Genomic DNA, 112,744 nt, shown 5'->3' on the forward strand with positions numbered 1-112,744 from the left:
TGGAGCTGGCCGAGCAGCTGCAAAGCGTGCTGCGGGTCTGGCTGGTGCGGCGGCCTGAGTTGACCATCGGCGCTTACTGGCCCATCAAGGGGGAGTTCGACCCGCTGCCGGCGCTCTACCGCTGGAGCGAGGCCCAGCCCGATCGCCGCATCGGTTTGCCCGTGGTGGACAAGGAGCATGGCACGCTGCGCTTTCACGTCTGGTACCCCGGCTGCCCGATGGAAGAAGACGCCTATGGCATCCCCAAGCCCAAAGACACCGCCACCTTCGAGCCGCAACTGCTGCTCGTGCCCTGCGTGGGCTACGGGCCTTTCGGCCTGCGCTTGGGCTATGGCGGCGGCTTCATGGATCGCACCTTGGCCGAGCTGCAGCCGCGTCCGGCCACGGCTGGGGTCGGCTACGCCCATGGCTTTCTGCCCATGCTCAAGGCCGAGCCGCATGATGTGCCGCTGGATGCGGTCCTGACCGAAGAAGGTGTGGTCTGGGACTGCGAAGGCTGAGCATTCTTCAGCCTGCCATGGCCGACAATCCGCAGCCATGAGCATGACGACCTACGCCCAACACCTGGCCCAGTTGCAATCGCAGCTGGAAAGCGCCCTGGCGCGCACCGGCTTTGACGCGCTGCTGATCGCGTCCGGCATCGAGAAGTACGCCTTCCTCGACGACCGGCCCTATCTGTTCCAGCCCAACCCGCATTTCAAGCATTGGCTGCCGCTGACCCAGCATCCCAACAGCTGGTTGCTGCTGCGACCTGGCCACAAGCCGCGCGTTGTCTACTACCAGCCCGATGACTACTGGCATGTGCCGCCCAGCGCGCCGACCGGCGAGTGGGTGCAGCATGTGGAGCTGATCGTCATCAGCCGCGCCGAGGACGCCGCCGCTCATCTGCAGGTGCCAGGCCGCTTGGCCATCATCGGCGAGGCCGATGCCGCGCTCGACGGCGTGGTGCCCAACAATCCGCAGGACCTGATTCACCTGCTGCACTACCAGCGCGCCTACAAAACGGCGTACGAGCTGGAACAGATGCGCGCCGCCTCGCGCCGAGCCGCGCCGGCCCATCTGGCCGCGCGCGATGCCTTCCTGGCCGGCGCCTCGGAAGCCGAGATCCACCGTGCCTACCTGATCGCCGCCGGCCACACCGACCGCGATCTGCCCTACGGCAATATCGTGGCGCTCAACGAACATTGCGCCGTGCTGCACTACCAGTACCAGGACACGCAGCGCCCGGCCCAGAGCCGCAGCTTCCTGATCGATGCTGGCGCGCAAGTGAACGGTTATGCCTCGGACATCACCCGCACGTGGTCGGCCGGTGGCGCCGACAGCGCCGAGTTCGATGCCCTGCTGGGCGCCATGGAATCGGCCCAGCTGGCGCTGGTGGACGAGGTGCGCGCCGGGGTGGACTACCGCGACATCCATCTGAGCACCCACCGCCGCATCGCCGCCATCCTGCAAGACCAGGGTCTGGTGCGCATGAGCGTGGAAGCGCAGCTGGCCGAGCGCGTGACCAGCATCTTCTTCCCGCACGGCATCGGTCATTTGCTGGGCCTGCAGGTGCACGATGCGGGCGGCTTTATGGCCGACGAGACCGGTGCCGTTTCGCCCAAGCCCGAAGGCCACCCCTATCTGCGCCTGACCCGGCCCCTGGCGGCCGGCATGGTGGTGACCATCGAGCCGGGCCTCTATTTCATCCCGACCTTGCTGCGCCAGCTGCGCGCCAGCGCCTCGGCAGCGTCCGTGGACTGGGCCAAGGTTGAGCGCCTGAGCCGTTTCGGCGGCATCCGCATCGAAGACGATGTGGTCTGCCGGGCGGAAGGGGCTGCCGAGAATCTGACGCGGGATGCGTTTGCTGACTTGAGCTGAGGTTGTTCTGGCGGGTGTCGGCACAGAGCAGCCTTCATGTTCTCCCTCGGAAGGCCCTGCAGTCCGGGCCGCCGCCGGGCTCATGGTTCCGGGGTCGGCCCTGACGGGCCGACTGCCTTGCGCTGCTCGCGCCTCGGGGCTGGCGCATAACTCACTGCACTCACTGCGTTCGTTTCGTTCAAGCAGACGCGCCAAGTCAGCGCTTGAAGCGCGCGGTTACGCGCGCGCCCCGAGCCGCTGCGCTGCTCAGCCCTCCACAATTCGCCCAGCGGCGACCCGAACTGCAGGGCGCTTGCATCGCGATCGATGTGCCCCTCGGCGATGGAACACGCCACATTCGGAGGTGGCTCGGCCCGACGACGGGCGATTTGTGCGCGGCCGAGAGCGCAACGAAGCGGCTCAGGCGCGCGCCGAAGCTTGCTTCAAGCGCGCTTCAAGCTCTGACTCGGCGCCACTGTTTGACCACAGTGAGCGCAGCGAACGGAGGGAGTTTGGCGCCGCTGAGCCGCGCAGTGAGCAGCGAGGGGAGTCGGCGCGCAGAGCCGACCCGGGCACCATGAGCACGGCGGCGGGCCGTGCCACCGCAGCGCGCAAACCCGGATACCGAACTTCCGCGATGTGCCGTTTCCCGCCGACGAAAAAATGCCGCTGTGCTTTCTTCAAGCTGCAGCGGGATGGCGCCTGGACTTCTGGCGCGGCCACCGTTGAAGATGGCACGGGTGATGACAGCGGGAAACTGTCTGGGTTTGGCTTGCTCCGACTTAGAAGCGGAAGCCCAGACCCACGCCGACCAGGGTGGGGTCGACCTTGAACTTGCCGACTTCGGTGCCGCTGGAGTAGACCTTGGTGCCGATCTGGACCTTCTTCACATCCACATTCAGGTACAGGTTCTTGCTCAGCTCGATGTCCGCGCCGACCTGGAAGGACAGGCCATAGCTGTTGCGCTTGATGCTGGGGTGCAGGGCAGCGTCCACGGCGGAGTCGAACTTCACGGCCGAGAAGTTGGTGTAGTTGACGCCGGCACCGACGTAGGGGCGGAAGGCGCCGGTCGGGTTGAAGTGGTACTGGGCCGACAGGGTCGGAGGCAGGTGCTTGAGCGAGCCGATGGCCGTGCCATTGGACTTCAGCGTATGCTTTTGCGGCACGGTCAGGATCAGTTCCAGCGCGAAGTTCGGGGTCACGAAGTAGCTGAAGTCCACCTCGGGGATGACCTTGTTGTTCACGCTCAGGCCCAGGCCGGTGCTGTCCTTGTTGGCCGAATCCAGGTTCACGGCGCGCACGCGCACCAGCCAGGGGCTTTCTTGGGCTGCAGCGTTGAAGGAGGCGCCAGCAAGGGTGGCGATGGCCAGGGCGGCAGCGGCGGTGCGAGCAAAAGTCTTGGTGATCATTTTTTGGCTTCCTATGTATGGGATCAATCAAATCTGTTCCCGATGGAAGCCATTGAATCGCTGTGTGCGGGGTTAACCCTTGATCTGGCGCAAATGCAAAAAGGCCCTCGCGAGGAGGGCCGGTGCCACTTGATTTACCGCAAACAACTCAGCCAAGTCCGAGGCGTTTGCACAACGCCAGCGTCAGCGCCGATTGATTGAGCGTATAGAAGTGGATGCTCGGTGCGCCGCCGGCAATCAGGCGCTCGCAGACGCGTGTCATCACCTCCAGGCCGAACTCGCGGATGCTGGCCACATCGTCCATATAGCCTTCCATCTTCAGTGCCACCCAGCGCGGGATCTCGATGCCGTCGCGGGCTGCGAACTGGGCGATGCGGGCGTAGTTGTGGAAGGGCATGATGCCCGGCACGATGGGCGCGTCGACGCCCAGCTTGCGTGCCTCGTCGACGAAGTGGAAGTAGGCGTCCGGGTTGAAGAAGAACTGCGTGATGGCCGAGTTGGCCCCGGCCCGCATCTTGGCGGCAAAGTGCTGCAAGTCCTTGGCGGCATAACGTTGCTGCGGGTGGTACTCGGGGTAGGCCGCCACTTCGATCTGCCAGTCCGGGCCCTGGGTCTCGCGGATGAAGGCGACCAGCTCCGAGGCATAACGGAATTCACCGGCGGTGGCGGTGCCGCTGGGCAGATCGCCACGCAGGGCCACCACGCGGCGGATGTTCTGCGCGCGGTAGGTGGCCAGGATCTCGGCGATGTTCTCGCGCGTGGAGCCCACGCAGGACAGATGCGGCGCGGCTTCGTAGCCTGCGGCTGCAATGTCCATCACCGTGCTCAAGGTCTTCTCGCGCGTGGAGCCGCCCGCGCCATAGGTGACGCTGAAGTAATGCGGATTCAGCACGCTCAGGTCTTGCACCACGGTCTTGAGCTTCTCGGTGCCCACCGGGGTGTTCGGCGGGAAGAACTCGAAGCTGACCGGCACGCGGGGTGTTGCTGTACTCATGGCGTTTCTTTCGCGACCTCGGGCGCTTGCGCCCAGAGGAAAAATTCCTTGTTGCCGTCACCGCCGGTGATGGCACTTTCAAAATAGCCCCGCACCTGCCAGCCCTGATCGCGGGCGGCCTGGCGGGCCTGGGTTTCCAGCAGCGGGTATTGCTTGGCGTCCTTGACCAAGCCGCCGCGGGCCAGCGCCTTCTTGCCCAGCTCGAACTGCGGTTTCACCAGCAGCAAGACCTGACCCTGCGGCGCCAGCCAGGCGGCCAGATGCGGCAAGGCGCCCAGCATGGAGATAAAGCTGAGGTCGCCGACGATCAAGGCAAAACCTCCAGCCGGTGCATGCTGCGCCAGGGCCGAGCCGGCCAGCTCGCGCACATGCAAATGCTCCAGCCCCACCACCTGGGGGTGCTGGCGCAGCTGTTCATGCAGCTGGCTGTGGCCCACGTCCACGCCGACCACCTTGGCCGCGCCCGCTTTCAGCAGGCAATCGGTAAAGCCGCCGGTGCTCTGGCCCATGTCCAGCACCGTCAGACCACTCACATCCAGGCCGCTCTGCTGCAGCGCACCCTCCAGCTTGAGCCCGCCGCGCGAGACAAAGCGCAGCTCCGCGTCATCGCTGACGCGCAGCTCGCAATGCTCCGGCAACTCTTCACCCGCCTTGCGGATCGTCTGCCAGTCCTTGGGCGCCCGCCACTGCGCCGCACCGGCCGAAATCAGCCGCTGCGCCGCCGAGCGAGTCGGTGCGAGGCCTTTGGAAACTAACAGTTGATCAGCGCGCATGGGTTTGGTTTCAGGTCTTGCGAGGCGTAGCGAGCGGCCGTCAGGCTAGGCGCGGGCGGATCCGCAGACCGGAACGTAGCTGGGCTACGTGAGGATCTGCGGAGGGACCCGCAACGATGTCTGGCGGCCGCGCAGTAGCCTGCCGATCAATAGCGGTAGGAGTTGGGCTTGAAGGGACCTGTCTTGGGCACGCCAATGTAAGCCGCTTGCTCCGCCGTCAACTCGCTCAGCTGCGCATTCAGCGTGCTCAGCTGCAGGCGGGCCACCTTCTCGTCCAGGTGCTTGGGCAGCACATAGACCTTACCGATGTCGTAGGCGTCCTTGTGGGCGAACAGCTCGATCTGGGCGATGGTCTGGTTGGCGAAGCTGGACGACATCACATAGCTCGGGTGGCCCGTGCCGCAGCCCAGGTTCACCAGACGGCCCTTGGCCAGCAGGATGATGCGACGACCCGAGGGGAAGATCACATGGTCGACCTGCGGCTTGATCTCGTCCCACTCGCAGGATTCCAGCGAGGCGACATCGATCTCGTTGTCGAAGTGGCCGATATTGCAGACGATGGCCTGGTCCTTCATGGCCTCCATATGCTCGCGACGGATCACGTTCTTGTTGCCGGTGGCGCTGACAAAAATGTCGGCCTTGTCGGCGGCGTATTCCATGGTCACGACGCGGTAGCCTTCCATCGCGGCCTGCAGGGCGCAGATCGGGTCGATCTCGGTCACCCAGACTTGGGCCGACAGAGCGCGCAAGGCCTGGGCCGAGCCCTTGCCCACATCGCCGTAGCCGGCCACCACGGCGACCTTGCCGGCGACCATCACATCGGTGGCGCGCTTGATCGCGTCGACCAGGGATTCGCGGCAGCCGTAGAGGTTGTCGAACTTGCTCTTGGTCACCGAGTCATTGACGTTGATGGCGCGGAACAGCAGGCTGCCCTTGGCCGCCATTTCGTTCAGGCGCAGCACGCCGGTGGTGGTTTCCTCGGTCACGCCGATGATCTCGGCGCTCTTGCGGGTGTACCAGCTGCCGTCCTGGGCGACCTTGGCCTTGATGGCCGCGAACAGGATGCGTTCTTCTTCGCTGCCCGGGTTTGCCAGCACGCTCAGGTCCTTCTCGGCCTTCTGGCCCAGATGCATCAGCAGGGTGGCATCGCCGCCGTCATCGAGAATCATGTTCGGGCCTTCGCCCGCCTCGCCCTTGCCGGCGAACTCGAAGATGCGATGGGTGTAGTCCCAGTAGTCTTCTAGCGTCTCGCCCTTGTAGGCGAACACCGGGGTGCCCTTGGCGACCAGGGCGGCGGCGGCCTGGTCCTGAGTCGAGAAGATATTGCAGGACGCCCAGCGCACTTGTGCGCCCAGGGCTTGCAGGGTCTCGACCAGCACGGCGGTCTGGATGGTCATGTGCAGCGAGCCGGTGATGCGCGCGCCCTTCAGCGGCTGCGTGGCGGCGTACTCGCGGCGGATGGCCATCAGCGCGGGCATCTCGCTCTCGGCGATGTTCATTTCCTTGCGGCCCCAGGCGGCCAGGCTCAAGTCCTTGATCAGGTATTGGTCGGCGGCCAGCGGGGTGGTGGTGATGGCGGTAGTCATCGGACAGCTCCTTCATGCGAGATATGAAGCCGCTGTCGTCATCGCCGGGGGGGAAGGGTGTCCAAAAGGACAGGCCCGGAGTTCCGAACCTTGCAAACCGATCACCCACGCGAAAACGTCAGCGGGTGAGCGCGGTTGCCATATGGACAGGGCCGAGAGGGGAGGGGCCGCTGTGCAAATTTTTCCGAGCCTGGCCCAGATCCAGCGAGCCGGATCCAGGTTGCAACGCTCCTCGGAACGCCTGAATTCTAGCCGCATCACTGCAAGTCGCGTGCGGAACAAGCGGGGAATCCCTGGCTATTCGCCGTGCCAGGGTTTCTTCAGCCTGGCTCCTCCAGGCCGAGAAAGCAGGCCAGCTTGCTCAGCTCCTGCTCCAATGCCTTGGCAAAGGCCGGGTCGGGGGGAGGGTAGCCTTGCACATAGCCCAGCTGCGCCTGCAGCCGGCCCCCGGTCGCGCTGACATTACCCCAGCCGATCACCTCGCCGCGCCATAGCAGAGGCAGGGCGTAGTAGCCGAGTTTGCGCTTGGGCGCTGGGGTGTAGGCCTCAAAGCGATAGGCCCAGCCCCAAAAGCGCTCGAAGCGCAGGCGGTCCCAGACGATGGGGTCGAAGGGGGCCAGCAGGCGCGCGGCCTCGTCCAGTTTCCAGCGTTTGGAGCTTGGGTTCTCGCCCTCAGGCCAGTACCAGGTCTGCCCCTCGACCTCGGCCTGGGGCCAGGTCTTGCGCGCCATGGCCAGGGTCTGGCGCAGCTCACTGCGCAGATGTGGCGCGCCGTAGCCCAGCAGGCTGCAGAGCTGGCCCAGGCTGCGCGAGGGCAGGGGCGCGTACTTGGCCAGCACCAGCTCTAGCAGGGCCTGTGCTTTCTCATGCGGCGAGCGCGGGTCGGCCTCGTGCACCACGGCGCTGTAGACCCGCTGCCCTTGCTCGCGTTGCTGCACGCGCAGCAAGCCTCGGTAGTGCATCGCGTCGAGCAGATGGGTGGTGGCATTGCTGCTGCCGCCCCAGGCATTGCGGGTGGCGCCGAGCTGAAACTCAGCCTGGATCTCGCGCGGGTGGCAGGCTCCATGGGCTTGGACGAATGCCTGGATCTCGGCCGCCTGGGCGCGTGTCTTGGCGTCCCAGCTGCGCTTGGCGCTGCGCGGGTGCATGAGCTTGAGGTGCTCGCGCGGCAGGAAGCCGTAGTTGACCAGGCAGTCTTCTTCCACGGCCAGGCGGGCATAGCGCCGCTCCAGGTCGCCGGCTCGGTAGTCCTTGACGCGGTGCCGCAGGGTCAGGTCTTGCGCACGGGCCGGGGCGCGGATCGGATCCGCCTGCACAAAGCCCAGACGCTGGATGGCCTGCGGCAGGCTGGTCGGCTTGAACAGGCTGCGGGCCACGGCATGGCGCCGCAGGTCTTCGATGGTGATGGTCTTGCTGTTGACGCCCATGAGCGGCCCTCCTGGGCGCCGAGCATAGGCAAGGGGCTGTGGTTTTGTCCAGCTGTTTCAGGGCTTGGGTGTGGCGCGCAGCAACTCCCTCTGCTCCACCGTGTCGAGCAGCATTTCGTAGCTGAAGAAGCGGTTGCGGCCATGTGCCTTGGCCGTGTACAGCGCGTCATCGGCGCGAATCAACAGGCCCTCTGCCGTGGTTGATGCATCGGGAACGCAGGTCGTGATGCCGCCGGACAAGCTGACGTGGCGGGCGACGGGCGAATCCGGGTGGGCGATATGGGCGTGGGTCAGAAGATGGGTCAGGGTTCGCGCATAGGTCATGGCGCCCGACCGGGGTGTGTTGGGCAGGACCAAGGCGAACTCCTCTCCGCCATAGCGGGCCACGCAGTCGCTCGGGCGGCGGCAGGCCTCGCTGAGCAGCTGAGCCACCTGGCGCAGGCAGGCATCACCTTCCACATGCCCCAGTTTGTCGTTGTAGCGCTTGAAGAAGTCCACATCGCAGAGCACGACCGTCAGCGGCGTGGCGTCCCGCCAGGCACGCCCGATCTCTTCATGCAGCCTGGCGTCGAGTGCGCGGCGGTTCATCAGGCCGGTCAGGCTGTCAATGCTGGTCAATTCCTGCAATTGCGCGTTGGCCAGGCGCAAGTCCTCGGACATCTCCAGCAGTCGCTGGCGCATGCCCAGCAAGCGCTGCATGGCGCGCAGCTTGGCATGCAAGACCATCGGTGACAGGGGCTTGATCAGGTAGTCGTCGCCGCCGGCGTCGATGCCTTGCCAGATGGCCGCATCCTCGTCGCGCTGGGAAAGAAAGAGGATCGGTGTCCAGCCCCCAGGCTCGGCCGCGCGCATGGCACGGGCGGTCCAGTAGCCGTCGCGGACCGGCATCTCCACGTCCAGCAGGACGATGTCGGGCCGGTGGCGGATGAACAGCTCCAGGGCCCATTCCCCGCTGTCGGCTTCGATGACGCGGTGGCCGACCCGGTCCAGCTCGGCGCTGACAGCGACGCGGGTGGCGCTTTGATCGTCAACGATCAGCACGGTGAGTGGGTTCGGCGAGGTGATGGCCATGGGCGGGTCTGAGGGGCTGTGGGTTGACGGTGGGGCGCTTGGGGCGGCGGGCGGGCGAGGAGGCTTCGCGCGGTCGCGTGATCGTCCCTGCGCTATCGGCGTTCAAGGGCATGGCTTGAGCATGCCTATCGCCTGGCGCGTCGGTTTTTGCTTTAGATCCGCGCATGGCGGCCGATAAGACGAGCACAGAGCCGATGGGCGCCTGACGCTCTGCGTGAGGCGCTTGGTCGGGGTCCGGCTGTTTGAGGAGAGGGCGTCGTGGCCCCCTCTCTTGTGTGCCTGGCCGGTCTGCGAGCTCTTCTTGTGTTGAACAGGGCAGGCGTCATCGCCTGGGTATGTCCATGACCGAAACCACCCAACTTGAAGCCAAGGTCCTGCTGCTCGAGCATGACGCGGCGCAATTCCAGGTCCTGAACGAGTTCTGCCGCGAGGTCGGCCTGATGGCGCTGCCGCGCTCGGCCGCCGATGCTTTGGCGACGCTGGCACAGAACAAGGACCTGGGCGGCGTGTTGCTGGCCGAGGACCTGCCGTGTGACGGCCCGGACGGCCTGCATCTGGCCCGCGCCATCCACAAGCTTCGGCCCGAGCTGCCCATCTTTCTGCGCCGCACCACCGAGCGCCAGCTGGCGCCCGAGGAAGAGGTGGTGGTGCGCCACCGCTGGAACACCGGCGATCTGGCGCATCTCAAGGCGGCGGTGGAGTACACCATCTTCAGCCTGCGCTACCCGACCAGCCTGGTGCATGGCATCGTCGACCTGACCCGCTCGGCCCTGGGCGCCATGTTCCCGAATGCCCTGGTGGTGTCGGAATCGCCCTATGTGGTGCATGACCGCATCATCCATGGCGAGGTGTCGACCCTGATCGCCATCGAGAGCACCTGGTGCCGCGGCTACATGATGCTGCAGACCGAGGAAAGCGCCCTGCGCCAGGGCCTGATCCAGGGCTTCAGCTACGCCGGCATCGGCGGCGACCTGAACTTCCGCGAGCTCAACAACATGCTCGGCGAGACCACCAACCTGATCTGGGGCGCGTTCAAGAACCGCTACATCCCGCCCCAGGCCTTTGCCAATCAGCAGACGCAGGTGCCCATCGTCATCAACCACGAGCACAAATACATCAGCTTCGGCTCGCAAGACCCGCAGCTGTGCATACGCTACCAGCTGTCTGACCCCTTCCGGCCGGGCCTGCCGCCCTTGATGATCGTGCAGCGCTTCATCTTCAACCTGCACTGGTCACCCGATGAGTTTGCCGAGTTCGATGCGGCGGCCCCGACGGTCAGCCCCACCGGCGAGCTGGACCTGTTCTGAGCGAATGACCCCTTGAATGAGCCCGCAACTGCGGCAGCGTGAGGAGAGAAAAATATGGCGAATGTTCTGGTGGTTGACGACTCCGCCACCATGCGTGAGATCGTGGCGGGCTTTTTGAATCAAAACGGCTTTCAAGTGGCCGTGGCCTCCGATGGTCGTGACGGTCTGCTGCAGCTGCGCAGCGACCCCGGCATCAAGCTGATCGTCAGCGACGTCAATATGCCCAATATGGACGGACTCACCATGGCCGACAAGATCCGCAAGGAGCTGGGCAACAAAGACGTGCGCATCATCATGCTGACCACCGAAGACAACCCGGCCATGCGCGCGCGCGGCAAGGAGGTCGGTGTCACGGGCTGGATCGTCAAGCCCTTCCGCGGTGATGCGGTGCTGGCGCCGTTCAAGAAGTTCTGCGGATTGAGCTGAAAAACCTGCGCCCATGAAAAAAGGCCGCTCCGGGATGCCGGAGCGGCCTTTTTGTTGGGTCGAGTTTTCGCTTGCGGCGTTTTGGTCTTTGCTCACATCGCTGCGCGATATGAGCATCGCCCAAGAACGGATGCCTCGCTGGCGCGAGGTGGGCCTTACAGCCCAGCTGCAGCACGAAGCCGGCAGTGCCGCAGCCTTGTGGTCTTCGCTCACATCGCTGCGCGATATGAGCAAAGCCCCAAAGCGGCGGGTCCGCCTTCTGCGTCCTCTGGCCTTTAAAGGCCAGCCGCTGCACGCAGCGCAGCCGCTTTGTCAGTCCGCTCCCACGTGAACTCGGGCTCTTCGCGGCCGAAGTGGCCGTAGGCGGCGGTCTTGGTGTAGATCGGGCGCAGCAGGTCCAGCATCTGGATGATGCCCTTGGGGCGCAGATCGAAATGCTCGTTGACCAGGGCGGCCAGCTTCTCGTCGCTGATCACGCCGGTGCCTTCGGTATAGACGGTCACGTTCATCGGGCGGGCGACGCCGATGGCGTAGGCCACCTGGATCTGGCACTGGCGAGCCAGGCCGGCGGCGACGATGTTCTTGGCCACATAACGGGCGGCATAAGCGGCCGAACGGTCGACCTTGCTCGGGTCCTTGCCCGAGAAAGCGCCGCCGCCGTGCGGGCAGGCGCCGCCGTAGGTGTCGACGATGATCTTGCGGCCGGTCAGGCCGCAATCACCTTGCGGGCCGCCAATGACGAAACGGCCGGTCGGGTTGATCAGGTATTTCGTGTCCTTCAGCCATTCCTTGGGCAGCACCGGCTTGATGATCTCCTCGATCACCGCCTCGATGAACTCGGGCTTCATCTTGGCGCCGTCGCTCATCTCGGGCGCGTGCTGGCTGGACAGCACCACGGTGTCGATGCTGTGCGGCTTGCCGTCCACATAGCGCATGGTCACCTGGCTCTTGGCGTCCGGGCGCAGGAAGGGCAGACGGCCGTCCTTGCGCATCTGCGCCTGGCGCTCAACCAGGCGATGGGCGTAGTAGATCGGTGCCGGCATCAGTTCCGGCGTCTCGTCGCAGGCGTAGCCGAACATCAGGCCCTGGTCACCGGCACCGATGTTCAGGTGGTCGTCGCTGGCGCGGTCCACGCCTTGCGCAATGTCATTGCTCTGCTTGTCATAGGCCACCAGCACCGCGCAGCCCTTGTAGTCGATGCCGTATTCGGTGTTGTCGTAGCCGATGCGCTTGATGGTGTCGCGCGCCACCTGGATGTAGTCGACGTGGGCGTTGGTGGTGATCTCGCCAGCCAGCACCACGAGGCCGGTGTTGGTCAGCGTTTCGGCCGCGACGCGGGACAAGGGGTCCTGGGTGAAGATTGCGTCGAGAATCGCGTCCGAGATCTGGTCGGCCACCTTGTCCGGGTGACCCTCGGAGACGGATTCAGAAGTAAAGAGAAAATCGTTCGCCACTTTTACACTCCAGTTAACAGTTCAACGGCGTTGCCGGAATGTCTGGTTTGGAGACGCGGCGAACGCTTTAGCAGCATTTGTTGAGCATCGCTGCCCGGCGGACCCCTCAATCACTCGAATAAGGCCCGCATCGCCCCGCAAGTTGTTCAGTAACTCGGCGATGCGCTGATTATAGAAATATGTTTGTGTTATTTCGCCTGCTCTCCAAATGCCCCCTGCGGCTGCTCCATGCTTTTGGGGCGCTGGCTGGTTGGCTGACCTTCCTGGCCTCAAGTACCTACCGGCGCCGCTACCGCGCCAATGTGGCCCAGGCCGGCTTGGCCTGGCCGGCGGTACGCGGCGGCGTGGCCGCGGCTGGTCGCATGATTGCCGAGCTGCCCTGGCTATGGCTGCGCCCGCCCGGCACGCCGCTGGGCGAGCGGGTCAGCTGGGACGGCGCCGAGCTGATCGCGCAAGCCCTGCAGGAGCGCCGCGGTCTGGTGCTGATGACGCCGCATCTGGCTTGCTTCGAGATCTGCGCCCAGGCCTATGCCGAGCGCTTTGCCGAAAGCGCGAAGGCGCCCATCACCGTGCTGTTTCGGCCGGCCCGCCAGGCCTGGTTGCGCGAGGTGGTCGATGGCTCGCGTGGCCGCCCGGGGCTGGACACGGCGCCTGCCAATCTGGCCGGGGTGCGGCAAATGATTCGCGCCTTGCGCCAGGGCCACACCATTGGCCTGCTGCCTGACCAGGTGCCGCCCGATGGCCTGGGTGTCTGGGCGCCGTTCTTCGGCCGGCAGGCCTACACCATGACCTTGGCCAGCCGCTTGCTGCAGCAGACCGGCGCGCGGGCGCTGCTGATTTGGGGTGAGCGTCTAGAGAAGGGCCGCGGATATGTGGTGCATGTGCGACCCGGCCCCGAGATCGGGCGCGAAATCACGCCAGAATCGGCCGCCCTGCTCATCAATCAATCCATGGAACAGCTGATCTGCCTGGCGCCCAGCCAATACCTCTGGGGCTACCACCGCTACAAGCAGCCGCGTGGCCTGGACATTGCGGCCGCTCCGGCCGCCGCAACTGCGCCTGCCGCCGAAGCGGAGCGCTGAATGCTGTCCACCTGGGGTGCCAAGTTCCTGATCGGCCTGCTCTGGCTGCTGCATTTTCTGCCGCTGTCCCTGCTCGCGGCCCTGGGCCGTGGCTTGGGGGGCTTGCTGTGGCTGCTGGCGGGTTCGCGCCGGCGCATCGCCCTGCGCAATCTCGAGCTCTGCTTTCCCGAGCTCGGTGTCGCCCAGCGCCGCGCGCTGGCGCGCGAGCATTTCGGCTGGATGGGCCGCAGCGTGCTGGAGCGCGGCCTGCTCTGGTTTGCGCCGGCCGAGCGCCTGCAGCGGCTGATGGAGATCAAGGGTGATATCCAGCTGGCCCAGCGCGGCGAAACGCCGGTGATGTGGTTGCTGCCGCATTTCGCCGGCCTGGAATGGTCGGCACCGGCCCTGATGCTGAACCAGAGCTGTCCGGGCGTCGACGTGTATTCGCGCCAGAGCAACCCGGTCTTCGATGCGCAGCTGTTGGCCGGCCGCGCGCGTTTCGGCAAGACTGCCTTTGTCGACCGCCATGACGGCATCCGCCCGGTGCTGCGCTTGATACGCGAGGGCTATGCCTTTCTGAACGCGCCGGACATGGACTTCGGTGCCAAGGACTCGGCCTTCATTCCCTTCTTCGGTGTGCCCGCTTGCACCTTGCTGGCACCGGCCAAGATCGCGCGCAGCATGGGCATGACGGTCCAGCCCCTGGTCGTGACCATGAAGCCGGGCGGCCAGGGCTATCTGATCGAGGCCTTTGCGCCGCCTGTGGGCTACCCCAGTGGCGATCTGGAGGCTGACGCGCGCGTGCTCAACACCTGGCTGGAAGCGCGCATCCGCGAGAACCCCGCCCAGTACCTCTGGGTGCACAAGCGCTTCAAGACCCGCCCCGAGGGCGCGCCCTCGCTGTACTGAGCGAGCCCGGGGTCATGGTTCCGGCCTCGGCCCTGGCCTGATAATGCCGCGATGAATCTGCGCTTCACCAAGATGCAGGGCGCCGGCAATGACTTCTGTGTCATCGACGCGACCCGGCAAGCCCTGACCCTCAGCCCCGCGCAATTGCAGCGCTTGGGCGACCGGCGCTTCGGTGTCGGCTGCGACCAGATCCTGGTGATCGAGTCCAGCAGCACGCCCGGCGTGGACTTCCGTTACCGCATCTTCAATGGCAGCAGCGGCGCCGAGGTCGAGCATTGCGGCAATGGCGCCCGCTGCTTTGTGCGTTATGTGAATGAGAAAGGCCTGTCGGCCAAGCGCAGCATCCGCGTCGAGACGCTCAACAAGCAGTTGGAGCTGCACCTGCGCGAGGACGGTCGGGTCAGCGTCGATATGGGCGCCCCCGTCTTCGATCTGGCCCAGGTGCCTTTTGATGCCCAGGGCTTGAGCCCGCGCGTGCAGGCGGGCTTCGAGCTCTGGCCGCTGGCCGAGCTCGGGGTCGAGCTGGCGGTGCTGTCCATGGGCAACCCGCATGCTGTGCTGCTGGTGCCGGACAGCGAGGCCGCGCCGGTCGAGCAGTTGGGGCCGCGCATCGAGACCCACGCGCGCTTTGCGCGCAAGGTCAATGTCGGCTTTTTGCAAGTGCTGTCGCGCTCCAGCGTGCGGCTGCGCGTGTTCGAGCGTGATGCCGGCGAAACGCTGGCCTGCGGCACCGGCGCCTGCGCGGCCGTGGTGGCGGGCATACGCCTGGGCTTGCTCGATGCGGCCGTCGAGGTGCAGACCCACGGTGGTCTGCTGAAGATTGAATGGGCCGGAGGCAGCGCCGCAGGTGCGGCCGCCGGTTTGGACGCGCCGGTGTTCCTGACCGGGCCGGCGCAAACCGTGTTTGAAGGAGAGATCTCGCTGTGAGCCAAGCCCCCACCATCACCGAGCAGGACATTGCTGAGTTCCTGGCGCGCACGCCCGGTTTTTTTGAGCGCCACGCCGAGCTGCTGGCCACGGTGCAGCTGAGCCACCCGCACGGGGCCCGCGCGGTCTCCCTGCAAGAGCGCCAAGCCGAGATGCTGCGCGAGAAGATCAAGGGCCTGGAGTTCAAGATCATGGAGATGATCCGCAACGGCCAGGACAATGTGGCCATTGCCGACCGCCTGCATCGCTGGACCCAGGCCTTGATGCTGACCACCACGGTCGCCGAGCTGCCGGCGGTGCTGCTCAAGGAGCTGCGCCACCAGTTCATGATTCCCCAGGCCGGTCTGCGCCTGTGGGGCGTGGCTGGGGCCCTGGCCGAGCATGAGTGCGCGCGTGCGGTGAGCGGCGATGTCAAGAGCTTCGCCGCCAGCCTGAGCCAGCCCTATTGCGGCGTGAACTCGGGCTTCGAGGCGGCCGGCTGGCTGCGCGCGGCCGACGGCAGCGAGGGGGGCGCCACCTCGCTGGCCTTGATTCCCCTGACCCATGGCACGCCGGCGCGCAGCTTCGGCCTCTTGGTCTTGGGCTCGCCCGACCCGACCCGCTACACAGCCGAGATGGGCACCGAGTTCCTGGCCCGCGTCGGCGACATTGCCAGCGCCGCCTTGGCGCGCTGCCTGCCCGCCCCAGCCGCCAGCGATGAGCAGCCCGCGGCAGCCGCTGACTGAGGCGGTGGATGAAGTGGAGGCGGCGCCCGCCCTGGCGCCGCTGCTGCAGGCCTATCTCGACCATGTGCGCGTGCAACGCCGCCTGGCAGCCCGCACCCTGGAGATTTACGGCGCCGCCTTGCTGCGTCTGCAGCTTCTGGCCGCTGAGTCCGGTGTCGAATTCCTGCAGCTGAGCAGCCCGCAGGCGCGGCGCTGGGCGGCGCGCCTTCACGGGGGCAGCGAGGGCCAGAGCGGCCTGGGGCCGCGCAGCATTGCCTTGCAACTCTCGGTCTGGCGCGGTCTGTACCGCTGGCTCGGGCGGGAAGGGCGCATCGCCCTCAACCCCTTCGAGGGCTTGCGGGCGCCCAAGGCGGCCAAGCCCCTGCCCAAGGCTTTGGCGGTGGACGATGCGGTGCGCCTGGCCTCCTTCGAAGATGCCGGCGCCGGCCAGGACCCGCGCCTGGAAGTGCGCGACCGCTGCATCGTCGAGCTGCTTTATGGCTGCGGCCTGCGCGTCAGCGAGTTGGAGGGGCTGGACGCTCAGGCCGGCCCGACCGCGCGCGGTTGGGTCGATTTGGCCGCGAGCGAAGCCCATGTGCTGGGCAAGGGCGCGAAGCGTCGCTCGGTGCCGGTCGGTCGCGCGGCCTTGCTGGCTCTGCAGGCCTGGCTGCTGCTGCGCCCGCAGCTGGCGCGTGACGACGAGGCCGCCCTGTTCGTCGGCCCGCGTGGCGCCCGCCTGGCGGCGACGCAAATCCGCGCCCGGCTCAAGATGCGCGCGCTGGCCGCCGGCATGCCCACTCATGTGCACCCGCACATGCTGCGCCACTCCTTTGCCAGCCATTTGCTGCAGTCCAGCGGCGACCTGCGCGCGGTGCAGGAACTGCTGGGCCATGCCCATATCACGACCACCCAGGTCTACACCCAGCTGGATTTCCAGCACCTGGCCCAGGTCTATGACCGCGCCCACCCGCGCGCCAAGAAACAAGCGTCCGAAGACCAATAGCCTCCTCGCCCATGTTCAAGCCCTCGCCGACTTCCCTGGCCACCACCGGCCTCTTGCTGGCCCTGAATGCCGCCGCCCAGACGCCCACCAGTGGCGCTGCTGCGCCCATGGCGCCCATGGCACGTATTGCCGAGTCCCGCCCGGCTGCTCTTGAGAGCAACTGGACGCCCTTGCGCTTGCCCACCGGCGAGCGCATTGCCTTGCTGGGCGGCAGCTACCTGATGGCCATCGACGAAGAGTGGGGCTTCGGCCCCAGCGTCTATGGCGCCGCCAAGGGCAATTACGGCGGTGTGTTCACGGTCGGCCTGACGGCGCAGCGGCGCTGGCGCCTGGGCCAGAGCACCCATCTGGCGGCCGGCCTGTATGCCGGCGCCGGCGGAGGCCTCAGCTCCAGCCAGGTGCGTTTCGGTGGCGGCCTGATGCTTCGGCCCGAACTTTCGATCCGCACCGAGATGGGCTCCTGGTATGCCGGCGTGTCGCTCAACCATGTGCGCTTCCCCAGCGGCAATGTGCGCGGCAGCAGTGTCGGTTTTGTGCTCGGCCGCGCCGGCAGTTTTGCTGGCTTTTCGCCCCTGGACGCCGGCCGCCAGGGCAGGGCCTCGCAGCGCACCGGCCTCGGCTTTGACGAGATCGCCGTGCAGGCCGGTTTCTACAAGCCGCGCCAGAGCACGCGCAACCGCAGTGGTGATGTGAGCAATGCGCGCATGGGCAAGGCCGGGGCCGACCTGCGCCACTACATCGCCGAGGGCAGTTGGTGGGGCGTGGAAGCCTCGGGCGCGGCCCAGGGCGGCGCCGATGGCTATATGGAAGTGCTGGCCAATGCCGGCCAGGACTGGGCGCTCGGCCACCCCTCGCTGCGCGTCGGCGGCCAGCTGGCCCTGGGCCTGGGCGGCGGCGGCAATGTCGACACCGGCAGCGGCTGGCTCTTGCGCGCCGGGCCGACCCTGCGCTGGCAAACGCCCTGGGGCCCCAGCCTGCGTCTGGACGCTGGGCTGGCGCGCGCCACGGCGGGCAACTTCAAGGCCGGCTTTGTGCGCCTGGGTCTGAGCATGCCGCTGGACCGGGGGCCGCGCTTCGGCACCTTCGGCCTCGATGACGTGCCCGGCACGGTGCGCACCCAGCAGCTGTTCACCAGCATCCAGCACCTGCCCAAGGTCCGCTTCAAAGATGGCCGGCAGGAAGCCGTCACCCATCTCGGCCTGATGATGACGCGCGAGCTCTCGCCCTCGGTCTACGGCGCGGCCCAGGCCGGCAGCGCCGCCTGGGGATCGGCCGGGGCTTACTCCTATGGCCTGGTCGGTCTGGGCCTGCAAACGCAGCCCCTTGCCAGCCAGCCGCGCTGGCGGGTCGGCGCCGAGTTGCTGGCCGGCGCGGCCGGCGGCGGCGGTGTGGCCGTGCGCGGCGGCGCGGTGCTGCAGGGCGAAGCCTGGACCCAACTCAACCTCGGCGAGCAAGAACGCCTGCGCCTGCGCGTGGGCCTGGGCCAGTGGCGCACGCTGCGCGGTGAGCAGCAGTCCAGCCCGGTGCTCAATGTCTCGGTCGGCTATGCCTTCGGCAGCCTGCTGCGCTGACACCTGAATTCACAAGAAAGCAGAACATCCGATGAAGAAAATCGTCATCCGCGCCGGCAAAGAGCGTTCGCTGGAGCGCCGCCACCCCTGGGTGTTTGAGAGCTCGGTCGCGCGCGGCAATGCCGATGCCGGCGAGACCGTACGCGTCGAGTCGGCCGAAGGCGCATTTCTGTGCTGGGCGGCCTTCAGCCCGCAGTCGCAGATCCGCCTGCGCGCCTGGAGCTTCGAGGAAGGCCAGCGCATCGATGCGGCCTTCTTCCGCCAGCGCATCGACCGCGCCCTGGCCGTTCGCGCCCGCCTGCCGATCGCTTCGGACGCACTGCGCCTGATCCACGGCGAGGCTGATGGCCTGCCCGGCCTGATCGTCGACCGCTATGCCGATACCCTGGTGGCCCAGTTCCTGTCCAGCGGTGCCGAACGCTGGAAGCAGGTCATCGCCGACCACCTGTTGGCGGCCACCGGCCTGAGCCGGCTCTATGAGCGCTCGGACGCTCAGGTGCGCGAACTCGAGGGCTTGCCCCAGACGACGGGCTGGCTCCGTGGCGAAGGCGCCACAGAAGTGACGATCAGCGAACACCAGTGGCGCCTGACCCTGGATGTGGCCGAGGGTCACAAGACCGGCTACTACCTCGATCAGCGCGACAACCGCAAGAAATTCGCCGATACGGTGCGCCAGTACGGCTGCCGCTCTGTGCTGAATTGCTACAGCTACACGGGCGGCTTCTCGGTGGCGGCCCTGGCGGGCGGTGCTGAGGAGGTGTTCAGCGTCGACTCCTCGGCCCCGGCGCTGGCCCGCGCGAGCGCCCATGTGGCCTTGAACGGGTATGCCCCGGAGCGCCACCAAGCGCTCGATGCCGACGTCAACGCCACTTTGCGCAACTTCCTCAAAGAGGGGCGGCAGTTCGACGCCATCGTCCTCGACCCCCCAAAATTTGCGCCCACCGCAGCCCACGCCGAGCGTGCTGCGCGGGCCTATAAGGACATCAATCGCCTGGGTTTGCGGCTTTTGAAGCCGGGCGGTGTGCTGTTCACCTTCTCCTGCTCGGGCGGTATCAGCCCCGACCTGTTCCACAAAATCGTCGCCGGTGCCGGGCTGGATGCCCAGGCCGACGGCTTCATTCTTGACCGGGTCGGCGCAACACCAGACCACCCTCAGACCATCTACTTCCCCGAAGGGGAGTATCTGAAGGGTTTGCTGATTCTCAAATCCAGCTGACACAGACAGGCAAGACCTGACCCCCGGTCTTTCCCTGAAGGTGTTTTCCCTCCCCGCGAACCGGGCTGGACGGCAGGGTTGGCTGTGTCATATTTCTCACACTTTCACAGGGCTCTCCCTGTGATTGGCGGCGAGAAAGCTGGCAGCGTTCCAGCCTTTGCTCGCGGTACTTGTGCAACCGTTCGAGGGAACCCTTTTCATGAAGTTTCAAGTCAAGTTGATGGCCGCCGCGGCAGCCATGGTGTTGTCCGGCCTTGCTCAGGCCCAGTTCGACCCGTCGCCGCTGACCGGCAACACCTCTGCGCCGTCAAACTGGCGTTTCGCCCCCGGCCAGGTGTTCAATGGCGTGGCCGGCGCTCTGGACGGCGTCGCTCGCCTGAGCTTCACGGCCGGCGATGGCAACAACTACGCCTGCTCGGGCTCCCTGCTGGCCGGCGGCCAGTATGTGTTGACGGCCGGCCACTGCGCCGACGACTTCACTTCGATGACCGTCCAGTTCGGCTGGTTCAACGGCACCGCGCAAGTGACCCGCAGCGTGGCCACCACGGACGTGACCCTGCACCCGCTGTGGCAAGGATTCAACAATTCGGCCGACAACGGTTCCGACATCGCCATCCTGAAGCTGAGCGCCCCGGTGACCGGCATCAACGGCTACAAGATCAGCACCAGCAATGACGTGGGCAAGCAGATCCTGGTCGCCGGCTACGGCACCAGCGGCCGCGGCAGCGTCAACAGCGCCCCGAGCTGGGCCGATGGCAACTATGGCCACTATGGCTACAACGTCATCGACGTGGACAGCAAGACGTTCAACAAGGCCATCGGCGATGTGCTGCCTGACTGGGGTTACGACGCGGGCTACTACGCCCCCGGTGCGACCTATATGTCGGACTTCGACCACCTGAATGGCAATGCCAACAATAACACCCTGGGCCGCATCGCTGCTGCCACCGGCAATCTGTGGACCAGCAACACCGGTCTGGGCGCCAACGAAGCCCTGATCGCCGGCGGCGACTCGGGCGGTGGCGACTTCGTCTGGGACGGCAACGAGTGGCGCGTCACCGGCGTGCATTCCTGGGGCTGGGGCGGCAACAACCCTTGCGGCGCCTTGGGTCTGAACACGCCTTCTTGCGATGCCTTCACCGGCAATGGCTCCAGCTATGGTGACCTGTCCGGCTCGACGGCCACTTACTCGCATGCCCAGTGGATCTCCTCGGTGGTCGGCGTGGCCGCCGTGCCGGAACCCTCGAGCTATGCGCTGATGGGCCTGGGTCTGCTGGCCGTGGGCGCCGTGGCGCGTCGCCGTCGCCAAGCCTGAACGAGTGTGGCAAGGCAAGCGTCGGTCTGACCGGCGCGACCTGACGATCACAGCGGCCCTCGGGCCGCTGTTTTTGTTTCTGGAGGGCCAGGCGGGCCCCATTCGGGTTTGCCCCAGCGCTTGATCGGGGGGCGGCGCCGAGCTGCCGATCCTGGCATATTCGAGGCCTCGCTGGAGCAGCGGCTGCACCCGGGCGTCACGCCCAAGCCGGCACCAAGCGACGAACCAAGAACAAGCAAATCAAGACATCGAGGGTACCCACCATGACTCGCACAACATTCCAAGGCCGCGCGATCGCTGCCGCCGCTTTGCTGGCAATTGCTGCCACCTCAGCCGCTCAGGCTGCCGCCGCACCGCAAAGCGCCAGCGCGCTGCTCGGCGACAAGCAAGCGTTGGTGGTCTCCACCGGCAACCCGAGTGCCTGGGTGCTGCAGCCGGGCGCTGACAACGGCGCGCTCGACGGCGTCGCCCGCCTGCTGTACTCGAACGACGAAGGCGGCTGGATCTGCTCGGGTTCCCTGCTGGCCGGTGGCCAGTATGTGTTGACGGCCGCCCACTGTGCCGACAACTTCAACAGCATGACCGTGGATTTCAAGCAAGGCGCTGTGCAGCGCACTGCTGTTCAGGCCTGGGTGCACAGCGGCTGGACCGGCGCGCTGGGCACCGGCGCTGACATCGCCATCATCAAGCTCGACCAGGCCGTGACCAACATCAACGGCTTCGCCCTGAGCACTGGCAACGACGGCGGCAAGGACTTCCTGCTGGCCGGCTACGGCTTGACCGGCACCGGCGCCACCGGCAACAGCGGCGGCTTCGACTGGGGCAAGGCGCACTACGGCTACAACACCATCGACATCGTCGACAACCTGGAGTACGGCGTCGAGTACCTGAGTGACTTCGACAATGGCACGCAGGCCAAGAACGCGATTGCCCGCCTCGGCGCGGCCTGGGGTACAGGCTGGACCAGCGGTACCGGCCTGGGCGCCGGTCTGGAGGCACAGATCGCCGGCGGCGACTCCGGCGGTGGTGACTTCATCTGGGACGCCGACAACAACCGCTGGCTGCTGGCCGGTGTGCATTCCTGGGGCTGGGGTGGCTGCAATGCCGCCCTGGGCGTGACGAATTGCGACGCTGTGACCGGCACCAACTCCAGCTTCGGTGACCTGGCCGCCTCGACCGCCGTGTTCACCCACGCCAACTGGATCAACTCCATCACTGCCGCCGTGCCCGAGCCGCAAACCTATGCCTTGATGGCCCTGGGCTTGCTGGCCATCGGTGCGAGCGTGCGTCGCCGCAAGGCCTGAACCCGCTGACAAGTGCAGGCGCTCAGGCGCTGCAGTCAGAAAAGGCGACCTTCGGGTCGCCTTTTTTTGTTGGGTCGTGTGGGCTGCCTGTGCTCAGGCCTTGGGCAAGGCGAGGCGCGGCTCGAACTTGCCACGCCGCACGCTGAAGAAGGCTTTGACATTGCGCACATTGGCGTCCTGGGTGAACAGGCGCAGCACCAGGGCCTGGTAGGCCGGCATATCGGGCACTTGCAGGATCAACACGAAATCCGGCCCCGGTGTGACCTGGTAGCACTGCTGCACCGCCGCCTCGCCCAGCACCCGGGCCTCAAAGGCCTGCAAGTGTTCGGCGCCCTGGCGGTCCAATGTGATCTCGACGATGGCGCTCAGCCCGGCGCCCAGCTTCTCGGGTGAAAGCAGGGCGACACGGCGCTCGATGATGCCGCCGTCCACCAAGCGCTTGACCCGGCGCAGGCAGGTCGCCGGCGACACATGGGCTTGTTGCGCCAAATCCTGGTTGGACCCGGAGGCGTCCTGCTGCAGCAGCTCAAGGATGCGCAGGTCCGTGGCGTCCAAGTCCAGGGTCTGATTCGAATCGTTCATTTCTGGCCTTCCCGTGAAATATGCCATCACGCAAATCATGGCTTGGTTGATTATTTCAAAAACAAACGTAAATCGAAAGCATTGATTTCATGGCTGTGCCTACGATGCGCTCCAGCCTTGAACGAGCAAGCAAGGCGCCTCATATCTTCTGGAGCCAAGCCATGTGTGGAATCGTCGGAGCCGTCAGCCAGCGCAATATCGTCCCCATCCTGATCGAGGGCCTCAAGCGCCTCGAGTACCGCGGCTATGACTCCTGCGGCGTCGCCGTGCATCAGGACGGCGGCCTCAAGCGCGCCCGCAGCACCTCGCGCGTGGCCGAGTTGACCGGCTTGGCCGCCGAAGACGGCATCGCCTCCGGCACCGGCATCGCCCACACCCGCTGGGCCACCCACGGCGCTCCGGCCGTGCACAACGCCCACCCGCATTTCTCGCACGGCCCCAGCGCCGGCGTCGACAGCGTCGGCCGCATTGCCCTGGTGCACAACGGCATCATCGAGAACCACGACGAACTGCGCGCCGAACTCAAGGGCCGCGGCTATGTCTTCACCAGCCAGACCGACACCGAAGTCATCGCCCACCTGATTGATCACCTCTACCAGGGCGACCTGCTGGAAGCCGTGCAGCAGGCCCTGCCGCGCCTCAAGGGCGCCTATGCCGTGGCCGTGTTCTGCCGCGACGAGCCGCAGCGCGTGGTGGCCGCCCGCGAGGGCTCGCCCCTGGTGCTGGGTGTGGGCATGGAGGCCGCCGATGGCGAGCACTTCGTCGCTTCCGACGCCATGGCCCTGGCCGGCGTGACCGACCAGATCGTCTACCTGGAAGAAGGCGATGTGGTCGACCTGCAGCCGGGTCGCTTCTGGATCAGCCAGCGCAACGCTGAAACCGGCCGTTATGAAGCGCAGCATCGCGAAGTCCGCACCGTCCACGCCCACAGCGGCGCGGCCGAACTGGGCCCCTATCGCCACTACATGCAGAAGGAAATCTTCGAGCAGCCCACCGCGATCGCCAACACGCTCGAGTCCATCACCAGCATCAGCCCCGAGCTGTTTGGTGACGGCGCCTACGGCATCTTCAAGGACGTCGATTCGGTGCTGATCCTGGCCTGCGGCACCAGCTACTACTCGGGCTCGACCGCCAAGTACTGGCTGGAGTCCATCGCCAAGATCCCCACCAGCGTCGAAATCGCCAGCGAATACCGCTACCGCGACAGCGTGCCCAACCCGCGCACCCTGGTCGTCACCATCAGCCAGAGCGGCGAGACCGCTGACACCCTGGCCGCGCTCAAGCATGCACGTGCCCAGGGCATGAAGCACACGCTGACCATCTGCAATGTCTCCACCAGCGCCATGGTGCGCGAATGCGAGCTGGCCTACATCACCCGCGCCGGCGCCGAGATCGGCGTGGCCTCGACCAAGGCCTTCACCACCCAGCTGGTTGGCCTCTTTTTGCTGACCCTGGCCCTGGCCCAGACCCGCGGCCACCTCAGCGAAGAGCAAGAAGCCGAGCATGTGAAGGCCCTGCGCCACCTGCCCGTTGCCGTGCAAGCCGTGCTGGCGCTGGAGCCCCAGGTCATTGCCTGGAGCGAAGAGTTCGCCCGCAAGGAAAACGCACTCTTCCTCGGCCGCGGCCTGCACTACCCGATCGCCCTGGAAGGCGCCCTGAAGCTCAAGGAAATCAGCTACATCCACGCCGAGGCCTACCCCGCCGGTGAACTCAAGCACGGCCCCCTGGCCCTGGTCACCGCCGAGATGCCCGTCGTCACCGTGGCGCCCAACGACACGCTGCTGGAAAAGCTCAAGAGCAATATGCAAGAAGTGCGCGCGCGTGGCGGCCAGCTCTATGTGTTTGCCGACGGCGACACGCAGATCGAAAGCGAAGCCGGCCTGCACGTGATCCGCATGCCCGAACACTACGGCGCCCTGAGCCCCATCCTGCACGTGATCCCGCTGCAGCTGCTTGCGTATCACACGGCTTGCGCGCGTGGGACGGATGTGGACAAGCCGCGTAACCTGGCGAAATCAGTCACTGTGGAATAAGTGTTATGCATCGATTGACTGGAAGGGGTAAAGTCAGTCGGAATTGAGAGAAGAAGGGGCCGGAAGGCCTCTTCTGCTTTTGGGCTGGAACTCTACAGAGCGTCGGTGGCTGCTCTGCAGCTGTTCCGCGCAAACAAAGTCGAAAGCAAACTTCGCGACTTGTGAGGGGCTAGACCAGCTTCACCGGCTCAGCTTTGAACTCCCGGCTGAATTGCCGTCTTGTTCCCATAGACAACCACCGATTTCACTTCACTCCTGAACAAGGCGTCCTTGAAGCCGGTTGCAGCTCAGAGCCATGGCACGAGCTGAATCGGTTCGATGGTGCGAAGCAGGTGCAGACCGGGTTCAGCATGCACAATCGCCGCCATGCTCCGCCCGCAAATTCACCCACTCTGATCCATGATTGACGAGTCGCGCTTGCAGGCCCTGGTCCGAATGGACGTGGCGCAGCGCCTGCGCAGCAATGATCTGAGCCTGACTGTGGGCAATTTCGTGCTGGCGCTGCTGATTGCGGGCAGCCTGTACAAGGCAGCGCCACCGGCTTGGGTGAACGGCTGGCTGGGCTTGCAGTTCGTCAACGCGGGCTTTCATTTGTGGCTGGGCCTGCGCTGGTTGCGGCGCCCGCTGACGCAGGCCAATGCTCCGATCTGGCTGCGCAGCGTGACGCGTACTTCAGCCATCAACGGCTTGCTGTGGCTGCTGGCAATTCATCTTTTCTGGCCCGGCGGCAGCGATGCACAGCGCATGCTGCTCTGGGCTTGGATGATAGGCATCAGTTCGGCTGCACTGCATTCGCTGCATGCCTATTTGCCGGCCTATTTCGCCATGGTGGGGCCGGTCCTGCTTGGGCTCTTGTGGGCCGTGATGGTGCATGGCGCGGTTGACACTTGGGCTGTCTTGGCCGTGCTGGTGCTCGGCGCCACGCTCTACATTCACTTTGCCGTCTCCCTGCAGCGCCTGCTGTGGGACTCGCTGCGCCAAGCCCATCAGCTCGCTCATCTGAGCGAAAGCCTGAAGCAGGAGAAAGACCTGGCCGTCAAACTGAGCCAGTCGCGCAGCCGCTTCCTGGCCGCCGCCAGCCATGACTTGCGCCAACCCGTGCATGCGCTCTCGCTGTTCGTGGGCGCCCTCAAGCTCAAGCCCAGCGAGGCGCAATCTGCGCAGATATTGCAGCATGTCAGCAGCGCTGTGGATGCCATGGGGGCGATGTTCAACGCCTTGCTGGACATCTCCAAGCTGGACGCCGAACAGCTGCAGCCCCAGTGGCAGGCCGTGAACTTGCGCGAGCTGCTGGGCCGCCTGGAGGCGGACCACAGCCTGCAGGCTCAGGCCAAGGGCTTGCGCTTTCTTTGCGATGTGCCGCCGGCTCCTACCCTGCTGATGGTGCGCAGTGACCCGGCCTTGCTGGAGCGGGTGCTGCGCAATCTGCTCTCCAACGCGCTGCGCTACACCCCGCAAGGCGGTGTGCTCTTGCGGGCCCGCCGGCGCCAGGACCGCATCGAGCTGCTGGTGGCGGACAGCGGCGTGGGCATCGCGCGGGAGCGCCGCGCCGAGGTGTTTGATGAGTTCGTGCAGCTGCATGGTTCCGGACAGGGCCTCGGCCTGGGCTTGGCCATCGTTCAGCGCCTGTCTAACTTGCTGCACATGGGGCAGCGGTTGCGCTCGCGCCCGGGCCGGGGCAGCTTGTTCACGCTCTTGCTGAAGCCTCACGATGAGCTGCCGTTCGCCGAGCCCGGCCCGGCGATTCAGCCGCAGCTGCGCGGTGAGCTGGTCATCGTTCTCGATGAAAACACGGAGGTGCGGCTCGCCATGTGCGCCCTGCTGAGGGCCTGGGGTCTGGATGTGGTCGGAGCTTCCAGTGTGAGTGATCTGATGCCGCAGCTGATGGACGTGAGCGCCGCACCGCGGGTGCTGCTGTGTGACTACCGACTGGCAGCCGGCGAAACGGGTGGCGACGCGATCGCGAAGCTCCGTGAGCTGTTCAACAGCGACATCCCGGCCCTGCTGCTGAGCGGCGACACCGGCCATGAGCGCGGGCGCGACGCGAATGAGCAAGGCCTCACGCTCCTGCAAAAGCCACTCACACAAGATCAGTTGCGTGCGGCGGTGGCTCGGGCCTTGGTGCCCGCCAACACCCTCAGTACGACAGTGCCTGGCTGACCATGCCGGCCGCGCGGGCCGCCTCCACGGCCTGCAGCCGGTGCACCACGCCCAGGGCTTTGAAGATGGCTGAGACATGGCCTTTGACGGTCTTCTCTTCCATGCCCAGCTCGCGCGCAATTTCCTTGTTGGACTTGCCATTGCACAGCTCCTGCAGGACTTCGCGTTGGCGTGGCGTCAAGCCGTCCAGGCTGGGCTCGGCCGGGCTGGCGTCAGGCGCCATGGCCATCAGCGGCGGCACATAGATCTCACCGCCGAGCACCAGCGTCAGCGCTGCCAGCAAGGTGGCCGGGCTGGCCGACTTGGGGCAGTAGCCACGGGCGCCGGCCTTGAGCACACGGCGCACATCGGCGGGGTCTTCCGAGGAAGACAGCACCAGGCTGGGCAGCAGCGGATGGTGGCGCTTGAGCTGCTCCAGCAAGGCCATGCCGGCCATGCCAGCCATGCGCAGGTCCAGCAGCACGGCGTCCACATCGGGGTGGCGGGCCAGGCAGTCCATGGCGGCGATTCCGTCGTCGGCCTCCAGGATCAGCTCGGGCGCCCCCAAGCTTTGCAGCGCAGCGACGACGCCGGCACGCACCAAGGGGTGGTCATCGACGAGCAGTAGTTTCATGGACCGCACTCTAGCAGTCGACCTTGGGCCTGGGTAAGGCCCGAGACCGGGTCTCGGGTCCAAGGTCCGATTGTGTGCGGGCGCCTGCGTCCAGACACTGGCTCACCTGATTCAGCGATCCCGCACATCAGCCCCAGGCCCGCACACAAGTGCTGCTGCAAGGGCACATGGCGCGCTGTCGCACCGATCAACTCAGGCATCAACCCAGGGGAACTCATGAACACAAACTGGCTTGCCGCGCTGCGGCGTCTTGGAAGCTCGGCCTGCCTCGTGGTGGCCGCGATGGTGGTGTTGGCCGGCATGGCGGGCGAGGCGCAGGCCTTGTCCTGCCCCGGCGGCAAGGTCGAGCAGGGCGGGCTTTGCTACAACCCGCCGCGCGCCGGCTACAGCTGTACCGGTCCGGCCTGCACAGAGAACTGCCGCAGCGGCTATGCGCCCAGCGTGCCGGGCTTTTGCCATTACCGGGGCTCGACCAGCTACACCGTGCCGCCCTATCTGACACGCAAGAGCAATCACCCTCACAAGTGCGGCCTGCTCTTCTATGAAAACTGCCGCGCCGACTACCGCATGGATGCCTGCGGCATCTGCAGTTACAAGGGCGCGTGGGACATCACCCGCAAGACCTATTTCCGCGAGCCCGGCATCAGCCCGGACTTCACGCAAGCCTTCAACCAGGTGGCTTCCGTGTCGCAGGCCACCTATGGCAGCTCACTGGGGGCCATGAAACAGGGCTACGAGGCCGCCGTGGCCGAGGTGCAAAAGGGCTTCGATGCGGTCACGCTGGCGCTCTTCAAGGCGGCTGCCAAACGCGTCAACGACTCGCCCACCGGCGACAAGATCAGGCAGTCCGCCGACGCCTTTGCTGCGCTGGACGCCGACACCTTGAACGCCATGCGACGCATCCTGGTCCTGGCGGCGAGCAAGGCGAACTTGAGCGCTGAAGAGCAGCAGGACATTGCCACCACCATGATCAACGTCGGCCGCAAGACTGGCCTGTTCAAGGGCACGTCCACTGCCGCCGTAGCGAGCGCCGATCTGAGTCGCAGTCAAACACAAGAACAGGTGCAGGTGCCGACGCAAGGCGGCACAGGTGGCGACAACGGCTCTTACGGCATCTATGCCGGCGCAGCCGGCGCCTACTACGCCGGCGTCAATTCCAACTTCGGCATCGTCGTCAACGCCGACAAGGACAGCGAGGGCAAGCTGCAGATCCTGATCGTCAGCACCATAGGCGGCAGCGTCGGCGCGGCCGTGCACGTCGGTGGCATGGTGGGCCTGACCGAGTCGCCACGCGGCGTGGATCAGACACCGGGCCCGCAAATTGGCCTGTCCTCTGGCGTCGAAACCCCCAATGCCGGCATCGAAGGCGCCTTCGACTGGAGTCTCTACAAGGGCATGCGCGGCGCACAAAACGCCATTCCAAGCACCAGCATCGCCGTGTCCGTAGGAACGGGCGCTGACCTGGTTTCCCTCACCGCGGGCTACACCACCCAGCTGGCGAAATTCTCGGTTCCGGTGAACTGAAGCGCGCTTCATTGTCTAGCCAACCTACAGGACTCCCCATGAACAACACGCTTGCCTCCCATGTCTGCCACACCCGCAGCGGCCCCCCCTCCCTCAAGCGCCGCGGCGCCGGTGCACCTCGGCGCTTGCCGCTCAGCATCGCGCTGGCTGCTGCTTTGAGCCTCGTTCACGTGGCGCCTGCCGCGGCGACCACCTACACCTGGACCGGCCAGGTCGACGGGCAGTGGGCCACCGGAATGAACTGGAGCGTTCCCTGCGTCGTCAACGGCCAGCCGAGGACCTGCTTTCCGATCGGTGAGAACGGTTCACCCACCATCGGCCCCTTTCCCGCCGGGTCCGAGCTGCTCTTCAATGACAACAACGCCAACAGGACGATCAGCGGCCTGCCCAGCGGCAACTTGATCGAGGTCAACTTCACCTTTGGCAGCAATGCGGGCGCCTTCACCTTCAATCCGGGCACCTTCGGCGCGCTCGCCCTCAAAGGCAATATCAAGAACAACAGCAACAAGCTGCAGACCTTCAACTTCCGTTTCGAATCTAGGTCGGACCAGACCTGGGATGGTGGCACCGGCGGTCTGCAGCTCAGGAACTTTGGCGAGCTGAACAACGCGCTGACCCTCAAGAACAGCGTCAATCTGATCTCCTATGAAAATACCAGCACCAAGGTCGGCACGACCGGCAAGGGCACGCTGAACATCGGCGCCAACAGCAAGCTGGCCGCTCCGGAGCTGCTCCTCGGCGAGCTGTACGGAGGCGAGGGCACGGTGAACCTGAGCGCCTCTGATGCCCAGCTCAACTTGGGCGGCAGTCTCTACGTGGGCCGCGGCGGCAGCGGCGTCCTGAACATCACAGCCGGCCAGACCACCGCCTATCAAGCCTTTGTCGGCTTCAATTACGGCAGCCAGGGCACGGTCTTGATCGACGGTACGGCGTCCAAGCTGACGCTCAACGCCGACCTGGATGTGGGCCGCAGCAGCACCGGCACCGTGACGGTGCAAAACGGCGGCGTGCTGAGCAACGGCAACAGCTTCATCGGCAGGGCCCTGGGGGGCGACGGCCTGGTGAAACTCACAGGCACCGGTTCCTCATGGGTCAGCACCGGCACTATGAGCATCGGCGAGGCCGGCGTGGGCAGCCTGCAGGTCGAGGCCGGCGCCAAGCTCAGCAATGTGCGCGCGACCTTGGGCAATCTGGCTGGCAGCGTTGGTGCCGCCAAGGTGAGCGGCAGCAGTTCGAGCTGGGAGCTCAGCGGCGACTTGCAAATCGGCAATCTGGGTGAGGGCTTGCTCTACATCGAGCAAGGCGGCCGGCTCAGCAATCGGCACAGCTTTCTGGGCGCGATCGGCGATCCAGGTACCTCCCGAATTCTGGTCAGCGGCGCCAATTCGAGCCTGCAGAGCAGCGGAAACTTGAGCGTCCGGAGCGGCAGCCTGGACATCCGAGATGGCGGCAAGGTGTCGGCCCAGGATGTCCTTTTTGCAGAGTCCGACGACGCCTCGGCGCTGGTGAACCTGAGCGGCGAGGGCGCTGGCCTGAGCGTCCGGGGCGATCTGGTCATCGCGGGCAATGACGGCTCCGCCATCGTCAATCTGGGCAGTGGCGCCAGCCTCAATAGCGCCGGCCGCCTGCTCATCGGCAAGAGCGGTGTCTTGAACCTGAACGGCGGCACGCTGACCACGGGCTGGGCAAACAATGCCGGCCAGGTCAACTGGAACACCGGCACCGTCCATTTTCTCGGTGCGGTGGCCAGTGGCAGTGGCATCCTGGGCCACAGCGTCGGCCTTGGCAAGGACATGAATGTCCTGGTCGACGCCGCCTTGATCATTGAGTCCGGCGACGATCTGAGCCTGAACGGCGGCATGGTTCAAGCGGGCGGCGTGCGCGTCGAAGGCGAACTGGCTGTGGGCAGCTTCAGTCAGCTGAGCGTCGGCGCCGAGGGCACCCGCAACAACGGCGCCCTGCAAATGACCGGCGGCAAAATCAGCAGCGTCGGCTCCTTTGTGAATGCCAATTACATGGCCGGTCATGGCGTGATTGCGGGCACGGCTGGCTTCAGCAACACCGGCTTGCTTCAGCTATCCGGGGGCAGCTTTGAGTTGGCAAGCTTGGGCGCCAACAGCAACACCGGCAACTGGGACATGCTGGACGCCCGGGGCCTGATTCTGAGCGGCGCCAACTTGCGCAACAGCGGCAATATGACGCTGAGCGGCGGCACCATTTCCGGCCGCGCCACGCTGGTCAACGACGCGGAGGGCACGCTGAGCGGGCGCGGTGTGCTCACGACCGCATTCCAAAATGATGGCCGCCTGCTGGTCGAAGGCGGCAATCTGCGCGTGGCCCAGTATTTCACCAACAACGGCCAAATCGTCCTCAACGCCGCGACGACTTCGCTCAGCGGCGCCGGGCTTCTGAACCTTGGCGCCGTGCAGGGCCAGGGCCAGGTCAACGCGCAGATCGACAACTACGGCAGCATCCGTGCCCAGGGCGCCGGCGCCACCTTGAGTCTGGCCCGGGTCAACAACATCCGCTCCGGCGCGCGGGTCGGCATCTTGGCTGCCGACGCCGACGCCACATTGCTGCTGAAGAACGGCATGGCGTCAAACTTTGCCTCCATCCAACTCGCCGGCGGTACGCTGGACACCAACGGCTACGCCATGGTCAATGAGGTCGGTGCTAGCCTCAGTGGCTATGGCACGCTGCGCTCGGGCCCCTTGAGCAACAAGGGCGAGATTTTTCTGAGCGGCGGCACCTCGGCCTTGCGGGCCGACATCGTCGCCAGCGCCGGCAGCAAGATCATCCTCTCGGGCCTCAGCAACACGACCTTCTATGGCGCGCTGGAAGTGCAAGACGGCGCCGAGCTGCGCGTCTCGGAAGGGTCGGTTGCGACCTTTGCGGCCGAGGTCAAGCAGCGCAACGGGGCTGACGTCAATGGCGACGGCAAGATGTTCTTTGAGGGTGGCCTGAGCATTGGCAATTCACCGGGCTATGGCTACATCCAGGGCTCGGTCACCTTCGCCGCCAGCAACACCTACACGGCCGAGATCGGCGGCATCCTGGCCTGCACGGCCTTGAGCTGCGCGACCGGCTCGCCGCTGGTGAACGACAGCTTTGACAAGCTGTCGGTCGGCGGCAATCTGAGGCTGGGCGGCAAGCTGGTCCTGACCTCGTGGAACGGCTTTGTCGCTCAGGCCGGCCAGAGCTTTGACCTGCTGGACTGGGGCACAACGAGTGGCGTCTTCAAGAGCATCGATGCCAGCGGCTTCATGCTGGCAGCGGGCACCCGGCTGGATTACAGCCAGCTCTACAGCAGCGGCACGATCTCGGTCACTGCCGTGCCCGAGCCCGAGAGCTACCTCATGCTGCTGGCCGGGCTTGGCTTGCTGGCTTGGCGCCGGCGCAAGACTGACTGACTGAAACCTGGCTGTCGTTCGGGCCCCATCCTCATGAGCACCTTTGCCGATACAGGCTGATGCAAATTCAAAGAGCCAAGGCAGTCTGACACGCTTCAGAAGTCGCATGCCGATCGGTCAAAAGCTGACGGCCACTGCTTTTTCTTCTTCTCCTTCGAGTCAGGAGGAGTAGGGCCTGTCGAGACAGAGTGAAGAAAGAAGGGGCCCCATGGCCCCTTCAGTTCTATGGGCCGTTTCATTTCAGAACTTGTGCATCGACTTACGGCACCTGCTCGTCAGCCACCGGAAAAGCCCAAAGCGGGTGGGCCTTCATAATCGCGACCTGCCCCCGCTTGTTCGAGACGTCGCCCTTTCATCATGGATAAATTCTTGCTGCAGCAGCGAGTGCTGGAACGGCTCGCCGAAGACCTGCTGCAAGCCGAACAGGCCGCGCGAGCAGCCCACGAAACGGCGACTCACGAAGAGAACATCGCCGAGAACAAATACGACACCTTGGGCCTCGAAGCCGCCTATCTGGCCACCGGCCAAGCCCGTCGCGCCGAAGCCATCCGCCAGGCGATGGTTCATTGGCGCCAGTTTCGCCCGCTCCCCTACGACGCCAACAAAGGCATACAGCTTGGCGCGCTGGTCTGTCTGGTCGATGCCGACGACCAGCAGCAACAGCTCTTTCTCGGCCCGGATGGCGGCAGCATGAAGCTGCACTGCGGCGATCAGTTCGTTCAGGTCATCAGCAGTGATGCCCCCTTGGGCAGGGCCGTGCTCGGCAAATGCGAGGGGGACGAGGTGTCGATGCAGATCGCTGCAAGTCGACAGCAGTTTGAGGTGCTGCAGGTTCAGTGATTCGCAAGCCAGTTCACGCCGAACGGCATCGATACCACTCGCCCCATCGTTGAGCCCAGGTGTCGTTACGCCCAGGCATGTGCCCAGCCAGAGAGGACAATCACGCCCTCGACAGCCCCTGGTCGGATGGACAGCCTGCCTCTATCGCCAGTTGGTGCCGTCAAACTGCCCATGACCGACGTTCTTCAATCCCCCTACACGACCCTGCCGCAGTGGCCCAAGGCTTATCCGGCCAGCGGCGCCAGCGCCACGTTGAAGCTCCTCAACGAGGATTTCATCGTGACCGAGCTGCCGCTGCAGCTGCCCTTCGGCGCGGGCGAACACATCTGGCTGGACGTCGAGAAGAACGGGGCCAACACCGCCTTCGTCGCCCAGCAACTGGCCGCGGCCGCTTGCGTTCAGGAATGGGATGTGGGCTATGCCGGCCTCAAGGACCGCTACGCCATCACCCGTCAATGGTTCAGCATCTATCTGCCCAAGGGCGAGACGCCCGACTTGACCCAGCTCCAGCACCCGGAATTCAAGGTGCTGAGCCAGAGCCGCCATGTGAAGAAACTGCGCCCCGGTGATCTGCAGGGCAACCGTTTCCGCATCGTGCTGCGTGATGTGACGGGCGATCGCGACGCGATCGAGGCCAATCTGCAAGCCGTAGCGTCACAGGGCGTTCCCAATTACTTCGGCGCTCAGCGTTTCGGCCATGACGGCGGCAACGTCGAGCAGGGCCGGGCCATGCTGGCGCGCGAGATCCGCGTGCGCAACCCGAAGAAGAAGGGCATCTACCTGTCGGCGGTGCGCTCTTTTGTCTTCAACGAGGTGCTGGCCTTGCGCATCCAGCAAGGGCTCTGGGGCCAGACCTTGCCCGGTGATGTGATGGACGAGGCCGACCGGCCGACCGGGCCGCTCTGGGGCCGGGGCCGCGTAGTCACCAGCGATCAAGCGCAGGCCTTGGAGAACGGCGTGGCTGAACGTCACGCCATCTTGTGCGACGGCATGGAACACGCCGGTCTGGATCAGGACCGCCGCGCCCTGGTGGCGTGCCCGGAGGACATGACATGGGAGTGGCCGCAAGCCGATCAACTGGTGCTCACCTTCTCTTTGCCTGCCGGGACCTACGCCACCTCCGTTCTGAGCGAAATCCTCCAGGCCACAGAGCCAGAGCGGCACAGCGAGAGCGACGAGCCTGCGGCCGCTGAATGACGATCGCGTTGCCGCACGGGCTTGGCGTTGGACTTGGGGTGGCTTTCAGTTAGGCTTGCCACCCGCACTTGGCGATGTGAAGCGTCAGGCCGACCGACAGCGGGGCCATCGGCCCTGCGGATTCACCGGAGAACTCACATGGCATACGTCGATGGCTTCGTCGCTTCCGTTCCCAACTCCCGGCGCGCGGACTTTGTGGCGCACTCGCAGACCATGGGGCAGATCTTCAAAGAATACGGGGCGACCCGCGTCGTCGACTGCTGGGGCGACGATGTGCCGGAGGGCAAGTTGACCTCGCTGCCGATGGCCGTTCAGTGCCGGCCCGACGAGACGGTGGTCTTCTCCTGGATCACCTGGCCATCACGAGATGTGCGCAACGAAGCCTGGAACAGGGTGATGGCCGATCCGCGCATGCAATCCGCTGGGGAACCGCCCTTCGATGGCAAGCGGATGATCTTTGGCGGGTTCGAGGTGGTCTCTGAGGCCTAAGTCGCGACTCGTTCCCGGATCGCAGCTGCCGCCCAGCATGGACAGCCTTGCAGGCCTTGCTTGCTGAGTTTCGACCCCGAGTGGCCAGATCCATGCACGGGGCGCCGCCCCGTGGCGAGCACTGAAGCGCTTGTTTCAAGACCCTGACAGGAACTCGTAGCCCAGCTTCTGGAGCTGGCCGACGAAGTACACCTTGCGCCCCTCCGCTCGAACCCAGGCAGCCTCACCGCGCATGGGGATCTGCATGCCATGCTGCAAGTGGTAGTCCGACAAGCGACAGTCCCAGGGCAGCATGAGCATGCGCCCGTCCTTGCCCACGCTGGCGCCCCGCGATTCGGCGTGCACCGAGGTGATCAGGCCGGCTGTATCGAAGCGGAACAGCAAGGTCAGGCTGATCGACCCGTCCACGATGCTGGCCTTGGCAGACGCATCGTCCACCGCTTCCCAGCGCACGCCCTGGCTGGGCAGCAGGGCAGTCGGGTACCACGGGGCTTCGGCGACGTAGCGCATGAACTCGCCGCGAGCGATCTCTCCCGTGCCCTTGGCCCGGGCCACCGTGAACCAACCGAACACCTTGGCGATCAAGCTGCCGTGTCCGGCGATATAGCTGTCCTCGACATGCACCCTCACGCCCGGAAACAGTTTCACTTCGGCATCCCATAGAAAACCCGGCCTGCGCGTGAGCACCTGTTGCCGCGAACTGAACGCTTTCCAGTGCTCGGCCCTGGCCGACAAATTGATGTGGCCATCCATCGCGATGCGGGCCGCTGCAATGATGGGCTGGCCCTCGCTCAACACGGCGCGGAAGTAACCTTGTACCGGTGGGGGCAGCCCGTCCAGTTCGCGCACATCGAAACGTGCGGCCAATGGCAGCCGGTTCCGCGCGCCCAGGCGAGCGGACTCCAGCGTGCGGGTGTGCGCGCGAACGAGTTCGGCCCACCGTGCGGCGCCGATGGCGCTCAAAGCGAGGGTGCCGACGAAGAGTGCGGTCAACGCGAGTCCCAGCCAGAGCATCATGGTCATGGAAATTCTCCTGGCGTCAGCGGCAGTGAAGCGATCGGGGTACGCAGATTAGGCGCTCAGGCGGCGGACGGTCTGTGCGCTGCAGGAACTGTCGCCACGTGTTCGGGCCAAGCAGTTCAAGATCAGTGGGGCGAGCGTACATCGTGCTTTCCGCCTTGCCCGCAGCCCAGTATTCGTGCCGGTAAGCTCAGTGTTGGCAGCCCAGCTGGCTTGCGACAGCCGCGTACTCGGCCAGCGGAGAGAGGCCGACGGCGGCGCGCAGCGCATCGACCCCTGCGGCGTTTTCCAGACGCAGCGGCTTCCAGCTTTTGCCCTGGCATCTGCCCTGTGTGCCGTAGCGCTGCGGCTTGTTCGCGTTGACGCGAATGCGATCGAACAACAGGGCAAACTCGTCGCCAGGCGCTTCGCCCGAGTTCACAAGGGGTTCGAGCAAGGCCAGGCCCTGTTCTTGGAGCGAGGGGTCTTGGTCGGCATGCTGAACGATCAGGAATGCGGCATCGGCCACCTCTGCGCCCCACACCGCACTGGACGGCCAGCCCTGGGACTGAAGCACGCTGCGCAGCAGGCGCTGGTTGCTGCCATCGATCAGATGCATGAGCTGAAGCACCGACCCAATCGCCTCATCCGTGCTTGCACTCGAGCAGGCTTGCCGCGCCTGGCGAATGAGGGCGCGAATGGCCTGGTCGTGCTGACCCAGGCCCTGCAGCACTTTGGGGCCTGTGTCCGAGGCGCTTTCGATCAAGGCTTGATGGCGGCGCCGCAGATCCTCTGCCTTGCGGACAAAGACCTGGACGCAAGCATCCGGCTCCGCCCGGCCGACTTCGCTCGCGCTGGCCGCGAGTGAGGCGGCGGCGAGAAGCGTACATAGGGCAAGGCAAGGTCTGCGCATACGGATTGTGAGTTCGCGCCTGCTTGCAGTGGTGCCGCCCGAGCTGTTCGAGCTGAGGCGACTGAGGATGGGGCGATGAGGCAGTAGCATAACTCGGTGGCGATACGGTGCTTTCGCGCACGTCGAGTTCATCGCTTGGCGCCGCTCAACCCTTCACATGGGGCGTGCCGTGGCGTCAGTCCTGAGTCTGTTGCCGCAGCTGCATGTGTTGGCGCAGGGCTCGCACCTCGTCCGCTGACGTCTGTTGAGCTGCGGCGTCGCCGAATCCCAAGGCCAGCAGTTCGCCGTCCGGCGTCTCGCAAGCCGGCCTGCGGCAAGACGCATGCACTTCATGCACCCCGGTCGCGGCCAGCAAGGCGGCCACATTGTTGGGTCGGATGCCGCTGCCGGCAAGGATGCGGATGCGGCCCTGGCTCTGGCGAACCAAGGCGGCCAACTGAGCGCAGCCGGCCATGGCGCTCGGCGCGCCGCCCGATGTGAGTACGCGTTGGAAGCCCAGGGCGATGGCCGTCTCCAGCGCAGCGCCAAGGTCCCGCACCAGGTCAAAGGCGCGATGCAGGGTCAGCTGCAGGCGTCCATCGGCCGCGCGAATCAGGCGCTCCAGCAGCGGCCGGTCGAGTTGGCGCTCGGGCGTGAGCGCACCGATGGCCACGCCGGCCAGACCCAGCTCCGCCGCCAGGGCGATGTCGTGCAACATGACGCGCGCCTCCGCCTCGCTGTAGACGAAACCGCCGCTGCGCGGGCGTATCAGGGCGATCACGGGCAGGCTGCGCGTGGCCGCTTCGGCCATCAGGCCGGCCGAGGGCGTGAGCCCGCCGCAGCCGAGGCTGCTGCACAGCTCGATGCGGTCGGCGCCGCCTTGCTGTGCGGCGTCGAGGCCGGCGATGTCGTCGACACAGACTTCCAGCAAGACGCTCATGCGCGCACCTCGGCAGCACCGTGCTCAAAGGCGAAGGCGGCACCGATCAGACCGGCTTGGTCGTTCAAGACACTGGGCCGCAGCAAGGCCTGATCGCAGTCCTTGCTGCCATTGCGGCTGCGGCGCAAGATCTGCCGGCGCACGGCGGCATCGAGCGCGCTGATGAGTTCCGCCGAGCGGCTCAGGCCGCCGCAGACCGGCACCACGCTGGCACCGGTGACGTTGACGACCAGGGCCAAGGGGCCGGACAACAGCTCGACATAAGCCGCCACAGTGGCGCTGGCCGCGCGATCGCCGGCCCGCCAGTCGTTCACGATTTGGTAGCTGCTGCGCGCCGCGCCACCGTTCAGGGTCAGGTGCAGGCGTTCCAGGCCGCGTGCGCCGCCCACTGTGTCGGCGCAGCCGCTCAGGCCGCAGCCGCAGCGAAAGCGCGGCAGGTGCACGCGTTGGCCCGCGCCATTCAGCAGCGTGGCCTCGTTGATGCTGGGCCCATGGCCCCATTCGCCGCACAGACCGCCGGCCCCCTGCACCAGCTGCCCGCGCACGACCAGGCCGCCGCCCACGCCGGTGCCGAGCACCGCGCCGAACACGACCTCATGGCCCTGGCCCACGCCCACCCGCGCCTCGGCCAAGGCGGCGCAATCGGCATCGTTGCTGGCTTGCACCGGCATGCCCAGCAGGCTGGCCAGTTCCTGGGCCAGCGGGCGGCCTCGGATGCCAGGAATGTTGGCGGCCACCACCTGCCCGGTGTCGGGCAGCACCACGCCGGCGATCGAGATCGACAAACCCCGGGTCTGCCCGGCCACGCCTTTCACGGCCGTGCGCAGCGTGGCGCAGAAGTCCGCCCAGTCTTGCGTCGGCGTCGGCAGGGTGCTGATCAGCTCGCAGTTGCTGCCCCCCAGATAGCGCGCCAGGCGCAGCTGCGAGCCGCCGATGTCGGCCACCAGGAGCTCGCCCGCGGCGGCATGACTGGCGGCATGGGCCGTGTGGCAAGGGGCTTCGGTCGGGCTCATGCGGCGGGAACTCCTGGTGTGGGCGGGGTCGCTTCGGCGCGGAGTCTAGGACCGGGTGTGCCGTGCAGTCCAGGCCCGGCAGGCCTATTGAGGCCTCTGTCGCAAGCCCGCCTCGTTTCGTTTACTAAACAAAACTAAACTGAATCCAAACATTGAAAGTTTGTTGAGCCGTGCGGGCTTCCTTTGTATAAATTTACCTGGGTGGAATGCAGTACCCAGCGAAAAGCAGGTGGTCTTTTAGTCGTTTAGTAAATCCTCAGGGTTCTCCCGAAACTGCGCACGGCGCGGCCTGAGAAAACGACCCCACATCAGACCTGCGAACCCGGATCGGGTTTTGGCGCTGAGCCTTGCATCGAGCTTCACGGTGGCGGGCCCGACGCGTTCATGTCAAGGAACGTCAGGGCATCCGAGCCAATTCGAATGGGTTGCGGGGCATGCCGCCTGGAACACAGGCGCTCGAGGCCCGGCTTCCGCAAAACAAAGCCCGCCCTTGGGCAAGATCAGGAGACAAACCATGACATCGAAGAACACGCACGATTCACGACAGCGTCGCTGGGCCTTCACCGCCAAGACGCCCATTGCCACGGCGGTCGGCATCGCCCTGCTGGCCCTGGGCAGCAGCGCCCACGCGCAGGCCGCTGCGGCCGACAAGCCCACCGACAAGAAGGCCGAGCCGGCGCAGATGGACACGGTGGTCGTCACCGGCTATCGCAGCTCGATCGAGAAGAGCCTCGACCAGAAGCGCAATGCCAATGCCATCGTCGAAGTGGTCAATGCCGAAGACGTGGGCAAATTCCCCGACAAGAACGTGGCCGACGCGCTGCAGCGCGTGCCCGGCGTGGTGGTGGACCGCAGTGGCGGCGAGGGCAAGAACGTCAGCGTGCGCGGGCTCTCGTCCGAGCTGACCCTGACCCAGCTGAACGGCAACTACATCGCCACGGCCGAGTCCAACGGCGACCCGACCCGCTCCTTCAACTACATGCTGATGCCGGCAAACATGCTGTCCAGCGCCGAGCTGTTCAAGTCGCCGGAAGCGCGCCTCGATGAAGGTGGCGTCGGTGGCACGGTGATCCTGCACACACGCCGCCCGCTGGACATGAAGTCCAACAGCGGCTTCTTCACCGCCGAGGGCACCTCGGCCGACACCACGAACAAGATCGATGGCCAGTTCTCCGGCCAGTACGCCTGGCATGACGAGGCCAAGCGCTTCGGCGTGCTGGTGGGCCTGACGCAGCAAAAGCGCACGACACGCACCATGGGCGCCAGCACCGAGAACTGGCAGTGGTACGGCGACAACTACAAGACCAACCCCGCCACCGACGTCAACGGCAAGCCCTCGGGCATGAGCAGTTACTGGTGGGGCCAGTCCGGCTTCTACGACCAGAGCGGCAAGTACTACAAGAACTTCATGATGCCGACCTCGGTCAACCTCAACGTGAAGAGCGAAGAGCGCGAGCGCCAAGGCGGCCAGCTGACCCTGCAGGCCAAGCCCTTGGATCGGCTGACCCTGACCGGCAACTACTTCCGCTTCAATCTGTCGCAGAACTCGCAGACCAACATCCTCAAGGTGCCCGAGTGGAACCTGGCCCGCTACGACGGTGACGGCAACTGGCCCACCGGCCGCCTGCTGGACCAACTGACCTTTGATCCCAGCGGCACCATCGTCACCGGCGCCCAATACAGCGCCCGCCCCGGCAAGACCTACTACTGCAGCGAAGGCGCCGCGGCCGCCGGTGGCCAGAAGCCCGGCGGCTGGGGCCCGGACGATTGCACCGTGCCCACGCCGCAGATCACCGGCAGCTACAACCGCGAAAAGTCGCTGTCGCAGACCGCCGACCTCGCCGCTGAGTGGAAGGGCGACACCCTGGATGCCAGCTTCAAGCTCGGTCGCACCTGGGCCAAGGGTGGCCCGGACATGCAGATGACCATGCCCATCAAGCCGCGCCTGCAGAACGCCAACGGCAGCTGGACCCTGGGCAACACCGCCAGCGCCTGGAGCCTGGTCGGCACGCCGACCATGACTTTTGCGCCCGAGCTGATGGCCAATCTGCAAAAAGGCATCGGCGAGATCGACCTCGGCTCCACCTCCTCGTCCTGGACCAAGAACGGCACCGAGCAGAAGTATGCCCAGGCCGACTTCACCTGGCGCCAGGACAGCGAGTGGCTCGACTCCCTGCAGTTCGGCCTCAAAACCCGCGATGGCGGCACCCGCCGCAGCACCGGCAACAACTACTGGGTCTGCCAGGGCGCCGATCCGGCCAACTACGACAAGCGCTTCCAGAACGGTTGCGATGCGAGCGCATCCAAGTTCCTGCCTTCCTTCCTCTACGGTGACTCGCTCGGCAATCTGGCGGGTGGCCTCAGCGCCAGCGCCTTCCCGGCCATCGACTACCCGGCCTATATCGCCCACCTGAACAAGACCTACGGCGCGATGCAGACCCGCCAGGAGAACAACTTCGTCTACAACGTGGGCGAGAAGATCACGGCCGCCTACCTGCAAGCCAATATCAGCACCGATCGCCTGCGCGGCAATGTCGGTCTGCGCCTGGTGCGCACCAAGCAGCATGCCGACTCGACGGACCAGGTCGATTACTACAACGACTACTTCTTCGACGGTCCGGACGGCAACCCAGCGCCTTGTTTGCCTGGCAATCTGCCGGCCACCGGCGCACCGGCGGGCTCGGGCTGCGTCAGCGGCTTCACCAAGCTGCCGGACAGCAACAGCAACCCGGCCACCGGCCACATCTCGTCCTTCGTGGTCAGCTCGCTGGACCGCAGCTACACCGATGTGCTGCCCAGCCTCAACCTTGCCTATGACTTGAGCAAGAACCTGCTGCTGCGTGCCGCTGCATCCAAGGTGATTGCCCGCCCGAGCTATGGCGACATCGCCTCGCCCGGCGGCCTCAAGTCTTACAGCCAGGAGTACGTCAACGACCGCCGCCTGATCGGTGGCGCCGACAAGGTGGGCTGGTTCGGCCAGGGCAGCAACAAGAGCCTGGAGCCCTACAAGGCCACGCAGTACGACCTGGGTCTGGAGTGGTACTTCCACCGCGGCTCGGTGCTGGGCGCCGGCTTGTTCCGCAAGAACGTCAGCAACTTCTCCGTGCCTGTGGTGCGCGATATGGTGATGGACGTGGGCGGCACCAGCGTCACCGTGCAGAACTACGCCACCAGCGCCGGCGGCCGCGACGCCGTCTCGCAAGGCATCGAGCTGTACGGCCAGCACACCCTGGACTTCGGCCTGGGCTTCCAGTTCAACTACACCTACAACAAGACCAACCAGGCCGAGATCACCTTGGCCGACGGCAAGGTGATCGGCAAGTCGCCTCTGGTCGGCAGTGCCAAGAACCAGGGCAATCTGACGGTGTTCTACGGCAACGACCAGTACCTGCTGCGTGCCTCCTACAACCGCCGCGGTGTGGTGGTGGGTGGTCTGATGAACGGCTTGAACGTCTACTCCGACCCCTACAGCCAGATCGACCTGAATGCCGCCTACAACGTCAGCAAGGCGCTGAGCCTCACGGCCTCGGTGCTCAACCTGACCAAGCAGGAAGCACGCTCGCACCTGGGCAATGACACGCAGGATCGCTTCTACGGCAACAGCTATGCCGGACGAATCGCCTACCTCGGACTGACGTACAAGTACTGAGTCAGCAAGCCGATTGCACGATGTTCCTCGACCCCTCGCGCTGACCTCGTGAGGGGGCCACCGGTCGGCATGGGCTGCAACCCAGGGCCGACCTTTTTCTTTGAGTGTGTGAGTGTGTGTGCGTGCGTGCGTGTGCCGCGCCCTGACCCGGCAGGAGGGTTCTCAAGCATGAGTGAAAGCAGCAGTCTCGACAAGGGCAGCAGCATCAGCAATCCAGCCCAGGACGCGCGCATCCGCCGCGTGGTGGTGGTCGGCGGCGGCAGCGCCGGCTGGATGGCCGCGGCCACCCTGGCCACCTACCTGGGCCGGCAGGCTTCGGTGCGTTTGATCGAATCCGAGGAGATCGGCATCGTCGGCGTGGGCGAGGCCAGCGTGCCGCACATCCGCATGTTCAACGGCCAGATGCTGGGTATCGACGAGACGGAGTTCGTGCGCCGCACCCAGGGCACCGTCAAGCTCGGCATCGAGTTCCGCGACTGGGCTCGCATCGGCGACCGCTACACCCATGGCTTCGGCGTCATCGGCCGCTCGCGCGGGCCGCTGCCCTTTCACCAGTTCTGGCTCAAGCAATTCCTGGCCGGCCGGGCCGGGCCGATTGGTGATTACTCGCTGCAGACCTTGATGGCGCCGCAGGGCAAGTTCATCCCGGGCGACCCTTCGGCGGCGCCGGATTCGCCCCTGGCGGACATCGCTTACGCCTACCATTTCGACGCCAGCCTCTACGCGCGCTTTCTGCGCGAGATCTCCGAGCGCCGCGGCGTGCAGCGAATCGAAGGCAAGATCGTGCGCGCCCTGCAGCGCACTGACGACGGCTTCATCGAGGCCGTGCAGCTGGAAAGCGGCGAGCGCGTCGAAGGCGACCTCTTCATCGACTGCTCGGGCTTCCGCGGCCTGCTGATCGAAGAGACGCTCAAGACCGGCTACATCGACTGGTCGCACTGGCTGCCTTGCGATCGCGCCTTGGCTGTGCCCTGCGAGGGCGTCCATCCAATCACGCCTTACACCCGCGCCACCGCCCAGGCCGCCGGCTGGCAATGGCGCATCCCGCTGCAGCACCGCATCGGCAACGGCTATGTCTTCTCCAGCCAGCACCTCAGCGAGGACCAGGCCGCCGCCACCCTGATGGCGAATCTCGACGGCAAGCCCCTGGCCGACCCGCGCCTGCTGCGCTTCACCACCGGCATGCGCAAGCAGGTCTGGAACAAGAATGTGATCGCCTTGGGCCTGGCCAGCGGATTCTTGGAGCCGCTGGAGTCCACCAGCATCTACCTCGTGCAATCGGGCCTCAGCCGCTTGTTGAGCCTGTTCCCGGGTCGCGAATTCAACCCGCAGCTGGCCGAGCGCTTCAACCGCGAGACCGCGTTCGAGTACGAGCGTGTGCGCGACTTCTTGATCCTGCACTACCACGCGACCGAGCGCGACGATTCCGATTTCTGGAACGACTGCCGCACCATGTCCGTGCCCGACAGCCTGAGCGAGGCCATGGACTTGTTCCGTGCCGACGGCCGCTACTTCCGCCACGGCGAGGATTTCTTCGCCCTGCCCAGCTGGGTGCAGGTGATGCTGGGTCAGCGAATCCTGCCGCGCAGCTACCACCCCATCGTCGACGACATGCCCGAAGACCGCCTGCACGCTTTCGTGGAAGGCACGCGCCACATCCTGAGCGATGCCGTGGCCGCCATGCCCACCCACCAGCAGTGGATTGAGCGTTACTGGAGGGCGGCATGAAGTTTCAGAACTTGCTTCCACGCCTTGCCTTGCTCATGGCCGCTTTGCTCCTGCCCCTCTTGCTCGCCATGCCCGCCTCAGCCGCCGACCTGCTGCCCCTCACCCAAGCCTGGCAGTTCCGCCTCAGCCCCGGCAGCAACCAGGCTGCCGCCCATGCCGCAGCCACGGCCTGGCGCCCCGCCCAGGTGCCCGGCACGGTGCACACCGACCTGCTGGCCGCCCAGCTGATTCCCGACCCTTTTGTGGCCGCGCCCGAGGCGGCGCTGCAATGGATAGGCTTGGCCGATTGGGAGTACCGCACGCGCTTTGATGTGCCGCGCGCTCAGCGGGCGCAGGCGCGCCAAGAGTTGGTCTTCGAAGGCCTGGACACGTACGCCGAGGTTCAGCTCAACGGCCGCACCTTGCTCCGCGCCGACAACGCCTTCCGACGCTGGCGTGTGCCGGTGCAGCAGGGCTTGCTGCGCGCGTCTGGCAATGAGCTGCGCATCGTCTTCCATTCGCCCATCGCCAAGCTCTTGCCCCAGGTGCAGGCCATGCCGGTCAAGCTGGCCGGCAACTACCCCTCGCCCTATGGCGATGAGCCGCCCGATGCCATGACGGGTAACTTCGTCCGCAAGCCCGGCTACCACTACGGCTGGGATTGGGGCCCGCGCTACGTCACCGCCGGCATCAGCCAGCCGGTGACCCTGCGGAGCTGGAGCGGCCTGCGCATCGAATCGCTGCAGCTGCTGCAGGATGAAGTCACGGCCGAGCGGGCCCGCTTGCGCGCCATCGCCACGCTGGAGCTGGCGCGTGCGGGGGGCTATCAGCTGCGTCTTTGGCAGACCGGCCCCGATGGTCGCCGCCAGCTGGTCGCCGAGCAGCAGGGCCAGGCCACGGAAGCTGGCCTGAAAAAGATCGAACTGCCCTTGCAAGTCGAGCAACCGCGGCGCTGGTTCCCTAACGGCTATGGCGAGCAGGCCTTGTACCGCTACGAGCTGGAGGTCTGGCAAGCCGGCCGGCGCGTCGATGCGCTGAGCCAGCGCACCGGCCTGCGCAGTGTGGCCTTGAAGCGCGAGCCCGACGCGCAAGGCCGCGGCTTTCACTTCGAGGTCAACGGCATCCCCGTTTTCGCCAAGGGTGCCAATTCCATTCCTTTTGACATGTTCCAGCCGCGCGTCAGTGCTGCGCAGCTGCGCCGGGTGATGGTCTCGGCGCGCGAGGCGAACATGAACATGATCCGCAGCTGGGGCGGCGGCTACTACGAGAGCGAAGCCTTCTTCGACCTGGCCGATGAGCTGGGCCTGATGATCTGGCAGGACTTCATGTTTGGCGGCGGCATGCAGCCGGCCTACGACCCGGCCTTCCGCGCCAATGTGGCGGTCGAGGCGCGCGAACAGGTGCAGCGCCTGCGTCACCACCCCAGCCTGGTGCTCTGGTGCGGCAACAACGAGCAGGAGATCGCCTGGAAATACTGGGGCCATGGCCGCGACATGAAGGCCGCCGACCCGGCCCTGGCCGAGCGCGTCTGGCAGGGCTATGTGCAGCTCTTCGGTCGCGATCTGCGCCAGGTGGTGGCGGAAGAGGGCGGTGGCATCGCCTACTGGTCCAGCTCGCCCGGTGATGACCTGGCCGAGGTGGCCAACACGCCAGCCAGCGGCGATATGCACTACTGGGAGGTCTGGGGCAACCCGGCCCACCCGGTCAGCAAGTACCTGGAGATCACGCCGCGCTTCATGTCCGAGTACGGCCTGCAGGCCTGGCCGGTGCAGGCCACGGTGGATGCGTTTGCACCGCGCAGTGCGCAGGGCATCCACGCGCCGCTGATCACCGCGCACCAGAAATTCATGGCCGGCCAGGGCAATGAGCGGCTGCTGAAATACATCCGCGAGGAGCTTGGCGAGCCGCGCGATTTTGGCGATTTCATCTACCGCAGCCAGCTGATGCAGGCCGAGGGCATCCAGCTCGCCGCCCTGCACCACCGCGCCAGCCGGCCCTTCACCATGGGCTCGCTGTACTGGCAGCTTAACGATGTCTGGCCCGGCGCGTCCTGGTCCAGCATCGACCATTTCGGCCGCTGGAAGGCCTTGCACTTCCAGGCTCGGCGCTTCTTCGCGCCGGTGACCGTGGCGGCGCTCCGTGAGGCCTCTGGCCAGACCCGGCTGCATCTCATCAACGACCGCACGGAATCCAGGCGCGGCAAGCTGAGCCTGCGCGTGATGACGCTGCAAGGCCGCACCCTGCTCGAGGAGCGCCAGGCGCTGACCCTGGCGCCGCTCTCGGCCCAGCTGCTCACTCGTTATGCCGATGCCGATCTGCTCGGCGATGCCGACCCGGCCGCCGCCGTGGCCGTGTTCGAGCTGCAGGTCGAGGGCGAGCCACCATCGCGCAGCGTGGTGTATTTCAAGCCCGCCAAAGACCTGGCTTGGCCACAAGCCTCAGCCGTGCAGGCCCAGGTCGAGCGCGTGGGCGGCGAGCTGCAGCTGCATGTGCAAGCGCGCAGTCTGGCGCGTGGCGTCTGGATTGAGTTCGAGGGCTTGGACGTGGATGTGGCTGACAACGCTTTGACCCTGCTGCCGGGCGAGTCGCTGCGCCTCAAGCTCAAGCTCAGCGGAAACGGCAAAGCCACCGTGGACGACTTGCAGCGCGCCCTGCGCCTGCGTGTGCTGGGGAGTGCGGCGCTGTGATGAGCTTGTTCAACCCTCTGTTCGCTGCGGCATTGCTGTTCGCCGTGTTCGCACCGCTGCCTGCCGAGGCGGCCCCGCGCAGCCTCGGCCCGGTCACGCAGATCAGCCCGCGCGAGGACGGCGTGGACCTGCGCCTGGCACGTGGCGCCCGGGCCCGCATCAGCTTCGTCACGCCCGAGGTCCTGCGCGTGCGCATCAGCCCCAGCGGCGCGCCTTTCGAGCCCGACACGGCCAGCTACGCGCTGAGCGCATCGCCGCCGCAGGCCAAGGCGGAGCTGCGCCGCATCGGCCCGCAGCTGCTGGAGCTGCGCTCGGCCAGCGGCACGTGGGTGCAGATCCGTCGCGCCCCTGAGCTGCAGCTGAGCGTGTTCGACAGCGCCGGCCGCCTGATCAGCGCAGATGACCCGGCCCGGCCCATCGTGTTCGATGCGCAAGAAGGCAGTGTCGAGGCCACCAAGCGCCGCGACGACTACGAGCTCTACTACGGCTTTGGCGAGAAAGCCCTGCCGCTCTCGCGCCACCAGCAGCATCTGGTGATGTGGAACGCCGACGTGCCCGATTACGCGCCCGGCCACGACCCGTCCTACCAGGCCATCCCTTTCTTCATCGCCCTGCACCAGGGCCTGAGCCACGGCGTCTTCCTCAACAACAGCAGCCGCAGCTGGTTCGACATGGGCAAGACCGAGCCGCAGCGCTGGCGCTTTGGCGCGGCGCGTGGCGAGCTGGATTACTTCGTCTTCACCGGCGGCCCGGAGCGCAGCCCGGCCCGGGTGCTGCAGGACTACACCGCGCTCACCGGACGCGGCCCGCTGCCGCCGCTCTGGGCCCTGGGCTACCAGCAATCGCGCTGGTCCTACAAAACGCAGGATGAAGTTCTGAGCGTGGCGCGCGAGTTCCGCCAGCGCCAGATCCCGGCCGATGTGCTCTACCTCGACATCGACCACATGGACGGCTTCCGCGTCTTCACCTGGAACCCCAGCACCTTTCCGCAGCCGCGCGAGATGCTGGGCCAGTTGCATGCGCAGGGCTTCCGCGCCGTCACCATCGTCGACCCCGGCATCAAGCGCGACGAAGGTTTTGCCATCTACCGCAGCGGCCGCGAGGCCGGCGTGTTCATGCGCGGTGCCGATGGCCAAGAGCTGCATGCCAAGGTTTGGCCCGGCATCTGCGCCTTTCCGGATTTCACCTCGCCGGCTGCGCGCGATTGGTTCGGCCAGCTCTACGCCGCGCCGCTGGAGCTGGGCGTCGATGGCTTCTGGAACGACATGAACGAACCGGGCGTGTTCGCGCCCGATGGCTTCAACCAGCCCGAGATCTCGCTCGGCCCGCAGAAGACCCTGCCACTGGATGCGCGCCATGCCGGCGACGGCCAGCCCGGTGATCATGCGCGTTATCACAATGTCTACGGCCTGCAGATGGCCCGTGCCAGCTTCGAGGGTCTGCGCCGCCTGCGCCCCGAGCAGCGGCCCATGGTGCTGACGCGTGCCGGCGCGGCCGGTGTGCAGCGCTATGCGGCGGTGTGGACGGGCGACAACTCGCCCAGCTGGACGCATCTGGCGCTCACCATTCCGATGCTGAGCAATCTGTCCATCTCGGGCGTTCCATTCGTGGGCGCCGATGTCGGCGGCTTCATGGGCAGCCCCAGCGCCGAGCTGCACAGCCGCTGGCTGCAGGCGGCCGTGCTCACGCCCTTCTTCCGCACGCATTCCAACGATGTCTCGGCGCCGCGCGAGCCCTGGGCTTTTGGCCCCGAGTTCGAGCGCATCAACCGCGCCACCATCGAGCTGCGCTACCGCCTGCTGCCCTACCTCTACAGCCTCTTTGAGGAGAACGAACGCAGCGGCCTGCCGCCGCTGCGGCCGCTGTGGTTCAACTTCCCGCGCGATGTGCGCGCCAGCCTGGTGGACGACCAGTTCCTGCTCGGCCGCGACCTGCTGGTGGCGCCGGTGCTGCGCGAGGGCGAGCGCCAGCGCCGCGTCTACTTCCCCGCCGGCGAAGCCTGGCTGGACTGGTGGACCGGCCGCCGCTTTGAGGGCGGCAGCGAGGCCACCGTGGCCGCGCCGCTGGACCGCCTGCCCCTGTTCATCCGCGTGGGTGCCGCCGTGCCCACGCAGGCGCCTCTGCAGCACACCGGTGAGATGCGCGCCGCGCCGCTGGCCTTGACCGTGGCCTGGGGCGGCAGCGGCCGCAGCGAGGTGTTCCAAGATGCCGGCGAGGGCTATGGTTATCGCCAGGGTATGGCGCGCCGCATCGCAATCCGCCAGGATGCCCATGGCCTGACACTGGATCTGCCCCCGAACGCCGGGTTTCAGCGGCTGGCGCGGCTGGAGATTCTGGGCTTGGGGGCCGCTGTGCCCACGCCGGCCTGGGTCCTCGACGGCCAGCCCTTGCCGTCCCAGATGCTTAATGCGGAGGCGGGCCGACTGCGGCTTGAGTTGCCCGCAGCGGCAGACGAGGGCTTGCACCAGCTCCGGCTGGCTCACTGAGCCGAGCGGGCCGACTGCGATAAGCAACGACACGACAAGAATGAGGACAACGATGCGCACGACACGCCTGATCTTCAACAAAGCCCGCCTGACCGGCGTTCTGCTGGCGACCCTGGCCGCCCTGGCGCCCAGCCTCGCGCTGGCCGCGCCCACCGAGGGCTGGAAGCTGCGCTACCAGCGCAGCTACAACGGCAAGCCAGTCGAGGGCCAGGACCCGATCTGGGTGTTTGCCGCCAAGGGCGAGGCCTTGATCAGCTCCGAGGCCATCCTGGCCGGCAAGGCCGGTTTTCCCTTCGAGCAGCAGTTCATCAAGCCCGCTGCGCAAGAGCTGCTGCAGCTGGCGCGCCTGAGCCCAGGGGAGGGCATCGCCACCTTGGACCGCGAATCGCTGCCCAAGCAAAGCTATGAGTTCAGCGAGGAGACGCGCACCATCCTTGGCTACCGCTGCAAAAAGGCCAAGACCGTGGTGAACTCCAACACCATCGAGCTTTGGTACACGACCGAGCTGCCCGCGGCCGGCGCGCCCACCGTGCTGGGCCACCAACTGGGCCTGGTGCTGGAGCTGGTGCGCAATGGCAATTTCGTCATCAGCGCCACGCAGATCGAGCCCTTCCAGGGGCTGGACCTGGCTGACATGGCCCAGGGTGGGTCGGCTGAAGCGCCGTCCCTGCTGGATGGCCTCAGCTACAAGGACCGCGTCTGGCGCAGCCGTTTCACGACGATCCCGGTGTTCCAGGACCAGATCGTCAATTTCTCGGGCGAGGACCGCGAGCCACGCGAGGGTGTGACCCGTTATGCCAATGGCACCGTGGTGCTCAAGACCGTGCAGCTGCCCGAGATCGCGCCGGGCAGCCAGGTGTTTGTGGACATGCTGGCCCGCTCCAACGGCGATGCCTACGACCGCACCGGCTCGGTCTTCGTGATCCCGCTGGGCACGGAGAGTTCAGAGAAGAAGGAGGCAGAGAAGGGAAAGAAGGCCACGCGCAACTTCCTGGAAGGTCTGCAGCGCGGCGTGGCCGCCTTGCCGGCCTATCAGAACGGCAATGGCCGGACCTACCGCGGCGTGGTCGCCACCGAGGACTACGCGCCCCTGATCGAGCTGATGCGTTTCTTCACGCCTTTTGGCGTCAAGCACTACAACCACCTGCAGCTCAAGGGCAAGACCTGGCACGAGGCCGCGCCCTACCGCATGGACATCACCGATCTGGCCCAGCGCCTCTCGGGCCAGCAACTGGCCCTGGGCGTGTTCATCGGCAACTACGACAAGGGCGGCCACAAGCTGGACCTCAACCTCACCATCCACCCCAGCGACGCCGCCACCGCCATGTTCTCCAAGCCGGTGAGCCCGAGCACGGGTGCAGCGGCTTCTTCGGCTTCTTCTTCAGCTCCGCGCCTGATCCCGCTGTTCAACACCACCAATGTGATGGAGATGGCCGAGCAGGACTACGCCACCATGTTCGACAAGCCCAAGGGCCTGGAGGTGGATTTCACCCTCGACCGCCCGGTCAAAAACGCCCGCCTGCGCTACATCAGCACCGGCCACGGCGGCTGGACCAATGGCGACGAGTTCGTGCCCAAGAAGAACACCATCCTGCTCAATGGCAAAGAGGTGTTTGCCTTCGTGCCCTGGCGCCAGGACTGCGGCGCTTTTCGCCTCTTCAACCCGGCTTCAGGCAACTTCAACGACGGCCTGTCCTCCTCCGACATCAGCCGCTCTAACTGGTGCCCCGGCACCGCGACCAACCCGATCTACATCGACCTCGGTAACTTGAAAGCCGGACGGCACCGGATGACGGTGCGGATTCCCCAGGGGCCGCGCGAGGGAGCGAGTTTCAGTTCCTGGAATGTGTCGGGGGTGTTGGTGGGGGAGTGAGGCGGCTCATGGCCGGCTTGGTGTGCTCATCGAGTCCGCTTGGGGTCAGGTGTTTCCTTGAAATTTAAGGTCTGACCCCGCGTCGTGTGTGCTGAAATTTGAGGTCTTACCCTGCGGCTTGTGTGAACCCGCGTCTTGTGTACAGGGGTCTCTCTTGCGGGGCGCGCAGAAGCAGTGCGCGTTCGAGCGAGTTCATTGGAGGAGGTTGCGGCATGAAGCCAATTCTTATGGGGCGGGCGCGCCGTGTTCTAAGTAAGGCGCTGCATTTTGTTCGGCCCTGGCGATCAAGGTATTGGCGTATGCGCCCTGGTCTGGTGAACGCATCTTGTATGCGCTTTGGCAGCAGCGTTTGCGCCCTAAACCCTACAGACTCGATCTGCCTAGCTAGCAAGCACCCAGCCATGCCCATGGCGCAAGCGATGCCGGCTTCGGCGAGGATCCCGTCGCGACGGCTTTGGGCTGCCAATAGCACTTGTTTGGCCAGCAATCTCGGTGGCGCTCATGCGTAGGTCGACACTTTGGATCGGCGCTTTGCTGCTCGCCCCGGTGATCTACAACCTGGACGCCATTGCGGGGCAGTGGAAGTTCAAGCAGATGTGCACCAAGGAAGGCGGGCCGAAGTTCTACGCGCCGGTGGAAAAGGATGTGGGGTGGCAGGTGGAGGGGCATGACCAGGAGGACATGGCCCTTCCGTTCGTGTTAGGAAGCGTGGCGTTTGTTCGATTTCAAGACAAACAAGATCAGTGGCATGACGTCCGCGTTGATGGCTGGGTGGGCGCGAATCAGCGGAAGTTCGTCTTCTCACCCGTGGCGCCAGATCATCCAGTTCGATACAAGTATCGAAAGTTCTGGGAACGCATGGCGGATGAGCGCTTCAGCAAATTTCACCTCCAGGTTGTTGACCTCTCCAATGACCATATCGTGGCGAGCTACACAAAAATTTCCTACGCATGGACTAAGCCTGAACGGGTGCTTCTGGCAGCACCCACAGACACGAGTTGCTGGAATCAGCAGGGTGACTTTGACCAGTTCTTCAAACACATTTTCGATCTAGGGAGCAAATGATGACGGTTTTCGATGTGGCACAGAAGGGCTGAGGGTCACAAGATGCTGAGAGGCTGAGGGTTAGGCCTTGAATCTGAAGGCAAGCCCTGACCCTCTGCGCAGCTCAACCCGCCCGTACCCGGTGCTCGTCCGGCGCCATCCCGAAACGCGCCCGGAAGCTGCGGCTCAGATGAGGCTGGTCGAAGAAGCCGCAGTCCTGCGCCACCTCGCTGAAGCTGAGGCGGCTGTGTGCCAGCAGCTTCGCGGCACGCTGCAGGCGGTGCAGGCGGTGCAGGCGGTGCTGGCGCGCGAAGTCGCCCGGTGAGCAGCGGAAATGGCTGCGGAAGGCCCGCGCCAGATAGACGGGGTGCAGGCCCGGCTCTTGCGCCAGCTTGCACAGACCATGGTTGCCCACGATGTACCGGCTGTCATCCCGCAAGGCATCACGGCTTTGCAGCAGCCAGGGCGGCGGGCGGCCGCGCTGGCGCGAGAGGGTCAGGTCTTGCTCAAGCCAGGGCTTGAAGCGGGAGCCCTGACGTTGGGCCTAGCGTGGTGACGCCGAACTTGCGAGCCTGATCCCGGAGGAGGGGTTGCCTGGACTTCACACCTTGGCGAGAAAGGCCGCCGCGTCGTCCGCTTCACAGGGCCAGTCGGCGAAGACCCCGACCAGATTGCATTCCACGCAGTGGCAGCCGATGTAGTACCAGCGCAGCTTGTGGGTGCCCTCGACCACGGAGACGCCGGACATCAGCTCGAACACTTCGTTCTCGCACACGCACTCGTGCGTTTCGGGTGCGGATCCTTCCAGGTGGTCCGCGCTGTCGCCCATCAGGTGCTCCTGGCCGCAGTCGGTGCAGGTGCGGATGGCCACGCCGGCGTCTTCATCGCTCTGCAGCGCGAAGGTCCGGCAGCCGCAGCTGCTGCATTTGGATGCGGCGAAGCGAGTGGCCTCGTGGCGATTCGCGATGCTGTAGCTGCGCAGCTCGGCTTGGGTGTCGCCCGAGGTCGTGCCGTACCAGAACTCGCCTTTTTTCGTCAGTGCCATGGATGTGGCTCCATTCTTCGTTCGTTCATTTACTCAATCATTCATTCAGGATGGGCTGAGCGGCGGGCCTGACGCCCCGTTTGCCCTGATGCGCCGGATTCTGCCTGGAGGCCCGGCGAATCGGCATCCAGGGCCCCCGGGGCGGGTGATTGCCTGGCGATGACGTGTCGCTGGATGAACAAAAAGCTGAAGGCGCAGGCCGCGGCCAGGCCTGCTTGCTCACGAGGCAAGTTCATGCGCCGTCGCCCCTCGCTTGGTCTAAACGCGCTCATCGTGACCCAGCGCTTCGCGCTTGTTTAGTAAACCGCGCTAAAAACACCTGTCTTCCGTCTCTTTGGTTGACGCTCAAAAAAGCGCTGGATATAAACATCACCCATGAACAAAGCCGGGTGAAGTGCCTTCGCCTGAGCCTTGGAAGCGCACGATGATGCGTTTATTAAACCCAAGACCGAGAACACCGGAGACACCGTGTTGCTGCAGATGCTTTCAGAATCGCCACTGTTGGGCTTGTGCGTGCGCCTGCCGCTAGGCTGCACGCCGCCCTGCCAGCCCGGAGTGCCGGCATGAGCGGAAGCGGCAATGGCAGCGGCCAGTCGGTCACCATCCGCGACATCGCGGAAGCCACGGGGCTGTCGATCGGCACCGTGTCGCGGGCGCTGAAGAACCAGGCCGGCATGACCGAGGTGACGCGCAACAAGGTGCGCGAGGCCGCGCTGCGGCTCGGCTATGACCATTCGCAGCTGAAAAAAGGTCGCATCCGGCGCATCGCGTTTTTGCTGCACAGCCAGCACAACACGCTGGCGTCCAGCCCCTTCTTCTCGCCGGTGCTGCATGGCGCCGAGGCGGCCTGCCGGCGCGAGGGGATTGCGCTGTCCTTCATCGTGGTGGGCCCGGCGGAGCCAGTGCTGGAGCAGGTGCGGGTGCATGCGCCCGATGCGATTTTGTGTGCGGGCTTTTTTGAGCCCGAGGTGCTGAGCGCGCTGATGCTGACGGGCAAGCCCATGGTGCTGGTGGACATGCACCGCCGCGGCTTCAGCTCCATCAACCCGGACAACGCCCTGGGCGGCTACCTGGCCACCCGCCATCTGCTGCGCAGCGGCAAGCGGCGCATCGCCATGCTCTCGGGCTCCCTGGCCCACTACAGCATTCAGCAGCGCAACCGCGGTTTCCGCCGCGCGCTGTTCGATGCCAAGGTGCACGCCGACCCCGACCTCGAGGTCATCGTGCCCACCATGGGCGAGGGTGACGAGGGCGTGGTCGAAGCCATGCGCAGCCTGCTCAAGCTGCCGAAGCCGCCCGATGCCGTGTTTTGCTACAACGACAGCACCGCCCTGGTGGCGATGAAGGCCTGTCTGAACGAGGGCTTGAAGGTTCCGTACGACATCATGGTCGTCGGCTTCGACGACATCAGCAGCGCGGCCGTGGCCGTGCCGCCGCTGAGCACGGTGCACGTGGACAAAGAGGCGCTGGGTGCCTCGGGCGTGGAGCTTTTGCTGCGCCTCAAACCCGATGAACCCCCTGCCGAACTGGTTCTGCCGGTCCAGATGATCGTGCGGGAGAGCAGCAGTGACGATTGACCGACGGATGAGTCATTCAAGGCAATCGACACGAGCCCCATTCGCTCAAAGCGCCTAACTCTAATTTTCCTCACCATGTCCAATCTCCCCGACTTTCGCTCTCGGGCGGTGCTGCTCGCCCATGCGCAGCACAGCATGAGCTTCTACCACCCGCGCTGCATCGACTGGAGCGGTGGCATGTACCACTTCTTCAAGGACGACGGCAGCGTCTACGACTCAGAGCAGCGCCATCTGGTCAGCAGCACGCGCTTCGTCTTCACCTACGCCATGGCCTACCGCCACTTCGGCCAGCCCGAGTACCTGGACGGCCTGCGCCATGCGCTGAGCTTCTTGCGCGAGGCGCACCGCGACACCGAGTTTGGTGGCTACAGCTGGCTGTTGCGCTGCCGCAGTGGCGGTCGTGAAGTGGCGGATGGCACCCAGCATGCCTACGGCCAAGCCTTTGTGCTGCTGGCCTACTCGCATGCGCTGATGGCCGGGCTGGAAGAGGCGCGGCCCTGGGTGGCCGAGACCTTCGAGCTGATGGAGCGCAGTTTCTGGGAGCCCGAGGCCGGCCTCTACGCCGACGAAGCCAGCCGCGACTGGAGCGAGCGCTCCAGCTACCGCGGCCAGAACGCGAACATGCACGCCTGTGAGGCGCTGCTGGCCGCTTACCGTGCCACGGGCGAAACGCGTTATCTGGAGCGTGCCTACACCGTGGCCTTCAACATCACCCAGCGCCAGGCCCGGCGCTGCGGCGGCCTGATCTGGGAGCACTACGACAGCAACTGGCAGCCTGACTGGCAGTTCAACATCAATGACCCAGCCAATCTGTTCCGGCCCTGGGGCTACCAGCCCGGCCATTTCACCGAATGGGCCAAGCTGTTGCTGCAGCTGGAGTCGCTGGGCGGCGTGCTGGAGTGTGACCTCAGCTGGGCCCTGCCCACGGCCGAGCGCCTGTTCAAGGTGGCGGTGGAGAAGGGCTGGCATGCCGAGCATGGCGGCCTGTGCTATTCCATCTCGCCCGAGCTGGAAATCTGCGACGCGGACAAGTACTTCTGGGTCCAGGCCGAGAGCGCGGCGGCCGCCGCCATGCTGGCACAGCGCACGAATCATCCTTTCTACTGGGACTGGTACGAGCGCCTCTGGGCCTACAGCTGGACGCATTTTGTCGACCACGAGCATGGCGCCTGGTGGCGCATCCTCGATGCGCAGAACCGCAAGTACAGCGACGAAAAGAGCCCGGCCGGCAAGGTGGACTATCACACCATGGGCGCTTGCTACGACATCGTGGCGGTACTGGACGCCGCATCGGCTGAGGGCTCTGGTCATGCATGACGCACCGCTGATGCTCTGCGCCGGCGAGGCGCTGACCGACATGATCCACCAGGGCGATGGCCAATGGCAGGCCCGGGTGGGCGGCTCCACCTGGAATGTGGCGCGCGCGCTGGCGGCGCTGGGTGAGCGCACGGCCTTTGCCGGCGCCATCAGTGCCGACCGCTTTGGCGATGATCTCTGGGCCGCCAGCGAGGCCGTGGGGCTGGACATGCGTCTGCTGCAGCGCGTGCCGCGCTCGCCGCTGCTGGCCATGGTGGAGCAGGGCGAGCCACCGCGCTACTTCTTCATCGGCGACGACAGCGCCGACCTCTATTTCGACCCCGCGGCCCTGCCCGAGGGCTGGTCACGCAAGCTGCGCTGGGCGCATTTCGGCGGCATCAGCCTGGCGCGCGAGCCCCTGGCCGGCCGACTGGTCGCCCTGGCCGAGTTTTTGAAAGAGCAGGGCGTGGCCATCAGCTACGACCCGAACTTCCGCAAGGTGATGGACGAAGGCTACACGCCGACGCTTCACCGCATGGCCACTGTCGCCGACCTGATCAAGGTCTCGGACGACGACCTGCGCGGCCTGTTCCCCGGCCTGGAACTGGACGCGGCGCTGCAGCGCCTGCGCGCGCTGAACCCGGATGCGCTGTGCCTGCTGACCCGCGGTGGCCATGGTGCCAGCCTCTACCGTGGCGACGAGTGCGTGGACGCCATAGCCCCGGCCGTGGCCGTGGTGGACACGGTGGGCGCGGGCGATGCCAGCGCCGCCGGCTTGCTCCACAGCCTCAGCCGCCACCCCGATCGCCCTTTGCAAGCCCATCTGCACGCGGCCCTGGCCGCCGGCTCCGCCGCCTGTCTGCAGGCAGGCGCCACCCCACCGACACCGCTGGCCATGGGCCGGCTGTTCGATCAGCTTCAAGAAAAGGTTTCCTCATGAGTCAGCGTTTCTTGTCATCCGTTTCCTCTTCCTCCACTTGGTCTCCCGCGCGCCGCGCGCTCAGCGGCCTGTGCCTGGCTGCCGTGGCCACCCTGGCGCAAGCGGCTCCGCTGCCCTCGCTCAAGCCGGTCAGCGAGGCCGAATCGGCCCAGCTGGCCCAGCGCGTCAAGGAAGAAACCCGCCACGCCTGGCGCGGCTACAAGCAGTACGCCTGGGGCCAGGACGCCCTCAAGCCCCTGAGTAAGAGCAGCCACAACTGGTACAAGAGCTCGCTGCTGATGACCCCGGTCGATGCGCTGAGCACCTTGCTGGTGATGGGCCTGAAGGAAGAGTCCGACGAAGCGCGCGAGCTGATCGCCAGCCAGCTGAACTTTGACCAGGACCTCTCGGTGCAGAACTTCGAGATCACCATCCGCCTGCTCGGCGGCCTGGTCTCGGCCTACCAGCTCAGCGGCGATGCCCGATTGCTGGCCAAGGCAGAAGACCTGGGCAAGCGCCTGCTGCCGGTGTTCGATTCGCCCACCGGCTTGCCCTACACCCATGTCAATCTGCGCACGGGTCTGGTCAGCGGCACGATCAGCAACCCGGCCGAAACCGGCACGCTGATCATCGAGTTCGGCATGCTGAGCAAGCTGACCGGCCAGCCGATCTATTTTGAGAAAGCCAAGCGCGCCCTGGTGGAAACCTACCGCCGTGCCTCACCGGACGGTGTGGTCGGCTCGGCCATCAATGTCGAGACCGGTCGCTGGGAGCGCACGGACGCCCACATTGGCGGCGGCATCGATTCTTACTACGAGTACCTGTACAAATGCTGGCGCCTGTTCGGTGACAGCGAGTGCAAGGCCATGTGGGACCACAGCATTGCCGGCGTCAACAAGGTGCTGGGCGACGAAACCAAGACCGGCTTCTGGTACGGCCACGCCGACATGAAGACCGGCCGCCGCACCAAGACGCAGTACGGCGCGCTGGATGCTTTCATGCCGGCCCTGCTGGCCATCGGCGGTGACCTCAAGCGCGCGCGCAAGCTGCAGGAATCGAACCTGCGCATGTGGCGCCTGCACGGCATCGAACCCGAGTCCATGGACTACAAGACCATGAAGGTGCTGTCGCCCGAGTACGCGCTGCGCCCCGAGATCGTCGAGTCGGCCTACTACCTGCATCAACTCACCGGCGACAAGCGCTACCGCGCCATGGGCCGCGAGTTCTTCGAGGACTTCGTGCGCCACTGCCGCACGGAAGCGGGCTATGCGGCGCTCAAGGATGTACGCACCAAGGTGCATGAAGACTCGATGGAAAGCTTCCTTTTCGCCGAGACCTTCAAGTACTTCTACCTGCTGTTCTCGCCGAAATCGGTGCTGGACTTTGACGCCGTGACCTTCAACACCGAAGCCCACCCGATGCGCCTGTCGGCGCCGGTGCAGGCGCCGGCGGCCGCGCGCTGATCGCGCACCCAGGAGCGCAAACAGATGGCCACCTTCCACCCCCTCAGAACCCGCGGCCTTGCGACGCTGGGCTTGCTGGCCGGTTTCTACCTGCTGCCAGCGACCGTGCCGCAGGCCGAGGCGGCCCCGCTCAGCGCGGGCAGCATGCCGGTCAACACCTTCATCGGCACCCAGGACGACGGCAACACCTTCCCCGGTGCGTCGGCGCCCTTCGGCATGATCCAGGTCAGCCCGACCGGTGAGCATTACGCCGGTTGGCGCTACAACGACACGCGCATCCGCGGCTTCGGCCATTCCTATCTGTCAGGCGCGGGCTGTTGGGAGCAGGGTGGGCAGCTCTCGGTGTTGCCGGTCACGGGGCGCATCGCCCCGGGCGGTGATTTCGACACGGCCAAGGTCGGCAGCTTCGATCACAAGCGCTACGCCGCCGAGTACACGCATGCGGGCGAAGTGGGCCAGGCAGGTTACTACAAGGTTCAGCTGACCAGCTACGGCGGCATCACCGCCGAAGCCACGGCCCTGACCCGCGCGGCGGCCGAGCGCTACAGCTTTGCCGCCGGCGCGCCCACCGGCCATGTGCTGGTCAACCTCGGCCAGGCCAACGAGAAGCACTCGGTGGTCGGCAGCGAGCTGCGCGTGGGGGACGATCAGCGCAGCATCGAAGGCAAGATCACGACCAAGAGTTTTTGCGGCGGCGCTCAGTACACCACCTGGTTCCGCATGGTCTTCGACCGGCCCTTTGTGGCCCATGGCATCTGGGACGGCGCCGGCGCCTGGCCGGGCGCCAAGGGCCCCAGCCACCAAGGCGAAGCGCGCCCCCACGGCGCTTGGCTGAGCTTTGATCTGCAAGGCGGCAAGTCGGCGGTGACGGCGGTCAGCGCCATCTCGCATGTCGATGCCGAAGGTGCCCGCATCAATCTGCGCGCCGAGGGCCTGGCCCCGGGCGGCGAGCCGCTGAGCTTCGACGCCATGCGTGCCAGGGCCGAGGCCAACTGGCAGCGCGAGCTGAGCAGCGTGCGCATCGAAGGCGGCAGCGTGGACGACCGCACCGTGTTCTACACCGCGCTGTACCACTCGCTCTTGCAGCCCCTGACCGGCAGCGATGCCGACGGCCGCTACCGTGGCTATGACGACGGCGTCCACACCGCCAAGCACCAAGGCAAGGACTGGACCTACTACGAGTTCTTCTCGCTCTGGGACACCTACCGCACGCAGAACCAACTCCTGGCGCTGTTGCGCCCGGAGCGCGCGCGCGACATCGCCTACTCGGTGCTGAAAATCCGCGAGCAGGGCGGCTGGCTGCCGCGCTGGGGCTATGCCAACTTCGAGACCAATATCATGACGGGCGACCCGGTGACGCCCTTCCTGGTGGACCTGTGGCGCCTGGGCGCGCTCAAGGGCCGCGAACGTGAGGCCTATGCCGCCCTGCGTGAAAACGCCTTTGGCGTGCCGCCGCACCGCCTCCGCGCGCAGGGCCGGGCGGGCAACCCCAGCTATCTGAGCCAAGGCTTTGTGCAGTACGACCGCGGCTTTGTCTCCAAAGGCATGGATGTGGACCCGCACCACGGCGCCTCGTCGACGCTGGAGTACGCCCTGGCCGATGGCGCCTTGGCCCAGATGGCGCAGGCCCTGGGCCACAAGCAGGATGCCAAGCTGCTGGCCCAGCGCGCCCTGAACTGGCGCCGCATCTGGGACGAAAGCGTGCTTGACGCGGCCACCAGTCAGCGCGGCTTCCCGCGCCCGCGCCGGCCGGACGGCAGCTGGTTCACCGAGCTCAATGGCGGCTATGACCCGCGCTCCGAGCGCGGCTTCCACGAGGGCACGGCCTGGCAATACCAATGGCTGGTGCCGCAGGACATCCCCGGCCTGGTCGCGGCCATGGGCGGCCAGCCCCAGGCAGCGCAGCGCCTTGACCACTTCTTCGACTACCCAGCCCTGCTCGCCGACCCGGCGGCCGCGGTGCGCAAGTCCTGGGTGGTGGGGCCCTACAGCTATTACAGCCAGTTCCGATACAACCCCAACAACGAGCCCGATCTGCATGCGCCCTGGGTCTACACCCTGATCGGCCAGCCCTGGAAGACGGCCACCGTGTTGCGCGCCGCCGAGACCCTGTTCGGCAACGCGCCCAACGGCGTGACCGGCAATGACGATCTGGGCACCATGTCGGCCTGGTATCTGTTCAGCGCCCTGGGGCTTTACCCCGACATGCCGGGCAGCGGCCGCTTTTTGCTGCATGCGCCGCGCTTCGCCCGCGCCGAGATCGACCTGGGTACGGGACGCACCCTGCGCATCGAAGCGCCGGAGGCGAAGCCGGGCGAGCGGCGCTTTGTGGAGTCCGTCAACTGGGCGGGTCGCGCACACCATCCGGTATGGCTCTCATGGGAAGCCCTGCAGTCGGGTGCTACCCTGAGCTTCAAGCTGAGCCCGCAGCCCGACCCACAAGGTTGGGGCACCCGGGCGCGCGACCTGCCGCATGCACCAGCCGGCTTGGCGCACTGAGGGCCTGCCCCGCAGCCCGCCGACCTTGTTCACGAACAACTTAGAAACACAACTGGAGACAAAGCACATGGCAAACATGGCACACCACACGGCGCCGGGCGCGCCGCAGGCCGATGGCGGCGGGGCGCGGGCCGAGGGGCACACCAGTGCCCTCGTCATCGTCACCCTGCTGTTCTTCATGTGGGGCTTGATCACCTCGCTGAACGACGTGCTGATCCCGCACCTCAAGGCCATTTACACGCTCAGCTATGTCGAGGCCATGCTGGTGCAGTTCTGCTTCTTCGGCGCCTACTTCATCGTCTCGCTGCCGGCGGGTGCGCTGATTCGGCGCATCGGTTACCAGAAAGGCGCCGTGGCCGGCCTCTTGATTGCCGCCATGGGCTGCTTGCTGTTCTACCCCGCTTCTTTTGGCGGTTATGGACTGTTCCTGTTCGCCTTCTTCGTGCTGGCTTCTGGTATCACCGTGCTGCAGGTCGCGGCCAACCCCTATGTGACCGTGCTCGGCCCGCCGCGCACGGCCTCCAGCCGGCTGACGCTGACCCAGGCCTTCAATTCCCTGGGCACCACCATCGGCCCGGCCGTGGGCGGCATGCTGATTCTGACGGCGGCCGGCGCGGCCATCGGCACGGCGGCCGATGCGGCGACCGTGCGCGGCCCCTATCTGGCGCTGGCCGGCGCGCTGGCCTTGCTGGCCGTGCTGTTCTGGGCCGCCAAACTGCCCAAGATCGTGGACGATGAAACCGTGCAGAGCCGCAGCCAGAGCCAAGGCTCGGTTTGGGCGCATCGGCCCCTGGTGCTGGGCGCGATCGGTATCTTTCTGTATGTCGGCGCGGAAGTCAGCATCGGCAGCTTCCTGGTCAACTTCCTGGGCGAAGCTCATATCGCCGGCCTGTCGCATGCCGACGCGGCCACCTACGTCAGCGTCTACTGGGGTGGCGCCATGGTCGGCCGCTTCATTGGCTTTGCAGTGATGCGCACGGTCAGCCCGGGCAAGACCCTGGCCTTCAACTCGCTGGCGGCCATCGCCCTGGTACTGGCGGCCGTGTTCGGCAAAGGCAGCGTGGCCATGTGGGCCATCCTGGCCGTGGGCCTGTGCAACTCCATCATGTTCCCGACCATCTTCAGCATGGCGCTGAACGGCCTGGGCAAGCACACCGGCCAGGGCTCGGGCATTCTGTGCATGGCCATCGTCGGCGGTGCCCTGGTGCCGTTCGCACAAGGCGCCATGGCCGACGCCATGGGCGTGCAACTGTCTTTCCTGCTGCCCGCGGCTTGCTATGTCTTCATCCTTTACTTCGGCGCCAAGTATGCGGCGATGTATGGGGGGAAGTGAGTGAGTGGGTGAACAGGTGAACAGGTGAATGGTGAATGGTGAATGGTGAATGGTGAATGGTGAATGGGTGAGGATGGGGTGTTTGCCGTGTTGAAGCGTATCCACCATGTGGCCATCATTTGCTCGGACTACCCGGTCTCGAAGCGCTTCTATACCGAGTGCCTCGGCCTGCGCGTGCTGGCCGAGAACTTCCGCCCGGAGCGCCAGTCCTACAAGCTCAATCTGGCCTTGCCCGACGGAGGCCAGATCGAGCTGTTCTCCATGCCGGGCGCGCCGCCGCGCCCGTCCTACCCGGAGGCGCAGGGCCTGCGCCATCTGGCCTTCGAGGTGGAAGACATCGAGGCCTGCCGGGCTGCGCTGCAGGCGCAGGGCATCGCCGTCGAGGCGATCCGGCTGGACCCCTACACTGAGCGCCGCTTCGTCTTCTTCGCCGACCCCGATGGCCTGCCGCTGGAGTTGTACGAGCAGGCGAACGGCGCGCGCTCAGGCTGAGGCCAGCGGGCCGAGCTTGGCCTTGGCCTCCGCCTGGCGCGCCAGCTCACGTTCCGCCGCTGTGGCGTAGTGGCGGTCCCAATGCTGCAACTTCGGCGCCATCAAGTGGTGCCAGAGCGGCGGGATCAGGGCCACGACGATGGTGCTGAGGTAGCCGCTGATCATGGTGGGCGCCTCGGGGTAGGGTTGCAGGGCGTGGAAAGGCACTTCGCCCTGGGCATGGTGGTGCGAGTGGCGGCTCAGATTGAACATCGACCAGGAGCTGATGCGCTTGTTGGTGTTCCAGGAGTGGTGCGGCTGCACCGGCGTGGCGGGGTCGCGCACGATGCCGTAGTGCTCCATATAGTTGACGATCTCCAGCAGCGCCTTGCCCCAGAGCGCGCACAGCACGAAGAAGCCCGCCGCGGCCGCGCCACCCAAGCCCCAGGCCAGCAGCACCAGGCCCAGGCTCATCAGATGCCCGCGAATCACCGCGTTATGCAGGCCGAACACTGGCCGGCCGCGGCGGCGCAGGCTGCGCCGCTCGATCTTCCAGGCGCTGACATTGCCCTTGATCGTGGAGCTCAGGATGTGGCGGTAAACGTTGCGCCCGCGCGGCGCCGTTGCCGGGTCCTCCAGCGTGGCGACATAGCGGTGGTGGCCGTAGACATGCTCGATGGAAAACACGGTGTCGAAGCTGAAGGCCAGCAACCATCGGCCCAGCAGCATCGAAATCGGGTCCCAGCTGCGGTGGGTCAGCTCATGGGCCGTGATGGTGCCCACCAGGCCGATCAGCAAGCCGGTGAGGACAAAGGCCGAGACATGGTGGCCCCAGGCGGTGGCCGCGCGCGCGGCCAGCAGGTCGTGCCCGCTCCAGGCGCTGGCCCAGGCGCCAAAGCCCAGGGGGTCGCCGTTGGACACGCCCCAGACGGCGATGAACACGATCAACATCAAGAGCGGCAAGGCCAGCCAGAGTTGCAGGGTCAGCAGGCCGGGGTGGCGGTACTCGGGCGTGCGGAGGTCGTCGCCACACAGGGCGTCGCCCACCGTGTAGAGCAGCAGCACGGCCAGCAGGCAGGCGCTGATCCAGGCGCCGCCCGCCGCCAGCGCGGCCGCTGAGCTCAGGCCGACGCCATGGAAGAGGGCGAACTTCAGGTAGTCCAGCGGATGCGCGGGCTGGCGCGGCAGCGGTGCGGGTTTGCCGCTAGGCGCCGGCGATTCATGCCCGCTGATGAAGCGGTCGGCATGGATCTGATCGGCCGGCAGTCCCAGCTCGAGCAAGCGGCTCTGCGCCGCATCGACCATGGCCGGGGGGCCGCAGAGGTAGGCCTGGGCGCCTGCGCTCAGGTGCTCGGCCAGCAAGTCGGTGACATGGCCGCGCGCGCCCTGCCAGGTGCTGTCGGGGTCCGCTCCGGACAGCACGGGCACGAAGCGGAACTCGGCCGGCCATTGCCGGGCCAGGGCTTCGATCTCGTCCAGTGCGTACAAGTCGCTGGCGCTGCGGGCCCCGAAGAGCAGGTGGGCGGGCCGGCGCAGGCCTTGGGCGAGGGCGTCTTTCAGGATGGCCAGCACGGGCGCCAAGCCGCTGCCGGCGGCCACCATCAGCAAGGGTGCGGTGTCCGAGGCGCGCAGGGTGAAGTCGCCCAGCGGGCCTTCGAGCTGCAGCGTTTCGCCGCGCAGGTCCTGCCCGTGGACCCGGCTTGAGAACGCGCCGCCCGGCAACTGGCGCACGAAGAACTCGACGCTGTTGTCCGGGCTGCAGGGCTCGGCGAAGGAGTAGTTGCGGCGCACGCCGGGCAGGCTGTTCAGCGTGAGCGCGGCGTATTGCCCGGCCTGGTAGGGCAGCGGGCTGTGCAGCTGCACGCGCAGCCGGGTGATGTCGGCCGTCAGACGCTGCTGGCCGATGATGGTGCCGCTGACCTGGAACGGCCGTGATGCTGCTGTTTGCGGCAGGTCCACGGCGATGCGCACATCGCTGAGCGGCCGGCTCTGGCACGCCAGGATCATGCCGGCGTCCAGCTCCGCGTCGCTGAGCAGATAGCTGGTGTCGCGGCGCTGCTCGACCTGGCCTTCAAGCAGCCGGCATTTGCAGCTGGCGCAGCCGCCGACCCGGCAGCTGTTGGGGAAGTCCAGCCCCTCGCGCAGGGCGGCTTGCAGCAAGGTCTCGTCGCCAGCGACGCGGATCCGCTGCGCATTGATCAGGGCGCTGTGGGCTTCTCTTGAGGACATGGCGGGTGCAGTCTGCGCGCAGGGTCTGCGGCTTGTGCCTCGATGCTAGAAACTCTGGCGCCCTCTGCACAGGTCGCGCTTTGACAATCGGAGGTCATTTTTTGACATAGGGCGATCCGGGCTAGAGTTCGCCGCATGACGCCGCCCTCGCCGAACATCCAGCTGCAGTCGCTCTACATCCGCCAGATCGCCGACCATGTGGCGGCGGTCGGTGGCGATGTGGCGGCCTGGTTGGCGCAAGGCGGCTTGCGGCTCGAGCAGCTGGAGGGAGCCTTGCCCGAGCTGCCCATGGATGCCCTGACCCGCTTGATCGACGGCGCCCTGGCGCTCACGCGCGAGCCCGCCCTGGGCTTGCTGGTCGGCGAGCGGCTGCGCGTGAACACCCTGGGCGTGCTGGGCTTTGCGGCCATGAGCGGGGCGACGCTGCGCCAGGTGATCGAGCTGCTGGTGCGTTACATCGGCTTGCGCACCTCGCTGGTGTCTTTGGCCGTGAAGGTGCATCGGCAGGAGTTGCGCTTGGTGATCCTGGAGCCTGTGGCCCTGGGCCGCATCCGCCGGCCGGTGCTGGAGGCGGTGATCCTGGCGCTGAAGCATGCGCTGGAGGCGGGGGCTCCGGGCCGCGCCGTGATCAGCCGCGCTGCCTTCGCGCTGCCGGCGCCGGCTTACGCTGATTTTGCGCAGCAGCTGCTGCGCTGCGAGCTGAGCTGGAACTGCGCCTGGAGCGGCCTGGCCCTGCCGCTGGCGCAGGCCGATGTGCCGCTGAGCGCCGCCGATGCGGCCGCGTTTGCGCAGGCCGAGCACTTGTGCGAGGCCGAGCTGCGCCGCCTCGCGCCACAGCAAAGCACCACGGCGCGCGTGCAGCGCCTGCTGCTGGAGGCGAGTGGCACGCCGCCCTCGCTGAGCCGGGTGGCGCGCCAGCTGCACCTGGGGCCGCGCACCTTGCACCGCCGCCTGCTGGACGAAGGCCGCAGCTTCCGGGAGATCAGCGACGAGCTGCGCCACCGGCTGGCGATCGAGCATCTGCAGCGCGGCCAGCTGAGCGTGCAGGAGGTGGCGTTCGCACTGGGCTACACCGACCTCGCCAATTTCCGCCGCGCCTTCCGGCGCTGGCAAGGCATGTCGCCCACTGACTACCGTGCCGCTTGCCGCGCTGGCTTCACTGGCGCTGCATCGTGATGCGCGCCGGGCCTTGCACCAGGGTGGCGCTGGCGGCCTGACCGTCGGCGGGCTCGAACAGCAGGGTGGCGTCGACCGTGGTGGTGTAGAGCTCGCGCGGTCCGGCGGCCTTCAGCACCAGGGCCGGCTGACCGGGCGCCTGCCCCATCAGCTGGCCTTGCTCGCCCAGATAGACCTTGATCCGAAACTGCGGGCTCAGGTACTCGCCCAGCAGCGCTTGTTTCTGGGCCTCGCTGAGCACCAGATCGGCCCGCTGCGGCAGATCGCCGTTGCGCGTCCACAGCTCGCCTTCACCGTCGCCTTCCGCGAAGAAGCGCAGACCGCTGATCCTGTGCTCGGCGTCGCGCTCGAAGGCGATCTGTGCCGGGCCGGACGTGGCGATGAAGCGCGTCGGGCCGACCGGGGCGAGTGCCTGTACGGTGCCACCGTTGCGCTGGCTGGTCAGCGCGCCGTCCACGACACGCAGCCTGCGGCTGTCCTTGCCTTGGGTGTAGACGCCCTCGAAGGCCTTGAGCTGTGTCGGGGCCAGCGTGACGGTCGCGGGTTTGGGGAAGGGCTTGCCGGCGGCAAAAGCGGCCAGTTGGCGAGCGATGGCATCGAGGTTCATGCCGCCGTCGGCATTGCGCAGCAGGGCCACGGTGATGCGCTGGGCCGGCAGGTATTGCAGCATCGAGCTGAAGCCATGGATGCCGCCGCCGTGCTGAATCAGGCGTTCGCCGCGCAGGCTGTCGATGGTCAGGCCGTAGCCGTATTTGGAGGCCACCGCCGCGCCTTCGGGCGTGGTCATGCGCAGGTAGCTGGTGGGCTTCAGGAAGGCGCCCTCGTGCAGCAGCTGGTTCCAGCGCCACAGCGACTGCAGATCGCCGACCAGGGCGCCGGCCGCGTGCGGCTGGCTCATGCTGATCAGGCCGGCCGGCGCAAATTTGCCGCCTTCGCCGCGGGTGTAGCCGGCCACGTGGCCGGGGATCAGGCGTTCAGGCGCGGGGTAGAACACCGGCGTCTTCAGGGCACTCAAGCCTTCCCACCAGGGCTTGCCGGTGATGGCCTCGATGACCGCCCCGACCAGCACATAGCCCGAGTTGTTGTAGGCCCAGGCGCTGCCCGGCGCGAAGTCGACCGGCTGGTCCTGGAATTCCTTGACCAGCTCGGCCGTGCTCAGGTCGCGCCGGACCGGGTTCCCCATATAGCCGGCGATGCCGGTGTAGCTCTTCATGCCACCGGTGTGGTTCAGCAGCATGCTCAGGGTGATGGCCTGGCCATTGGGGTACTGGGGCAGGTATTTGGACAGGGGATCGTCCAGCTTGGCCCGGCCCTCGTCCACCAGCTTGAGCAACAAGGCCGCGGCGAACTGCTTGGTCACCGAACCCAGGCGGAAGCGCTGCTCCGGACCCAGAGGCACACCCAGCTCCAGGCTGGCCGCGCCGCGCGCGGTTTGCACCAGCAGCTGATCGCCGCGGGCCACCAGCACGGCCACGCCCGGCCCCTGGGGGGTGATGTTCTCGCGGTCCAGCAGTTCCTGCGTGAATCGACTGACCGCGGCTGCGTCGGGCAGGGCTTGCGCGAACGCGGCCAGAGGGGTCAGCAAGGAGGCGGCAATAGCGCTGGCAATAGCGCCGGAATTCAGCGCATGGCGCAAGGGCAGTGGCAACATGGGGCAGGCCTGAAGTCGAGCAAGCCGCGATTCTTGCCGACATCACTCACGCTGGGTCGATGCATGCGACAGGCTGCATGAGCGCCATGACGGACGGCACCGGTCCGGGGCGCAGCAGGGATCAGGGCCTGACTCGCCTAGCGGCAGAGTGGCACGCGCACCTGAATCTGGTGCCGCCCGTCCGGGCGATCGAAGCTCAGCTCGCCCTGCAAACGCAGCACGGTTTGCTGCGCAATGGCCAGGCCCAGGCCGAAGCCCGGCAGATTGCGGCTGGCGTCGCCGCGCGCGAAGGCCTCCAGCAGGTGTTTGCCGCCGTCTTGCGGCAGGCCCGGGCCATGGTCGCTGACGATCAGCAGGGCCGACTCGGCGTCTTGCCGGATCTCCACCAGGACTGGTGGCCGACCATGTTTGAGCGCGTTGTCGACCAGGTTGATGATCAGGCGCTCAACCAGCAGCCCGTGGGCATTCTGCAGGCACAAGCTGGGTGGCGCGCGCAGGGCCAGCTCCGCCTCCGGCCGGTCGAAAGCAGCCACGGCACGGCGCGCCGCCGCGGCCAGATCGACCTGCTCGCTGAGCTCGACGACACCGGCGCGTATGAACTCGATGAAGCTGGCCGTGAGGCGGTCCGCATTGTCGACATTGCGGGTGATGGCCGAGACTCCAAGCGCGTTCTCGGCCGTTTCCGGCAGCATCTCGGCGGCCAGCCGGATGCGGCTCAGCGGGCTGCGCAGGTCATGGGAGACCCCCGCCAGCAGCAGCGCGCGCTCGCGCTCATTGCGCTGCAAGCGCTCGGCCAGCAGACGGTAGGCCCGGTCGATCTCGATCAGCTCGGGCGGCGCCTGGCTGGTCAGCAAGGTGCTGGGCCCCTCCGATCCTTGGATGCCGGCATGTGCATGGGCATGCATGCGCTCCTGCAGCTGGGACAGCGGGCGGGTGATGCGGCGGGCAATGCTGCGACTGACCAGGGCCAGCACCGCGCTCAGCAGCAGGACGGCCACGGTCATGCGCGGCGCCCAGTGTGGAAACAGGCTCGGTGCATAGCCGCTCAACCAGACGGGCTCGGCGCCCTCGACCTTGGCATGCACCCACAAGGTCGATTGCGTGCCCTGGAGGCTGATCCAGACCTCATCGGCGGTGACGCCCTGCAACTGCAGCTCGCGGGAAAAATCGAGCACGGCGGGCATGGTGCTCACGTTCAGCTTGAACCCCTCCGGCAGGGAGGCATGGCGGCGTATGCCCTCGACCACGCCGTAAGCCGGCATGCGGGCGTCGGCCGGCATGCGCGCGGCCAGTGCCAGCTTTGGCGCCAGCATGTGTGCATATTGCGGCGCCATCAGCTGATTGCGCTCCACCACCAGCAGCGCGCCGAACACCAGCAAGGCCGAGCCCACCAGCAGCACCTGCGCCAGCAGCAGGCGCAGGAACAGGGAGTCAAAGCGTTTTGGAATCATCGGCCGGTGCGTCGCCTTCTGCCGCCTCCCGCGGCACAAATGCATAGCCCTCGCCGCGCACGGTCTCGATCCAGTCACGGCCCGGCAGAGCCTGGGCCAGGCGCCGCCTCAGCCGGCCGACCTGGACATCGACCGTGCGGTCCTGCGGCCGGTAGGCGCTGGCCTGCACGGCATCACTGAGCTGCTGGCGCGACACCGCCTGGCCCGGTGTCCGTGCCAGCACCAGCAGCAGCTTGAACTCGATGCCAGTCAGAGGCACTTCCAAGCCATTCACCCGCAGTTCCCGGCTCACCAGATTCACGCTCAGGCTGCCGAACTGCAGCTCGGTCTGGGCCGGCGCTGGCGCCGGGGCGGGCTGCTGGCGGCGCAGCAAGGCGCGCACGCGCGCCACCAGCTCGCGCTTCTCGAAGGGCTTGGGCAGGTAGTCGTCGGCGCCCAGTTCCAGCCCGAGCACCCGGTCGAAAGGGTCGCCGCGCGCGGTCAGCATCAAGATGCCGAGCGCTGGGTGAGCGCTGCGCCAGCGGCGGCAGAGGTCCATGCCGCTGGCGTCGGGCAGCATGACGTCGAGCAGCACCAGCTGCGGCAGCTCCGCCGCCAGGCTGCGCTCGGCCTGCTCGGCACTCAGCACGCTCTTCACGGCCCAGCCTTCGGCTTGCAGCAGCTGCACCAGCATGCCGGCCAGTTCGGCGTCGTCATCCACGATGAGTACTTCGGTCTTGGACATCTTGAGGCGGCTCGGGGCCGAGCGCAGGGAATGCGGGCTGGGGCGCGGATCGTAAGTCATCCAGCGGCGGCCAGACCGCCCCGGCTGTGCGACATTTTGGCCATGATTGTGACGGCGCTGACGCAATAGGCCGCCGCCCCATGCGCGGCCAGGCCTGCGCCGACTGCCGGCCCGCTGCACACGACTTCCGCCCCCCGCCCTGCCCAGGCTCGGTCAGGGCCGCAGTGCCCGGCTGTCCTCGCCGTTTGTCGCTTCGTCGCTGCAAACGCGGGCTTCGTCCAAAGCGGGCAGACGCGTGGTGCATGGCTGCGTAACTTGGCCGCTCCGACTCGAAATTTCATTGGCAGTCGGCGTCGCCCAAGGAGTCTTCCATGAAGCACCTCAATCCATTCGCGTTCCCCCTTGCCCACGCCGTCGCCCACGCCGTCGCCCACGCCGTCGCCCACGCCGCGCCGGCCGCCTTGGTTCTGGCCCTGCTGGCGGCGCCGTTCACGGCCCATGCGGCCGTGGCGCCCGGTGCTGCCGCCTGTCCGGCGGCGCGCGAGCAGTTGCCCGAGCTGCTGGCCAGCAGCATGCAGCGCATAGACCGCGAGGCCGAGCTGCGGGCCGAATTTGAGGTTGATGCGGGTGGGCGCGTGCGCCCGATTTCGGTCACCGGTGCGCCGCGTTATCACAGCCCGGTGCGCCTGGCCCTGAGCTCGCTCGAATGCCATGGCGGGGCGCCTCAGCGTTATGTCGTGAACATCCGATTTTCTGGCTGGGTGCCTGGGGCGGGCGGCACGGTCCCGCTGAGCGAGTCAGATCGGTCGACCAAGTAGGCGGCCGGCATCAGCGCCAGGTCTTGCGCAGCTCCGGCAGTTCGACATTGCGTTGCGGGAACGGCGCCAGCACATCGCAATGGCGCTGCCGTTCGCCCATGCGGCTGACCCGCACGCGACCTTCCCACTCGCAGCGGCGATCCCGGCAGCGGTAGCGCCAGACGGGGCTGAACAGGCTCAGCAAGCGATCCATGCTGCGCCGGCTGATGCGGTGAACCACACCGTGGCAGCGGGGGCAATGCCAGGCGGCATGCTCAGTGAAAGCGTCGTTCTTGCCTGCGTATGTCATGGTGAGACTCCTCTTGTGACCGGCACATGACGGGGCGGTTCGTGGTGAGACTAGAGCGGACGGTAGCGCTCGGGCTGCTTTCGATCTGTGCGATATGGCACAGTGGGCCGAGGCACTATTCCCGGTGCCCGGCCGGTCCGGTGCTGTCCGAAAGACCGCACCGATCGCGTTGCCGGTAGCCGGTGGGCATTCGCCGCGCCCCGCATTGGCGTATCGTGCTGCGTATGAATGGCAAGACCTGTCCCCCACCATGAGCGCACATCCGACCGGCTTTCGCGGCAACAAGGCGGCGCTGCCCAGCAAGCCTTGTGTGGCCTGCGGCCGCCCCATGAGCTGGCGGCGCAGCTGGGCCAAGAACTGGGACGAGGTCAAGTACTGCTCTGAGCGCTGCAGGCGTGCCGCGCCCAAAGCCGGCTGACAAGGGCTGGGCGATGCATCAGGAGAACTCCATGCCCTTGTTTCAGAAGCTCCCCGGTTTCCAGCGGGCTGCCCCTGGCCTCGAGCAACGCATCTGGCGGCGCCTGCCCGGTCTGCTGCTCTGGGGCACGGCTCTGCCATTGCTGGCTTGTGCTTGCCTGTGGATGGCCACGCATATGGAGGCAGGCGCTGGGGCTGAACGGGCGCTGAGCCTGTGGATGTATGGCTTGCTCGGCTTCATCATGTTGCACTGGAGCTTGTGGATCGCCTTGGCCCTGGGCTGCTTCATCGTCAGGGTCATGAAGGGCCCGGCTTATGTGGCCGATGCCTACCCGCTGCCCGAAGGCCCAGGCCTGCGCCCCCAAGACTGAGGGCCGAACCGGCCTTGGGCGGCGAGAATGCCGCCCATGCAAGCGCTCCTTCACGCCATCGCGCAGATGGCTTCTCTGTCCAGCGAGGCCCTGCGCCTCTTCCATGGCCGTGGCGGCCTCCACCCCGGCTGCGAGCAATGGTCGCTCGACCTGTTCCCGCCGGTCTTTGTGCTGACCAGCTTTGCGCCGGCCAGCGAGGCCGAGCTGGCCGCTGTGCACGCGGCCCTGGCCGAACGCGTGGCGGCTCTCGCGCCCGGCCAGGCCCTCAACTGGGTCTACCAATGCCGCCATGAAGGGCAGCTGGAGACGCGGCTGATGGCCGGCGCCGTGCCTGAGCCGCATGAAGTCAGCGAGCAGGGCGCGCGCTACCGGGTCCATGTGCTCAAGGGGCAGAACCATGGCCTGTTCCTGGACATGGCCGAGGGTCGGCGTTGGGTGCGTGAGCATGTCGCCGGCCTGGCCCAGCCCGAGCGGCTCCGCGTGCTCAATCTGTTCGCCTACAGCTGCGCCTTCTCGGTGGTGGCCTTGCAGGCCGGCGCTGGCCAGGTGGTCAATGTCGACATGAGCGCCGGTGCCCTGGCGACCGGGCGGCAGAACCATGCGCTCAACGGCCTCAAGTCCGGCGCCAGCTTTCTGGCTCACGACATCTTCAATTCCTGGGGCAAGATCGGCCGCAGCGGGCCCTATGGCCTGATCATCCTCGACCCGCCGAGCTACCAGAAGGGCAGCTTTGTCGCGAGCAAGGACTATGCGCGTCTGATGCGGCGCCTGCCCGAGCTGCTGCTGCCCGGCGGCCATGCCCTGCTGTGCCTGAACACGCCCAAGCTCGGCGTCGCCTTCTTGCAGGATCAGATGGCCGAGCTGGCGCCCGAGCTGAGCCTGGTGCAGCGCCTGGCCAATCCACCGGCCTTCGCCGATGTGGACGAGGACCGCTCGCTCAAGGTCTTGCTCTACCGCCGCGGCGACTGAAGCGCTGTCTCGGGCGGGGCCAGCAGGGCCAGCAGCCAATGGCCGGGTGGCTGATCCGCCGAGGCACTGGCATGCAAGACCTGGCTCGCTTGGCCTGGGCTCGGCAAGAGCTCCAGAACGCAGACCTCGGCGGGGGCCGGGCCCGCGGCGCCGACCTGCAGCAGCAAGGCTTGCAGTGCTTGCGCTCCGGATGGCGTCAGAAGGCTGCTCAGCGTGCGGCCCCACAAGGTGGCAACCGCTGCGCCGAGCAGATGTGCGGCGGCGCTGTTGAGCTCGGTGATCCGGCCGCTGGCGTCGAGGCTGAGGCAGCCCAGCGGCGCGCGCTCCAGGCGTTCGATCTGGCGCTGCAGGGCTTGCTCAAGCTCGATCTGGGTGCGCTGCAATTCCTCCTGCTGCAGTTCCAGCTCCACCTGGTGCACTTGCAGCTCATGGAGCAAGGCCAGGGCGTCGCCTGCGGTGGCCGGCGAGGCCGCCAAGCGGTAGAGCACGGCCAAGGCCTCGGCGGTGCTGCGCGCCGGCGGCAAACCCGGGGCGGCCCGCAGCTGGGCCTGGGCGCGCAGACGCAGCTTGCCGTTGGGGTCGAGGGCGGTGGCGGCTGGGGTCATGGCGGCTCCGGGAGTGAGTGGGAGAAAAACGTGGGGAGCGAGTGCAGCGCGGGTCGCCGCCTCGCCGTTCAGGCCTTGCGCAGGCGCGCTTCCAGCGCTTTGGCGGCGGTGATGTCGATCAGGGTGATGACCACGCCTTGGATCACATTGGAGAGCGTTCGGTAGGGCTTGATGCGCACCTGGAAGCACAGTCCGTCGGTGGTGTGGATCTCTTTTTCACTGAAGCTCAGGCTGCGCAGGGTTTCCTGCGCGTCGGCATGCAGCTCGGGGTAGATCAGGGTGCTGGCCAGATCGGTCAAGGGCCGGCCGACATCGCTGGGGCGCAGGTGCACGATGCGCGTGATCTGATCGGTGTAGCGCCGCACATGGAGTTGGCTGTCCAGGAACAAGGTGGCGATGTCGGTGCTGTTGAGCAGGTTCTGCATATCGCTCTGCGCCAGGGCCAGGTCGTCGAGCTTGGTCTGCAGTTCTCCGTTCAGGGTCTGCAGCTCCTCGTTCATGGACTGCGATTCTTCCTTGGATGTGGTCAGCTCCTCATTGGCCGATTGCAGCTCCTCGTTGGTGGACTGCAGTTCCTCATTGGCCGCCTGGAGCTCCTCCGCGGCCGCGCCCATTTCCTGGCGCAGGGCATGGATCTCTTCGCGGCAGCGTTCCAGGTCGGCGATGGCGCCGGCATCGGCGGCGCTGCTGGCCTTGCGCCGGCTGCGCGTCGGCGCGGCCCGTTCGCGGAACACCACCATCACCATGCCAGCCAGCGAACTCGGCTCGCGCATGTACTTGAGGGTCAGCTCCAGGCGGGTCGGCGAGGGCGGGTCCAGCTCCAAGCCGGGCAGTTCAATGCTGCCATTCCTGTCCTGCAAGAGCTGACGCAGCGCCGCGGCCAACTGGCTGCGGATGGCCGGGTGGGCCATGACATGGATGTTCCAGTTGGCCTTGCCCGCCGCGGGCTCCAGGAAGCGGCCGACCCGGCCGTTGATGAAGACCACATCGCCCTGCGCATTGACCAGCACCGCGGCGGGCGAGAACTCCTGCAGCAAGGCTTGTTCGGCATGGGCCTGCAGCTGGGTGGACGGGACGGCCGATTGGGACACGGGGAACTCCTTGGGAGGGCGATTGGGCTGGGCGCGCGGGTTGATGGGGAAGTCCACCGTGCTGGCGCCCACGGCCAGGCCGCTGCGCCAGAAGATCCTGGATTTCAAGCTCAGCGGCGTGAACAAGGCCTGGGCGCTACCGACGGTCTCGGCCGCGCCCAGCAGCAGCGCGCCGCCGGGGCGCAGGCTGTAGCTGAACAACGGCAGCAGCCGGCGCTGCAGGCCGGCGTTGAAATAGATCATCAGGTTGCGGCAGGAGAGCAGGTCCAGCTTGGTGAAGGGCGGGTCCTGGATCACATCGTGCTGGGCGAACAGCACCATCTCGCGGATCTGCTTGTTGATCAGGTAGCCGTCCGCTTGGGGGCTGAAGTAACGCGCCAACAGCGCGGGGTCCATATCGCCGGCGATCTTGGCCGGGTAGAAGCCGCGCCGGGCCAGGGCGATGGCGTCGCCGCTGAGGTCGCTGGCGAAGATCTGCAGGCTGAGGCCTTGGTGTTCGGGTCGCTGCGCCAGCGCTTCCTGGAACAGGATGGCCAGGCTGTAAGCCTCCTCGCCGGTCGAACAGCCGACCACCCAGGCGCGCAGGCGGCTGCCTGGTTCGCTGCGCTCGAGCAAGGTCGGCAAGACCTTCTGCGCCAGCTCCAACCAGGTGTCGGGGTCGCGGAAGAACTGGGTCACGCCGATCAGCATCTCTTTGAACAGCAGGTCCAACTCCTGCGGGTTCTGGCGCAGGAACTCGGCATAGGCCGATGCTGTGGCCAGGCCGTGCACGCCCATGCGGCGCTGGATGCGCCGGCCCAGGGTGCTGGGCTTGTAGTCCGAGAGGTCGTGTTTGCAATGCGCACGCAGCAGTCCGACGATGGCCGGCAAGGCGGCGTCCTCATCGAGCAGCGCCTCGCCCTCTGGCGCGTTCACCGAGCTGTCGGGTGCTGTGGCCTGGCGCTTCGCTTGCGCGCGCTGGGCCAGCGCTTGCAGCAGGCGTTCCGGCAGTTCATGGGCGGGTGCGACGATGTCGACGCAGCCGCTGGCGATGGCGCTTCGCGGCATGGAGTCGAACTGTGCGTTTTCCGGCGTCTGCGCCAGGGTCAGCCCGCCGCTGGCGCGCAGGGCCTGCAGGCCCAGGCTGCCGTCGATGCCCATGCCCGATAGCAGCACGCCGCAAGCGCGCGCACCGAGATCTTCGGCCATGGACAGCAGCAGGTCGATGGGCAGGCGCTGACCGCGGGGCTGGGCCGGCGGTGCCAGGCGCAGCAGGCCGCCGGCCACGGTCAGCTCGGCATTGGGCGGAATCACATAGACCGCATCGGCACGCGGACTCAGGCCGTCGCTGGCGTCCTGGACCGGCAGGGCGGTGACGCGCTGCAGCAGCTGGGCCAGCATGGGCTTGTGATCGGGGTCGAGATGCTGGACCACCAGATAGACCAGGCCGCTGTTCGCCGGCACCTGGGCCAGAAAGTCTTGCAGGGCGACCAAGCCGCCGGCCGAGGCGCCCAGCGCCACCATGGCCGGCCCGGCGCCCGGGCTCTCGTGAGGGGGCGGGCAGGGAGGGGCGGGCGTGGGCATGCCGGATTATGGGGGGGCGGGGCCGGGGCGTCGCGCAGGCACCGGCTGCGCGGGCGCCTGGGGCCTGTTGCGCCAGCAATCCGGAAAAGCGCGCATTTCTGCCGCCGAAGCTGCCGCAAGCTGCGGCTAGAATACAAGCCGACTTGGTGCAAACCGGGTCACCGCCGATTTACCAACTACTTGCGGGCGGGCTATCAAATACGGCTAAAGCGTTGCGGCTCCGAGATGCCCTGGGCCGGCAAACGCCGGTTTCAGGGCTCTCGGAGTTTTCAATTCATCATGCAAGGTCTCGCTTCTTTTGACCGCTGGCTGACCCGTCGCAGCCCCCGTACCAGCAGCGCCGCTCGCACCGGCCGGCCCGCAGATCTGGCGTCTGACGCTCAGCCTGCCCAGGCTTCCCCGCTTTCCTTCCCGACCCGGCCGGTGGCCGCGCGCCAGCATTTGCTGAGCCCGCAAGGTCAGCTGCAGGCCACGCTGCCGCGCTCGGCCACGCCGGCGCAGATCCTGCGTGCCGCTTTGGGCCTGCAGGCTTCGGACTGGTGCGGTGTGCTGGCCGATGAAGGCCAGGGCCATGGCCTGCAGCAGGCCTGGCGCCTGGCGCTGTTGCGCCCTGCCGCCGCTAGCGGCTTGCAGTGGCTGAGCGAACCGGTTTGGGCTCGACCCGGGCAGCGTCCGGCTGCCCTGCTGCAGGCCGCGCAGCGTCAGGCTGTGCAAGCCTTGTGGCAGCAGGGTTGGCGCTTGCGCGACGTCGAGCTGGCCCTCGAGCTGCACTGAGTCGAACTCCAGCCACGCTGCGTGCGCTGGCGAACAGCCGGCCGCTGCGTCGGCTCGCATGATGCCCTGCAAAGGGGCGGCGTTCCGCCCCGAGCAAGGGGCAGACATGAGTGTTGTTGAATCGATGGGCCCAGCCTTCCAGGCCCGCCCCGCCGGGCCGCGCAGTGCGCCGCGCGCCGAGTGGAGCGACACCATGTCCCAATCCTCGCTGCCCAGCTCCTTCGGGGTGTTCAACCCGGTTGGCCATGTGATGCTGGGCCTGCCCACGCAGCAGGATGCCGAGGCCTTGGTGCTCACCTTCCACCATGCCGGCTGGCCGGCCGAGGGGCTCTTGCATTTCACGCCGCAAGAGACCGTGGCCGAGTTGGCGGCGCTGGTCGAGCAGGCCGGCCCGCTGGCCGGTTTCGGCTACGAGATCACCTTGCTGCGCCGCTACCTGAGCCTGGCCGAGCAGGGCTATCGCTGGCTCTTGATCAAGGTCGATGGCGTCGAACAGGCGGCCGTGGTGGCGGCCATCGCCCGTGAGGGCGGCGCCAGTCTGGCCGTGCATTACCGCGCCTGGATTGTCGAAGAGCTGATCTGAAGATTCGCGAGGTGTCACCATGAGCAGGACTGCTGTGATTGAAGGCCGGGTGGAGTACCGCGAGGGCGATGGCGCCAGCATGCTGATACGCCCGGGGCTGTGCGAAGTGGAGCAGGGCGCGCAGGATGCCACCTTGAGTTGGGTGGACGGGGCGAGCCACGGAGCGACCGCCATGCCTCTCAGTGACTTCCAGCGCTATCTGCTCAGCGCGGCCATCCGTTGGTCGCCGGACGGCGGTGCCGTGGAGCCTCAACCCTTGCGAGGCCTGTCATGAGCCCCGCTCGCGTACTGGCCGCGCCGCGCAGCGGTATGCCGGCGCTGGAACACAGTCAGGGCGATGCCCATTCCCCCGTCACCCTGCTGCAATACGGCGATTACCAATGCCCGGCCTGCCAGCGCCTGCAGCCGGGCTTGCAATTGCTGCTCGACGACATCGGCCCCGGCCTGCGTTTTGTCTACCGCCACTACCCTTGGGTGGAACTGCATCCGCAGGCGGAACTGGCGGCCGAGGCCGCCGAAGCGGCCGCCGCGCAAGGCCATTTCTGGCTGATGCATCGCTCGCTCTACAGCCCGCCGCCGCGTCTGAGCATGGCGGACCTGGAGCAACATGCCAAGGCCCTCGGCCTGGACATGCTGCGCTTCCGGGGCGAAATGGCCGATCGCATCTACACCCAGCGCGTGCAAGAGCACCGCGCCGCCGGCCACGCCCTGCAGCTGCAGAGCACGCCGGCCTTGCTGCTCGATGATTTGCTGATCGATGTGTCGCAAGGCCTGGACGGCTTGCGCCACGCGGTGCGTGCGGCCATGGCTGCTCGCATGCGCTGAGCCAAAAAGGCATGCGGCAGCACGACTAGAATGCGCGGATGCGTGTCAGCCCCGGCATTCGAGTGATGGTCTCCTGGATCGCGAGTTTCGCGATCCTGCTGAGCGCGCTCGCCCCGGTGATCTCGCATGCGGTGCAGGCCGATGTACCGGCTGGCTGGGCCGAGATCTGCTCGGTCACCGGCGCCAAGCTGGTGCGTTTGTCGGATATGGGCTCGGACCTGTCGGACGGCTCGCAGCCCGAGTCCTCGCAAGGCCACACCTACAAGCACTGCCCTTTCTGTGCGATGCACAGCGACGATCTGGCGCCGCCTCCGGCGCCTGTGTGTGAACTGCAGCTCCCCGAGCTCGGCCAGACCGTGCCGACGCTGTTTCTGCAGGCGCCGCGAACCCTGTTCGCCTGGGCCAGCGCCCAGCCCCGCGCACCCCCACTGAACTCCTGACCCAGACCGCCTGCCACGGCTGACGCTGAAGCGCGTCGCTGTGCGCCTTTGTTGGTTTTCGCGCGCCCGTCGGTGGCCTGTCAGCAGGCACCGGCCCCGCCGCACTGGAGTTCTCCCATGCCCTGGATCGAACGCGCCCTGCGCGCCATGACGCATTTCAATATCGGTGCCACCCTGGCCTGCGCCGCCTGGCTTCTGTTGCGCAACGGAGGTCTGACATGAGGCTCGATCACACCGATGCCTACGGGCAAGAGCTGGATGCCGCCCTGCGCGCCATGCTCGGCTTTGCCGTGGTCTTGGCCGCAGCGGCCGGCGCCGCGCTGACCTTGACCGGCGCCGCCCGGCCCGAGCGCCTGCCAGCGAGCACGCTCCAGCCCTGCCACTGCTCGGCCCCAGCAAACCTGCCCACGGACCGCAGCCTCTGAGCGCCGGCCGGGCTGGCCCGGTCGTGCCCATCCTTTTTTTGTTCCTTGACTGAGTGTTCTCCCGATGTATTCCTTGAACCCTATTGCACGGGCCGTCCTGGCCGTTTCTTCCTGCTCCTTGCTGGCCCTTGATGCGGGTGCCCAGACGGCGCCTCCTGAAGCTCAACAACTGGGCCGTGTCAGCGTCAGCGGTGCGGCCACCAGCCCGGCGCTCGAGGGCCCCAGCGGCAGCAGCTCGCGCCTGGCCCTGAGCCTCAAGGAGACACCGGCCAGCGTCACCGTGATCGACCGCGAGGCCATCGAGATGCGCGGTGCCAGCAACACGCAGGAGATCCTCAAAAGCGTGCCCGGCGTGGTCTTCTCCGACCCCCCGGGTTCGGCCGGCAGCGTGTTCTACCGTGGCTTCGGCTCGGGCTCGCTGGCCCAGCTCTACAACGGCATCAGCGTGCAGTACGACGCCATCGCCGCCCGCCCGGTGGACAGCTGGATCGTCGAGCGCGTGGAGGCCATCGGTGGCCCGTCCAGCTTTCTGAATGGCTCGGGCGCCGTGGGCGGCACGCTCAACGTCATCACCAAGACGGCCGACCGCAGCGGTGACATCAGCCGTCTCTACCTGGCCCAGGGCGACCGGGCCCAGGCGGCCGCCAGCCTGCAGCGCGATCTCAAGGCTTTGGGCGCCGAGGGTCAGGTCTTGCGCGTGGAGTTGAACCGCAGCGAAGGTGCACTCTGGACCCAGGGCCGCGACCGCAGCGCCTGGCAGGCCGCCGCCTCCTGGCTGGCCCCGCTGGGTGCCAACATCACCCACACCCTGGCCCTGGAGCGCCAGCATGAGAAGGTGCTGCAGCCCTACTGGGGCACGCCCATGCTGCGCGCGGCGGACGGCACCGTCAGCGGCGCTTTCCGCCTGGACCCGGCCACCTTCGGCGTCAACTACAACGCGGTCGATGGCCGTTATGAGCAGGATGTCAGCTGGGCGCGCTCCATGCTGGACTGGCGTTTGAGCGAGCAGACCGCGCTGCGCCACACCTTCTATCACTACGACGCACTGCGCGATTACGACAACGTCGAGGTCTACAAGTTCGTGCAGAACAACAGCCAGGTCGAGCGTTCCAGCGCCTTGCTGCAGCGCCACGACCAGCAGGTCTGGGGCAGCCGCATGGAGTTGAGTCACCGCAGCCAGATCGCCGGCCACCGCTCTGACTTTGCCGCCGGATGGGACTGGAGCTACAACCGCCAGACCCGTTTCCCGCTCTCGGTCAACGGCCCCTTCGATGTCACCAGCCCTTACACGCCGCGTGACAGCTATTTCCTGCAGACCCCCGGGGTCAGCCGCGTTTACACGCCCGGCGCCACCAATCTGCTGCACACCGTGGCGGCCTTCGCCGAAAACCGCACCGAGCTGGGCGAGGGCTGGGCGCTGGTGAGCGCGCTGCGCCTGGACCGCATCAGCCTCGACGTACGCAACCATCGCACGGTCACCGCCACCAACCCGGCCCTGTTCCAGGCCCGCTTCAAGCCCCTGACCGGTCGCCTGGGCCTGGTCAAGGACCTGTCCAAGGACTGGCAGGTGTACGCCCAGGCCAGCACCGCGGCCGATCCGCCGTCCGGTGTGCTGGCCACGGCCGGCTTCAATGCCTTGCGTGACTTCGAGCTCACGCGTGGCCGCCAGTTCGAGCTGGGCAGCAAGCTCAGCTTCGACCAGGGCCGTGGCTGGGCCACGCTGGCGGTCTACGACATCACGCGCAAGAACCTGTCCATCACCGACCCCAATGACCGGACCAAGGTCATTCCCGTGGGCGCGCAAAGCAGCCAGGGCCTGGAGCTGAATGCGCGCTGGCGCGCCAGCAGCGCCTGGACCCTGGCTGGCCAGGCCAGCTACACCCGCGCCCGTTTTGATCGCTTCGTCGAGAACGTGGGCACGACGCCGACCTCGCGTGCCGGCAATCGCCCGGCCAATGTGCCCGATGTGATCCTGGGCCTGAGCGCCGATTGGCGCGCGAATGCGGCCCTGACCCTGTCGGCCGATTGGCGATATGTGGGCAAGCGCTATGCCAACAGCGCCAACACGATTTGGGACGAGGCCTACCAACTGCTGGGTCTGGGGGCGCAACTGAGCATCACGCCGCAGCTGACGGCGCGCCTGCGAGTCGACAACGTCACGGATCGACGCTATGTCGCCAGCCTGGGCAGCGACTTGCCGTACTTGGGCGCGCCGCGCAGCCTGAGCGCTGCGCTGGATTGGCGCTTCTAAAAACTTGGGCCCCTCGCCCCGGTGTCACCCGCTGAACGCGGATACACCGTGTCGGTCCCCCGAGGGGACAGAGGTGCCGGCGGCCCAGAGCCGCAGGCACCTCTCTGACGGGCCGGCTTGGGAGCGGCCCGGCGCTCGGCCCGCTGTAGAAGACATGGTGAACTGAGATGAAACGCATTCTTTACCTGCTGCACCGCTGGGCCGGCATTGCGCTCTGCTTGGTGATGGCGCTGTGGTTCCTGTCCGGCATGGTCATGCTCTACGTCGGCTACCCCAAGCTGACGCCGGCTGAGCAGCTGCAAGGTCTGCCGGCGCTGGACGGGCAGGGCTGCTGCGTGCCGGTGGCGCAGGCCTTGCAGGCCTCGGGCCTGGAGGGCGCCAGCCAGTGGCGCCTGAGCAGTGTGGCCGGCCAGCCGCGCTACATCTTCAGCGATGGGCGCGGCAAGCGCCTGGTGGCCGTGGATGCGCGCAGCGGTCAGCGCATTGCGAGCGTCAGCGCGGATCAGGCGCTGGCGGCTGCGCGCCACTTTGCGCAGGAGGCGCCGGCAGAGCTGCTGGCGCGGGTGGAGGAAGACGCCTGGACCCACTCCAAAGCCATGGACCCGCACCGCCCGCTCTACCGCGTGGCGGTGGCCGATGAGGCGCAGCGCTGGTTGTACGTCAGCGGCGCCACCGGCGAGGTGGTGCGTGACGCCAGCTTCACCGAGCGCAGCTGGGGCTGGCTGGGCGCCTGGCTGCATTGGCTTTACATCTTCCGTGGCGGCGCGCTGGATGCCTGGTGGACCGACATCGTCATCTGGCTGTCCATCTCCGGCGGCGTGCTGGGCCTGAGCGGCCTGGTGGTGGGCGTGTGGCGTTGGCGCTTCAAGGGCCGCTACAAGAGCGGCTCGCGCTCGCCCTATCGCGAGGGCTTCGCCCGCTGGCACCACATCCTGGGCCTGGGCGGCGGCGTGCTGGCCCTGACCTGGGTGCTCAGCGGCTTGTTCTCCATGAACCCCTGGAAGGTGTTCGAGGCCCCTGGACCCAAGCCCGACCGGGCCGCCTATGCCGGCGGGCCGCTGCGGGCCGATCAGGCGGGCGATGTCGGCGCGCTGCTGCGCCGCCTGGCCAGCGAGGGCCAGCCCGCGCGCCAGCTCGAATGGCGCCGTGTGGCCGGCGAGATGCAGGTGCTGGTGCAGACTGGCGCGGCCAGCTTTGCGGTGGATTCGACCGGTGAGCGCCGGCTGCCCTTGAGCGAAGAGGCGCTGCGCGAGGCAGCGGCGCGCCTGCTGCCTCAGGCCCGCATCGTCGAGCAGGAGTGGCTGCAGCGCTACGACGCCTACTACTACAGCCGCGAGCCCCACACCATGACCGGCCAGCGCGATCGCCCCTTGCCGGTGCTGCGCCTGCGCTTTGACGACCCGCAGTCGCACTGGGTGGTGATCGACCCGGCCAGCGGCAGCATCGTGCAGCTGAGCAGCAGCCGGCAGCGGACGGAGCGCTGGTTGTTCGCCTTCCTGCACAGCTTCGACCTGCCGCCCTTGCTGAACACCCGCCCCTTGTGGGATGGCTGGATGTTGGGCTTCAGCCTGGCAGGCCTGGGCTTGAGCCTCAGCGGTGTGGTGCTGGGCTGGCGACGGCTGCGCCGGCATGAGCCCGGGCGTAGCCGCCCGGCGTTTGGCCAATCAGGCGCTGAAATGCGGCGCTGAAATGCGCCTGGTCGAAGAAGCCTAAATCCTGCGCCAGCGCCGCCCAGGAGACTGCCTCGCCGGCCTGCACGCGGACCACGGCCTCGTGCAGGCGGTAGCGCTGGATCACCCATTTCGGCCCGACGCCGACGTACTCCGCAAACAGGCGCTGCAGCGAGCGCAGACTCAAGCTCCAACGCGCGGCCAGCGCTTCGGCGCTGTGCAGGCTCAGGTCGGCGGCCACGCTGTCGACGATGCGGCCGGCCAGCAGCGCCTGCGGGTCGGGCGCGGGCAGGCGGGCGCGCAGAAAGTCCAAGACGGGCGTGGCCGCTTCGGCCAGCGCGTCGATCTCCAGCGCCGCACGCAATGCCAGGGACTCAGGCCCGAACAGTTCTTGCAGGGGTAGAGCGCGGTCGCTCAAGGCCGACACCGGGCCGCCCAGCCAGGGGCGGAAGGCGCCGGGCCTGAACTTGATGCCGAGGGCCAGCGAACGCCCGCTCAGCTCGCGCGACCAGCGTCGGCTGTGTACGCCCCAGACCGCCTCGGCACCGGGCTCCAGCACCAGGTGCACATGCGGATGGGGCAGGGTCTCTTGCAGCTGCGGCGGCAGGCCTTCGAGATTCCAGCGCACACGCCAGATATGCTCAATCCAGTCGGCCAGGTCCTCGGGCGGCGCCAGGCGTTGGTGTTCGAACTCGCCGACCGGCACGCGGTGCAGCACGCCGCGCGGCGAGGTGCTCAGGGGATGCAGTGCCTCGTGTCGTGTTTTTCCAATCCGGTCTTGGGGCATGGCGGGTTCAATGGCGGCCGGACGGATCCGCTCCGAATCAGCTTAGAAGAAAGTTCATCTTGCCATGAAGCCTCTGCATCTCTTTACCTCTATCCTCTGGGTCGCCGCGCTGGCTACGGGCAGCAGCCCGGTGCTTGCGCAAACCCAGTCAGCCAAACCCGCAATTCAAACGGAGCGCGCCATGAGCGACCGCAGCAATTCCAGCCACCAAGTCAGCGGCCCTTTTGAAGTGAAGCTCGCGCCTCAGGAAATGAGCGCAGTGGCCGCCGGCAGCGGCCTGGGCCGCATGTCGCTGGACAAGCGTTTCCACGGCGCACTGGAAGCCACCAGCACTGGCGAGATGCTCGCTTTCCGCAGTGCCGTCAGCGGCTCGGCCGGCTATGTGGCTATGGAGCGCGTGCAGGGCACGCTGGACGGCCGCGCCGGCAGCTTTGTGCTGCAGCACAGCTCCACCATGAACCGCGGCGCGCCTACGCAAAGCATCACCGTGGTGCCCGACTCCGGCACCGAAGCCTTGACCGGCTTGAGTGGCCGCATGGTCATCGACATCGCCCCGGGCGGCGCCCACAGCTACCGTTTTGAGTACAGCTTGCCGGAGGCGGGCGTGAGCCCGTGATTGGGCGTGGATGTCGGTTCTCGGCACAAAGCGGAACCTCGATGGCAGGGTGTTCGCGCTGCGGTGGCTCGGCCCGCCGCCGTGCTCATGGTGCCCGGGTCGGCTCTGCAAGCCGACTGCCCTCGCTGCTCACTGCGCGGCTCAGCGGCGCCAAACTCCCTCCGTTCGCTGCGCTCACTGTGGTCAAACAGGTGGCGCCGAGTCAGTGCTTGAAACGCGCGGGTACACGCGCCTGAGCCGCTTCGCTGCGCTCTCGGCCGCGCACAAATCGCTCGTCGTCGGGCCGAGCCACCTCCGAATGTGGCGTGTTCCACCGTCGAGGGGCACATCGACCGCGATGCAAGCGCCCTGCAGTTCGGGTCGCCGTTGGGCGATTTGTGAAGGGCTGAGCAGCGCAGGGCATCGGGGCGCGCGCGTACCCGCGCGCTTCAAGCACTGACTTGGCGCGTCTGTTTGAACGGAACGAACGCAGTGAGTGAAGAGAGTTATGCGCCAGCCCCGAGGCGCGAGCAGCGCAAGGCAGTCGGCCCGCCAGGGCCGACCCCGGAACCATGAGCCCGGCGGCGGCTCGGACTGCAGGGCCTCACGAGGGAGAGCAAGAAGGCTGCTTTGTGCCGGGAGCCGCCGCAGCTGATCCCAGCGAATTCAGCGCTTGATGCGGCTGATCTTGGTGCCTTCGATGCTGAGGCTGGCCATCAGGCCTTGCTGATCGGTGATGAAGGCGTAGGCATCGTCCTTCAAGGTGGAGGTGCTCAGGTTCTTGGCGACACCTTCGTTGACCAGCACCAAGCTGGGGCCGACGCCGAACTCCCAGCCATTGGACTTGGCCAGGTAGCGCACCGCCTTGTCGCTCATCAGGAAGACGACATAGGCGTACGACTCGGCGCCGGCTTGCCAACCCCAGGAGGCAGACACTGAGTTGTAGTACTCACTGACGGCGCCGTTCTTCATCAACACGCCTTCGCCGTAGCTGCCGCCAAAGACCAGGCCAGCCTTGACGATCTTGGGGAAGACCAGCACGGCGCGCGACTTCTTGGAAATGGTCTCGGTCACCGGATTGGTTTTGTACAGGGCGGCCAGGGCTTGCTGGGCGTCCTTGTTCAGGTCTTCGGCGCTGGCCGCCATGGCGGACATGGGGGACAGCCCGGCCAGCACGCTGAAGCTGGCGGTCAGCACCAAGCTGCTGAGGCGCAGGAAGGGGCGGCGGGTGTTGGGGGATTGCGAGTGGGTCATGTGGCAGGCCTTGAGTTGGCGGCGGCGCAGCAGGGGCACCGTCACGTCGCTTTGTAGATCGGGCAGCCGGGCGGGTCTGTTCGCTGGCGAACGCACAATCGAGGGTTTCGGCCAGAGGCGCGCCTGCCTCAGGTCGCATGTCTGCGCTGTCTGCCTTGCTTTCCGAATGAGTCCTCTTGCCCTCGCCCTGGTTCTTGCCGCCGCCCTCTGCCACGCCAGCTGGAACCTGATCGCCAAGCGCAGCGGCGGGGGCGGCAATGAGTTCGTGCTGATGAGCTCCATCCTGGTCGGCCTGGTCTGGGCGCCGGTGGTGGCCTGGACGGGCGTGCAGGGCGTGGCCGCCTGGGGCTGGGTGGAGTGGACGGTGCTGGCTGTCAGTGCGGCCGTGCATGTGCTGTACTTCCGCTGTTTGCTGCATGGCTATGCGGTGTCTGACCTGACCGTGGTCTACCCGCTGGCGCGCGGCAGCGGGCCCTTGCTGAGTTCGGTGGCCGCGGTCTTCGTGCTTGGAGAGAGTCTGAGCTGGTTGGGTGCGGCCGGCGCCCTGGCCGTGGTCGCGGGCGTTTTTCTGATCGCCGGCGGGCCGGGCCTGCTGCGTCAGCTGCTGGGGCGGGGCGAGGCCGGGGGCTTGAGCGAGTCGCGCGCCTTTGTGCGCCAGCGTCTGCATCGCGGCCTGTTTTGGGGTGCGCTGACCGGTGTCTTCATCGCCACTTACACGGTGATCGATGGCTATGCGGTCAAGGTGTTGCTGATCTCGCCCATCCTGGTCGATTACGTGGGTAATGTGCTGCGCATCCCGGTCATGGGCCCGTTTGCCTTGCGGGACCCGGCGCGTTTCAAGGCCGTCTGGCGTGCGCAGTGGAAGCCTGCTCTGGCCATCGCCGTGCTCGGGCCAAGCAGCTACATCATGGTGCTCTACGCCATGCAGCTGGCGCCGCTCAGCCATGTGGCGCCGGCCCGCGAGGTGTCCATGCTGTTTGCCGCCTTGGCGGGCGGCAGTCTGCTCGGCGAAGGCGACCGATGGTTGCGCCTGCTGGGTGCCGCGGCCATAGCGCTGGGCGTGACGGGGCTGGCGCTGGGCTGAAGTCGAGCGCTGGCTCTGGTTCAAGTAGGGGTCTGCGCCCGGCCCCGGCAGGGCGGCTTTGCGCTATGGTCAGTGCATCGCCTGTGCCACGTCCGTGCCACGCTATGTGCTCTTGCCGCCGCGCTCTCCGATCATGAACTGCCTCGCTCGCCCTCGACCGGCGCGGATTCATGTCGCGCTCCTCCTTCTGCTGCTCTTGTTCAGCATGAGCGCGGCCTGGGGCGCGGGCTGCCGCCACGCCCTGCGCATCACGCGGGCGAGCTGGCCGCCGTATCTGGTGTACCAGGAGGGTGGTCAGCACAGGGGCTTGGATTTCGAAATCCTGCAGGCGCTGATGAGCGAAACCGGTTGCCGCCTTCAATGGGTGGAGCCCTTGCCGCGTCGCCGGCGCATCATGCAGCTGCAAGCGGGCGAGATCGACTTGATCCTGGCTGCCACCCCCAAGCACCCACCCGCGCCTGGCGTGCGCTACACCCGAACTTACCGGGACGAGCTGCTGGGCGTTCTTGCCCTGCGCAGCTTGCAAGGCCGCGAGCTGCCTGGTCCGGCGGCGCGCTTGAGCAGCTTCGAGGATGTGCTGCGTACGCGCACGCCATTGCTGGTGCTCAATGCCGGGCGGTTGGGGCCGGATTTCGAGCCCTGGCGCGCGCCGTTGCGTGAGGCCGGCCTGCTGGAGCCCTTCGAGACCCATGGCAAGGGCGTGGCCATGCTGCAGCGCCAGCGTGCGCCGCTGATCCTCGGTGATGTGGCCTCGCTGCTCGACCTGGCCCAGCAGCAGGACATGGTGCTGCAGCTCATGCCTTTTGGCATGGTGCGCGCACCGGTGGCCTTCATGCTGAGTGAAAAAAGCGTCAGCGAGGCGGAGGCGCAGCTGCTCGATCAGGCCTTGGGGCGCTTGGAGGCGCGCGGCGTGCTGCGTGAGATCCGGCGCCGCTACGGCCTGGATTGAAATGCTGCGCTGGCCCGTCGTCAGGGCGCCGCGTTTTGTTGTACCGGCAGGCCTTCAGCCTCCCATTCGGGCAGGCCTCCACGCAGCCAGTAGACCTTCTTGAAGCCCTTTTGCAGGGCCACGCGCGCGGCCTTGTAAGACTTCCAGCACTCCGCGCCATTGCAGGCAAAGATGAGGGCGCGGTTGGTGTCCAGCTTGTCGATCTTGCCCAGGGCGCTGAAGTCATCCTGTGCCGCGTTGAAGGCGATGTCCTTGAGGCTCTTCTCTGCATAAGCGGCCCAGACAGCGCCCGGGATGTGGCGTGCCGCGAACTCCTTCTCGGTGCGCGTGTCGATCAGCAAGGCGCCCTGAGCCTGCAGCTTCTGCGCATCGCGCGCGCTGACGCGGGTCACGCCGGGCAGAGCCGTGGGCGTGAACAGGCCGAGCTCGGAGACGCGCTTGTACTCGCCGGCTTCGGGCTTGAACTTGGTCGGCGGCAGGCCGACGCCGGCCGGCGGCGCCGCAAACCAGGCGCTCAGGCGTGCGCGCACATCGGCCGGCAGGTCTTTTTTGATCACCACCGAAAGACCGGCCGGCACCGGGTCGGTCTTGGCCAGCACGCGGCCAACGGTGGGGTTCAGTGCCGACCATTCCGCCCAGTCGCCGGCGGTCACCACGGTGGCATCGGCTGCGCCCAGCAGCAAGGCGGTCAGTCCGGCTTGCGGAAAGCGCTCGTGCTGGACCTTCATGTCCTGCATGGAGAGCCCGCCCTGGTTGAGCAGGCCGCGAGCCATATAGGTGTAAATGGAGTCCTGCTGCGGCAGGTAGATGCGCCGGGTCTTGAGCGCGGGGATGTCAGCAAAGTCTTTGCGCACAACCAGCAGATAGGGTTCGGACGCCTGGCTGGCGCCGACCAGCTCGTAGCCGCGGTGCAGGGCCGAGGCGGCGACCTGGGCCGGGCCGATGAAGATGTCGAAACCGGCGCTGCGCGTGGCGCGCATGACGTCAGCCAGGTCTTCGCTGGCGCTGGCCGCCACCGGCTGGGCGGCAGCTCGGCTCAGCGCCGAGTCCAGGGCGCTGAAGTAGATGTTGTAGGTCGCCTTCTTGGCGGTGGGCTCCACGGCCACCACTGCGCTCAGGCCGGCTTGGGCCGTCGCGCTGGCACAGGCGATTAGCCAGAGGCTGCGGCGAAGGAGGTTCGGAACTTGGTTCAAGGTCAGCATCGGGCGATCTCTAAAAGGTGCCGCCGGCCCGGGTTCTGTGCCTCGGGGCGGGCAGAAGGGCGGTCATCGCCCCTCCCAAAGGCAATGACCTGACCGCGGGTACGGTGCCCGCAGGCGCAAGTGTGCCCGGAAATCATGTCGTCACAGATAAGGCGGCAGAATGCACTGGCCGCGCCGCCTAGGCAATGCCCTGAGTGGCGGGCCCGGCCAGCGCATGCAGAATGTGCCCCAGCCCTGCAGCGAGTGCCTGCAACCCCACAAAACCCGGGAGATTCGAACGATGAAACAAGCCAAGCCCAACCCCATCGCACGACGCCAATGGCTGACCGGCACGGCCTCCGCCCTGGGCGCTGTGGGCCTTGGCAGCTGGGCCGGTTCGGCCTCGGCCCAGACCGCCGCGGCACCGGCCGCTGCACCCAAGGCCTTGCCCGCCTACGCCGCCTGGAAGAACCCGGCTGACCTGATCGTGCACAGCAGCAGCACCCTGGAAACCCGCCGTGCCGCCTTCGGCACCAGCGTGTTGACACCGGGCTCGCAGCTCTATGTCCGCAACAACCTGCCAGCGCCCGACGCTGCCATCCTTGCCGACCGCGACGCCTGGACCCTGGCCGTCGAGGGCGTCAAGCAGCCGCGCAGCCTGCGCCTGGCCGAACTCAAGACCCTGGGTCTGGAGACGGTGGCGACGGTGCTGCAATGCTCGGGCAATGGCCGCGGCTTTTTCCCCAGCAAGCCCAGCGGCACGCCGTGGACCGTCGGCGCCGCCGGTTGTGTGCTGTGGAGCGGCGTGCCGCTGCGCAATGTCGTGCAGGCCCTGGGCGGCCTGGAGGACGGCATGCTGCACATCACCGGCACAGGCGGCGAGAAGCTGCCCGAGGGCGTGGATCCCTTGACGGTCATGGTCGAGCGCTCGGTGCCCATCAAGGCCCTGGGTGACGCGCTGCTGGCCTGGGAAATGAACGGCGAGCCGCTGAGCCTGGCTCATGGCGGACCTTTGCGCCTGATCGTGCCGGGCTACCAGGGCGTCAACAACATCAAGTACATCAAGCGCCTGGCCTTCACGGCCGCCGAGTCCAAGGCTCGCATCATGTCGCACGGCTACCGCATGACGCCGGCCGGCGCCAAGGCCGCGCCCGACCAGGCCTCGGTGCTGGAGATGGGCGTCAAGTCCTGGATCAACGGCCCGCTGCCCGAGGCTGGCCCGCTCAAGGAAGGCCTGGTGCAAATCCACGGCGTCGCCTTTGGCGGCACGCAGGCGATCAAGGGTGTCGAGGTGTCGCTGGACGGCGGTAAGAACTGGTACCCCGCTCGCCTGGTCGGCCCCGATCTGGGGCGCTTTGCCTGGCGCCAGTTCGTGCTCTCGGTGCGCCTGCCCTCCGGCAACTACACCCTGGCCAGCCGTGCCACCGATGACCAGGGCCTGGTCCAGCCCGAGCAGCGCGAGGAAAACCTCAGCGGCTACAACAACAACAGCTGGCGCGACCATGCGGTCACGATCACGGTGGCCTGAGTTGCGCCGCTGGCTTTTGATGGTGGTCGGATTGGCCGCCGCGCCGCTGGCGCTGGCCGCCGATGAGGCTCAGCAGCTGGCCCGAGGCAAGCTTCTGTTCACGCAGACCCAGCCGGCCTGCGCTGTCTGCCACACCTTGGCGGCGGCCGGTTCGGAAGGGCAGGTCGGGCCGGTGCTGGACGAGCTCAAGCCCGATGCCGATCGGGTGCGCAAGGTCTTGCGGGCCGGCTTGGGCGCCATGCCCAGCTTTGCCGACAAGCTCAGTGCCGCTGATATCGATGCCCTGGCCGTCTTCGTCGCCCGCTCCACCGGCGCCGCCCCGGCCCAGCCGGCAAAGTAGGCCGCAAAGCAAGCAGCGGCCGCGCTGTTCGCCAGCGCACGGTTGCAGAAGCCCTGCCTGCCTAGACTGAAGTCACACGCACCCCAGCCGCTTGCGCGGCAGGCGGTGTGACTTCAAGTTTCAGCGGAGGGCCTCTGCCATGTTCAACAGTCTCAAACAGCTGCTCGGCGCCACGGTGATGGCCCGCGACGGCGCCATCGGCGAAGTCAAACAAGCCTATTTCGATGACGAGGCCTGGACCATCCGCTACCTGGTGGTCAACACCGGCCGCTGGTTGTCCGGCCGCGAGGTGCTGATCTCGCCTCATGCCGTGGTGCAGCCCCTGGGCAGCGGCAAGCTTCTCGATGTCCGCCTGAGCCGGCGCCAGGTGGAACTGAGTCCGCCGGTGGACACCCACCTGCCGGTGTCGCGCCAGCATGAGCGCGACTACATCGGCTACTACGCCTTGCCGGCCTATTGGGGCGGTTCGGCGCTGTGGGGCATGGAGGCTTTGCCGCTCTGGCCGCCGACCTTGCCGCAGGGCGTGGAGAGCGAGCAAGACGCCGCGCTGCGGGCCCGCCACACGCCCACCGAAGACCAGCATCTGCGCAGCAGCGCGGAAGTAACGGGTTACGACATTCAGGCCAGCGACGACAGCATCGGCCATGTCCAGGATTTCATCTTCGACGCCGAGTCCTGGGCCATACGCTACCTGGTAGTGGACACGCGCAACTGGTGGCCCGGTGGCAAGAAGGTGCTGCTGTCGACGCGCTGGATCGACAGCATCGACTGGGCCGACCGCGAGGTGCTGACCTCGCTGACGCGCGCCCAGGTCAAGCAGAGTCCGGCCTACGAGCCGGCGTCAGAGCTGCTGCGCAGCGACGAGCAGCGCCTGCACGACGCCTATGACCGGCGCGGCTACTGGCTCTGAGGCGGCGATACTGCGGGCTGTTCGATGCCCGCGAGAGCTTTGCCCATGAACTTCGCCGTCTTCTGGGCCACCGTTGGCCTGGCCTTGCTGCCCTTGCCGGCCCGCGCCGCGGCTGATCTGGTGTTTCTGGTGCGCCATGCCGAGCGCGCGGCCGAACCGGCCGGTGACCCCGGCTTGACGAGCGTCGGCGCGGCGCGTGCCCAGGCTTTGGCCCAGGCCTTGGCCGACGCGGGCCTGAAGCAGATCATCACCACCCAGTTCCGGCGCAGCCAGGAAACGGCGGCGCCGCTGGCGCAGCAGCTGCAACTGCCGCCGCAGGTGCTGGCCGCCCGGCGCGGTGAGGCCGAGGCCCATCTGCGCGAAATTCGTGAGGCGGTGCTGCGCCAGGACGGCGGCGCGCTGCTGATCGTCGGCCACAGCAACACCGTGCCGGCCATCATCGCGGCGCTGGGCGGGCCGCGTCTGCCGGATCTGTGCGAAAGCAGCTACCAGCACCTCTTCGCGCTGCGGCTCCCGGCGCAGCCTGGCGTGCCAGCCAGCCTGGCCCGGTTGCGCTATGGCGAGCCCAGCCCGGCCGCGGAGGCGGCCTGTCTTTGATGGAGGGAGGTTGCCGGCTTACTTGCCGACCGAGGGCGTGCGCGGCAGGCGCGGGCCCTTGATGCTGGGGCGGCCAGCGGCGGTGGGGTAGGCAGCCATCACACGAGTCGGGTCGACCGTGTTCAGGTAGGCCGCGTACTGGCGCTCGGTGCAGTCCAGGCTTTGGCCGGCCACATGCTCGCCCTTGTACTGGCCCTTGTGATAGACGAAGACGTACTCGTTGCTGTCGGCCGTGCGGGTCGCGTCCTGCTGGGCGTAGCCGGCGCTGTACTTCTGGGCGCATTCGCCGCGCAGGGCCTTGCCTTCGCCGCTTTCGTCCGTGCTGCCGCTCGCGGCTTGCGCGAGGGAGGACAGGGCGATCAGGCTCAGGGCGATCACAGTGGTTTTCATGGTGTTCCTTGGGAAATGGGGCGGTGGCCGAAACGCGGCGGGCTCAAAAGACCTGGCGTTCGATGTGCGCATCGCGCAGGGTCAGGCGGTGCCGCCAGCTTAGTCCGCCGGGTGCCGATTGACCAGCCCGTGGCTGCGGGGCTGGTTTTCCCGAGCGCGTGACAAGCTTCACGGCGGCGGGGCCGCGCCGACCGGGCGCGCCCTGCGCGCAGTGCGGGCAGGCCCCAGGTGAGCGGCCCCTGAGGCTTGCTACATTTCAGCCTGCCCCGCGCCGCTGCTCTCCATGTTCCGACCTTCCGCACTTGCCACTGCTGCACCTGTCCGAACGCCCGGCCCCGCCTGGCCGCTGCGGCAGTTGCCGCCGACGCGCATGCAGCAATGCCTGACCCTGGCCTTGCTCTTGCACGTGCTGCTGGTGCTGGTCTTCGGCAACACCCAGGGCGGCACGGCCCGCGAGGGTGAGGGGGTATGGGGGCGCATCAATGTGACCCTGCGCGGGGCGCGGCTGGAAGCCGGTTCGGGCGAGCCCGGCGCGACCACGCCGCAGCAGACCGGCCCGGTGGGCCAGGCCCGCCAGGCCCGGCATGGCGGCACCGTGCGGCCCGAACCGCCGCGCGAGGCCGGCCCCGGTGCGGCGCGCCTGGGCGATTGGAACCCCACGCCGGCCGCACAGCCGGTGGAGCAAAGCGGGCAGGACCAGGCTCGCCCGGTGGAGGCGAGCGCCACGCCGTCCAAGGCCACACCCGCGCCCCCGCCAGAGCCGTTGTCGGAACCGATGGCCTTGCCCACGCCTGAGCCCATTCCTTTGCCCGAGCCGCTGACGCCCCGCGCCTTGGCCCGGCTGCAGGAAGCGGCGCCGCCCCTGAGCCGCACGCGCGCCGAGCCGATTCAGCTGAACAGCGCGGCACCCGCACCCATCGCCAGCCTGCCGACCCAGGCGCCGGTCGCTTATGTCCCGCCTGTGCAGACACGCAGCCTGCCGGCCGCCAGCAGCAGCCTGAATCGCGCCACGCCGCAGGACCTGAGCGCCTTCAAAGCCCTGTCTGCCCAGGCTCAGACGGTTCAGCCCTTGCCGGCTTTCGAGCCGGTGACGGCGCCGATCCGCGAGCGCCAGCTGGCCGTGCCCAGCCGGCCGGCGCTGACGCCGCTGCCCAAATCCGAGGCTTTGTCACCCTTGCCAGCCCAGCGCGCGCCGGTGGAGGCGACGGCCGCGCTGCCGCAGCTGCCGGTGGCGCCGCTGAGCAGCTCCAGCATCGGCAGCGTGCCCAGCACGGCGATCAGCGAATCAAAGACTGAGGCGCCAGCGGCGGCGGCCCCCGCTGGTCAGAGCAGCCCTCAAGCCGCCGACAGCGCTCCGGCCCGCAGCCCGGACGCCGGGGTGCAGACCCAGGCCAAGCCGAGCGCCAGCCAGAACAACCCGCTCAATGCCCCGCCCGCCCCATCGAACGGCAGCAATGCCAGCCCCAACAGCCAGCCCACGGCCGCACCTTCATCCTCAAGCCGCCCCGGTCAGGGGGCGCCCGATGCCGGGGCGCAGCTGGGCCATGATGTGGCCACGCCGGCGTCCACGCCGCCGGATGCGCCGCGCCTCAACCTCAATCTGCCACGAGATATGCGGGGCGGGGCGCTGCCATCGCGCAGCAGCTCGGGTCTGCTGAATCTGGTGCCGCCGCCGCCCGAGCGCAAATCCAAGCTGGAAGAAAGCATGGAGGCGGCCGGCAAAAAGGACTGCCGCAAGGCCTATGGCGAACAGATGGGCTTGCTGGCCGTGATTCCGCTGGCCCTGGACTCGGCGCGCAAGAACGGCTGCAAGTGGTGAGGAGAGATCGTGCGGAGGCTCAGGCCTTGGCTGCAAACAGGCCCTGGATGCACTCGACCAACTGAATCGGGCCAAAGGGCTTGGCCATGAACAGGTCGGCGCCCACGTCTTCCAGCTGCTGCCGCACCTGATGGCGCGGCTTGGCGCTGACCAGCAGCACCTTGGGCGCCACCTCGCCGTCGCCAGCTTGGCGCTTGATGCGCCGGCAGGCTTCCAGTCCGTCGAACTCGCCCGGCATCATGATGTCCATCAGAACCAGATCGGGCTTCAGGCTGCGGGCGATCTCAACCGCCGTCACGCCGTCGATGGCCTCGTGAATCTCGAAGCTCTGCGCCAGATCCAGCGTGGCGTGCAGCAGGGCTCGGATGTCGGGGTTGTCATCAACGATCAGGATTTTCTTCATTGCGTGATTCCTGCGGGCCGCTCTGGGCGTTGTCTGACGGTACTCCATCTGACAGCCCGCCGGCAATGAGCGCTTGCCTGGGCGCCCCGTGGTCGGGCTCTTGCTGTGTCTTCTCGCCTACAGCGGCGCCGCCTGATTCAGGCGCAAGGCCTGCGCCTGCCCTTGGATGGCGGCGCTTTCTTCCGCGTCCAACTGCTTGGCATTGCGCACCTGCATCACCATGCGTGGGTTGGCGGCCAGCAGGGTTTCGTGGCGAATCAGGAAATCCCAGTACAAGGTGCTGAAGGGGCAAGCCCTGACCCCCGTTCGCTCGCCCGGGTCGTAGCGGCAGCGCTTGCAGTAGCTGCCGCTGCTCATGCGCTGGACGTACTTGCCGCTGGCGATATAGGGCTTGCTGGCCAGCAGGCCGCCATCGACGAATTGGCTCATGCCCAAGGTGTTGGGCAGCTCCACCCATTCCACGGCGTCGACATAAACAGCCAGATACCAGGCATGGATCTGTTTGGGGTCCACACCGTAAAGCAGTGCGAACAGCCCGGTCACCATCAGGCGCTGGATGTGGTGGGCATAGCCATGGTCCAGGGTCTGGCGCAGCGCGGCACTGAGGCAGACCATCTCGGTCTCACCGGTCCAGTACCAGGCCGGCAGGTCCTGCTCGGCGTGCAGGCTGTTCTGTTCCAGATAGCCGGGCATCTGTGTCCAGTAGACACCGCGCACATATTCGCGCCAGCCCAGGATCTGGCGGATGAAGCCTTCAACGCACGCCAGCGGTGCGCGCCCGGCGCGGTATTCGGCCTCGGCCGCGGCCACCACCTCGCGCGGGTTCAGTAGCTTCAGATTGAGGGCCGCGGCCAGATGGGAGTGGTAAAGCCAGGGCTCCTCGGGCCACATGGCGTCCTGGTAGCGGCCGAACAAGGGCAGGCGCTCGCTGAGGAACTCGCCCAGCGCCTGCAAGGCCTGCTCGCGCGTGACTGGCCAGGCAAAGCTGTCCAAGCGGCCCGGGTGATCGGGCAGCTGGCGCTGGACCAGGGCGATCACCTCGCGGGTCAATGCATCGGGCTCGAACTGGCTGCGGCCCGGCAGAAAGCCCGGGCCGGCGGCGCCGAAGGCCGCCCGGTTCTCGGCATCGAAGTTCCACTGCCCGCCCAGCGGCTGCCTGCCGTCCGCCTCCATCAGTACCTGATGTTTCTGGCGCAGCTCGCGGTAGAAATACTCCAGGCGCAGGCTGCTGCGGCCTTGCGCGTGGGCAGCAAACTCGCGCACGGTGCTGAAGAAATGCCGGTCGTCGCGCAGCTCCAGCGGCAGGCCGGCTTCGGCCGCCACGGCGCGCAGGGCCTGCAGCACCCGCCAGTCGCCCGGTGCGGTCAGGATCAGGCGCTGCGGCTGCAGGCGGGCGATGGCGGCGCGCAGCTCGCCGGCCAAGCTGCCCTGGTTGTCGGGGTCGTCCAGCCAGCGGTAGTGCAGGGGGCGGCCCAGACGGCGCAAGGCCAGGGCGAAGTGGCGCATGGCCGCCAGAAACATCACCGTGCGCGGTTTGGAAGACCACACATGGGTCGACTCCTCGCGCACCTCGGCCATCCAGACGGCGTCTTGATCCGGGTCGAAGCCATCGAATGCCGAGGCATCGCTGTTGAGCTGGTCGCCCAGCACCAGCACCAGATGGCGCAAGCTTGGCTTCATGGCAGTCCGTTGGGGTAAGCCGTCATGTGCAGTGAGTCCGGGGTGCGCATGCGCGGAGCATACGCGCTGTGCAGGCGCTGCGCGCAGAAAAAAGCCGGCGCGTGTGGCGCCGGCTTCTCGCTTGGATCGAAATGTCGATCAGCCGGCCTGGATGCGCTGAGCCAAATGGGCCAGGGCTTCTTCCACCTGGTCCACCAACACCAGGCAGAGGTCGCCCGGTTGCAGGCGGGCCAGCGCTGCATCGATGGCGATGAATTCGCCTCGGATCTCTTCGATGTGGCGGGTGCGGCTGGCGCCTTCCAGACCTTGGCGCAGCAGGGCCAGGACCTCGCCGTCTTCGCGGCCGCGTTGGCAGGCGTCCTGGAACAGGAAGACGTCGTCGAAAGCGCCGCCCAGGATGACGGTCTGCTCGCGAATGTCTTCGTCGCGTCGGTCGCCGGCGCCGCTGATCACGACCGAGCGCTGCTTGGCCGGCAAGGCCTCGACGGCGGCCACCAGGGCGCGCATGGCATCGGCGTTGTGGCCGTAATCGGCGATCACGGTGGCGCCACGGTAGTCCATCACATTGAAGCGGCCGGGCGCGTTGTCTGCGTCATTGGCGAAGCTGGCGACGCCGCGGCGGATGGTGTCCCAGTCCAGGCCCACGCCCCAGGCGGCGGCCACCGAGGCCATGGCGTTCTCGACCTGGAAGCCGATCGCGCCGCTGCGGGTGATGGGGATGTCGCGCAGCGGGATGTTCTCGCGCCAGCTGCCTTGGGCAGCCACCAGCTGGTCGCCGTCCACATAGACGCAGCGCTTGCCCTGGGCGCGGTGGGTGGCCATCAGCGGATGGTGGCGGTCGGCGGCGAAGAAGATGATCTGGCCCGGGCAGGTGCCGGCCATGTTCGCGACGATGGGGTCGGCCGCGTTCAGCACGGCATAACCGTTCGGCGCCACGTTCTGCACGATCACGCGTTTGACCAGGGCCAGTTCTTCCACGGTGTTGAGGAAGTTCATGCCCAGGTGGTCGCCGGCGCCAAGGTTGGTGACGACGGCCACCTGGCAGCGGTCAAAGCCCAGGCCTTCGCGCAGCACGCCGCCGCGCGCGGTTTCGAACACGGCCGCTTCCACATCGGGGTGCATCAGCACATTGCGGGCGCTCTTGGGGCCCGAGCAATCGCCGCTGTCGATCTGGCGGCCATCGACGTAGACGCCGTCGGTGTTGGTCATGCCGACCTTGAGGCCGCAGGTGGCGAACAGATGGGCGATCAGGCGCGAGGTGGTGGTCTTGCCATTGGTGCCGGTGACGGCGATCACGGGGATGCGGCCGTCCTCGCTCTTGTGGCCGTGGCCGTAGAGGTGGGCAATGATGGCCTCGCCGACATTGCGGCCCTTGCCGTAGGACGGCGAGAGGTGCATGCGCAAGCCTGGCGCGGCGTTCACTTCGACGATGCCGCCGTTGATCTCTTCCAGCGGGCGCAGCACGCTTTCGGCCACCACGTCGACGCCGCAGACATGCAGGCCCACGACCTGCGCGGCGGCGATGGCGCGCGCTGCCACATCCGGATGCACGTCATCGGTCACGTCGGTGGCGGTGCCGCCGGTGGACAGATTGGCGTTGTTGCGCAGGATCACGCGCTGGCCTTTTTCCGGCACCGAATCCGGGGTCAGGTCTTGCTGGGTCAGGCGTGCCACGGCGATGTCGTCGAAGCGGATCTTGGTCAGCGAGGTGGCATGGCCGTCACCGCGTTTGGGGTCGGCATTGACCTTGTCGACCAGTTGCTTGACGGTCAGCTGCCCGTCGCCGATGACATGCGGCGGGTCGCGGCGGGCGGCGGCGACCAGCTTGTCGCCGACCACCAGCAGACGGTAGTCGCTGCCCGGCAGGAATTTCTCGACCATGACCTGGCCGATCTCGTCGGCGGCCTTGTAGGCGATTTCCATGTGCTCGCGTGTGACCACATTGACGGTCACGCCCTTGCCCTGGTTGCCGTCCTGCGGCTTGACGACGACGGGCAGGCCGATTTCCAGCGCGGCATCCCAGGCGTCATCGATGGAGCTGACCGGGCGGCCGGTCGGCACCGGCACGCCGGCCGAGAGCAGCAGGCGCTTGCAGAGGTCTTTGTCCTGGGCGATCGATTCGCTGACGGCGCTGGTCGCGTCCACTTCAGCGGCCCAGATGCGGCGCTGCTTGGCGCCCCAGCCGAACTGCACCAGGCTGCCCTGGGTCAGGCGGCGGTAGGGCACACCGCGCGCCACGGCCGCGTTGACGATGGAACCGGTCGAGGGGCCGAGACGCACGTCCTCGTCCAAATCCTGCAAGGCCTTGAGCACGGCATCGGCATCGAAGCTGCCGCCATCACGCGCCGCTTCCACCAGCTTGCACGCAGCCTCGAAGGCCATGCGGCCGACGTCTTCTTCGCTGTACTCGATGACCACCTGGTAGCTGCCGGGCTCGGAGGTGATGTGGGTGTGGCTGAAGGTCACCGGGCAGCCGGCCTGGGCTTGCAGGGCCAGGGTGGCCTGTTCCAGCACATGGGCCAGGCTGATGGGCGTGCGTTGGGCGCTGGCGGGGCGCAGGGCGCCGATGCTGGGGAAGAGGGCGCGCAGCCGGGCTTCAAAGTCGGGCATGTCGGCGATCGACTGCTCGGCCGGCGTGCAGTGCACGACCGCTTCGATGGCCGTGTGGCGGCTCCACATATTGGGGCCGCGCAATGCGCGTGTACGGGAAACTTCCATGGTGCTGATTCCAGGGCTTTGGAGAGTGTGGGGTGCGTCGAGCCGAGCGGGCGGTGCTCGCTCAGGCCTGCAGTTCAAGTACGAAGGTGTCCAGTCCGGCCGAGATCAGCTCGGGCGGAATGCCCACGGCCCAGGCCGTGGCCACAGCAGCCAGCACGGTGGCGGCGTCGACCTCGGCGCCAGCGCCGGCCGGGCTGGCGGCAAAGCGGCGCAGCAGGGCGTCGACATTGGCGCCCACGGTTTCCGAGTGCCCCTGGGCCAGCACCGCCGCACCGCCTTGCAGGAAGACGGCACGCCCGCCTTGCTCGCGGTGGGCCTTCAGGCTGTCAGCCGCGCCGTCCAAGCCGTAGAGCACAACGTCGCCGTCGCTCAGCTCGACCATGTCCAGCAGGCGCGCCACATCGGCGTTGAGCACGGCCGCACCTTCGGACAGAACCACGTCGATCTGCGTGCGCAAGACCTTGTAGAGCTGGTCTTCGCTGTGCACATCGAACTCGGCCAGGCCTTCGATGCCGCCCATATCGGTGACCACACCGACCTGGCAGCGGTCATAGGCCAGGCCGTCGCGCAGCACGCTGGCGGCGCTGTTTTCGATCACCACGGCATCGACGCCGCGGTTCATCAGCAGGCGGTGGGCGGCGTCCCAGCGGGCGCTGTTCTTGCGCTCGACGCGGCGCGTGCCCAGGAACAGGCCGTCACGGCAGGCCAGGCCGACATGGCGGCCGTTCAGGTGCAGCAGCCAAGCGACCAGGCGGCTGATGGTGTGGCTGCCGCGCGAGCCGGCCACGCCGATCACGGGGATGCGGCCGGTCTCGTCCTCGGCGAACAGGTGGTCGATGATGGCCTGGCCGACCGGCTGCGGGCTGCCCGCGGCCGGCTTCAGGTGCATCAGCAGGCCCGGGCCGGCATTGACCTCGACGATGGCGCCGCCGGTCTCGGCCATGGGCTTGGATATGTCTTCGCTGACCAGGTCGACGCCGGCGATGTCCAGGCCGACCACGCGAGCGGCCAGGGCCACGGCATGGGCGACGTCGGGGTGGACCTCGGCCGTGCAGTCGATGGCGACATTGCCATTGCGCTGGATCAGCACCTGGCGGCCGGCGACCGGCACCGACTCAGGGGTCAGGCCTTGCCGCTGCAGGTCCAGGATCACCACCGGGTCTTCGCCGAGGGTGATGCGGTTGAGCGGGAAGTCTTCGGTCAGGCCACGGCGCGGGTCGGTGTTGATCTGGCTGTCGACCAACTGGCGCACGGTCTGCTGGCCGTCGCCGGTGATCCAGGCGGCCTCACCGCGTGCGGCGGCCACCACCCGGCCGCCGACCACCAGGATGCGGTGCTCGTTGCCGCGGATGTAGCGTTCGACCAGCACCTCGGAGCCTTCTTCGTCGGCCACCTTGAAGGCGGCTTCGACATCGGCTTGGGTCTGCAGGTCCAGGGTCACGCCGCGGCCATGGTTGCCGTCGCTGGGCTTGACGACCACGGGCAGGCCCAGGTCCTGGGCCACTTCCCAGGCCTCGGCCGGGGTCTTGACGGCCTGGCCTTCGGGCACGGGCACGCCCACGGCCTTGAGCAGGTTCTTGGTCAGGTCCTTGTCGCTGGCGATGCCTTCGGCGATCGCGCTGGTCATGTCGGTCTCGGCCGTCCAGATGCGGCGCTGGCGGGCGCCATGGCCCAGCTGCACGAGGTTGCCCTCGTTCAAACGGATGTGCGGGATGCGGCGGTCGGTGGCGGCGGCGACGATGGCGGCGGTCGAGGGGCCGAGGTAGGAGTCATCGAGCTCGTCGCGCACCCGGGCCACGGCGGCGTTGACGTCAAAGGGCTCGTCGTTGATGGTGGCCATCAAGAGCGCGTGGCCCTCGGCCAGGGCGCTGCGGGCGACTTTTTCGTCCCGGGCGCGGAACACCATGCGGTAGACGCCGGCCTGGCTGGTCGAGCGGGTCTGGCCGAAGCCGGTGGGCATGCCGGCCAGATTGAGCAGCTCGATGACGATGTGCTCCAGGATGTGGCCGCACCAGGTGCCTTCTTCCAGGCGTTGCAGAAAACCGCCACGCTCGCCCACGCCGCAGTGGTGTTCGACCAGGGCCGGCAGGGCGGCCGTCAGGCGCGGGGTGAAGCCGTCCAGCAGATTGCTGGGGAAGGCTTCCAGCTCGCCGAGGTCGAGCCAGACTTCCAGCACCGGGCGGTAAGTCCACATATTCGGGCCGCGCAGGTAGTTGATGCGCAGCAGCTGGATATCGTCTTTGCGGGTCTTGCTCATGGATGGCGGGCCGGGTCAGGGCCGAGTGCTTGGGTCGGGGCAGCAGTGCTGCAGTGTGCGGCAGGCCGCAATTGTGCGCTCAGCGCAGGGCTGTCAGCGGCAAGGGTCGGTGGCGCGTTTCCTGGCTGCAACGCCCGGGCAAGGGTACAGACTGACGGTCTGTGTGAGAGAGAATCCAGCTTTGGCCCGGGGCTTCTTCCGTATCTTTCCCCGGGCACAGCCCCGGGCTCCAACAACAATGCACGATCACGCTCACCCCGAATCCTCTTCTCAGCCCGCGCTGCAGCACCCGGAGTGGGCGGCCATGCTGGCGCGGCTGCGACCTGGAGAGAACGTCAAAGCCCATCTGGAGGTTGACCTGGACGCCCGCATGCACTTCGCACGCGGCCTGCTGGTCCTGACCTCGGATCGTTTGCTGGCCTTTGACCCTGCAGAGCGGCGCTGGTCGGAATGGCCGCTGCGCCCCGAACTGGCCGTTCAGATCCACGACCATGCCGGTGTCGGCACCCTTGATCTGGTGGACGCCGGCGGCCGCTTGGCCCAGTGGCGCTTCACCCTGCAGATCAATCTGCAGGCGCAGCGCTGGCAGGAGGCGTTTGAGAAGCGCGACGAGCCGCCCAAGACCGAGGTCGAGGAGCTGGAGTTCTGCCCCAGCTGCCAGGCGCCGCTGCCGCCTGAGAGCGAAGAATGCCCCACCTGCGCCCGCGAGCTGCACACGCCGCCCAGCACCTGGGTGCTCTTGCGCCTGAGCCGCTTCGCCAAGCCTTACCAAGGCCAGCTGCTGGCCGGTTTCCTGCTGATGCTGGGCTCCACGGCCGCCACCCTGGTGGGCCCGTATCTGTATCAGCCGCTGATGGACGAGGTGCTGATCCCCTTCCAGCAAGGCCACAAGATCGACCCCTGGCTGGTGGCTTTCTACCTGAGCGGCCTGTTCGGCGCCGGCCTGGTGTCCTGGCTGCTGGGCTGGGCCAAGACCTACATCCTGGCCCTGGCCTCCGAGCGCATCGCGGCCGATCTGCGCACAGCCACCTTCGAGCATCTGCTGAACCTGTCGCTCGAGTACTTCGGCAACAAGCGCACCGGCGACCTGATGAGCCGCATCGGCTCGGAAACCGACCGCATCAGCGTCTTCCTGTCCCTGCATGCGCTGGACTTCATCACCGATGTGCTGATGCTGGTGATGATCACGGTGATGATGGTGTCCATCAGCCCCTGGTTGGCCGTGGCCACCTTGCTGCCCTTGCCTTTCATCGCCTGGATGATCCACTTGGTGCGTGACCGCCTGCGCACCGGTTTCGAGAAGATCGACCGCGTCTGGGGCGAGGTCACCAGCGTGCTGGCCGACACCATCCCCGGCATTCGGGTCGTCAAGGCCTTTGCCCAGGAAAAGCGGGAGGCCGCCCGCTTCAAGGACGCCAACCAGAACAACCTCAAGGTCAATGACCGGCTCAACAAGACCTGGAGCCTGTTTGGCCCCACGGTCTCGCTGCTGACCGAAATGGGCTTGCTGGTGGTCTGGGCCTTCGGCATCTATCTGGTGGCCGGTGGCAGCATCACCGTCGGTGTGCTGACCTCCTTCCTGGCCTACATCGGCCGCTTCTACGGCCGCATGGATTCCATGAGCCGCATCGTCTCGGTGACCCAGAAGGCTGCCGCTGGCGCGAAGCGCATCTTCGACATCCTGGACCACCAATCGAATGTGCCGGACCCGGTCAATCCGGTGCCTCTGCAGCGCGTGACCGGTGCCATCCAGATCCAGGACATCGGCTTCCGCTACGGTAACCGGACCGTCATCCGCGGCCTCAGCCTGGATATCAAGCCGGGCGAGATGATCGGCCTGGTCGGCCATTCGGGCTCGGGCAAAAGCACCCTGGTGAACCTGATCTGCCGCTTCTACGACGTGACCGAAGGCGGCATCCGCGTCGACGGCGTGGATCTGCGTCGCATCGCCGTGGCCGATTTCCGCCGCCACATCGGCCTGGTGTTGCAGGAACCCTTCCTGTTCTTCGGCACCATTGCCGAGAACATCGCCTACGGCAAGCCCGACGCGAGCCGCGAGGAAATCGTGGCCGCCGCCCGCGCTGCCCACGCCCATGAATTCATCCTGCGCCTGCCCCAGGGTTACGACTCCCTGGTCGGCGAGCGGGGTCAGGGCTTGAGTGGCGGCGAGCGTCAGCGCATCTCGATTGCCCGCGCCCTGCTGATCGACCCACGCATCCTGATCCTCGACGAAGCCACCTCCTCGGTGGACACCGAAACCGAGAAAGAGATTCAAAAGGCGCTGGACAACCTGGTCAAGGGCCGCACGACGATTGCGATCGCGCACCGTTTGTCGACGCTGCGCAAGGCCGATCGTTTGGTGGTGATGGACCGCGGGCAGGTGGTTGAAGAAGGCCCGCACGATGTCTTGATGGAGAAGCGCGGTGCCTACTGGCGCTTGTATGAGGCACAGGTCCGGCGGGTGGATGCCGACGGCGAGCAGATCATGCCCATGCTGCCGCCGAATCTGAATGCCCACACGGCGCAGCAATGATGAAGAGTGATACGACCATGAGCAGCCATCTGAACCTGTCGCGCAACGCCTTCGGCCGGCTCCGACTTGTTGACAGCCAGGGCCGTGAGCATGCCGACATCAGCGTGGTGCGCGCGCATCCGATCTCGGCGCCCGATGAGGGCGTGTCTCTGATCGGCAGCGATGGCCATGAGTTGGCCTGGATCGAAGACTTGCGGGCCTTGCCAGACGCCGAGCGCGAGCTGCTGACGGCCGAGTTGGCCAGTCGCGACTTCATGCCGACGATTCAGCGCATTTGCGCCGTGTCCACCTTTTCCACGCCCAGCCAATGGACGGTGCAGACCGACCGTGGCGAGACGGTCTTCATCCTGAAGACCGAGGAGGACATTCGCCGTTTGCCCGCCGGGCGCTTGTTGATTGCCAGCAGCCACGGCCTGCAACTGATGGTGCAGGACCGCTTTGCGCTCGACCGGACCTCACGCCGGTTCCTGGAGCGTTTTCTCTGATCAAACGCAGGAAATGCGTGGGTCTGCTGCGCCTCGCCGGCGCGCCGCAGCGGTCCGACCTGCCAGAGCAGACAGGCAAGCCAGTCCAGCGAGCAAGGTCGCCCAAGACTGGGGTTCCGGCACCGCGCTCACGCCGGCGCTGAACATGAAAGTGCCACCCACGGGGGCCGCGCCGATGACGGCGAAGCTCGGGTCCAGCAGGGCCGAGGCAGTTCCTACGGCACTGGCGTTGACGGAGTAGGCGTTGGCCTCGGCGTACAGCTGCATTTGGACCGTGTACACAGTGTTCTGCCGCAAGGTGACGGTGAAGTCCTCGATCGGCGCAGAGCCAATGCTGCAAGGTTGATAGAACACCGACGTGCTGGCGCTCTGGCAGTGGTAGCGGGTGTACAAGGTGTCCGATCCCGGGCCAAGCAAAGACAGCTGGCTCCAGGCATAGCTGCGGAAATAGCCGCCCGATGCTGCCTCTCCCTGCGCAAGCAATCGGTCAAAGGCGTTCACGCTGACGTTCAGCGCGTCTTGGCTGCCGCTCGGATTGAAGTACGCCAGTTGGTAGATGAGCTTGTTGCTGACCGACACGTAGCCGGTGCTGCCCGTCGTGACTTCGCCCGTGATGGTGGGGGACTGGCCCAGCACGGTGCTGGCGCTGCCCCGGCTTCCGTTGCTCGAGGACACCGCGGAGAAGGACCCCGTGGTGTAGTTCCAAAAGGTCGCGCCATGCGGTTCATCGGTCCGAACGGCCTGGATGATGCTCGGGTCGGTCAAGGTGATGGCATGGCTGGAGCCTGTATGAACGACGGCGAGGCTGGCGATGAGTGCGGCGACGCGGAGCGCTTGTTTGGCAGACATAGAGGCTCACTGCTGACGGTGGTTGAAAACGGCCATCTTCACGCTGCCTGGGCTGCTACACAATAGTGTGAATACCCCAAGAAGGCATATGGCATGAGCAGGGCAGGGCAGCCAAGCACCCATCACCACATCACCGATAAGATTGCGCAGATGTACCGCGCGGCGCGCGACCCGCAACTGGCCGATTTCCGCAGCTGGGCCTTGGCCCATTGCCGAAAGTGGGTGGACTTTCATTCCGCGTCCTGGGTCAGTGGATGCATGCGGGAAGGTCGCCCCATATTTCATGAGGTTTACACCGAAGGCCTCAAGCCTGGCTACTGGGATCGCTTTCTGAGCTTGGCCGACGCCGACCCCTTGGGGCCGCGTATGTTCGCCAGCCCCGGCGACTCTTTTTTGACCTCAACAGCCGACTTCCCGCCCGCGATGGTGGAGCAGTGGATGAAGGTGTATGACGTCGCTTCAGCCATCTCCGGCATGGCGGCGGACCCGGCGACCGGGGTGTTCTCGGTCGTTTGCTGGCACCGCGATGCGGCCATGCCGGCGCTGACGCAGAGCGATCGTCAGCTGCATCAGCAACTGCTGCCACATTGGGTGGAGTGTCTGAACATTCATCGCCTGACGGCGGCGCTGCCTGAATTGGATAACTTCGCATTGCCCGGCCATGAGCTGGCTTTGATCGACGCAAGCGGCCAACTCCACTTTGCGCAGAACCGGGTCATGCAACTGCTGGCCAAGGAGTTTGGCGAGGCGCCGAGCGGTGTTTTCCCAGCTGCCTTGATGCTGGCCTTGCGCAGCAATGAGGCAGGCTTTAGCGGCAGCCAGATCGTCGCGACACGCAAGCTCACCGCCTTGGGCTTGTGGTTTGTGCGCCTCCGTGAAAAGTCCTGCTTGGACACATTGACGCCGCGTGAACTCGAGATCTGCGGCTTGCTTTGCAAAGGCATGACTGTGAAAAGCGCCGCCCGTCAGATCAGTGTGGCGCCCTCGACCGTGGACAATTTGCGCAGCTTGGCCTATCGCAAACTCGGCGTGCGCAACCGCACGGAGTTGGCGCGAGTGATGGCCACCGTGGTTTGAAGCCGCTGCACTGGCCCTGTACCACGGGGCCAAGTGCATGCTCCGCGGCTCGAAGAGTCACTCCGATCAAGCCGGAATCACCCGCTGCGCCACGCTCACATAGAGCGGTATGCCCAACAGAATATTGAATGGGAAAGTCAGCCCCAGCGACATGCCGAAGTAGAGGCCCGGGTTGGCCTCGGGGATGGCATGGCGCAGCACCGCCGGAACGGCGATGTAGGAGGCGCTGGCCGCCAGCACCATCAGCAGGCTGGCATTGCCGGCGCTGAGGCCGCACAGGACGCTCAGGCCCAGGGCGATGCCCGCATGCACCAGGGGCGCACCCAGGGCGTAGACGATCAACAGCGGCGGTTGCTGGCGCAGGCCGCCCATATGGCGCGCGGCCAGCAAGCCCATGTCCAACAGGAAGAAGGCCAGCATGCCTTTGAACAGGTCGCCGGCAAAGGGCTTCATCGCTGCCTCGCCCGCCGCGCCGGTCATCAGGCCCACCAGCATGGCGCCGATCAGCAGCAGCTGGGCGCCGTCGGTCAGGGCCTCGTGCATGACCTTGGACAGCGGCCCCGGCGAGGCCGTGCTGGCGCTGCCGCCCTGTTGCTTGCGCCGAACCAGATTGGCCAGCAGCACCGCCATGATGATGGCGGGCGATTCCATCAGCGCCATGGCCGCAGCCATGTGCCCGCCGAAGTCGATGCCCTGGCTGTCGAGGTGCTGAACGGCGGTGATGAAGGTGACCGCGCTGACCGAGCCGTAGGTCGCCGCAATCGCCGCGGCATCAAAGCCCGAGAGCCAGCGGCGCAGCAGCAAATAGCCCATGGCCGGCACCAGCACGGCCAGCAGCAAGGCCAGGCCCAGGCTGATGCTGACCTCGGCCGTCAGGCCTGACTTGGCCAGTGCAAAGCCCCCTTTGAGCCCCAGGGCCATCAGCAGATAGAGCGACAGAAAGCGCGAGATCTGCGGCGGGATTTCGAGATTGGACTTGATCGCGCCGGCGAACAGCCCGAAGACGAAAAACAGGATGGCGGGGTCGAGGAAGCTCTGCATCAAGGCGTCACATTCAAATCAAGGGTTTGGGCGGCGAGCGCCAAGGGGAGTTTAAGAAATCAGCCCTGGCGAGAGCCAGTTGCCCAGCCAGCCCAGCAGCTCACCGCCCCAAAACAGGCCCAGCAGGCTCACGCCGACGCCGAAGGCGGTCGACAAGGCGGCCAGGGCATAGGAGGCCATGAGTGCCAGGCCGTCACGCGCGGTCAGGGCGAGGCCGGCCAGCATCAAGCTCAGGGCGGGCAAGAAATTGCCGAAGGGAATGGGCAAGACGATCAGCACGGCCATCAAGGCCACGATCGCTGACAGCCAGCGCCGACCCGGATTCGCCGCCCCAGGCCCCATTCGCGCCTTGACCCAGCCTTCGGTGGCTCCGTGACACTGCGCCAGTACCCGGAGCACCCGCCGGGCCCAATCGGCGGACAAGTTCAGATGAGCCACGCGCTCAGGAAGGCCGTGATGGGATCTGCCGCGCCATAGCCCCGCTGCCAGCGTCAGCAGGCTCAGCCCGAGCACGGTGCCGACGCCGGGTATGGGCAGCAGGCAAGGTGCTGCGAGCAAGATGAGCAGGCTGCCGGGCGCCGCCGGCCCATGCAGGTCCGCCAACTCGCGCAGGGTCAGGCCTTGCTCCGGCAGCCGGCAAGAGGCCCGGCGCAGACGCCATGCCAGGCGCAGGCCGCGCGCGTGCGTGTTCGCCTCGGACATGTCGCGTCAGTGCGCCTGTTCTCGGTGCGCCGGCAAGCGATGTTCGTGCAGGCCCCAGTGTTCGGCCGCGGCGAGCAAGACCAGCGCCTCCCCGTCAGCAATCATGTGATCGGCCTCGACCACGGCCACGCACAGACCGAGCAGCTTGTTGCGGAGCGCGGGGTCATCGACTTCCGCCATCAACTGCCCCAGCGTCTTCGCGTCAAGCCGGCAGACCTCGGCCCAGCACATGCCTTCTGCCCGCAGGAGATCCTCGCAAAAGCCGTGCAGCACCTCTTGCATTCGGTCCCGGCTCAGCCCGAGTTGCTCACATGCGTCGGTGCCGGCGATGGTCTCGATCTCGACGCGCGACAGGTGGCCATCGGACAAGGCCGCCAGCGACAAGATGCGGGCGGCTGCTTCGGGGCTGTTGCGGGGGTAGCTGCGCATGGTGAGGGCTCCTTGGGTGGGGGTGAGATCGAGGCGAAAGAGGTGGGCCTTGCTGGGGCTCAGGCGAGCAGCAAGCCGAAGCTCGCCACCACGCCGCTGCCGCCGACGCCGGCCAGCAGGCGGGCGTCGCGCCGGTTCTCGGCGAAGAACTCATGCGCGGCGGCGTAGAGGATGGCGGCGGCGAGGAAGGACAGGGCCAAAGCGGCTTGGGTCATGTTCAGTGGGCTTTTGTGTTCGAGTTGGGGTGATGGCGCATCGACCGGCAGCCAGGAAGCCATGCCGGCCGTGGCCTTCGTTCACTCACTCATTCATTCATTCCGCGGCGGTCGCGGGCAGCAAGCGCTTGTTGTTCTGGCGCGGATGGCTGCGCTGACGCTGCCAGGCGCGCACCAGGCTGCGGGCCAGCCGGGCCAGGGCCAGTTCGAAACTGGCGCGCCAGGAGCTGGCGCTGGCGTGGATCACCAGATGCCCGGCGCCCTGCGCATTCAAGGACAGGGTGCAGCGCTTGTCGACGCCGCCGCGCGGGCCGTTGGTGTCGCTCAAGCTGATGTGTGCGCTGGCGGGGTGCAGATCAACCCGGCGCAAGGCAAAACGCAGGCGCTCGACGACCAACTCGCGCAGCCGTGCGCCTTCGGGATCGCGGGATTCAAAATGCACTTGCATGACAGACCTCCGGGTTGGTTCAGGGTGGTCGGAGCTTAGATGTATGTTGCTTCCTTAAAAAGCAGACAATCCTTCAGGGTCATTCATGAAAAACGGAAGTAACTGCATGCCAGATGGAGCGCGCCCATGAGCCTCGGTTTCAACTACAAACACCTCTACTACTTCTGGGTGGTGGCCAAGGAAGGCGGCATGTCGCGCGCGGCCGAGCGCCTGGGCATGGCCGTGCAGACGGTCAGCAGCCAGGTGCGCGAGCTGGAACGCAGCCTCGGCCATGCCTTGCTCAAACCGGCCGGCCGCGGCGTGGCGCTGACCGAAGCCGGCCAGGCCGCGCTGCGCCAGGCCGACGCCATCTTCCAGCTCGGCGAGCGCTTGGAGGATGTCGTGCGCGATGCCGCCAGCGCACCGGTACTCCGCTTGGCCGTGGGCATCTCCGACGGCCTGCCCAAGCTGGCCGTGCGCCGCCTCTTGATGCCGGTGACCAGCGCGCCCAATTTGCGGCTCTATTGCCATGAGGACCAGTTCGAAGGCCTGCTCAGCGATCTGGCCCTGCACCGGCTCGATGTGGTGCTGGCCGACCGGCCCGCGCCACCCAACCCCAGCCTCAAGGTCTACAGCCATTCGCTCGGCGCCTCGCCCCTGGCCTGGTATGCGCCCGAGGTCTGGTTCGAGCAGGCCTCGGCCAACTTCCCGGCCTCGTTGGCGCAGGTGCCGGTGCTGCTGCCGATTCACCATGCGGCGGTGCGGCCACGCATCGACCAATGGTTCGAGCGCCACGGCCTGCGCCCGCGCATCGCCGGGGAGTTCGAAGACAGCGCCTTGCTGGCCACCTTTGGCGCCGGCGGTCTGGGCGTGTTCCCGGCCGCCGAGCTGATGCACGAGAAGCTGACGGCTCGATACGAGCTGCGCCGCGTCGGCCCTTGCGGGGGGGTGGAGGAGCAGTTCTTCGCCATCGCGGCCGACAAAAAAGTCAGCCACCCCTTGGTGCAAAAACTGCTGCCCAGCCGTGCACCGGCGCGGCCCTCTGGCGACTAGAATTCGCGCATGGTTAACGTTTACGTAAACGTCAATCAAGCGATGTCCGAGCTGGCGCTGGTGCCGGTTCGGGGCCCGGCTTACCATGGCCGGCTTCCGCTCGGTCAGGCGCCCTCAAGTGCCGGCTGGGCAAAGCAAAAATGACTCTGACCCCAATTTAGAGATCCTGGAGACACCCATGAATTTGCCCGGCCTGAATTTCCAACTTGGTGAAGACATCGACGCGCTGCGCGACGCCGTGCGCGACTTTGCGCAGGCCGAGATCGCCCCGCGTGCGGCCGAGATCGATCACAGCGACCAGTTCCCCATGGATTTGTGGCGCAAGATGGGTGATCTGGGCGTGCTGGGCATCACCGTCGGCGAGGAATACGGCGGCGCCAACATGGGCTATCTGGCTCACATGATCGCGATGGAAGAAATCAGCCGCGCCTCGGCTTCCGTGGGCCTCTCCTACGGCGCGCACAGCAATCTGTGCGTGAACCAGATCAAGCGCAACGGCAACGCGGCGCAAAAAGCCAAGTACCTGCCCAAGCTGATCACGGGCGAGCATGTCGGCGCTCTGGCCATGAGCGAGCCCGGTGCCGGCTCCGACGTGCTGAGCATGAAGTTGAAAGCCGAAGACAAGGGCGGCTACTACCTGCTCAACGGCAACAAGATGTGGATCACCAACGGCCCCGATGCCGACACCTTGGTGGTCTATGCCAAGAGCGAGCCCGAGCTGGGCGCGCGTGGCGTCACGGCCTTCCTGATCGAAAAAGGCATGCCGGGTTTCAGCATCGCGCAAAAGCTCGACAAGCTGGGCATGCGCGGCAGCCACACCGGCGAGCTTGTGTTCCAAAACGTGGAAGTACCGGCCGAGAACGTGCTGGGCGCTGTCAACGGCGGCGCCAAGGTGCTGATGTCGGGCCTGGATTACGAGCGCGCCGTGCTGACCGGCGGCCCGCTGGGCATCATGCAAAGCGTGATGGACAACGTGATCCCCTACATCCATGACCGCAAGCAGTTCGGCCAAAGCATCGGCGAATTCCAGCTGATCCAGGGCAAGGTCGCGGACATGTACACCGTGCTGCAAGCTGGCCGCTCCTTCGCCTACACCGTGGCCAAGAACCTCGACCTGCTGGGCGCCGAGCATGTGCGCCAGGTCCGCAAGGACTGCGCTTCGGTGATCCTGTGGACCGCCGAGAAAGCCACCTGGATGGCCGGCGAAGGTGTGCAGATTTTCGGCGGCAACGGCTATATCAACGAGTACCCGCTGGGCCGCCTCTGGCGTGATGCCAAGTTGTATGAGATCGGCGCCGGCACCTCGGAAATCCGCCGCATGTTGATCGGCCGTGAGTTGTTCGCCGAGACCATGTAATGGGCGAGGGCACCGACAACAAGCCGCAGGGCGGCGCCGTTGCGGCGAAGACTCATATCCGCGTTGCGGATGTGAGTCGCAGCCAGACGATGTGATGCGTCTGGACGCGCTGCACCTGAACACCCCGCTGCTGCGTGCGGCGCCGGGCTTGTTCCCTCAAGCCGAGGTCTGGCTGAAGATGGATGCGCTGCAGCCCAGCGGCAGCTTCAAGCTGCGCGGCGTGGGGCGGTTGGTGCAGCAGGCGGCGCAAGACGGCGCGCGTGAGATCGTCTGCGCCTCGGGCGGCAACGCCGGGTTTGCGGCAGCCTACGCGGCGCGCGCGCTGGGCCTGCCCGTCACCATCGTGCTGCCGGAAAGCAGCAGCGCGGCCGTGGCCGAGCTGATCGCCGCACGCGGCGCCCAGGTGCTGCGCCACGGTGCGGTCTGGGACGAGGCCCACCGCTTTGCCTCAGCCCTGGCCGAGGAGCGCGGCGCTGCCTACGTCCACCCCTTTGACCACGCCCTGCTGTTCGAGGGCCATTCCAGCTTGATCGACGAGGTGCTGGACCAAGGCCTGGACTTTGACGCCGTGGTCACCGCCGTCGGCGGTGGTGGTTTGTACAGCGGCATCGTCCAGGGGCTGCAGCGCCACGGTTTGCATCAGGTGCCGGTGATCGCGGTCGAAACCGTCGGCGCCGACAGCTTCAGCCAGAGTTTGCAGGCCGGCCATGCCGTCACCCTGCCGG

At 66.7% G+C, this 112,744-nt stretch carries 96 protein-coding genes and 1 riboswitch (2 of these 97 only partly in view); of the genes, 60 read left to right on the top strand and 36 right to left on the bottom strand.

Features of this window, described 5'->3' with window-relative positions; genetic code table 11:
- Both ACQY39_RS06675 and pepQ read left to right on the top strand, forming a co-directional pair.
- Positions 1–500 carry the 3' portion of a 5-formyltetrahydrofolate cyclo-ligase gene (locus tag ACQY39_RS06675; RefSeq protein ID WP_428504590.1) on the top strand. Its footprint begins 64 nt before the window's first position, so 500 of the gene's 564 nt are visible here — the last part of the coding sequence; its start codon lies beyond the left edge, outside the window; its stop codon occupies positions 498–500.
- 37 nt (positions 501–537) lie between these two features.
- Positions 538–1,860 carry a Xaa-Pro dipeptidase gene (pepQ, locus tag ACQY39_RS06680; protein ID WP_428504592.1) on the top strand — a complete coding sequence of 441 codons (1,323 nt, stop codon included), beginning with the start codon at positions 538–540 and terminating at the stop codon, positions 1,858–1,860.
- Positions 1,861–2,621: 761 nt separating this feature from the next.
- On the opposite strand, the gene ACQY39_RS06685 is transcribed toward pepQ, so the two are convergent.
- The 6 genes from ACQY39_RS06685 to ACQY39_RS06710 all read right to left on the bottom strand — a co-directional run bounded on the left by ACQY39_RS06685 (position 2,622) and on the right by ACQY39_RS06710 (position 9,099).
- Positions 2,622–3,248: an OmpW/AlkL family protein gene (locus ACQY39_RS06685; protein WP_428504594.1), complete on the bottom strand. Its 627-nt coding sequence runs from the start codon at positions 3,246–3,248 to the stop codon at positions 2,622–2,624.
- A gap of 148 nt (positions 3,249–3,396) precedes the next feature.
- Positions 3,397–4,242: a methylenetetrahydrofolate reductase [NAD(P)H] gene (gene metF, locus ACQY39_RS06690; RefSeq protein WP_428504596.1), complete on the bottom strand. Its 846-nt coding sequence runs from the start codon at positions 4,240–4,242 to the stop codon at positions 3,397–3,399.
- Entirely contained in the window at positions 4,239–5,015 is a 777-nt protein-coding gene (locus tag ACQY39_RS06695; RefSeq protein WP_428504598.1) for a TlyA family RNA methyltransferase, read from the bottom strand. Before ACQY39_RS06695 ends, metF begins: the two co-directional genes overlap by 4 nt.
- Positions 5,016–5,161: 146 nt before the next feature.
- Positions 5,162–6,601 carry an adenosylhomocysteinase gene (ahcY, locus tag ACQY39_RS06700; RefSeq protein ID WP_428504600.1) on the bottom strand — a complete coding sequence of 480 codons (1,440 nt, stop codon included), beginning with the start codon at positions 6,599–6,601 and terminating at the stop codon, positions 5,162–5,164.
- 120 nt (positions 6,602–6,721) lie between these two features.
- A riboswitch (S-adenosyl-L-homocysteine riboswitch) is annotated at positions 6,722–6,841 on the bottom strand.
- An 80-nt stretch (positions 6,842–6,921) separates the two neighbouring features.
- Positions 6,922–8,028: a DNA glycosylase AlkZ-like family protein gene (locus ACQY39_RS06705; protein WP_428504602.1), complete on the bottom strand. Its 1,107-nt coding sequence runs from the start codon at positions 8,026–8,028 to the stop codon at positions 6,922–6,924.
- A 57-nt stretch (positions 8,029–8,085) separates the two neighbouring features.
- The gene (locus ACQY39_RS06710) at positions 8,086–9,099 is read right to left on the bottom strand and encodes a GGDEF domain-containing response regulator (RefSeq protein ID WP_428504604.1); all 1,014 of its coding nucleotides are present in this window, start codon (positions 9,097–9,099) and stop codon (positions 8,086–8,088) included.
- Between the two features lie 341 nt (positions 9,100–9,440).
- On the opposite strand from ACQY39_RS06710, the gene ACQY39_RS06715 reads away from it, so the two are divergent.
- Positions 9,441–10,406: a chemotaxis protein CheX gene (locus tag ACQY39_RS06715; protein WP_263516612.1), complete on the top strand. Its 966-nt coding sequence runs from the start codon at positions 9,441–9,443 to the stop codon at positions 10,404–10,406.
- A 54-nt stretch (positions 10,407–10,460) separates the two neighbouring features.
- Positions 10,461–10,832 (top strand): response regulator, encoded by a 372-nt coding sequence (locus tag ACQY39_RS06720; RefSeq protein ID WP_428504607.1) that lies wholly within the window; start codon positions 10,461–10,463, stop codon positions 10,830–10,832.
- 275 nt (positions 10,833–11,107) lie between these two features.
- Here the strand turns inward: ACQY39_RS06720 and metK are convergent, their stop codons facing one another.
- A complete protein-coding gene (gene metK / locus ACQY39_RS06725; protein ID WP_263516614.1) occupies positions 11,108–12,286 on the bottom strand; it encodes a methionine adenosyltransferase in 1,179 nt (392 codons plus the stop codon).
- Positions 12,287–12,465: 179 nt separating this feature from the next.
- Between metK and ACQY39_RS06730 the strand changes: the two genes are divergently transcribed.
- From ACQY39_RS06730 to ACQY39_RS06770, 9 genes are all read left to right on the top strand, one after another.
- A complete protein-coding gene (locus tag ACQY39_RS06730) occupies positions 12,466–13,368 on the top strand; it encodes a lysophospholipid acyltransferase family protein (protein WP_428504609.1) in 903 nt (300 codons plus the stop codon).
- Complete coding sequence (locus ACQY39_RS06735) at positions 13,369–14,256, top strand: lipid A biosynthesis acyltransferase (RefSeq protein WP_428504611.1); 888 nt, start codon at positions 13,369–13,371, stop codon at positions 14,254–14,256.
- Between the two features lie 51 nt (positions 14,257–14,307).
- Positions 14,308–15,183, top strand: coding sequence for a diaminopimelate epimerase (gene dapF / locus ACQY39_RS06740; protein WP_428504613.1), 876 nt, complete (start codon positions 14,308–14,310; stop codon positions 15,181–15,183).
- A complete protein-coding gene (locus ACQY39_RS06745) occupies positions 15,180–15,908 on the top strand; it encodes a DUF484 family protein (protein WP_428504615.1) in 729 nt (242 codons plus the stop codon). Before dapF ends, ACQY39_RS06745 begins: the two co-directional genes overlap by 4 nt.
- Positions 15,880–16,890, top strand: coding sequence for a tyrosine recombinase XerC (locus ACQY39_RS06750; RefSeq protein WP_428504617.1), 1,011 nt, complete (start codon positions 15,880–15,882; stop codon positions 16,888–16,890). Before ACQY39_RS06745 ends, ACQY39_RS06750 begins: the two co-directional genes overlap by 29 nt.
- A gap of 11 nt (positions 16,891–16,901) precedes the next feature.
- Entirely contained in the window at positions 16,902–18,461 is a 1,560-nt protein-coding gene (locus tag ACQY39_RS06755) for a hypothetical protein (protein ID WP_428504619.1), read from the top strand.
- Between the two features lie 31 nt (positions 18,462–18,492).
- Positions 18,493–19,677 (top strand): class I SAM-dependent rRNA methyltransferase, encoded by a 1,185-nt coding sequence (locus tag ACQY39_RS06760; protein WP_428504621.1) that lies wholly within the window; start codon positions 18,493–18,495, stop codon positions 19,675–19,677.
- A 199-nt stretch (positions 19,678–19,876) separates the two neighbouring features.
- Positions 19,877–20,992 (top strand): trypsin-like serine protease, encoded by a 1,116-nt coding sequence (locus ACQY39_RS06765; protein WP_428504623.1) that lies wholly within the window; start codon positions 19,877–19,879, stop codon positions 20,990–20,992.
- 263 nt (positions 20,993–21,255) lie between these two features.
- Entirely contained in the window at positions 21,256–22,296 is a 1,041-nt protein-coding gene (locus ACQY39_RS06770) for a trypsin-like serine protease (protein WP_428504625.1), read from the top strand.
- A gap of 93 nt (positions 22,297–22,389) precedes the next feature.
- Here the strand turns inward: ACQY39_RS06770 and ACQY39_RS06775 are convergent, their stop codons facing one another.
- Positions 22,390–22,878 (bottom strand): Lrp/AsnC family transcriptional regulator, encoded by a 489-nt coding sequence (locus tag ACQY39_RS06775; RefSeq protein WP_428504627.1) that lies wholly within the window; start codon positions 22,876–22,878, stop codon positions 22,390–22,392.
- Between the two features lie 161 nt (positions 22,879–23,039).
- Here ACQY39_RS06775 and glmS point away from each other — a divergent pair, with 161 nt between their 5' ends.
- Both glmS and ACQY39_RS06785 read left to right on the top strand, forming a co-directional pair.
- Entirely contained in the window at positions 23,040–24,911 is a 1,872-nt protein-coding gene (gene glmS / locus ACQY39_RS06780; protein WP_263561214.1) for a glutamine--fructose-6-phosphate transaminase (isomerizing), read from the top strand.
- Between the two features lie 399 nt (positions 24,912–25,310).
- The gene (locus tag ACQY39_RS06785; protein WP_428504630.1) at positions 25,311–27,071 is read left to right on the top strand and encodes a hybrid sensor histidine kinase/response regulator; all 1,761 of its coding nucleotides are present in this window, start codon (positions 25,311–25,313) and stop codon (positions 27,069–27,071) included.
- Here ACQY39_RS06785 and ACQY39_RS06790 read toward each other — a convergent pair.
- The gene (locus ACQY39_RS06790) at positions 27,049–27,684 is read right to left on the bottom strand and encodes a response regulator (RefSeq protein WP_428504632.1); all 636 of its coding nucleotides are present in this window, start codon (positions 27,682–27,684) and stop codon (positions 27,049–27,051) included. The genes ACQY39_RS06785 and ACQY39_RS06790 overlap by 23 nt on opposite strands.
- Before the next feature lie 216 nt (positions 27,685–27,900).
- Here ACQY39_RS06790 and ACQY39_RS06795 point away from each other — a divergent pair, with 216 nt between their 5' ends.
- From ACQY39_RS06795 to ACQY39_RS06815, 5 genes are all read left to right on the top strand, one after another.
- Entirely contained in the window at positions 27,901–29,208 is a 1,308-nt protein-coding gene (locus tag ACQY39_RS06795; protein ID WP_428504634.1) for a hypothetical protein, read from the top strand.
- A gap of 38 nt (positions 29,209–29,246) precedes the next feature.
- Positions 29,247–32,618: a PEP-CTERM sorting domain-containing protein gene (locus tag ACQY39_RS06800; RefSeq protein WP_428504636.1), complete on the top strand. Its 3,372-nt coding sequence runs from the start codon at positions 29,247–29,249 to the stop codon at positions 32,616–32,618.
- A 357-nt stretch (positions 32,619–32,975) separates the two neighbouring features.
- Positions 32,976–33,458, top strand: a complete 483-nt coding sequence (locus tag ACQY39_RS06805) for a GreA/GreB family elongation factor (RefSeq protein ID WP_428504638.1) — start codon at positions 32,976–32,978, stop codon at positions 33,456–33,458.
- Positions 33,459–33,629: 171 nt separating this feature from the next.
- Complete coding sequence (gene truD / locus ACQY39_RS06810; RefSeq protein WP_428504640.1) at positions 33,630–34,655, top strand: tRNA pseudouridine(13) synthase TruD; 1,026 nt, start codon at positions 33,630–33,632, stop codon at positions 34,653–34,655.
- 138 nt (positions 34,656–34,793) lie between these two features.
- Positions 34,794–35,144 carry a DUF1428 domain-containing protein gene (locus tag ACQY39_RS06815; RefSeq protein ID WP_428504642.1) on the top strand — a complete coding sequence of 117 codons (351 nt, stop codon included), beginning with the start codon at positions 34,794–34,796 and terminating at the stop codon, positions 35,142–35,144.
- A 135-nt stretch (positions 35,145–35,279) separates the two neighbouring features.
- Here the strand turns inward: ACQY39_RS06815 and ACQY39_RS06820 are convergent, their stop codons facing one another.
- The 4 genes from ACQY39_RS06820 to ACQY39_RS06835 all read right to left on the bottom strand — a co-directional run bounded on the left by ACQY39_RS06820 (position 35,280) and on the right by ACQY39_RS06835 (position 38,988).
- A complete protein-coding gene (locus ACQY39_RS06820; RefSeq protein WP_428504644.1) occupies positions 35,280–36,161 on the bottom strand; it encodes a DUF6920 family protein in 882 nt (293 codons plus the stop codon).
- 193 nt (positions 36,162–36,354) lie between these two features.
- Positions 36,355–37,188: a DUF6624 domain-containing protein gene (locus ACQY39_RS06825; protein WP_428504646.1), complete on the bottom strand. Its 834-nt coding sequence runs from the start codon at positions 37,186–37,188 to the stop codon at positions 36,355–36,357.
- 43 nt (positions 37,189–37,231) lie between these two features.
- Entirely contained in the window at positions 37,232–37,975 is a 744-nt protein-coding gene (locus tag ACQY39_RS06830; protein ID WP_428504648.1) for a copper homeostasis protein CutC, read from the bottom strand.
- Complete coding sequence (locus tag ACQY39_RS06835) at positions 37,972–38,988, bottom strand: ROK family protein (protein WP_428504650.1); 1,017 nt, start codon at positions 38,986–38,988, stop codon at positions 37,972–37,974. Before ACQY39_RS06835 ends, ACQY39_RS06830 begins: the two co-directional genes overlap by 4 nt.
- 514 nt (positions 38,989–39,502) lie before the next feature.
- Here ACQY39_RS06835 and ACQY39_RS06840 point away from each other — a divergent pair.
- From ACQY39_RS06840 to ACQY39_RS06865, 6 genes are all read left to right on the top strand, one after another.
- On the top strand, positions 39,503–42,637 hold the full coding sequence (locus ACQY39_RS06840) for a TonB-dependent receptor (protein ID WP_428504652.1): 3,135 nt from the start codon (positions 39,503–39,505) through the stop codon (positions 42,635–42,637).
- Positions 42,638–42,805: 168 nt separating this feature from the next.
- A complete protein-coding gene (locus ACQY39_RS06845) occupies positions 42,806–44,365 on the top strand; it encodes a tryptophan halogenase family protein (RefSeq protein WP_428504654.1) in 1,560 nt (519 codons plus the stop codon).
- The gene (locus tag ACQY39_RS06850) at positions 44,362–47,031 is read left to right on the top strand and encodes a beta-mannosidase (RefSeq protein WP_428504656.1); all 2,670 of its coding nucleotides are present in this window, start codon (positions 44,362–44,364) and stop codon (positions 47,029–47,031) included. The genes ACQY39_RS06845 and ACQY39_RS06850 overlap by 4 nt, the downstream gene beginning before the upstream one ends.
- Positions 47,031–49,517 (top strand): TIM-barrel domain-containing protein, encoded by a 2,487-nt coding sequence (locus tag ACQY39_RS06855; RefSeq protein ID WP_428504658.1) that lies wholly within the window; start codon positions 47,031–47,033, stop codon positions 49,515–49,517. The genes ACQY39_RS06850 and ACQY39_RS06855 overlap by 1 nt, the downstream gene beginning before the upstream one ends.
- A gap of 52 nt (positions 49,518–49,569) precedes the next feature.
- The gene (locus tag ACQY39_RS06860) at positions 49,570–51,390 is read left to right on the top strand and encodes a PNGase F N-terminal domain-containing protein (protein WP_428504660.1); all 1,821 of its coding nucleotides are present in this window, start codon (positions 49,570–49,572) and stop codon (positions 51,388–51,390) included.
- Between the two features lie 531 nt (positions 51,391–51,921).
- A complete protein-coding gene (locus tag ACQY39_RS06865; RefSeq protein ID WP_428504662.1) occupies positions 51,922–52,455 on the top strand; it encodes a hypothetical protein in 534 nt (177 codons plus the stop codon).
- A 103-nt stretch (positions 52,456–52,558) separates the two neighbouring features.
- On the opposite strand, the gene ACQY39_RS06870 is transcribed toward ACQY39_RS06865, so the two are convergent.
- Positions 52,559–52,873 (bottom strand): helix-turn-helix transcriptional regulator, encoded by a 315-nt coding sequence (locus ACQY39_RS06870; RefSeq protein ID WP_428504664.1) that lies wholly within the window; start codon positions 52,871–52,873, stop codon positions 52,559–52,561.
- 162 nt (positions 52,874–53,035) lie between these two features.
- Positions 53,036–53,479, bottom strand: coding sequence for a hypothetical protein (locus tag ACQY39_RS06875; RefSeq protein WP_428504666.1), 444 nt, complete (start codon positions 53,477–53,479; stop codon positions 53,036–53,038).
- A gap of 563 nt (positions 53,480–54,042) precedes the next feature.
- On the opposite strand from ACQY39_RS06875, the gene ACQY39_RS06880 reads away from it, so the two are divergent.
- The 7 genes from ACQY39_RS06880 (at position 54,043) to gloA2 (ending at position 63,058) form a co-directional block, all read left to right on the top strand.
- A complete protein-coding gene (locus ACQY39_RS06880; protein WP_428504667.1) occupies positions 54,043–55,056 on the top strand; it encodes a LacI family DNA-binding transcriptional regulator in 1,014 nt (337 codons plus the stop codon).
- Positions 55,057–55,131: 75 nt separating this feature from the next.
- Positions 55,132–56,373: an AGE family epimerase/isomerase gene (locus ACQY39_RS06885; protein ID WP_428504669.1), complete on the top strand. Its 1,242-nt coding sequence runs from the start codon at positions 55,132–55,134 to the stop codon at positions 56,371–56,373.
- A complete protein-coding gene (locus ACQY39_RS06890; RefSeq protein ID WP_428504671.1) occupies positions 56,366–57,292 on the top strand; it encodes a carbohydrate kinase family protein in 927 nt (308 codons plus the stop codon). Before ACQY39_RS06885 ends, ACQY39_RS06890 begins: the two co-directional genes overlap by 8 nt.
- Positions 57,289–58,734 (top strand): glycoside hydrolase family 47 protein, encoded by a 1,446-nt coding sequence (locus ACQY39_RS06895; protein WP_428504673.1) that lies wholly within the window; start codon positions 57,289–57,291, stop codon positions 58,732–58,734. Before ACQY39_RS06890 ends, ACQY39_RS06895 begins: the two co-directional genes overlap by 4 nt.
- 24 nt (positions 58,735–58,758) lie before the next feature.
- On the top strand, positions 58,759–61,233 hold the full coding sequence (locus tag ACQY39_RS06900) for a GH92 family glycosyl hydrolase (RefSeq protein WP_428504675.1): 2,475 nt from the start codon (positions 58,759–58,761) through the stop codon (positions 61,231–61,233).
- A gap of 67 nt (positions 61,234–61,300) precedes the next feature.
- On the top strand, positions 61,301–62,566 hold the full coding sequence (locus tag ACQY39_RS06905) for a sugar MFS transporter (protein ID WP_428504677.1): 1,266 nt from the start codon (positions 61,301–61,303) through the stop codon (positions 62,564–62,566).
- Between the two features lie 87 nt (positions 62,567–62,653).
- The gene (gene gloA2, locus ACQY39_RS06910; RefSeq protein ID WP_428504679.1) at positions 62,654–63,058 is read left to right on the top strand and encodes an SMU1112c/YaeR family gloxylase I-like metalloprotein; all 405 of its coding nucleotides are present in this window, start codon (positions 62,654–62,656) and stop codon (positions 63,056–63,058) included.
- Here gloA2 and ACQY39_RS06915 read toward each other — a convergent pair.
- Complete coding sequence (locus tag ACQY39_RS06915) at positions 63,050–65,266, bottom strand: fatty acid desaturase (RefSeq protein WP_428504681.1); 2,217 nt, start codon at positions 65,264–65,266, stop codon at positions 63,050–63,052. The genes gloA2 and ACQY39_RS06915 overlap by 9 nt on opposite strands.
- A 135-nt stretch (positions 65,267–65,401) precedes the next feature.
- Between ACQY39_RS06915 and ACQY39_RS06920 the strand changes: the two genes are divergently transcribed.
- Positions 65,402–66,442 (top strand): AraC family transcriptional regulator, encoded by a 1,041-nt coding sequence (locus ACQY39_RS06920; RefSeq protein ID WP_428504683.1) that lies wholly within the window; start codon positions 65,402–65,404, stop codon positions 66,440–66,442.
- Here ACQY39_RS06920 and ACQY39_RS06925 read toward each other — a convergent pair.
- From ACQY39_RS06925 to ACQY39_RS06935, 3 genes are all read right to left on the bottom strand, one after another.
- On the bottom strand, positions 66,423–68,093 hold the full coding sequence (locus ACQY39_RS06925; protein ID WP_428504684.1) for a serine hydrolase domain-containing protein: 1,671 nt from the start codon (positions 68,091–68,093) through the stop codon (positions 66,423–66,425). The two genes, ACQY39_RS06920 and ACQY39_RS06925, sit on opposite strands and share 20 nt — an antisense overlap.
- A gap of 137 nt (positions 68,094–68,230) precedes the next feature.
- Positions 68,231–69,544: an ATP-binding protein gene (locus ACQY39_RS06930; RefSeq protein ID WP_428504686.1), complete on the bottom strand. Its 1,314-nt coding sequence runs from the start codon at positions 69,542–69,544 to the stop codon at positions 68,231–68,233.
- Complete coding sequence (locus ACQY39_RS06935) at positions 69,525–70,328, bottom strand: response regulator transcription factor (RefSeq protein ID WP_428504688.1); 804 nt, start codon at positions 70,326–70,328, stop codon at positions 69,525–69,527. Before ACQY39_RS06935 ends, ACQY39_RS06930 begins: the two co-directional genes overlap by 20 nt.
- 311 nt (positions 70,329–70,639) lie before the next feature.
- Here ACQY39_RS06935 and ACQY39_RS06940 point away from each other — a divergent pair, with 311 nt between their 5' ends.
- On the top strand, positions 70,640–71,086 hold the full coding sequence (locus ACQY39_RS06940) for a hypothetical protein (RefSeq protein WP_428504690.1): 447 nt from the start codon (positions 70,640–70,642) through the stop codon (positions 71,084–71,086).
- A 10-nt stretch (positions 71,087–71,096) separates the two neighbouring features.
- On the opposite strand, the gene ACQY39_RS06945 is transcribed toward ACQY39_RS06940, so the two are convergent.
- Positions 71,097–71,375 (bottom strand): hypothetical protein, encoded by a 279-nt coding sequence (locus ACQY39_RS06945; RefSeq protein ID WP_428504692.1) that lies wholly within the window; start codon positions 71,373–71,375, stop codon positions 71,097–71,099.
- Between the two features lie 250 nt (positions 71,376–71,625).
- On the opposite strand from ACQY39_RS06945, the gene ACQY39_RS06950 reads away from it, so the two are divergent.
- The 3 genes from ACQY39_RS06950 to ACQY39_RS06960 are packed head-to-tail and all read left to right on the top strand — an operon-like array spanning position 71,626 to position 73,132.
- The gene (locus ACQY39_RS06950) at positions 71,626–71,793 is read left to right on the top strand and encodes a DUF2256 domain-containing protein (RefSeq protein WP_428504694.1); all 168 of its coding nucleotides are present in this window, start codon (positions 71,626–71,628) and stop codon (positions 71,791–71,793) included.
- A 31-nt stretch (positions 71,794–71,824) separates the two neighbouring features.
- Entirely contained in the window at positions 71,825–72,163 is a 339-nt protein-coding gene (locus ACQY39_RS06955) for a hypothetical protein (protein ID WP_428504696.1), read from the top strand.
- A 36-nt stretch (positions 72,164–72,199) separates the two neighbouring features.
- Complete coding sequence (locus tag ACQY39_RS06960; RefSeq protein ID WP_428504698.1) at positions 72,200–73,132, top strand: class I SAM-dependent methyltransferase; 933 nt, start codon at positions 72,200–72,202, stop codon at positions 73,130–73,132.
- Here the strand turns inward: ACQY39_RS06960 and ACQY39_RS06965 are convergent.
- Positions 73,114–73,737 carry a PAS domain-containing protein gene (locus ACQY39_RS06965; protein WP_428504700.1) on the bottom strand — a complete coding sequence of 208 codons (624 nt, stop codon included), beginning with the start codon at positions 73,735–73,737 and terminating at the stop codon, positions 73,114–73,116. The genes ACQY39_RS06960 and ACQY39_RS06965 overlap by 19 nt on opposite strands.
- A 68-nt stretch (positions 73,738–73,805) precedes the next feature.
- Positions 73,806–76,391, bottom strand: coding sequence for a chemotaxis protein CheB (locus ACQY39_RS06970; protein ID WP_428504702.1), 2,586 nt, complete (start codon positions 76,389–76,391; stop codon positions 73,806–73,808).
- Positions 76,392–76,670: 279 nt separating this feature from the next.
- Between ACQY39_RS06970 and ACQY39_RS06975 the strand changes: the two genes are divergently transcribed.
- The 8 genes from ACQY39_RS06975 to ACQY39_RS07010 all read left to right on the top strand — a co-directional run bounded on the left by ACQY39_RS06975 (position 76,671) and on the right by ACQY39_RS07010 (position 83,377).
- Entirely contained in the window at positions 76,671–77,165 is a 495-nt protein-coding gene (locus ACQY39_RS06975; RefSeq protein ID WP_428504704.1) for a hypothetical protein, read from the top strand.
- Positions 77,166–77,271: 106 nt separating this feature from the next.
- Positions 77,272–77,748: a hypothetical protein gene (locus ACQY39_RS06980; RefSeq protein WP_428504706.1), complete on the top strand. Its 477-nt coding sequence runs from the start codon at positions 77,272–77,274 to the stop codon at positions 77,746–77,748.
- Positions 77,749–77,767: 19 nt separating this feature from the next.
- Complete coding sequence (locus tag ACQY39_RS06985) at positions 77,768–78,022, top strand: hypothetical protein (protein WP_428504708.1); 255 nt, start codon at positions 77,768–77,770, stop codon at positions 78,020–78,022.
- Positions 78,019–78,573, top strand: a complete 555-nt coding sequence (locus ACQY39_RS06990; RefSeq protein WP_428504710.1) for a DsbA family protein — start codon at positions 78,019–78,021, stop codon at positions 78,571–78,573. Before ACQY39_RS06985 ends, ACQY39_RS06990 begins: the two co-directional genes overlap by 4 nt.
- Positions 78,574–78,611: 38 nt before the next feature.
- Positions 78,612–79,013, top strand: coding sequence for a DUF2946 domain-containing protein (locus tag ACQY39_RS06995; protein WP_428504712.1), 402 nt, complete (start codon positions 78,612–78,614; stop codon positions 79,011–79,013).
- Between the two features lie 218 nt (positions 79,014–79,231).
- The gene (locus ACQY39_RS07000; protein ID WP_428504714.1) at positions 79,232–79,438 is read left to right on the top strand and encodes a hypothetical protein; all 207 of its coding nucleotides are present in this window, start codon (positions 79,232–79,234) and stop codon (positions 79,436–79,438) included.
- Between the two features lie 64 nt (positions 79,439–79,502).
- Entirely contained in the window at positions 79,503–81,689 is a 2,187-nt protein-coding gene (locus ACQY39_RS07005; RefSeq protein ID WP_428504716.1) for a TonB-dependent receptor, read from the top strand.
- 167 nt (positions 81,690–81,856) lie between these two features.
- Entirely contained in the window at positions 81,857–83,377 is a 1,521-nt protein-coding gene (locus ACQY39_RS07010; protein WP_428504718.1) for a PepSY domain-containing protein, read from the top strand.
- On the opposite strand, the gene ACQY39_RS07015 is transcribed toward ACQY39_RS07010, so the two are convergent.
- Positions 83,280–84,146, bottom strand: a complete 867-nt coding sequence (locus tag ACQY39_RS07015; RefSeq protein WP_428504720.1) for an AraC family transcriptional regulator — start codon at positions 84,144–84,146, stop codon at positions 83,280–83,282. The genes ACQY39_RS07010 and ACQY39_RS07015 overlap by 98 nt on opposite strands.
- Before the next feature lie 181 nt (positions 84,147–84,327).
- Between ACQY39_RS07015 and ACQY39_RS07020 the strand changes: the two genes are divergently transcribed.
- Complete coding sequence (locus ACQY39_RS07020; protein WP_428504722.1) at positions 84,328–84,762, top strand: DUF3224 domain-containing protein; 435 nt, start codon at positions 84,328–84,330, stop codon at positions 84,760–84,762.
- 645 nt (positions 84,763–85,407) lie between these two features.
- On the opposite strand, the gene ACQY39_RS07025 is transcribed toward ACQY39_RS07020, so the two are convergent.
- A complete protein-coding gene (locus tag ACQY39_RS07025) occupies positions 85,408–86,040 on the bottom strand; it encodes a YSC84-related protein (protein WP_428504724.1) in 633 nt (210 codons plus the stop codon).
- A 121-nt stretch (positions 86,041–86,161) separates the two neighbouring features.
- On the opposite strand from ACQY39_RS07025, the gene ACQY39_RS07030 reads away from it, so the two are divergent.
- Positions 86,162–87,079, top strand: coding sequence for an EamA family transporter (locus ACQY39_RS07030; RefSeq protein WP_428504726.1), 918 nt, complete (start codon positions 86,162–86,164; stop codon positions 87,077–87,079).
- Between the two features lie 205 nt (positions 87,080–87,284).
- Positions 87,285–88,028, top strand: coding sequence for a substrate-binding periplasmic protein (locus ACQY39_RS07035; protein WP_428510741.1), 744 nt, complete (start codon positions 87,285–87,287; stop codon positions 88,026–88,028).
- A 20-nt stretch (positions 88,029–88,048) separates the two neighbouring features.
- Here ACQY39_RS07035 and ACQY39_RS07040 read toward each other — a convergent pair whose 3' ends face one another.
- Positions 88,049–89,230 carry a rhodanese-like domain-containing protein gene (locus tag ACQY39_RS07040; RefSeq protein WP_428504728.1) on the bottom strand — a complete coding sequence of 394 codons (1,182 nt, stop codon included), beginning with the start codon at positions 89,228–89,230 and terminating at the stop codon, positions 88,049–88,051.
- A 280-nt stretch (positions 89,231–89,510) separates the two neighbouring features.
- On the opposite strand from ACQY39_RS07040, the gene ACQY39_RS07045 reads away from it, so the two are divergent.
- The 4 genes from ACQY39_RS07045 (at position 89,511) to ACQY39_RS07060 (ending at position 92,584) form a co-directional block, all read left to right on the top strand.
- Positions 89,511–90,737, top strand: coding sequence for a sulfite oxidase (locus ACQY39_RS07045; protein ID WP_428504730.1), 1,227 nt, complete (start codon positions 89,511–89,513; stop codon positions 90,735–90,737).
- 19 nt (positions 90,738–90,756) lie between these two features.
- Positions 90,757–91,077 carry a c-type cytochrome gene (locus ACQY39_RS07050; RefSeq protein ID WP_428510743.1) on the top strand — a complete coding sequence of 107 codons (321 nt, stop codon included), beginning with the start codon at positions 90,757–90,759 and terminating at the stop codon, positions 91,075–91,077.
- A 139-nt stretch (positions 91,078–91,216) separates the two neighbouring features.
- Positions 91,217–91,987: a PRC-barrel domain-containing protein gene (locus ACQY39_RS07055; RefSeq protein WP_428504732.1), complete on the top strand. Its 771-nt coding sequence runs from the start codon at positions 91,217–91,219 to the stop codon at positions 91,985–91,987.
- A 45-nt stretch (positions 91,988–92,032) separates the two neighbouring features.
- Positions 92,033–92,584, top strand: a complete 552-nt coding sequence (locus tag ACQY39_RS07060) for a phosphoglycerate mutase family protein (protein WP_428504734.1) — start codon at positions 92,033–92,035, stop codon at positions 92,582–92,584.
- A gap of 18 nt (positions 92,585–92,602) precedes the next feature.
- Here the strand turns inward: ACQY39_RS07060 and ACQY39_RS07065 are convergent, their stop codons facing one another.
- Positions 92,603–92,974, bottom strand: coding sequence for a hypothetical protein (locus tag ACQY39_RS07065; RefSeq protein ID WP_428504736.1), 372 nt, complete (start codon positions 92,972–92,974; stop codon positions 92,603–92,605).
- A gap of 283 nt (positions 92,975–93,257) precedes the next feature.
- Here ACQY39_RS07065 and ACQY39_RS07070 point away from each other — a divergent pair, with 283 nt between their 5' ends.
- Positions 93,258–94,793 (top strand): hypothetical protein, encoded by a 1,536-nt coding sequence (locus tag ACQY39_RS07070; RefSeq protein WP_428504738.1) that lies wholly within the window; start codon positions 93,258–93,260, stop codon positions 94,791–94,793.
- Between the two features lie 19 nt (positions 94,794–94,812).
- Here ACQY39_RS07070 and ACQY39_RS07075 read toward each other — a convergent pair whose 3' ends face one another.
- The 4 genes from ACQY39_RS07075 to cphA (ACQY39_RS07090) all read right to left on the bottom strand — a co-directional run bounded on the left by ACQY39_RS07075 (position 94,813) and on the right by cphA (ACQY39_RS07090) (position 101,851).
- Entirely contained in the window at positions 94,813–95,196 is a 384-nt protein-coding gene (locus ACQY39_RS07075; RefSeq protein ID WP_428504740.1) for a response regulator transcription factor, read from the bottom strand.
- A 117-nt stretch (positions 95,197–95,313) separates the two neighbouring features.
- On the bottom strand, positions 95,314–96,876 hold the full coding sequence (locus ACQY39_RS07080) for a cryptochrome/photolyase family protein (RefSeq protein ID WP_428504742.1): 1,563 nt from the start codon (positions 96,874–96,876) through the stop codon (positions 95,314–95,316).
- A 138-nt stretch (positions 96,877–97,014) separates the two neighbouring features.
- Positions 97,015–99,594: a cyanophycin synthetase gene (cphA, locus tag ACQY39_RS07085; protein WP_428504744.1), complete on the bottom strand. Its 2,580-nt coding sequence runs from the start codon at positions 99,592–99,594 to the stop codon at positions 97,015–97,017.
- 61 nt (positions 99,595–99,655) lie between these two features.
- Positions 99,656–101,851, bottom strand: a complete 2,196-nt coding sequence (cphA, locus tag ACQY39_RS07090) for a cyanophycin synthetase (RefSeq protein ID WP_428504746.1) — start codon at positions 101,849–101,851, stop codon at positions 99,656–99,658.
- Between the two features lie 238 nt (positions 101,852–102,089).
- On the opposite strand from cphA (ACQY39_RS07090), the gene ACQY39_RS07095 reads away from it, so the two are divergent.
- Together ACQY39_RS07095 and ACQY39_RS07100 are read left to right on the top strand one after the other, a co-directional pair.
- Positions 102,090–104,384 (top strand): ABC transporter ATP-binding protein, encoded by a 2,295-nt coding sequence (locus ACQY39_RS07095; protein ID WP_428504748.1) that lies wholly within the window; start codon positions 102,090–102,092, stop codon positions 104,382–104,384.
- A gap of 17 nt (positions 104,385–104,401) precedes the next feature.
- Positions 104,402–104,869 (top strand): DUF1854 domain-containing protein, encoded by a 468-nt coding sequence (locus ACQY39_RS07100; protein ID WP_428504750.1) that lies wholly within the window; start codon positions 104,402–104,404, stop codon positions 104,867–104,869.
- Here the strand turns inward: ACQY39_RS07100 and ACQY39_RS07105 are convergent, their stop codons facing one another.
- Entirely contained in the window at positions 104,870–105,718 is an 849-nt protein-coding gene (locus tag ACQY39_RS07105; protein ID WP_428504752.1) for a PEP-CTERM sorting domain-containing protein, read from the bottom strand.
- A 93-nt stretch (positions 105,719–105,811) separates the two neighbouring features.
- On the opposite strand from ACQY39_RS07105, the gene ACQY39_RS07110 reads away from it, so the two are divergent.
- Complete coding sequence (locus tag ACQY39_RS07110; protein WP_428504754.1) at positions 105,812–106,795, top strand: helix-turn-helix transcriptional regulator; 984 nt, start codon at positions 105,812–105,814, stop codon at positions 106,793–106,795.
- Between the two features lie 66 nt (positions 106,796–106,861).
- On the opposite strand, the gene ACQY39_RS07115 is transcribed toward ACQY39_RS07110, so the two are convergent.
- The 5 genes from ACQY39_RS07115 to ACQY39_RS07135 all read right to left on the bottom strand — a co-directional run bounded on the left by ACQY39_RS07115 (position 106,862) and on the right by ACQY39_RS07135 (position 109,630).
- Positions 106,862–107,836 (bottom strand): sodium-dependent bicarbonate transport family permease, encoded by a 975-nt coding sequence (locus tag ACQY39_RS07115; RefSeq protein WP_428510745.1) that lies wholly within the window; start codon positions 107,834–107,836, stop codon positions 106,862–106,864.
- 51 nt (positions 107,837–107,887) lie between these two features.
- Complete coding sequence (locus ACQY39_RS07120) at positions 107,888–108,538, bottom strand: exopolysaccharide biosynthesis protein (RefSeq protein ID WP_428504756.1); 651 nt, start codon at positions 108,536–108,538, stop codon at positions 107,888–107,890.
- A gap of 6 nt (positions 108,539–108,544) precedes the next feature.
- Positions 108,545–108,967, bottom strand: coding sequence for a TerB family tellurite resistance protein (locus tag ACQY39_RS07125; protein ID WP_428504758.1), 423 nt, complete (start codon positions 108,965–108,967; stop codon positions 108,545–108,547).
- A gap of 59 nt (positions 108,968–109,026) precedes the next feature.
- Positions 109,027–109,182: a hypothetical protein gene (locus ACQY39_RS07130; RefSeq protein WP_428504760.1), complete on the bottom strand. Its 156-nt coding sequence runs from the start codon at positions 109,180–109,182 to the stop codon at positions 109,027–109,029.
- A gap of 97 nt (positions 109,183–109,279) precedes the next feature.
- The gene (locus ACQY39_RS07135) at positions 109,280–109,630 is read right to left on the bottom strand and encodes an HPF/RaiA family ribosome-associated protein (RefSeq protein ID WP_428504762.1); all 351 of its coding nucleotides are present in this window, start codon (positions 109,628–109,630) and stop codon (positions 109,280–109,282) included.
- 126 nt (positions 109,631–109,756) lie between these two features.
- Between ACQY39_RS07135 and ACQY39_RS07140 the strand changes: the two genes are divergently transcribed.
- The 3 genes from ACQY39_RS07140 to ACQY39_RS07150 all read left to right on the top strand — a co-directional run.
- Complete coding sequence (locus ACQY39_RS07140) at positions 109,757–110,662, top strand: LysR family transcriptional regulator (RefSeq protein ID WP_428504764.1); 906 nt, start codon at positions 109,757–109,759, stop codon at positions 110,660–110,662.
- 178 nt (positions 110,663–110,840) lie between these two features.
- Complete coding sequence (locus tag ACQY39_RS07145) at positions 110,841–112,019, top strand: isovaleryl-CoA dehydrogenase (RefSeq protein ID WP_428504766.1); 1,179 nt, start codon at positions 110,841–110,843, stop codon at positions 112,017–112,019.
- A gap of 94 nt (positions 112,020–112,113) precedes the next feature.
- Positions 112,114–112,744 carry the 5' portion of a pyridoxal-phosphate dependent enzyme gene (locus tag ACQY39_RS07150; protein ID WP_428504768.1) on the top strand. 302 nt of this gene lie beyond the right edge of the window, so the window shows 631 of its 933 coding nt (coding positions 1–631); its start codon is at positions 112,114–112,116; the stop codon falls past the right edge of the window.

The organism is Roseateles sp. (genome assembly GCF_965262435.1).
GTDB lineage: Bacteria > Pseudomonadota > Gammaproteobacteria > Burkholderiales > Burkholderiaceae_C > Paucibacter_A.

Bases quoted from the DNA above. Each gene is read 5' to 3' on its own strand.
- ACQY39_RS06685 (WP_428504594.1), bottom strand. From the start codon at position 3,248: ATGATCACCAAGACTTTTGCTCGCACCGCCGCTGCCGCCCTGGCCATC.
- ACQY39_RS06985 (WP_428504708.1), top strand. From the start codon at position 77,768: ATGAGCAGGACTGCTGTGATTGAAGGCCGGGTGGAGTACCGCGAGGGC.
- ACQY39_RS07075 (WP_428504740.1), bottom strand. From the start codon at position 95,196: ATGAAGAAAATCCTGATCGTTGATGACAACCCCGACATCCGAGCCCTG.
- ACQY39_RS06850 (WP_428504656.1), top strand. From the start codon at position 44,362: ATGAAGTTTCAGAACTTGCTTCCACGCCTTGCCTTGCTCATGGCCGCT.
- ACQY39_RS06965 (WP_428504700.1), bottom strand. From the start codon at position 73,737: ATGACCCCAGCCGCCACCGCCCTCGACCCCAACGGCAAGCTGCGTCTG.
- ACQY39_RS07050 (WP_428510743.1), top strand. From the start codon at position 90,757: ATGGTGGTCGGATTGGCCGCCGCGCCGCTGGCGCTGGCCGCCGATGAG.
- ACQY39_RS07070 (WP_428504738.1), top strand. From the start codon at position 93,258: ATGTTCCGACCTTCCGCACTTGCCACTGCTGCACCTGTCCGAACGCCC.
- ACQY39_RS06885 (WP_428504669.1), top strand. From the start codon at position 55,132: ATGTCCAATCTCCCCGACTTTCGCTCTCGGGCGGTGCTGCTCGCCCAT.
- ACQY39_RS06890 (WP_428504671.1), top strand. From the start codon at position 56,366: ATGCATGACGCACCGCTGATGCTCTGCGCCGGCGAGGCGCTGACCGAC.
- ACQY39_RS06800 (WP_428504636.1), top strand. From the start codon at position 29,247: ATGAACAACACGCTTGCCTCCCATGTCTGCCACACCCGCAGCGGCCCC.
- ACQY39_RS06880 (WP_428504667.1), top strand. From the start codon at position 54,043: ATGAGCGGAAGCGGCAATGGCAGCGGCCAGTCGGTCACCATCCGCGAC.
- ACQY39_RS06750 (WP_428504617.1), top strand. From the start codon at position 15,880: ATGAGCAGCCCGCGGCAGCCGCTGACTGAGGCGGTGGATGAAGTGGAG.
- ACQY39_RS07015 (WP_428504720.1), bottom strand. From the start codon at position 84,146: ATGCCCCAAGACCGGATTGGAAAAACACGACACGAGGCACTGCATCCC.
- ACQY39_RS07060 (WP_428504734.1), top strand. From the start codon at position 92,033: ATGAACTTCGCCGTCTTCTGGGCCACCGTTGGCCTGGCCTTGCTGCCC.
- ACQY39_RS06955 (WP_428504696.1), top strand. From the start codon at position 71,825: ATGCCCTTGTTTCAGAAGCTCCCCGGTTTCCAGCGGGCTGCCCCTGGC.
- ACQY39_RS07110 (WP_428504754.1), top strand. From the start codon at position 105,812: ATGAGCAGGGCAGGGCAGCCAAGCACCCATCACCACATCACCGATAAG.
- ACQY39_RS06895 (WP_428504673.1), top strand. From the start codon at position 57,289: ATGAGTCAGCGTTTCTTGTCATCCGTTTCCTCTTCCTCCACTTGGTCT.
- cphA (WP_428504744.1), bottom strand. From the start codon at position 99,594: ATGGAAGTTTCCCGTACACGCGCATTGCGCGGCCCCAATATGTGGAGC.
- ACQY39_RS06825 (WP_428504646.1), bottom strand. From the start codon at position 37,188: ATGAACTCGACGTGCGCGAAAGCACCGTATCGCCACCGAGTTATGCTA.
- ACQY39_RS07120 (WP_428504756.1), bottom strand. From the start codon at position 108,538: ATGTCCGAGGCGAACACGCACGCGCGCGGCCTGCGCCTGGCATGGCGT.
- glmS (WP_263561214.1), top strand. From the start codon at position 23,040: ATGTGTGGAATCGTCGGAGCCGTCAGCCAGCGCAATATCGTCCCCATC.
- ACQY39_RS06705 (WP_428504602.1), bottom strand. From the start codon at position 8,028: ATGGGCGTCAACAGCAAGACCATCACCATCGAAGACCTGCGGCGCCAT.
- dapF (WP_428504613.1), top strand. From the start codon at position 14,308: ATGAATCTGCGCTTCACCAAGATGCAGGGCGCCGGCAATGACTTCTGT.
- ACQY39_RS06860 (WP_428504660.1), top strand. From the start codon at position 49,570: ATGCGCACGACACGCCTGATCTTCAACAAAGCCCGCCTGACCGGCGTT.
- ACQY39_RS07045 (WP_428504730.1), top strand. From the start codon at position 89,511: ATGAAACAAGCCAAGCCCAACCCCATCGCACGACGCCAATGGCTGACC.
- ACQY39_RS07105 (WP_428504752.1), bottom strand. From the start codon at position 105,718: ATGTCTGCCAAACAAGCGCTCCGCGTCGCCGCACTCATCGCCAGCCTC.
- ACQY39_RS06735 (WP_428504611.1), top strand. From the start codon at position 13,369: ATGCTGTCCACCTGGGGTGCCAAGTTCCTGATCGGCCTGCTCTGGCTG.
- cphA (WP_428504746.1), bottom strand. From the start codon at position 101,851: ATGAGCAAGACCCGCAAAGACGATATCCAGCTGCTGCGCATCAACTAC.
- ACQY39_RS07055 (WP_428504732.1), top strand. From the start codon at position 91,217: ATGTTCAACAGTCTCAAACAGCTGCTCGGCGCCACGGTGATGGCCCGC.
- ACQY39_RS06815 (WP_428504642.1), top strand. From the start codon at position 34,794: ATGGCATACGTCGATGGCTTCGTCGCTTCCGTTCCCAACTCCCGGCGC.
- ACQY39_RS06915 (WP_428504681.1), bottom strand. From the start codon at position 65,266: ATGTCCTCAAGAGAAGCCCACAGCGCCCTGATCAATGCGCAGCGGATC.
- ACQY39_RS06995 (WP_428504712.1), top strand. From the start codon at position 78,612: ATGCGTGTCAGCCCCGGCATTCGAGTGATGGTCTCCTGGATCGCGAGT.
- ACQY39_RS06900 (WP_428504675.1), top strand. From the start codon at position 58,759: ATGGCCACCTTCCACCCCCTCAGAACCCGCGGCCTTGCGACGCTGGGC.
- ACQY39_RS06785 (WP_428504630.1), top strand. From the start codon at position 25,311: ATGATTGACGAGTCGCGCTTGCAGGCCCTGGTCCGAATGGACGTGGCG.
- ACQY39_RS06765 (WP_428504623.1), top strand. From the start codon at position 19,877: ATGAAGTTTCAAGTCAAGTTGATGGCCGCCGCGGCAGCCATGGTGTTG.
- ACQY39_RS06920 (WP_428504683.1), top strand. From the start codon at position 65,402: ATGACGCCGCCCTCGCCGAACATCCAGCTGCAGTCGCTCTACATCCGC.
- metF (WP_428504596.1), bottom strand. From the start codon at position 4,242: ATGAGTACAGCAACACCCCGCGTGCCGGTCAGCTTCGAGTTCTTCCCG.
- ACQY39_RS06790 (WP_428504632.1), bottom strand. From the start codon at position 27,684: ATGAAACTACTGCTCGTCGATGACCACCCCTTGGTGCGTGCCGGCGTC.
- ACQY39_RS06730 (WP_428504609.1), top strand. From the start codon at position 12,466: ATGTTTGTGTTATTTCGCCTGCTCTCCAAATGCCCCCTGCGGCTGCTC.
- ACQY39_RS07040 (WP_428504728.1), bottom strand. From the start codon at position 89,230: ATGCTGACCTTGAACCAAGTTCCGAACCTCCTTCGCCGCAGCCTCTGG.
- ACQY39_RS07010 (WP_428504718.1), top strand. From the start codon at position 81,857: ATGAAACGCATTCTTTACCTGCTGCACCGCTGGGCCGGCATTGCGCTC.
- ACQY39_RS06950 (WP_428504694.1), top strand. From the start codon at position 71,626: ATGAGCGCACATCCGACCGGCTTTCGCGGCAACAAGGCGGCGCTGCCC.
- ACQY39_RS06695 (WP_428504598.1), bottom strand. From the start codon at position 5,015: ATGCGCGCTGATCAACTGTTAGTTTCCAAAGGCCTCGCACCGACTCGC.
- ACQY39_RS07030 (WP_428504726.1), top strand. From the start codon at position 86,162: ATGAGTCCTCTTGCCCTCGCCCTGGTTCTTGCCGCCGCCCTCTGCCAC.
- ACQY39_RS06940 (WP_428504690.1), top strand. From the start codon at position 70,640: ATGAAGCACCTCAATCCATTCGCGTTCCCCCTTGCCCACGCCGTCGCC.
- ACQY39_RS07020 (WP_428504722.1), top strand. From the start codon at position 84,328: ATGAGCGACCGCAGCAATTCCAGCCACCAAGTCAGCGGCCCTTTTGAA.
- ACQY39_RS06930 (WP_428504686.1), bottom strand. From the start codon at position 69,544: ATGATTCCAAAACGCTTTGACTCCCTGTTCCTGCGCCTGCTGCTGGCG.
- ACQY39_RS07065 (WP_428504736.1), bottom strand. From the start codon at position 92,974: ATGAAAACCACTGTGATCGCCCTGAGCCTGATCGCCCTGTCCTCCCTC.
- ACQY39_RS07125 (WP_428504758.1), bottom strand. From the start codon at position 108,967: ATGCGCAGCTACCCCCGCAACAGCCCCGAAGCAGCCGCCCGCATCTTG.
- ACQY39_RS07095 (WP_428504748.1), top strand. From the start codon at position 102,090: ATGCACGATCACGCTCACCCCGAATCCTCTTCTCAGCCCGCGCTGCAG.
- ahcY (WP_428504600.1), bottom strand. From the start codon at position 6,601: ATGACTACCGCCATCACCACCACCCCGCTGGCCGCCGACCAATACCTG.
- ACQY39_RS07115 (WP_428510745.1), bottom strand. From the start codon at position 107,836: ATGCAGAGCTTCCTCGACCCCGCCATCCTGTTTTTCGTCTTCGGGCTG.
- ACQY39_RS06925 (WP_428504684.1), bottom strand. From the start codon at position 68,093: ATGTTGCCACTGCCCTTGCGCCATGCGCTGAATTCCGGCGCTATTGCC.
- truD (WP_428504640.1), top strand. From the start codon at position 33,630: ATGACCGACGTTCTTCAATCCCCCTACACGACCCTGCCGCAGTGGCCC.
- ACQY39_RS07005 (WP_428504716.1), top strand. From the start codon at position 79,503: ATGTATTCCTTGAACCCTATTGCACGGGCCGTCCTGGCCGTTTCTTCC.
- ACQY39_RS06775 (WP_428504627.1), bottom strand. From the start codon at position 22,878: ATGAACGATTCGAATCAGACCCTGGACTTGGACGCCACGGACCTGCGC.
- ACQY39_RS06845 (WP_428504654.1), top strand. From the start codon at position 42,806: ATGAGTGAAAGCAGCAGTCTCGACAAGGGCAGCAGCATCAGCAATCCA.
- ACQY39_RS06840 (WP_428504652.1), top strand. From the start codon at position 39,503: ATGACATCGAAGAACACGCACGATTCACGACAGCGTCGCTGGGCCTTC.
- ACQY39_RS06970 (WP_428504702.1), bottom strand. From the start codon at position 76,391: ATGCCCACGCCCGCCCCTCCCTGCCCGCCCCCTCACGAGAGCCCGGGC.
- ACQY39_RS06875 (WP_428504666.1), bottom strand. From the start codon at position 53,479: ATGGCACTGACGAAAAAAGGCGAGTTCTGGTACGGCACGACCTCGGGC.
- ACQY39_RS06905 (WP_428504677.1), top strand. From the start codon at position 61,301: ATGGCAAACATGGCACACCACACGGCGCCGGGCGCGCCGCAGGCCGAT.
- ACQY39_RS06820 (WP_428504644.1), bottom strand. From the start codon at position 36,161: ATGATGCTCTGGCTGGGACTCGCGTTGACCGCACTCTTCGTCGGCACC.
- ACQY39_RS06755 (WP_428504619.1), top strand. From the start codon at position 16,902: ATGTTCAAGCCCTCGCCGACTTCCCTGGCCACCACCGGCCTCTTGCTG.
- ACQY39_RS06770 (WP_428504625.1), top strand. From the start codon at position 21,256: ATGACTCGCACAACATTCCAAGGCCGCGCGATCGCTGCCGCCGCTTTG.
- ACQY39_RS06960 (WP_428504698.1), top strand. From the start codon at position 72,200: ATGCAAGCGCTCCTTCACGCCATCGCGCAGATGGCTTCTCTGTCCAGC.
- ACQY39_RS07130 (WP_428504760.1), bottom strand. From the start codon at position 109,182: ATGACCCAAGCCGCTTTGGCCCTGTCCTTCCTCGCCGCCGCCATCCTC.
- ACQY39_RS07080 (WP_428504742.1), bottom strand. From the start codon at position 96,876: ATGAAGCCAAGCTTGCGCCATCTGGTGCTGGTGCTGGGCGACCAGCTC.
- ACQY39_RS06760 (WP_428504621.1), top strand. From the start codon at position 18,493: ATGAAGAAAATCGTCATCCGCGCCGGCAAAGAGCGTTCGCTGGAGCGC.
- ACQY39_RS06805 (WP_428504638.1), top strand. From the start codon at position 32,976: ATGGATAAATTCTTGCTGCAGCAGCGAGTGCTGGAACGGCTCGCCGAA.
- pepQ (WP_428504592.1), top strand. From the start codon at position 538: ATGAGCATGACGACCTACGCCCAACACCTGGCCCAGTTGCAATCGCAG.
- ACQY39_RS07135 (WP_428504762.1), bottom strand. From the start codon at position 109,630: ATGCAAGTGCATTTTGAATCCCGCGATCCCGAAGGCGCACGGCTGCGC.
- ACQY39_RS06980 (WP_428504706.1), top strand. From the start codon at position 77,272: ATGAGTGTTGTTGAATCGATGGGCCCAGCCTTCCAGGCCCGCCCCGCC.
- ACQY39_RS07035 (WP_428510741.1), top strand. From the start codon at position 87,285: ATGAGCGCGGCCTGGGGCGCGGGCTGCCGCCACGCCCTGCGCATCACG.
- ACQY39_RS06795 (WP_428504634.1), top strand. From the start codon at position 27,901: ATGAACACAAACTGGCTTGCCGCGCTGCGGCGTCTTGGAAGCTCGGCC.
- ACQY39_RS06710 (WP_428504604.1), bottom strand. From the start codon at position 9,099: ATGGCCATCACCTCGCCGAACCCACTCACCGTGCTGATCGTTGACGAT.
- ACQY39_RS06835 (WP_428504650.1), bottom strand. From the start codon at position 38,988: ATGAGCCCGACCGAAGCCCCTTGCCACACGGCCCATGCCGCCAGTCAT.
- ACQY39_RS07145 (WP_428504766.1), top strand. From the start codon at position 110,841: ATGAATTTGCCCGGCCTGAATTTCCAACTTGGTGAAGACATCGACGCG.
- ACQY39_RS06830 (WP_428504648.1), bottom strand. From the start codon at position 37,975: ATGAGCGTCTTGCTGGAAGTCTGTGTCGACGACATCGCCGGCCTCGAC.
- ACQY39_RS06855 (WP_428504658.1), top strand. From the start codon at position 47,031: ATGAGCTTGTTCAACCCTCTGTTCGCTGCGGCATTGCTGTTCGCCGTG.
- ACQY39_RS06720 (WP_428504607.1), top strand. From the start codon at position 10,461: ATGGCGAATGTTCTGGTGGTTGACGACTCCGCCACCATGCGTGAGATC.
- ACQY39_RS06935 (WP_428504688.1), bottom strand. From the start codon at position 70,328: ATGACTTACGATCCGCGCCCCAGCCCGCATTCCCTGCGCTCGGCCCCG.
- ACQY39_RS07100 (WP_428504750.1), top strand. From the start codon at position 104,402: ATGAGCAGCCATCTGAACCTGTCGCGCAACGCCTTCGGCCGGCTCCGA.
- ACQY39_RS06715 (WP_263516612.1), top strand. From the start codon at position 9,441: ATGACCGAAACCACCCAACTTGAAGCCAAGGTCCTGCTGCTCGAGCAT.
- ACQY39_RS06945 (WP_428504692.1), bottom strand. From the start codon at position 71,375: ATGACATACGCAGGCAAGAACGACGCTTTCACTGAGCATGCCGCCTGG.
- ACQY39_RS06975 (WP_428504704.1), top strand. From the start codon at position 76,671: ATGCAAGGTCTCGCTTCTTTTGACCGCTGGCTGACCCGTCGCAGCCCC.
- ACQY39_RS07000 (WP_428504714.1), top strand. From the start codon at position 79,232: ATGAGGCTCGATCACACCGATGCCTACGGGCAAGAGCTGGATGCCGCC.
- ACQY39_RS07140 (WP_428504764.1), top strand. From the start codon at position 109,757: ATGAGCCTCGGTTTCAACTACAAACACCTCTACTACTTCTGGGTGGTG.
- ACQY39_RS06990 (WP_428504710.1), top strand. From the start codon at position 78,019: ATGAGCCCCGCTCGCGTACTGGCCGCGCCGCGCAGCGGTATGCCGGCG.